Here is a 115,343-nt window from a genome sequence, read left to right as displayed (position 1 = left end):
CGCTGATCGGCGGCGAATGGCGCGGCGCGATCGGCGTGCTGCTCGTGTTCGCGTCCCTTGCGTACAAGGTGCGCGTCGAAGAAAGCTGGCTGACCGGATATTTCGGGCCGGCCTACGTGCAGTATCGCCGCGAAGTGGCGGCGCTGATCCCCGGCTTTTACTGATCTCCGCGAGGCGCGCGATGGCGAAGATGATCGTGACCGCGATCGGTTCGGCGGGCGACGTGCATCCGATGCTCGGCATCGCGCGCACGCTCGCGGCGCGCGGTCACGAGGTCGTGTTCTGTACGCATGCGCCGTTCGAGGCGGCCGTGCGCCGCTGCGGGTTCGCGTTCGTGCCGGTCGGCACCGCGGCCGACTACGACGCGGCGATGGCGAACCCGGCGCTGTGGGATCCGCGCACGTCGTTCCGTACGCTGTGGCAGGTGATCGCGCCGACGCTGCGCCCGCATTACGACGCCCTGCGCGCGCTGACCGATGCCGACACGGTGCTGGTCGGCACGCTGTGGGCATTTTCCGCGCGCTTCATGCAGGAACTGCACGGCACGCCGTACGTGTCGGTGCAGGTGTCGCCGTCGACGCTGCTGTCCGCGCATGCGCCGCCGACCCACCCGCGCCTGACGATTCCCGCACGCTGGCCGTTGCCGGTGAAGTCGGCGCTGATGACGCTGATCGAGCGGCAGGTGCTCGACCGCGTGTGCGGCCCGGCGCTCGACGCGGTGCGCGGCGAGCTCGGGCTTGCGCCCGCGCGGCGCGTGCTCGGCCGCTGGCTGCATTCGACCGACGGCGTGCTGTGCCTGTTTCCCCGCTGGTTCGCGCCGCCGCAGCCGGACTGGCCGTCGAACCATCTGCAAAGCGGTTTTCCGTTGTTCAACGACATCGCCGCCGCCGACGACGATGCGGCGCTCGATGCGTTTCTCGCGGCCGGCGAGCCGCCGGTCGTGTTCACGGCCGGTTCGACGCTCGTCGATCACGCGGCGTATGCGCGCGCGGCGGCGGACGCGCTGAGCGCGACCGGCGCGCGCGGGATCCTGCTGACGCCGCACGACGATGCGGCGCAGACCGGCGACCGGCTGCTCGTGCGCCGTTTCGTGCCGATGCGCGCGCTGCTGCCGCGTTGCCGCGCGCTCGTGCATCACGGCGGGATCGGCACGGCGGCGCTCGCGTGCGAAGCCGGCATCGTGCAGGTCGTCACGCCGTTCGCGCACGACCAGTTCGACAACGCGCAACGCGTCGTCGCGAACGGCTGCGGCGTGCGGGTCGACGGCCCGCTCGACGGCGCGCGGCTCGGCGCGGCGCTCGCGCGCGTGCTCGAAGAACCCGCGTTCGCGGTACACGCCGAGCGTACGCGCGCGCTGCTCGCAGCCGCGCCGGACGGCTGCGGCGCGGCCGCCGATTTCGTCGAACGGTTCGTGCCCGGGCGCGGGCGGCTGGCCGCGCGGGCCGATGTCGCGGTGGCCGGCGCATGAGCGCCGCGTCGCCGCTTCGCGACGGGCCCGTCGCGCCGTCCGCGTTCGACGGGCCGGCGCCCGTGCCGGCCGCGCAGCCGGTGCGCGGCATCCGGCTCGCGCTGCTGACGTTCGCGCTGTCGCTCGCGACCTTCATCGAGGTGCTCGACTCGACCGTGACGAACGTCGCGGTGCCGGCGATTTCCGGCAGTCTCGGCGTATCGAACAGTCAGGGCACGTGGGTGATCAGCTCGTATTCGGTCGCGGCCGCGATCGCGGTGCCGCTGACCGGCTGGCTCGCACGGCGCGTCGGCGAACTGCGGCTGTTCGTCGGCGCGGTGTTGCTGTTTACGCTGACGTCGCTGCTGTGCGGGCTCGCGCGAGACCTGCACGTGCTCGTGATCTGCCGCGCGCTGCAGGGATTGTGTTCCGGGCCGATGGTGCCGCTGTCGCAGACGATCCTGCTGCGCACGTTCCCGCCGGACAAGCGCACGATCGCGCTCGCGCTGTGGGCGATGACCGTGCTGCTCGCGCCGATCTTCGGGCCGGTGGTCGGCGGCTGGATCGTCGACAACTTCTCGTGGCCGTGGATCTTCCTGATCAATTTGCCGATCGGGCTGTTCTCCTTCGCGGTGTGCACCGCGATGCTGCACCCCGACGCGCAGCGCGGCGCGGCCGGCCCGATCGACGTGCCGGGCATCGTGCTGCTCGTGATCGGCGTCGGCTCGCTGCAGGCGATGCTCGATCTCGGTCACGACCGCGGCTGGTTCGATTCGCCGCTGATCGTCACGCTCGCGGCGGTCGCGGCGCTCGCGATCGTGTTGCTGCTGATCTGGGAGGCGGGCGAAGCGCATCCCGTGGTCGATCTGAGCCTGTTTCGCGACCGCACGTTCTCGTTCTGCGTGCTGATCATCTCGCTCGGGATGATGAGCTTCTCCGTGGTCGGCGTCGTGTTTCCGCTGTGGATGCAGGCCGTGATGGGCTACAACGCGTTCCACGCGGGGCTCGCGACCGCGTCGCTCGGCGTGCTCGCGCTGGTGTTCTCGATCCTCGTCGGGCTGCATGCGCACCGCTTCGACGCGCGCGTGCTCGCGACGTTCGGTTTCCTCGTCTTCGCGGCCGTGCTCGCATGGGACGCGCACTTCACGCTGAAGATGACGTTCGCGCAGATCGCCGCGCCGGGGCTGATCCAGGGGATCGGGCTGCCGTGCTTCTTCATTCCGCTGACTGCCGCCACGCTGTCGCGCATTCCGGACGACCGGCTCGCCGCCGCATCGAGCCTGTCGAATTTCCTGCGCACGCTGTCGGCTGCATTCGGCACCGCGATGAGCGTGACGCTGTGGGACAACCGCGCGACCTATCACTACGACGTCGTGTCGCAATCGGTCACGCACGCGTCGACGAACACGCAACGCTTCGTGCATGCGTTGAACGCGATGGGCGTGGACGGCGTGCGCGAGCTGACGACGCTGCATCAGGTCGTGATGCAGCAGGCGTACATGATGGCGACCAACGACATGTTCTGGATGGCGAGCATGACGTGCGTCGTGCTTGCCGCGATGATGTGGCTGACGCGACCCAGGCGCGGCGCGGCAGCATCGTTCGGGCATTGAGGAGCGGACCATGACGACACTCGGCGCACTCGTGATCCTCTATCACCCGAGCGATGCGCAGCTCGACGCGCTGCGCGGCTGGCGGCACGCGTGCGACGCGCTGCTCGTCGTCGACAACACGCCGCAGCCCGATGCGCGTGCGCGCGAGCTGTGCGTGCGCGACGGCATCGCGTGGCTGCATCACGGTAATCGCGGCGGGATCGCGGGCGCTTACAACGCGGGGCTCGCGGCGCTGTTCGGCGACGGCGTCGATGCAGTCGCGCTGTTCGATCAGGACTCGTCGGTGCCGGCCGGATACTTCGCGACGATGCGCGGCGTCTGCACAACGCTCGCGGCGCGCGCGTTCCTCGCCGGCCCGCGCATCTTCGACGAGAACGCGCAAAGCTTCCTGCCGGAACTCGCGACGAACGGGATCGGGTTGCGCCGGCTGAGTCTCGCCCCCGACGCACCGATGCAGCGCTGCGCGTTCCTGATCTCGTCGGGCTGCGTCGTGTCGCGCGATGCGTTCGACGTGCTCGGCCGCTTCGACGAGACGCTGTTCATCGATCATGTCGACACCGAGTACAGCTTCCGCGCGCTTGCGCGCAACGTGCCGCTCTATGTCGTGCCGTCGCTGGTGCTGCCGCACCGGATCGGCGCGAAACGGCGGCATGCGATCGGCCCTTTCGAAATGACGTCGATGAATCACTCGTGGCAACGGCGCTACTACAGCGCACGCAATGCGGTGCAGCTCGGCATGCAGTACGGGCTGCGCTTTCCGGTGGCGCTCGTGCCGAATCTGCTGACCGTGTGGCAGGTCGTGCAGATCGCGCTCGTCGAGCGCGACAAGCGCGCGAAGCTGGCCGGCATCCTGTTCGGCGTCGCGGACGGCCTGTTCGGCCGCCTCGGCCCGCTCGAGCGCACGCGGCCGCGTCTGGCCGCGCGGGCGCAGCACGTTCGGCAGGGGTGACGATGCGGAGGATGAGGCAAGCGGCGGGTTCGCCGCGTGGCGCGAAGGGCGGCTGGTCGATCGCGGCGGCCGCGGCATTGCTCGCATTGGGCGGATGCGTGCCGTCGGGCTTCCTGCCGGCGCTGTCGCTGCGCGCGCCGGCCGACGATGCACTCGTGCATACCGCCGGCCCGGGCGCGAACGGCGCGTGGCCGGCGCCCGACTGGGTGAAGCAGCTGCAGGATCCGCAACTCGACGATCTGGTCGCCGAGGCGTCGCGGAACAATCCCGATCTGCAGGTCGCACAGGCGCGGCTGCGGATCGCGCAGGCGCAGCTTCAGCAGTTCGATTCGCTGACGGGCCTCACGGGCACGGCCGGCGCGACGATCAGCCGCGCGCGGATGCCGAAGCCCGGCGACATCGCCGACGTGACGGCCGGCGGCTATCGCGTGCCGGTGCAGATCTTCGGCGATCCGAACGTGTCGCCGTCGTCGATCTTCGTCGGACTGAACTATCAGCTCGACCTGTGGGGCAAGAACCGCGCGGCGACGAAGAGCCTGATGTCGTTGCGCGACGCGGCAGGCGTCGAGGCCGAACAGGTGCGGCTCACGCTCGCCGTCGCGATCGTCACCGTGTATTGCCAGCTCGACCAGGCGTACGCGATGCGCGACCTGTTGCAGCAGAAACTGAAGATCAGCCAGCGCGTGACGGCCGTGCTGCGCGAGCGCACCGCGCGCGGCCTCGACAACGCGTACGACGCGAGCGATGCGTCGATCAAGCGCAGCCGCCTGCTCGAGCAGATCGCGCTGAACGACGAGCAGATCAAGCTCGCGCAACTGCAACTCGGCGTGCTGTCCGGCCGTGGCCCGGAGCGCGGGCTCGCGCTGCAGCGGCCGCGCGTCGGCGCGTTCGCGGGCGGCGCGCTGCCGGCCCGGCTGCCGGCCGATCTGCTGGGCCGCCGGCCCGACATCGTCGCCGCGCGGCTGCGGGTCGAAGCCGCGTTCGCGAATGCCGACTCGACGCGCGCGCAGTTCTATCCGGACGTGAACCTCGTCGCGCTCGGCGGCGTGTTCGCGTTGACGCCCGCATCGCTGTTCTCGCGCGATTCGCTCGCGGGCTCCGTCGGCCCCGCGATCTCGCTGCCGATCTTCGATCGCGGCCGGCTGAAGGCGAAGCTCGGCGCGGACGTCGCGCAGGCCGACGTCGCGATCGGGTTGTACAACAAGACCGTCGACGATGCGCTCGGGCAGGTCGCGCAACTCGTCACGTCGCTGCAGACGTCGCAGACGCTCGTCGCGCAGCAGCAGGACGCGGTCGCGGCCGCGCAGAAAATCGTGGAGATCGCGGCGGATCGGCATCGGCGCGGCGTGCTGATGCAGAAGGACGTCGATGTCGCGGATCTCACGCTGATCGACGAGCGCGCGCAGATGATCGCGTTGCTCGGCAAGCAGCGGACGCTGCGGGTCGGGTTGATCGGCGCGCTGGGCGGCGGATTCGACGCGAGGAGCGGGGCGTCGGCGCCCGCTTCGGCATCGACGCCGGCTGTTCGCCAAGCGCGCGGCGGCGTGGCGAAGCGAGGACCGGCGACGGCGGCGAGCGTGAGTCGGGCGACTGCGACGGCGGCGCCGCCCGATACGCGTTCGGCGGCCGGGGCCTCGCGGCAGGCCGCCGGATCCGGCGGCACGTCGGCCACCGGTGTCGCATCGCGCGATACGGCGACCCGTACGTCGAATGCGGCCGCGGCGAACAACGACCCGACGCCACGCGGTGCACCCGCGTCGACCCGTACCGCGTCCGCGAACCTGGCGGCCGACCCGCGCGCGACGCCGGCCATTCCGCTGTTTCAGCATGACCGCCTGATCGTTACGCAAAGCGACTGATGCATCACGACAACCTTCATACCGCCGCGCCGCCGGCCTCACTCGGTGACGACCCTGCGCTCGACGCGCGCCGCGCGACGCGCCGCAAGCGCTTCATGGTGTTCTTCGCGATCGTGCTCGCGGCCGCGCTCGCATGGCTCGCGTTCTGGTTTTTGAGCCAGCGTTACTACGAAGACACCGACGACGCGTATGTCGCGGGCAGCATCGTGCAGGTTGCCGCGCAGATTCCGGGCGCCGTGACCGACGTGCTGGTCGCCGATACGCAGGTCGTGCGCGCGGGGCAGACACTCGTGCGGCTCGACGATACCGAGGCGTCCGTTGCGTTCGCGCAGGCGAAGGCGCAACTCGTGCAGGCCGTACGGCAGGTCGCGAACGCGAAGATCTCGAACACGATGTACGTCGAAGCGGTGAACGCGCGACGGGCCGACCTGCAGCTCGCGCAGCGCGCGCTGGCGGCGCGTTCGGGCGCGTCGGTCGAGATCGTCGCGCCCGAGGAGCTGGCGCGCGCCCGCGCGGCGGTAGCCGGCGCGCAGGCCAACCTGGCGGCCGCGCAGGCGCAGCTCGATGCGGCGCGCGCGCTCGGCACCCGGCTGCCCGTCGACGAAAGCCCGGCCGTCGTGCAGGCGGCCGCGCAGTTCAAGCTCGCCTACCGGAACCTGAAGCGCACGACGATCGTTGCGCCCGTCGACGGCACGGTCGGACAGCGCTCGGTGCAGGTCGGCCAGCAGGTCGGCCCCGGCGTGCCGCTGATGTCGATCGTGCAGCTCAACCGCTTGTGGATCGACGCGAATTTCAAGGAAGGGCAGATTCGCCACATGCGCGTCGGGCAGCCGGTCGAGGTCGTATCGGACCTCTACGGCGCACGCATCGTCTATCGCGGCCGCGTGCAGGGATTTTCGGCGGGTACGGGCAGCGCGTTCTCGATGCTGCCGTCGCAGAATGCCGCCGGCAACTGGATCAAGGTCGTGCAGCGCGTGCCGGTCGTGATCGCGCTCGATCCGCGCGATCTCGCCGCGCATCCGCTGCGCGTCGGGCTGTCGATGCGCGTGACGGTCGACACGCACGATCGCAACGGCCATGCGCTCGACAGCGAACCGCCGACGCCGGCGGTCAGTACGCGCGTGCACGACGGCGTGGCGAGCGAGGCCGAGGTAGCCGCTGCGGCGATCATTCGGGAGAATCGGGGAGGGTAGCGGCAGGGTAGCGGCGCGGCCCGGCGCGCATCGCCGCGGATGCGGGGGAACGAACGCATCGTCGTTCCCCCGCGCGCAGGCGGTCATACTCCCCGCCTGCGCCGGGTCATGGTCAGAAGAACACGAACTGGCCGCCGACGAGCGGCACCCGCGCCGCGTCGCCGGACGTCGTATTGCCCGTCATCGACGTCATCGCGAAACCTGCGAGTCCGCCATACCGCTGACCGTAGCCCTGCGTGTAGGCGATCCGGCTGGTGGTCGACGATGCTTGCGTCGTTCCGAAGTCCATTCCCACGATGCCGCCGAGCGTGGCATTCAGGCCGCCGCTCACGGTGCCTGACGACGACGATCGGTCGATCGTGCCGCCGTTGATGCCGACCAGGCCGCCGACCTTCGCGCGTGCGCCGCCGTTGACGCTGCCGCTTGCGTCGGACAGCACGATCGAGCCGCGCGCGTGGTTGCCGACGAGCCCGCCCGCATTACTGTCGGCGCCGGCGGAAACGGCGCCTTGCGCATGTGACGAGGCGACCGTTCCGACGTTGCGGCCGATCAGGCCGCCCGCGTCGCTATCGGCGAGAACCGATACCTTGCCGGACGCGTTGCCGTGGTCGACGCGGCCGACGTTGATGCCGACGAGCCCGCCCGCAGCCGCGTCGTTGCCGGCGACGGCGACCGTACCCGTGGCATTCGACTTGTCGATCGTTCCGTCGGCGGCGTTAATGCCGACGAGGCCGCCCACCGTGCTGCGCGTGCCGCCTACGACGTCGCCGCTCGCGCGCGATGCGGCGATGGCACCCGAGTTGAGGCCGACCAGCGCACCGGCCACGCTGGCCGTACCGGCGGTGACACGGCCGGACGTCTCGGATCCGAGAACCCGGCCTTGATTGCGTCCGACGAGACCGCCGACGGCGGCGTCGGCGCTCGCGACCGATACAACGCTGCTGCTCGACGAGTCGCGGATGTCGCCGCCGTTGAAACCGACGAGCCCGCCCGCATTGCTGCCGGCGCCGGCGGAAACAGTGCCTTGTGCATGCGACGATTCGACGGTTCCGGTGTTGCGGCCGGTCAGGCCGCCGGCGTCGCTGTTGCCGAGGACCGATACTGCGCCGGATGCGCTGGACCCCGACACGCGACCGTCGTTGCGGCCGACGAGCCCGCCCGCCGTCGCATCGTTGCCGGCGACGGCGACCGTACCCGTGGCGTTCGATTTGTCGATCGTGCCGACGGCGGTGTTGATGCCGACGAGGCCGCCCACCGTGCTGCGCGCACCGCCTGCGACGCCTCCGCTCGCGTGCGATGCGGCGATGGCGCCCGCGTTGACGCCGACCAGCGCACCGGCGGCGCTGGCCGCGCCGGCGATGACGCGGCCGTCCGCATCGGACCCGCCGACCGTGCCGGTGTTGCGCCCGACGAGACCGCCGACGGTTGCGCCCACGGTCGCGACCGACACGGCGCCGTGGCTCGACGAATCGCGGATGTCGCCGCTGTTGAAGCCGACGAGCCCGCCGAATCCGTTTTGTCCGTTGTCGGGCGACGTGCCGGCGGCCTGGATCGAGACGCTCGCGTCGGCACGGCTGCGGGCGATCGTCGCGGTGCCGAGCCGGCTGTCCGGCGACGTGATGTTTTCGCCGACGAGCCCGCCGAGCGCGGTCGTGTAGCGGTTGCCTTCGACGCGGCCCGACACCGATGCGCGGTCGATCGTGCCGCTCAGGTTCGTGCCGACGAGACCGCCGGCGATGTTGGCGGCCGAGCCGCCGCTCGTCACGACGACATTGCGTGCATGCACGTTCGACAGCGTGCCCTGGATGTTCGCGCCGACCAGCGAGCCGACCATCACGGGCCCGATACCGTAGTTCGCCGTGCCGCGCGCCGACACCGAATCGAGCGTCAGGTTGGCGATCGTGCCGAAGTTTCCGGCGAACAGGCCCACGAACGGTCCGTCGTTGTAGACGGACAGCCCGGAGATCGTATTGCCGAGGCCGTCGAACGTGCCGGTGAACGCCGCATCGCCGCCGATGCTGCGGAACGCGCCGCTGCCCTTGATCGCATTGCCGAGCACGTAGCGGCCGTTCAGGTTCGTATCGACCGCGCGCAATTGATCGACGTCATGGATCACGCGATAGGCCTGCCCGTTCGCGCTGAACGACGCATTCGCGCCCGACAGCGTGACGGTTGCGTTGTCGTTCAGCACATGTCCGTTACCCGAGTTCAGCGCGAGGGCGGCGTTCGCGCCGGTCAGCGCGAGCGGACCGGCGATGTCGATACGCTTCGCGGCGTTGACCTCCAGCCCGGCGCGGCTGCCGTGCGCGCTCAACGCGCGTTGCAGCTTCACGCCGCCGCGCTGCGACGCGAGCGACAGCGTGTGGTCGCCGCTCCAGTTCACGGGGCCTTCGACCGACAGGTCGCCTGCCGCGCCGGTCAATGCAACGTGGGTCGTGTCGAGATTGCGCGACAGCGTGGCTGCGCCGATCGTCGCGTTCGCATCGTCGGCGACGCGTGCGTTTGCCGTGTCGATCTTCCACGTGCCCGAGCGGCCGTTCGCGCCGCGCGTGTCGACCTTCGCGTCGTCGGCGATGCGCACGTTCGCGCCGCGCGTCGCAACTTCGCCGCCGTTGCCGGCCGCGGCACTCGCGTCCAGCGTGCCGCCGGCCAGCACGGTGCCGCCGTCGAGCGTGATGCGCCCGCCGTGGCTGCTCAGTCCACGCGCCTCGATGGTGCCGGTGTTGTTGACTGCCGCGTTCAGCAGGTCGCCCGCGGCGCGCGCAGTCATCAGCACTTCGCCGCCGTCGGCTTTCAGCAGCCCGCCGTTGCTCGCCTGCGCGTCGACCGCGCCGCCTTCGACCTGCACGCTGAGCAGATCGCTGCCGTCGAAGTTGACCTTGAACGCGTTGCCGGCGCCGAGCGCGATGCGGCCCATCTTCGCCTGGATCACGCCGGTGTTCGACACGCGCGCGCCGAGCAGCGCGACGCTGCCGCCGTCGGCGGCGGTGATGTGGCCGGCGTTGGCGACGGACGCGGCCGATGTGCCGGCGAAGCGATAGTTGCCGGCGAGGAAGTCGGCATCGGACAGGTTCTGCGTGGACGCGACGAGGCTGCCGACGTTGACCTGCGAGCCGGCGCCGAACATCACGCCGTTCGGGTTGACGAGGAAGACCTTGCCGTTGGCGTCGATGCGTCCGTCGATCTGGCTGCCGCGGGTGCCGATCACGCGGTTCAGCGCGATCGACGAACTGCCGGGCTGGTGGAACGACACGCGCTCGCCGCCGGCGACGCCGAAGTCCTGCCAGTGGGTGATGAGCTTGTCGGAGTGCTGGTTGATGGACATCGTCTTGCCGTCGGCGGACGTGGCGATGTCGGCGTGGCCGGCGACGACGGCTTGGCCGGTGGGCAGCGCGTGGGCGGGCACGGCGGCGAGGCCGAGCAGCGACACGGCGGCGGCCGCGACGAGCTTGCCGCCGCCGGATTTGCCGCGGCGGCGCGCGGTTTCCCCGACTGCGTTCCAGCACCCTTGTGCGTGATTCCACACCAATGCGTAGGTCTTGTTCATCGTTTTCGTTTCCTGGGTGATGAGTATATTGAGTTCATCAGTCCACCTGACAACATGACTGATGAACGATGGCGCGGAATGAATTTCCGCTTCAAGCGGCGGACGATCTGCCCGCCGCCATGTGCCGGCGCCGGCGGTCGGACTGCCCGCCTGCGCCGGGTCACAGTCAGTGGATGCCGAACTGGTTGCCGACGAACGGCACGTTCATGGCTTCGCCCGATACCGTATTGCCCTGCATCGACGTCTTCGAGAAGCCCGCGATGCCGCCGTATTGCTGACCACGGCCAAACTCGTAGGCGACCCGGCTGCTGGTCGACGACGCTTGCGCGGTGCCGCGGTTCGTCCCGATGAGGCCGCCGAGGTTCGCGTACAAGCTGGCGCTCACGGTGCCGGACGACGCCGACTGGCTGATCCTGCCGTCGTTGAGACCCACCAGGCCGCCGACGTTGGCGTTGCGGCCGCCCGTCGCGTTGCCGGTCGCGTCGGACAGCTCGATCGTGCCGCTCGCGTGGTGGCCGACGAGCCCGCCGACGTTGCTCTTGTTGCCGGCGACGACGGCTGCCGACGCATGCGAGCTTCGTACCGTGCCGCTGTTGAAGCCGACCAGTCCGCCCGCCTGGCTCGCAGCGTCGGCCATGACGGTGCCGCTCGCCCGTGACGAATCGACGGTTCCGGTATTCCGGCCGATCAGGCCGCCGATCTCCGCGTTTTCGTCGGCCTGGACCGTGCCCGATGCGCTGACGCTCACGACGCGGCCGCCGTTGGTACCGACGAAGCCGCCGACGCGGCTGTTCGTTTCGCCTCGCACCGAGCCGTGCGCGGACGACGCGCCGATCGTCGAATTCGCGTCGGTGATGCCCGCAAAGCCGCCGATCGATTCGGTATCCATACCGTCCACGCTGCCGCGTGCGCTCGATCCGTCGATGATGCCGCCGGCCGCGTTGCGGCCGACGAAGCCGCCCGCCGGTGCGCCGGCGAAAGTCATCACGTCGCCGCTTGCGTTCGACGCGTCGATTCTTCCTCGATTGATGCCGACGAACCCGCCCACGGCGCCGACGGCGTTGCGCGCCGCCACGTCGCCATGTGCGTCCGACGCCTGGATGCGGCCGCCGTTGACGCCGACGAGCCCGCCGGCGACGCCGTTATCCAGCGCCGCCACGTCGCCGGTCGCACTGGAACGGTCGACGAGGCCGTCGTTGACGCCGACGAGGCCGCCCGCGATGCCGTTCGTCGCGGCTGCGACGCTGCCGGATGCGTAGGCGCCCGTCACTGCGCCGCTGTTGCGGCCGACGAGGCCGCCGGCCGTGCCGCGCACGCCGGCCGTGACACTGCCGCCTGCGCGCGAGGCGGCGATGGCGCCCGCATTGACGCCGACCAGTGCACCGGCGACGCCGGCCGTGCCGGCGGTGACACGACCGGACGCATCGGATCCGGCGACCGTGCCGGTGTTGTTCCCGACGAGACCGCCGACGGCTGCGCCGGAGCGTGCTACGTACACCTGCCCCTTGCTCGACGAATCGCGGATATCGCCGTTGCTGAAGCCGACGAGGCCGCCTATCCCGCTTTTCTCGCTGTTGACGAGCGTGTCGGCGATATCGATGGAGACGTTCGCGTCGGTGCGGCTGCGGGCGATCGTCGCGGTGCCGGAGCGGGCGTCGGGCGACGTGACGTTCTCGCCGACGAGCCCGCCGAGCGCGGTCGTGTAGCGGTCGCCTGCGACGCGGCCCGACACCGACGCGCGGTCGATCGTGCCGCCCTGGTTCCGGCCGACGAGGCCGCCGGCGACGTTGGCGGGCGAGCCGCCGGTCGTGACGGAAACATTGCGCGCGTGCACGTTCGACAGCGTGCCTCGCACGTTCGCGCCGGCCAGCGAGCCGACCATCACGGGCCCGATACCGTAGTTCGCCGTGCCGCGCGCCGACACCGAATCGAGCGTCAGGTTGGCGATCGTGCCGCTGTTGATCGCGAACAGGCCGACGAACGGCGCGCTGTTGTAGACGGACAACCCGGAGATCGTGTTGCCGAGGCCGTCGAACGTGCCGGCGAACGCCGCGTTGCCGCCGATGCTGCGGAACGCGCCGCTGCCCTTGATCGCATTGCCGAGCACGTAGCGGCCGTTCAGATTCGTATCGACCGCGCGCAAGTCATCGACGTCGCGGATCACGCGATAGGCCTGCCCGTTCGCGTTGAACGACGCATTCGCGCCCGACAGCGTGACAGCTGCATTGCCGTTCAATGCGTGACCGTCGCCCGAGTTCAATGCGAGGCTGGCGTTGCGGCCCGTGAGCGCGACCTTGTCGTTGACGGCGATGCGTCGTGCGGCGTTGACTGCGATGCGCGCATTGACGCCACTCGCCGTCAGCGACTTGCCGAGATGTACGTCGCCGCGCACGGACGTCAGCGTGAGGCCGTGATCGCCGTTCCAGCCAATCGCGCCGTCGGTCGTCAGCGCACCGTCGGTGCTCGTCAGTTCGACCGGCGTGGTGCCGAGATTGCGCGACAGCGTGGCCGCGCCGATCGTCGCGTTCGCGTCGTCGGCGACGCGTGCGTTCGCCGTGTCGATCTTCCACGTGCCCGAGCGGCCGTTCGCGCCGCGCGTGTCGACCTTCGCGTCGTCGGCGATGCGCACGTTCGCGCCGCGCGTCGCAACTTCGCCGCCGTTGCCGGCCGCGGCGCTCGCGTCCAGCGTGCCGCCGGCCAGGACGGTGCCGCCGTCGAGCGTGATGCGCCCGCCGTGGCTGCTCAGCCCGCGCGCCTCGATGGTGCCGGTGTTGTTGACTGCCGCGTTCAGCAGGTCGCCCGCGGCGCGCGCAGTCATCAGCACTTCGCCGCCGTCGGCTTTCAGCAGCCCGCCGTTGCTCGCCTGCGCGTCGACCGCGCCGCCTTCGACCTGCACGCTGAGCAGATCGCTGCCGTCGAAGTTGACCTTGAACGCGTTGCCGGCGCCGAGCGCGATGCGGCCCATCTTCGCCTGGATCACGCCGGTGTTCGACACGCGCGCGCCGAGCAGCGCGACGCTGCCGCCGTCGGCGGCGGTGATGTGGCCGGCGTTGGCGACGGACGCGGCCGATGTGCCGGCGAAGCGATAGTTGCCGGCGAGGAAGTCGGCATCGGACAGGTTCTGCGTGGACGCGACGAGGCTGCCGACGTTGACCTGCGAGCCGGCGCCGAACATCACGCCGTTCGGGTTGACGAGGAAGACCTTGCCGTTGGCGTCGATGCGTCCGTCGATCTGGCTGCCGCGGGTGCCGATCACGCGGTTCAGCGCGATCGACGAACTGCCGGGCTGGTGGAACGACACGCGCTCGCCGCCGGCGACGCCGAAGTCCTGCCAGTGGGTGATGAGCTTGTCGGAGTGCTGGTTGATGGACATCGTCTTGCCGTCGGCGGACGTGGCGATGTCGGCGTGGCCGGCGACGACGGCTTGGCCGGTGGGCAGCGCGTGGGCGGGCACGGCGGCGAGGCCGAGCAGCGACACGGCGGCGGCCGCGACGAGCTTGCCGCCGCCGGATTTGCCGCGGCGGCGCGCGGTTTCCCCGACTGCGCTCCAGCACCCTTGTGCGTGGTTCCACACCAATGCGTAGGTCTTGTTCATCGTTTTCATTTCCTCGGTGATGAGTAGCTTGAGTTCATCAGCAAACCTAACTGACGAATTGAGAGGCGAAACGGCTTTCCGCTTCATGCGGCGGGCAGTCACGCCGCCCGCCGCCCGAATGCCGGCCCGCGGCGCTGCCGGGCTGGCCGTCGGCGCCGGGCGACTCAGAAGTACTGGGTCGCCTGGAGCCAGACACCTGGCGATCGCGTGATCGCGGCCACCTCGTCGGACCTGCCGAGCGGTCGCGAGACCGCGACGTTGACCTGCCGGCTTGCGCCGTACCAGCCGAAGCCGATGCCGGCCGACGACAATTGCAACGTGTTGCGTTCCCGGTTCCACGGCTGCTTGTTGAGCTGTACGCGTCCCGTATCGACGAAGGTGCTGACTTGCCAGCCCGGCGCGGCGAGGTAGCGCAGCTCCGCGCTGGCCTGCCAGCCCTGGTCGCCGCTGCCCGCGCCGAGCCCGTATGCGCGCACCCCGTACGGGCCGCCGAGGCTGAATTTTTCCGACGAGTCGAGATTGCGCGATGCCAGTTGCGCGCTGAACTGCACGTAGAGCTGAAACCGTGCGGTGAGCGCCTGCAGCCGCAATGCGTTGACGTTCAGCTTGGCGAAGCGGCCGTGGGTTTTCGCGAGCGAATCGAAATCGAGCGGATCGTTGCCGCTCATCCGGCCGATGCCGAACGTCACGGACGCACTGCTGCGGCCGCCGCCGAACCAGTCGTCCTGGTTGCTGCCGCCGATGCTGAACGACCCCATGCGAATGCGTTTCGCGCCGTGCACGTCCAATGCGTCGTAGTCGTCGTGCAGCCGCTTGTTCTCGTAGAGCAGCTGCGCATTGACGTTCGCGCGGCGGCTGCGCAGCAGCGGTTGCGAGACGGATACGCTTTGCACCGATGCGCGGCCGTGATAGTCGAGATCGTCGAAGCTTCCGCCGACCCGGTAACCCATGTCGGAATACGCGACGCCGAGCCGGGTTGACGCGGGGCCGACGGGCAACTGATAGGCCGCGCGGTAATAACGCTGGCGCGAATCGCTGGTGAGCCCGCGCAGCGCGAACCGATCGCCGAGCCGCAGCGGGGCGTCGACGTCGACGCTGCCGGTGGCGCGATAGCGGCCGGTGAGCGGGTCGCCGTAGTTGTCGACATCGAGCGAGCCCGATGCGAACCGGCCGCGTTCGACGTCGACGGCGAGATCGGTCGTGCCGGCTTCCGCACCCGGGCGCAGCGTGCCCTTCGCGATGACGCCCGGCAGGTCGTCGAGCAGCAGCAGGCTGCGCTCGAGCGTGTCGCCCTGCACGGCGTCTCCGGGGCGCAGGCCGGCGAGCGGCCGGCGCAGGACGCCGTCCAGCACGCGCGAGCGGTTGTTCAGTTCGATGGCGCCGTAACGGCCTTCGAGCACGTCGATGCGCACGACGCCGTCGTCGATGTCCTGCCGCGGCAGGTAGGCGCGCGCGAGCACGTAGCCGTGTTCGCGGTAATACGCGGAGATCCGGTCGGCGGCTTGCCGGAGTTCGTCGAAGCTCAGTTCGCGGCCGACGAGATCCGCGAGAAGCGGCTGCAGCCGTTCGGCGTCGAACGCACGATTGCCGCCGATCGCGAATGCCTGCACCCGTACGCGCGGCCCGGCGTCGTCGCCGGGCGGCGGCGGCTTCGCGTCGGGCGGCGGCGCGATGGCGAGATCGGGCGGCGAGTCGGCAGGCAGGGTGGGGCGTGTGGCCTCGATGTCACGCATCGATTGCCCGGCGCTGGGCGGCAGCGCGTGTGCAATGCCCGGCAGCAACAGCACGGCGCCGATGCGCCAGACCGGGAGGCCCGCCCAGTGCGCGATGCAACCGGTGCGGGCGGTGCGATGCCGTGGACGAGACGTGTCGTGTAGCGGGAGCGGCTGCCCGGAGATCGCCGACCCGACGGCGGTATCGGAATCGGCGTGGTGCGGGATGCGGTGGATGGGACGAATTTTCACCCTCGACGGATTGGCGCGCCGATGGGCGCGTGGAGCGTCGGGGATACTACGGAGCGTGGCCGCGTATTGATATTGGATGAGTACTAGGCCAACTGCGTTATCGATTTGTCTTGTCAGATTTTGTCGAAAACGGGGTGCGACGTGCGGGATCCGCATGCAGGCGTATCCCGGGGCGCCGATGTCGGCCCGGATCAAACGCGTGTCGCGTTTGAGACATCGGCCCCCCTGCCTCCCGGACTACTCTCGAACAGCACGTTGCGCGTGCGCCGCAAGGGCCGGCGCGCCGCGGCGCCATCCAACGAGACATGGAGACAATACGATGAGCAGCAATCGAGGTGTCGTCTATCTTGGGCCGGGTCAGGTCGAAGTCCAGAAAATCGATTATCCGAAGATGGTCGACCCGAGCGGCCGCGCGATCGGCCACGGCGTGATCCTGAAAGTCGTCAGCACGAACATCTGCGGCTCCGACCAGCACATGGTGCGCGGCCGTACGACCGCGCCGGTCGGCCTCGTGCTCGGTCACGAGATCACCGGCGAAGTGATCGAAGTGGGCCCGGACGTCGAGACGCTGAAGATCGGCGATCTCGTGTCGGTGCCGTTCAACGTCGCGTGCGGGCGCTGCGCGATGTGCAAGGACACGCATACGGGCGTGTGCCTGAACGTGAACCCGTCGCGTGCCGGCGGCGCGTACGGCTACGTCGACATGGGCGGCTGGATCGGCGGCCAGGCCGAGTACGTGCTCGTGCCGTATGCCGATTTCAACCTGCTGAAATTCCCGGATCGCGATCAGGCGATGGCGAAGATCCGCGATCTGACCTGCCTGTCCGACATTCTGCCGACCGGTTATCACGGCGCGGTGAGCGCGGGCGTGAAGCCCGGTTCGACGGTGTACATCGCGGGCGCGGGCCCGGTCGGGATGGCGGCCGCCGCGTCGGCGCGCCTGCTCGGCGCGGCCGTGACGATCGTCGGCGACATGAACGCGGAGCGCCTCGCGCACGCACGGGCGATGGGGTTCGAGACGGTCGACCTGTCGAAGGACGCGTCGCTCGGCGAGCAGATCGCGCAGATCCTCGGCGTGCCGGAGATCGACTGCGCGGTCGATTGCGTCGGCTTCGAGGCGCACGGCCACGGCTCGTCGGGCCATGCGGAGGAAGCGCCCGCGACGGTGCTGAACTCGCTGATGGAAATCACGCGCCCGGCCGGCGCGATCGGCATCCCGGGCCTGTACGTGACGGACGATCCGGGCGCGAAGGACAAGGCCGCGCAGCACGGCAGCCTGAGCATCCGCTTCGGCCTCGGCTGGGCGAAGTCGCATTCGTTCTTCACGGGCCAGACGCCGGTGCTGAAGTACAACCGCAACCTGATGCAGGCGATCCTGTTCGACCGGCTGCCGATCGCGAAGATCGTCAACGTCGAAGTGATTTCGCTCGACCAGGCGCCGGAAGGCTACAAGAAGTTCGACGGCGGCGCGCCGCGCAAATTCGTCATCGACCCGCACGGGTTGCTGGCGGCGTGATGCGCTAGCGTTCGACACGCGCGACACGAAGCGGGCGGTGCCGGAAACGGGCCGCCCGTTTTCGTTGCGGGCGCGAAGGCGGGGGAGGCAATGCGGCGAGCGGACGCGCCCAGATGGCGGCCAGGGTCACGAGCTGCAGTGCATTCATCGACGGACTCCGTTCGGTGGATCGGGCGGCCGGCGTGCGATACGCGCCGGCGCGGGCGAATGATCCATTGAACGTCATGTGTCCGTCGCGACACAAACGAGGTTTTGCGACGGGCGGTTTAGAAAATCGAATCGACGGGCGCGCGGGTCTGGATCGCGCGCTCAGTGGCCGCGATAGAGCTTCGCGATTTCGGCGTTGCTGGCCGCGGCGCGGCGGGCGCGCCCGGTGTGCAGGCCGACGCGGCGGATCGCGCGCGTGCGATGGGCGACGTCGCGGCCGCCTTTCCAGTCGGCCACGCGGACTGCGCCGGTGCGCATGCGCTCGGGCGCGCGCAACGACGGCGCGGCTTGCGCAACCGCCATCCTGCGCGCGGGTTTGCCGGCGAACGGGGCGGCCGGTTGCGGATTGGCCTGTGGCGGATTGGCTGCCACCCGTGTTTCATCGGTCGAATGAAACGGGTAGACGGGGGCCGGCACGACCGGTATCAATGGCTCGTTCGACGCCTGAAGTACGGCTCCGGTCGCGACAGCGGCCGGCGCAGCGGATCCGCGACAAGCGGGATCGGCCTTGCAGGTCTGGTCGACCGTCACGTAGCCGCCGACCAGCAGCACGAGCGTGAGGATGCTCAGGATCGGCGCGCTCGATGCGCGCGGCCGCTGGACAGCCGCGTTGCGCAGCGCGCGGGCGACGCGCGACGACCATGTATGGAACGACCGCGGCGCATGCGCGGCACGCGCGTCGGCCGGCGTGCGGCGAATCGGTTCGAACGGCCAGTTCCACTGACCGCAGACGGGGCAATGCTCGAGCGCGCGGAATGCCACGAAACCGCATTCGCGGCAGCGGCAACACGTCGCGTGCCGCGATTCGGCGCGCGCGTTCAGCACGGCACGCCACGCATCGCGCGCGCGGACACTTCGGTTGGGCAGGACGCGCATGTCAGCGACCGACGGGTGCCATCGTCGGGTGACACATCGGCGGTCGTCTGGATACGGTGTGCATTTGATTCTCCATAACATCGGACGCGTGGAACCCGTTCGTCCGCGGCTGCCTGCCGCTTCATTCTTGGTCGTTCGCGCGTGAAACGCAAGGCGCATGTCGCGCGTCGCGTGCCGCACGTTTCGTGCCGCCCGTCTCATGCTAGCCGCCGTGCCGTTGCCGGGATGCGAGCGTGCCGAGCGTCTCAAGCGCGCGCTCGACGGCCGGTGTCCACGGGCGCCCGTAGTTGAGTCGCATATAGCGGCGGAAGCCGCCGGTGGCGGAAAAGATCGGCCCGGGCGCGATGCTGACGCCGCTTTCCATCGCGTCGTCGAACAGGTGCATCGCGTCCATGTGCGGCGGCAATTCGATCCACAGAAAATACCCGCCGCGCGGTGCGAACACTTCGGTGTCGGCCGGAAAATACGCGCGCACGGCCGAGAGCATCTGCGCCTGGTGCGCGGCGAGATTGCGTCGCAGCTTGCGCAGGAAACGATCGTATGCGCCGTCGCGCAGGTAGCTCGAAATCGCCATCTGCGCCGGTACGTCGGCGGCCGGCGCGCTCGCGCCCTTGGCCTGGCGGATCTGCCGCACGAAGCGGCCGGCCGCGACCCAGCCGATCCGGAACCCGGGCGCGAGACATTTCGAGAACGACCCGCAATGCAGGACGAGCCCGCTGTCGTCGTACAGTTTCGCCGGGCGCGTGGGCGCCGTGCCGAACTGCAGTTCGCCGTACACGTCGTCCTCGATCAGCGGCACGCCGCGCGACGCGAGCAGGTCGATCAGCGCGCGCTTGCGCTCGTCGGTCAGCGTTGCACCGGTCGGGTTGTGGAACGACGTCATGAACCAGCACGCCCGCACCGGATGCGTGTCGAGCGCCTCGGCGAGCGCGTCGAGGTCGAGGCCGGTGCGCGGGTCGACCGGAATTTCGACGGCCTTCAGGTGCAGGCACTGGACGGCCTGCAGCACCGCATGGAATGCCGGCCGTTCGATCGCGACGATGTCGCCCGGGCGCGTCAGCGCCTGCAGGCTGAGCGTCAGCGCTTCGGTCGCCCCCGTCGTGATCACGATTTCCTCCAGCGGCAACGACCCGCCCGCGCTCAGATAGCGCAACGCGATCTGGCGGCGCAGCGCTTCGTTACCGGGCGGCAGGCCCGCGAGCAGTTTCGTGCGGTCCATGTTGCGGGCGGCCGACGCCACGTAACGCCACAGGCTGCTCATCGGGAACAGCGAATAGCTCGCGAATGCCGAGCCGAGCGGCACGATGTCGTCGCACTTGAGCGAGTCGAGCAGGCGGAACAGCGCATCGTCGTCGCCGGTTTGCGCGGCGCCCGGCTTGCGCGGAGGATCGCGGCCGAACCGAACGTGCTTGTCCGAGACGTTCGCAACGAAATAACCCGAGCGCGCCCGCGCGACGATCAGGCCCTCGCTTTCGAGCGCGTAGTACGCGCGAAACACCGTGGACGGGCTGACGCGATACGCGCGGCATGCCGCGCGCACGGTAGGAATGCGCGCACCGGGCGCCAGGTCGCCGCGCCGGATCGCGTCGGCAATCGTCTGCGCCAGCACCGCATAACGCTTCATGCGTGTCCTCCCGGCGTTGGACCCAGATGACAAAGAGTAGTACGGCAGCCGTCACGTGCAAGCGCGCCCTAAATCGCTGATCCGTATGTTTTAAGCGCGCTCTGATCCTTTTCTTTCGTCTGACCAGAAGGCACACTGCCGCAAGTTTTATTCCCGATGTCCGACCGATACGGAATTCACGCTGCCCGACGGCGGATCCGTGACGCCCGCGCGTGCCGCGCGGGTCCTCGTCAGCGGCGTCCCCACCTTACCCGGAAGCATCCAGCGTGAAATCGAAGACCCTCGTCGCCGGCCTCGTGGCCGGCATCGCCCTCAACCTGTTCAGCGGCGTGGCCGCCGCAGCCTGCGTCAACAATCCCGCCGCCCAGCCGAACGCGACGTTTCCCGCCGCGCTGACCGGCAAGCTGGTCTATCACAGCTACGTCAAGTACGGCGACGGCACGAGCCAGCTGTTCCTGTACGATTTCTCGGCCCGCACGCTGACGCAACTCAGCAAGAGCGCGTGGGGCATCACCGATCCGATGAACGGCGTTTTCAGCCCCGACGGCAAGTGGCTCGCGTTCATGGGCATCCGCAACGGCGCATGGAACGTGTTCATGCTGCAGCTCGGCGCCGGCACGCCGCCCGTCGACATGACGAACAGCACGGGCGCCACCCGCAACGAAGACCCGAAGTTCAGCGCGGACGGCAAGACGCTCGTGTTCAAGCAGAACGGCGACGTCAAGCAGGCGACGCTGTCGTACACGAGCGCGGGGCCGGTGTTCACGTCCGTCGTGAGCCTGACGAACGCGCCGGCCGGCGCCGAATACTCGATGCCGTTCCTCGCACCGGACGCGAGCGCCGTGTACTACGCGACGGGCACCGGCTCGAACATGGGGCTGATGAAGCGCACGATCGCGACCGGTGCGACCGCCGTGTTCGATCGTCCGGCCGGGTTGCAGACGTACTACCCGATCGTGCGGGCGGACGGCATGGTGTACTACGCGCGCTGGAAGGACAGCGGCGGAGCCGACCAGATCTATGCGAAGACGGCCGACCCGGCGTCGACGCCGAGTGCGCTGGCGCTCAACGACTGCATGAGCAACAACTCGGATCCGGCGCCTGTCAGTGGTACGAACTATCTGTTTTTCTCGTCGACGACGGCGGGCGGCTATCAGCTCTACGTCGGCGACGTGACGACCGGCCAGCGCTGGAGCCTGTCGCAGTTCGGCGTGAATGCGGACGCGACGAAGGCCAAGCTCGGCGCGAACTACTACGGCGGTCCGTCCGCCAGGCAGTTGACGCTGCTGTCGCAAGGCCGTCCGGCCGCCGCATCGGCGAGCTACGGCGCGTCGCTGACGGCCGACAAGGCGTTCGACGGCAACACGACGAGCACGCGCTGGGATTCGCCGGAAGGCGCGGGCGTCGATCCGCAATGGATCTCCGTCGATCTCGGTGCGACGAAGACGATCAGCAGCATCGATCTGTACTGGGATGCGGGCGCGCTCGTCTATCAGATCCAGACGTCGAACGACAACGCGAACTGGACGACGATCTACTCGACCAACAACGGCGTGTCGTACGGGCACGTGACGTTGCCGAACCTGAACGGGCAGGGGCGTTACGTGCGGATGCTCGGCACGAAGCGGGCGACGCAGTGGGGGTACTCGCTCGATGAAATGCAGGTGTGGGGATCGTAAGCGCAAACGGAAAAGCGGCCTTCGAGGCCGCTTTTTTTTGCTTCAGATAGTCCGTGCTTCACGCATGCAGCAGATGCGTCGGAAACGCCGGCCCGGCCGCCGCCGCACCCTGCGCGAGCGGCGCAACCTGCTTGCGGCGCTCGCGGGTCGGCGCGACGCCGAACGCGTCGCGATAGCTCTTGCTGAAGTGGCATGCCGACTGGAAGCCGCACGCCATCGTGATGTGCATGATCGACATGTCGGTCTGCAGCAGCAGTTCGCGCGCGCGGCGCAGCCGCAGCGTCAGGTAGTAGTGCGTCGGCGTCATCCCGAGATGCTCGCGGAACAGGCGTTGCAACTGCCGCTGCGACATGTTCGCGAGCCGCGCGAGTTCCTCGCGTGACAGCGGCTCCTCGATGTTGTTCTCCATCAGCGAGATCACTTCGAACAGCGACTTGTTCGCCGAGCCGAGGCGGGCGACGAGCGGCATGCGTTGTTGCGCGCTCGTGTCGCGCACGTGTTCGACGATGAACTGCTCGGCGATCTGCGTGACGCGCGCGGTGCCGACGCGCGCGGCGATCAGGTTCAGCATCATGTCGAGCGGCGCGACGCCGCCCGTGCACGTGATGCGATCGCGGTCGATCACGAACAGTTCCTTCAGGAAGCGCGTGTCCGGAAACTCCTCCTTCAGCGCCGACATGTTCTCCCAGTGGATCGCGCACGCGTAGCCCGCGAGCAGCCCCGACTTCGCGAGTGCATAGGTGCCCGTGCACAGGCTGCCGAGCGGCAGCCCCGAGCGCGCGAAGCGGCGCAGCGTCGACAGGTGAGCAGGCGTGGTCGCGCGCTGCACGTCGACGCCGCCGCACACGAACACGATGTCGGGCTGCCCCACGCATTCGGCCGGCCCCGTGTCGACCGTGAGGCCGTTGCTCGCCGTGACCGGGCCGCCGTCCGGGCTGATCACCGACCAGCGGTAGAGCGGCTGGCCGCTCAGATAATTCGCCATCCGAAGCACCTCGATCGCATTGGTGAACGCGATCATCGTGAAGTTCGGTAAAGGCATGAACGCGAAGTGGGACAGCGACGCTGTGCGGTCGGGCGACATGGGGAGCGTTCCTTGAATCTCTAATAGCTTTTGGCCCGGGGCACGAATCGGGCTGCGGTATTGTGTGAGCGAGTGCAACAAGCGTGCCATACGGCTAAACCCTAGCTCCATACGTTGTCTGGGCATCGGGCCGTTGCTGCACTGCACCGTATCCGGGAGAAGCCGCACGCGAACGTGCGGCAAACGCACTGCCGGTGTGCGTGTCCATAGGTGAATCACCGACACCGTTTCTGGCGATCGTCCCGAAAAGCACGACCGGTCACTTGTATAAAACGGACGCGCATGGCGGAAAAGGCAAAGAACGCGTCTAAATTCATCAATCCGCCGAAAATCCGAACGACAAGAATAGAGCCGTCGGCAGCCTTGCACTGGACGCGCGGGAACCCCAGGCACGGCGGCCCTTGAGCTTCGGTTGCAGCCCTTCATTCTTCGTCACGGACGCACTATGTCGAATACCCAGCCTTTCTTCTCGCAGCCCCTTGCCGAGCGCGACGCGCCGGTGCGCAGCGCCATCCTGAAGGAACTCGAGCGTCAGCAGTCGCAGGTCGAGTTGATCGCGTCGGAAAACATCGTGTCGCGCGCCGTGCTCGAGGCGCAGGGCTCGGTGCTGACCAACAAGTATGCGGAAGGCTATCCCGGCAAGCGCTACTACGGCGGCTGCGAATTCGCGGACGAAGTCGAGGCGCTCGCGATCGACCGCGTGAAGCAGATCTTCAACGCCGGCTATGCGAACGTGCAGCCGCACTCGGGCGCGCAGGCGAACGGTTCGGTGATGCTCGCGCTGGCCAAGCCGGGCGACACGGTGCTCGGCATGTCGCTCGACGCGGGCGGCCACCTGACGCACGGCGCGAAGCCGGCGCTGTCGGGCAAGTGGTTCAACGCCGTCCAGTACGGCGTGAATCGCGACACGCTGCGCATCGATTACGACCAGGTCGAGGCGCTCGCCCACGAGCACAAGCCGAGCCTCATCATCGCCGGCTTCTCGGCGTACCCGCGCGCGCTCGACTTCGCGCGCTTTCGCGCGATCGCCGACAGCGTCGGCGCGAAGCTGATGGTCGACATGGCGCACATCGCGGGCGTGATCGCCGCGGGCCGCCATGCGAACCCGGTCGAGCACGCGCACGTCGTCACGTCGACCACGCACAAGACGCTGCGCGGCCCGCGCGGCGGCTTCGTGCTGACCAACGACGAGGAGATCGCGAAGAAGATCAACTCGGCCGTGTTCCCCGGCCTGCAGGGCGGCCCGCTGATGCACGTGATCGCCGGCAAGGCGGTGGCGTTCGGCGAAGTGCTGCATGCGGACTTCAAGACCTACATCGACAACGTGCTCGCGAACGCACAGGCGCTCGGCGAAGTGCTGAAGGCCGGCGGCGTCGATCTCGTCACGGGCGGCACCGACAATCACCTGCTGCTGGTCGACCTGCGCCCGAAGGGCCTGAAGGGCGCGCCGGTCGAGCAGGCGCTGGAACGCGCGGGCATCACCTGCAACAAGAACGGCATCCCGTTCGACACCGAGAAGCCGACCGTCACGTCGGGCATCCGTCTCGGCACGCCGGCGGGCACGACGCGCGGCTTCGGCGTCGCGGAGTTCCGCGAGATCGGCCGCCTGATCCTCGAAGTGTTCGACGCGCTGCGCGCGAACCCGGAAGGCGATCCGGCGACCGAACAGCGCGTGCGCCGCGAGATCTTCGCGCTCTGCGAGCGCTTCCCGATCTATTGATCGACCCCACCAGAACAGTCACACGAGCGAGAGCAGATATGAGCACGCTGCATCAGGACAGCATCATCATCGACGGACTGAACATCTCGAAGTTCGAGAAGCCGGTGTTCGAGGACATGCGAAAGGGCGGCATCACGGCCGCGAACTGCACGGTGTCGGTGTGGGAAAACTTCGCCAAGACCGTCGACAACATCGGCGTGATGAAGAAGAAGATCCGCGACAACGGCGAGCTGCTGACGCTCGTGCGCACGACGGACGACATCTTCCGCGCGAAGAAGGAAGGCAAGACCGGCATCATCCTCGGCTTCCAGAACGCGCATGCGTTCGAGGACAACCTCGGCTACATCGAGGCGTTCGCCGACATGGGCGTGCGCGTCGTGCAGCTTTGCTACAACACGCAGAACCTGGTCGGCACCGGCTGCTACGAGCGCGACGGCGGGCTGTCGGACTTCGGCCGCGAAGTGATCACCGAGATGAACCGCGTCGGCATCATGGTCGACCTGTCGCATGTGGGCGGCAACACGTCGTCGGAAGCGATCGCATTCTCGAAGAAGCCGGTGTGCTATTCGCACTGCCTGCCGTCGGGCCTGAAGGAGCATCCGCGCAACAAGAGCGACGCGCAGCTGAAGGAGATCGCCGATGCGGGCGGCTTCGTCGGCGTGACGATGTTCGCGCCGTTCCTGAAGCGCGGGATCGAAGCGAACATCGACGACTACATCGAGGCGATCGACTACGTCGTGAACCTGATTGGCGAAGACGCGGTGGGCATCGGCACGGACTTCACGCAGGACTATGCGAAGGAGTTCTTCGACATGCTCACGCACGACAAGGGCCGCTATCGCCAACTGACGAACTTCGGCAAGGTGATCAACCCGGAAGGTATCCGCACGATCGGCGAATTCCCGAACCTGACCGCCGCGATGGAGCGCCACGGCTGGAAGGAATCGCGGATCCGCAAGATCATGGGCGAGAACTGGGTGCGCGTGTTCAAGGACGTGTGGGGCGCGTAAGCGCCACGCTCGCCGAACCGCTCCCCGCGTTTCAACATAAAAAAATCGGGACGTGCCCGCGCCTGCCGCGCGGGCACGCGGACGATGTCGCGCCTGCGCACTGAGCCGCGCGGCCAATTTCCTCACGGAGTCACCACGATGCAACCGCAACTGCCGATCAACGTCGATCCCGATACCGGCGTCTGGACCACCGACGCGCTGCCGATGCTGTACGTGCCGCGCCACTTCTTCACGAACAACCACGTCGCCGTCGAGGAAGCGCTCGGCGTCGAAGCGTATGCCGAGATCCTCTACAAGGCCGGCTACAAGTCCGCTTACCACTGGTGCGACAAGGAAGCGAAGCTGCACGGCCTGACCGGCATGGCCGTGTTCGAGCACTACCTGAAGCGCCTGTCGCAACGCGGCTGGGGCCTGTTCTCGATCATCGAGGCCGATCCGGCCAGCGCCCGCGCGAAGATCGAACTGCGCCACTCGTCGTTCGTGCTCCAGCAACCGGGCAAGGAAGGCAAGCTCTGCTACATGTTCGCCGGCTGGTTCGCGGGCGCGATGGACTGGGTCAACGACACGACGCCGGAAGGCAAGAACGCGCCGCGCGCGCAATCGAAGGAAGTGCAGTGCGCGGCCGAGCATCACGACCACTGCGTCTTCGAAGTGTCGCCGCTCGCGCACTGACGCACCGATGCACTGAAACATATAAACACCCGCAACACGAGACATTCGAACGCCAGAGGTCGCCTGCGATGCGTTATCCCCACCTGTTCAAACCCATGCAGCTGAACCAGCTGACGCTGCGCAACCGGATCGTCAGCACGGCGCACGCGGAAGTGTATGCCGAGCCGGGCGGCCTGCCGGGCGACCGCTACATCCGCTACTACGAAGAAAAGGCGAAGGGTGGCGTCGGCCTGGCCATCTGCGGCGGTTCGAGCCCGGTCTCGATCGACAGCCCGCAAGGCTGGTGGAAATCGGTGAACCTGTCGAACGACAAGATCATCGACCCGCTCACGCGCCTGGCCGACACGATGCACAAGCACGGCGCGAAGATCATGATCCAGGCGACGCACATGGGCCGCCGCTCGTCGTTCCACGGCGAGCACTGGCCGCACCTGATGTCGCCGTCGGGCGTGCGCGAGCCCGTGCACCGCGGCAACGCGAAGATCATCGAGATCGAGGAAATCCGCCGCATCATCGGCGATTTCGCGGCGGCCGCGAAGCGCGTGAAGGCGGCCGGCATGGACGGCATCGAAATCTCCGCCGCGCACCAGCACCTGATCGACCAGTTCTGGAGCAAGCGTTCGAACCATCGCACCGACGAATGGGGCGGCAGCCTCGAAAACCGCCTGCGCTTCGGCATCGAAGTGCTGACGGCCGTGCGCGAGGCGGTCGGCAAGGACTTCTGCGTCGGCCTGCGCATGTGCGGCGACGAATTCCACGAGGACGGCCTCGATCACGAAGCGCTGAAGGAAATCGCGCAGGCGATGTCGGAGACGGGCCTGATCGACTACCTGAGCGTGGTCGGCTCGGGCGGCGACACGCACAACACGATCGCGAACTGCATGCCGCCGATGGCGCTGCCGCCGGAGCCGTTCGTGCACCTCGCGGCCGGCATCAAGTCGGTCGTGAAGATCCCGGTGATGCACGCGCAGAGCATCCGCGACGCGGGCCAGGCCGAGCGCCTGCTCGCGAACGGCATGATCGACCTGGTCGGCATGACGCGCGCGCAGATCGCCGATCCGCACATGGTGATCAAGATCCGCGACGGCCGCGAGGACGAAATCAAGCAGTGCGTCGGCGCGAACTACTGCATCGACCGCCAGTACAACGGTCTCGACGTGCTGTGCATCCAGAACGCCGCGACGTCGCGCGAAGCGACGATGCCGCACATCATCGAGAAGTCGCGCGGCCCGAAGCGCAAGGTCGTGGTGGTCGGCGCCGGCCCCGCGGGCCTCGAGGCGGCGCGCGTCGCGAAGCTGCGCGGCCACGACGTCGTGCTGTTCGAGAAGAACGCGGAAGTGGGCGGCCAGGTGATGATCGCCGCGAAGGCGCCGCAGCGCGAGCAGATGTCGGGGATCATCCGCTGGTTCGACATGGAAACGAAGCGTCTGGGCGTCGACCGGCGTCTCGGCGTCGCCGCCGACGAGAAGACGATCATGGCCGAGAAGCCGGACATCGTCGTGCTCGCGACGGGCGGCTCGAGCTTCACGTGGCAGGTGCCGGCGTGGGGCGTGGCCGAAGGGCTCGCCGTCAGCTCGTGGGACATCCTGACCGGCAAGGTCGAGCCGAAGCAGAACGTGCTGCTGTTCGACGGCGTGAGCACGCATGCGGGCGCGGGCGTGGCCGATTTCATGGCGAGCCGCGGTTCGAAGGTCGAGGTCGTCACGCCGGACGTGAAGGTGGCCGACGACTGCGGCGGCACGACGTTCCCGATCTTCTATCGCCGGCTGTACGCATTCGGCGTGATTCCGACGCCGAACACGATGCTCGATCGCGTCTATGAAGAGAACGGCAAGATGATCGCCGTGCTGCGCAACGAGTACACGGAAGAGCTGGAAGAGCGCGCGGTCGACCAGGTGGTGATCGAGAACGGTTCGTCGCCGAACGACGAACTGTACTGGAAGCTCAAGCCGGAGTCGGTGAACCGCGGCCAGATCGATCCGCACACGCTGTTCGCGGCCGAGCCGCAGCCGTGCCTGTCGGAAGAACTCGGCAACGGCCGTTTCCTGCTGTTCCGTGTCGGCGACTGCATTTCGATGCACAACGTCCACGGGGCCATCTACGACTCGCTGCGTCTCGTGAAGGATTTCTGAAAGATGAACCCGTCCTTCCTCATTACCGCCCTGTTGTGGCTGTCGGTGGCGGGGCTCGCGTTCGCGGTCGCGAAGCGCTCGTCTTACTGGCGTCTGGGCCGCGCCACGGCGCCGGGCGCGTTCGGCGTCGCGAACCTGTTCGCGATTCCGAAGCGTTATTTCGTCGACCTGCACCACGTGGTCGCCCGCGATCCGTACATCGCGAAGACCCACGTCGCGACCGCCGGCGGCGCGATCGGCGCGCTCGCGCTGGTGTTCGTCAACTACGGCCTCGCGATCTACTCGCCGTGGCTCGACAAGCTGATCTTCCTCGCGGCGCTCGCGATGCTGGTCGGTGCGGTGTTCGTGTGGCGTCGACGCGCGGCGAAGGACGTGCCGGCGCGCCTGTCGCGCGGCCCGTGGAATACGCTGCCCTGGCTGCTCGGTTCGTTCGCGCTCGGGCTCGTGCTGTTCATGCTGGTGCCGACCGGCGCGATGTCGGGTGCGTTCGCGGTGCTCTGCGCGCTGCTGATCGGCATCGGTGCGTTCACGATGACGATCGGCGCCGCGAAGGGCGGCCCGATGAAGCATGCGATCGCCGGCCTGCTGCACCTCGCGTTCCACCCGCGCCAGGAGCGTTTCGCCGCGACGCGCGAATCGTTCACCGGCAACGGCACGGCCACGCCGCCGACCGCGCTGAAGCTGCCGGACATCGAGCATCAGGAGTACGGCGTCGCGAAGCCGGTCGAATTCCGCTGGAACCAGTTGCTGAGCTTCGACGCCTGCGTGCAGTGCGGCAAGTGCGAAGCCGCGTGCCCCGCGTTCGCGTCGGGCCAGCCGCTCAATCCGAAGAAACTGATCCAGGATCTCGTGGTCGGGATGGCCGGCGGCACCGATGCGGCGTACGCGGGCAGCCCGTCGCCGGGCATCCCGGTCGGCCAGCATCGCGGCGAGCCGAACGGCCCGATCGTGTCGGGCCTGATCGAGGAGCAGACGCTGTGGTCGTGCACGACCTGCCGCGCGTGCGTGCAGGAGTGCCCGATGCTGATCGAGCACGTCGACGCGATCGTCGACATGCGCCGCAACCGCACGCTCGTGCACGGCACGGTGCCGGGCAAGGGCCAGGAAGTGCTCGCGAACCTGCGCGAGACGGGCACGATGGGCGGCTACGACACCGCCGCACGTTACGACTGGTCGGTGGACCTGAGCGCGCCCGTCGCGCAACCCGGCAAGCCGGTCGACGTGCTGTTCGTCGCGGGCGAAGGCGCGTTCGACATGCGCTATCAGCGTACGCTGCGCGCGTTCGTGAAGGTGCTGAACAAGGCGGGCGTCGACTACGCCGTGCTCGGCCCGACCGAGACCGACACGGGCGACGTCGCCCGCCGGCTCGGCGACGAAGCGACGTTCCAGCAGATGGCGAAGCGCCTGATCGGCACGCTCGGCACGCTGTCGTACAAGCAGATCGTGACGGCCGACCCGCACGTGATGCACAGCCTGCGCAACGAATACCGTGCGCTCGGGCTGCGCGTGACGGTCAAGCATCACACGACCTATCTCGCCGAACTGGCCGACAGCGGCAAGATCGCGCCGAAGGCCGTCGAGGCGCTGCAGGAGAAACGCACGACCTATCACGACCCGTGCTACCTCGGCCGCTACAACGGCGAGACCGAAGCGCCGCGCAAGCTGCTGAAGACGATCGGCATCCAGGTCGTCGAGATGGAGCGCAACGGCATGCGCGGCCGCTGCTGCGGCGGTGGCGGCGGAGCGCCGCTGACCGACATCCCGGGCAAGCAGCGCATCCCGGACATCCGCATCGCCGACGCGCGCACGATCGGCGCGGACGTGGTCGCGGTTGCGTGCCCGAACTGCACGGCCATGCTCGAAGGCGTCGTGGGCCCGCGCCCCGACGTGCTCGACGTCGCCGAACTCGTCGCCGCCTCGCTGGAGTGAATCGATGAATACGATCAAACGAATCGATCCGCGCCGGCCGTTCGTCATCACGGCCGCCGGCCTGAAGCGCATCACGCTCGGCGAGGAAGGCAGCGCCGATGCGAACGCCGCGCAGTGGTCCGCGCACGGTCATGGCGCCGCGGCCGCGAAGCCGCGCCGCGCGCTGCAGGACCCGAAGCACGTGATGCTGGTGGTCGCGCATAGCGAACGCGGCGCGCTCGACGACCATTCGCGGCAGGCGATCGCCGCCGCGGCCGTGCTCGCCGATGCGCAAACCGAAGTCGCGCTGCTCGCGTTCGGCGAACTGAAGGACGACGTGGCCGAACTCGGCGTCGACAAGCTGCTCGAGCTGGCCGGCTTCGAACGCCGCGCGTTCGATCCCGAAAGCGAATTGCAAGCATTGCAGGCCTGCGTGGCCGCGCTCGCGCCGAAACACGTGTTCGTGCCCGACAACGCGACGGGCGACGGCGATCTCGGCCGGCGTTACGCGGCGGCCGCCGGCGCGAGCGTCGCGACTCACGTCGTCGAAATCGACGCGAAGCATGTCGGTGCGTATGCCCAGGCGGGACGTGCGTTCGCCACCCGCGCGCTGCCCGACGTGATCCTGCTCGCGCAGAACGCGGTCGAAGCGAAGCTGCCGTTCGTCGGCGCGGGCGAACGCGTCGCCGCCGATTTCATCCGCCCGGCGCGCGATGCCGCGCAGCCGTACCGCGATCTCGGTCTCGACGAAATCGACGCGGCCCAGGTCGCGCTCGAGGAAGCCGATTTCATCGTGTCGGCCGGCAACGGCGTGTCCGACATCGGCGCGTTCGAGCGGCTGGCCGGCGTGTTCGGCGCGGCGATCGGCGCGAGCCGCGTCGCGGTCGACAACGGCCACTTCACGCGCGACAAGCAGGTCGGCGCGACCGGCAAGACGGTCGAGGCGAGCGTGTACATCGCGTTCGGCATCTCCGGCGCGGTGCAGCACCTGCAGGGGATCAAGGACTGCCGCCACGTGATCGCGGTGAACCTCGACGGCAGCGCGCCGATCGCGAAGCGCGCGAACCTGACGGTGGTCGGCGACGCGCAGGCGACGATCGCCGCGCTGATCGAACAGGTCCAGGCCGCGCGGGCCGCGCGCGGCGAATCGCCGGCCGCCGTCGGTACCCGTGAACCCGAAGGAGTCGCCGCATGAACGCCCCTCGCCCCTTGCAACGCATCGCGGTGCTCGTGTCCGTCGGCCGGCACCCGGTCAGCGGCGTCGCGCGCTACAGCCGCAACGATGCGGCCGCGCTCGAAACCGGCCGCCGGCTCGCGGACAAGCATCGCGCGACGCTCGACGTGATCCATGCAGGCGACCCCGCGAATGCGGCGCTTGCCGACTATCTGGCGCTCGGTGCGCGGGAGGTCGAAGTGCTGGCCTGCCGCGACGGCGACGACGCCGTGCACGCACTCGCCGCGCGTGTCGACGGCTACGACCTCGTGCTGACCGGCACGCGCGCCGAGGGCGCGTACGACACCGGGATGCTGCCGTACCGTGTCGCCGCGGCGCTCGGCTATCCGCTCGTCGGCTCGGCCGTCGACGTGACGGTCGAAGGCGGTCGCGCAGCGGTTCGGCAATTTTTGCCGAAAGGGCTGCGGCGGCGTGTCGACGCGGCGCTGCCGGCCGTCGTCGCCGTGCATCCGCTCGCCGGCGTCGAGCCGCGCTATGCGTATGCGCGGCTGCGCGCCGGCGCGATTCGGCCCGCGCTCGCGGCGCCCGGTGCGGACGCCGACGCGGCCGCGTGGACGGTCGGCCCGGTCGAGCGTAAGCCCGTCAAGCTGGTCGCCGCCGAGAAGCGCTCCGGGCATGCCCGGATGCTGTCCGCGACGACGACCGAAAGCCGCGGCGGCAACGTCGTAAATGAAGGGAGTTCGGTCGAAAAAGCACAAGTGATCCTCGCGTATTTGCGCGAGCATCAGCTCATCGACTACTGATTTTGATGCCTGTCGGCAAGAACCCAGGGATGCAAGGAATCCGGAGCAAACGATGAAAGTATCGGCAGACATTCGTGCATTGATCGAGCGGCGCAAGGAAGGGCACAGCCTCGACGCACCGTTCTACACGAGCGAGGACATCTTCGCGCTCGACATGGAGGCGATTTTCCGCCAGCACTGGATCCAGGTGGCGATCGAACCGGACATTCCCGAGCCGGGCGATTACGTGACCGTGCAGTTGGGCAGCGATTCGATCCTGATCGTGCGCGACGACGACATGGCGATCCGCGCGTTCCACAACGTGTGCCGTCACCGCGGCGCGCGCCTGTGCAACGAGGACAAGGGCTCGGTCGGCAACATCGTGTGCCCGTACCACAGCTGGACCTACAACCTGACGGGCCAACTGATGTTCGCCGAGCACATGGGCGAGAAGTTCGACCGGTGCAAGCACAGCCTGAAGTCGGTGCACGTCGAGAACCTCGCGGGCCTGATCTTCATCTGCCTCGCCGACGAGCCGCCGGTCGATTTCGCGCAGATGCGGGCCGAGATGGAGCCGTACCTGCTGCCGCACGATCTGCCGAACACGAAGATCGCCGCGCAGATCGACATCATCGAGGAAGGCAACTGGAAGCTCACGATGGAGAACAACCGCGAGTGCTATCACTGCGTCGCGAACCATCCGGAGCTGACGATCTCGCTGTACGAATACGGCTTCGGCTACCAGCGCTCCGACGCGAACGCCGAAGGCATGGACGCATTCGCCGAAACCTGCGTGCGGCGCGGCAAGGAGTGGGCCGAGATGGGCCTGCCGTCCGCCGAAATCGAAAAGCTGCTCGACGTGACGGGTTTCCGCACGCAACGCCTGCCGCTGGACCGCGACGGCGAATCGCAGACGCTCGACGCGAAGGTCGCGTCGAAGAAGTTGCTCGGCGGTTTCGACAGGGCCGATCTCGGCGGGCTGTCGTTCTGGACCCAGCCGAATTCGTGGCACCACTTCATGAGCGATCACATCGTGACGTTCTCGGTGATTCCGCTGTCGGCCGGCAAGACGCTCGTGCGCACGAAGTGGCTCGTGCACAAGGACGCGAAGGAAGGCATCGACTACGACGTGAAGAACCTCACGGCCGTGTGGAACGCGACCAACGACCAGGATCGCGCGCTCGTCGAATTCTCGCAGCGCGGCGCGAACAGCAGCGCGTACGAGCCGGGCCCGTATTCGCCGTACACGGAAGGTCTCGTCGAAAAATTCTCGGCCTGGTACATCGGCCGGCTCGCCGAAAAAACCGGCGCGTAGTCAGCAGACAGCAAGCGGAGTTACACATGATGCGAGATGCGGCCAATTTCGAGCCGGCGGACAGCCGGGTGACGCACCCGGCCTTCTGGAACGCGCTGCCCGAGCGCTGGACGAGCGACGTCGAGGAAACGCTGGTGTGCTGCCACGTGCGGCAGGAAACCCACGACGTGAAGAGCTTCTTCTTCCGTTCGCCGCAGGGCCGCACGTTCTCGTTCGAGCCCGGGCAGTTCATCACGCTCGAGCTCGACATCGACGGCGAGACGATCAACCGCTGCTACACGATTTCGTCGTCGCCGGCGCGGCCGCACACGATCTCGATCACGGTGAAGCGCGTGCCGGGCGGCAAGGTGTCGAACTGGCTGCACGACAACCTGCAGCCGGGCGCGTCGGTGCGCGTGCTCGGCCCGGCCGGCGAATTCACGTGCGCGCGGCATCCGGCGCGCAAGTACCTGTTCCTGTCGGCCGGCTCGGGCATCACGCCGCTGATGTCGATGAGCCGCGCGCACCACGATCTCGCGGAAGATCGCGACATCCTGTTCGTGCACAGCGCACGCACGCCGGACGACATCATCTTCGCGCGCGAGCTCGATCTGATCGCGTCGAACCACACGAATTTCCGCACGTCGTTCGTCGTCGAGCGCGTCGGCGCGCGCACCAACTGGCCGGGCGTCACGGGCTTCCTGACGCTGCCGCTGCTGAAGCTGATCGCGCCGGATTTCATGGAACGCGAGATCTTCACGTGCGGCCCCGCGCCCTACATGAAGGCCGTGCGCGACCTGCTCGACGAAGCCGGCTTCGATCGCAAGCAATATCACGAGGAAAGCTTCTCGTTCGAGACGCTCGCGCAGACGGCGAGCGACGAGCTGCTCGCCGATCTCGCGCCGCCGGTCGAAGGCGGCGACGCCGGCACGAAGCAGTACACGGTCAGCTTCGCGAAGAGCAACCGCGAGATCTCGTGCGGCTCGGAGCAGCACGTGCTCGACGCGGCGCGCCAGTCGGGCGTGCGGCTGCCGGCATCGTGCACGCAGGGCATGTGCGGCACCTGCAAGGTGAAGCTGGTGTCGGGGCAGGTCGACATGAAGCACAACGGCGGCATCCGCCAGCGCGAGATCGATCAGGGGATGGTGCTGCTGTGCTGCAGCAAGCCGCTGTCGGATCTCGTGATCGACAAGTAGTCGAAACTCGCCGTCGGCTGTCCGGGTGCGTCGCATCCGGACAAGCATCCGTCGGAAAACAACGATACCGCGGATTTGTGGTTGAAGAACCTAGAGAGACAACGCGCACGGTGCGCAGACCAAGGAGATCGACCATGAAGCTGTTCGGAAAACTGTTGTGGACCGGCGCCCTGTCGGCGATGGTGGCATTGAGCGCATCGGCGCTCGCCGATACGAAGCCGACGCTGAAAATCGGCTACGTCGAAGGCTGGGACGACAGCGTCGCGACGTCGAACGTCGCGGCCCGCGTCATCGAGAAGAAGCTCGGCTACGAGGTGAAGCTCGTGCCGGTGGCGGCCGGGATCATGTGGCAGGGCGTCGCGCGCGGCGATCTCGATGCGACGCTGTCCGCGTGGCTGCCGGTCACGCACGGCTCGTACTGGGACGAGTACAAGGCCAAGGTCGTCGACCTCGGCGCGAATTTTCCCGATGCGAAGATCGGCCTGATCGTGCCCGCGTACGTGAAGGCGAAGAGCATCGACGACCTCAATGCGGAGAAGGGCAGCTTCGGCGGCCGGATCGTCGGCATCGATGCGGGCGCCGGCGTGATGCGCAAGACCGACGACGCGATCAAGAGCTACGGGCTGAACTACACGCTGATGCCGAGCTCGGGCAGCGCGATGACGGCCGAGCTGTCGCGTTCGGTCAATGCGAACAAGCCGGTCATCGTGACGGGCTGGGCGCCGCACTGGATGTTCGCGAAGTGGAAGCTGCGCTTCCTCGAGGATCCGAAGAAGGTGTTCGGCGGCGCCGAGCACGTCGACAGCGTCGTGAATCCGGGACTCGAAACCAAGGCGAAGCCGGTCGTCGCGTTCCTGAAGAAATTCCAGTGGAAGCCGGGTGAAATCGACAGCGTGATGCTCGCGATCCAGAACGGCTCGAAGCCGGAAGCGGCCGCGGATGCGTGGATTGCGGCGCATGCCGACCGCGTGAATTCGTGGACGGAAGGCGCACAGTAAGCATTCCGATATATGTCGCACCAATCGTCATAAAAAACACGCCGGGAATGGCACGCAGGAATCCGAAATAATCAGGATGTCATGCGGCCATATCCCGGAATTCTTTTGCGGATTCTGCAAAAAGGCGCGTAAGTTGTTACACTAGCGCCCTTGCGTGGAGTCATCACAGCTTTGCATGGGACCAGAGTAAGCGCCAAAGCGCTGACACTGATCGACAGGAGGAATTGGATGAGTCAAGCAGGACTGCGTGCGAATCGCACCAGTGATGTCGAGGCAACCATCTCACATGATTCGACGGGCCACACGCTGCATCGTGGCCTGACCTGGAAAGACGCTTTTTGGGTAACGAGCGGCGTGCCGGCAGGCGTGCTGTTCACGATCGGCGGCGTATGCGCGACGATCGGCCAGCCCGCGTGGGCGATCTGGATCGCCGCGATCACGATGGGCCTGATTCAAAGCGCGACTTATGCGGAAATCTCGGGGCTATTTCCTCATAAATCGGGCGGCGCGTCCGTGTACGGCGCGATCGGCTGGGTTCGCTACAGCAAACTGATTGCCCCGGTTTCCGTTTGGTGCAACTGGCTCGCGTGGTCGCCGATGCTCGCGCTCGGCTGCGGGCTCGCGGCGAGCTATGCGCTCACGAGTCTCTTTCCCGCCGATGCGGCGGTCCTGCACTGGCAGCTCAAGGTTGCGGATCTCGGTTTCATCAAGCCCGGTCTGTCATTGCGGATCAACGCGACGTTCATCATCGCGACGATTCTGCTTCTCATCACGTTCAAGCTTCAGCACAGCGGTGCGTCGAAGGCTGCACGCACGCAGCGCATTCTCGGCATTGCATCGCTCACCCCGCTCCTGATCGTCGGCATCGTGCCGTTCGTCACCGGCGACGTGCCGATGTCGAACCTGCTGCCGCTGTTGCCGCTCGGTCACGATGCACAAGGCAACCTCACGGCCGCGTCCTTCGGCTCGTGGAACGGGCAGGGCGTGACGATGGCGCTTGGCGCGATGTTCATGGCCGGGTGGGCGTCGTACGGTTTCGAGACGGCCGTCTGCTATACGCGCGAATTCCGCGATCCGCGGCGCGATACCGCCAAGGCGATCTTCTGGTCGGGCGCGTTGTGCCTGGTCGTGATGACGCTCGTGCCGATGGCGTTCCAGGGCGCGCTCGGCACGCAGGCGATGCTCGATCCGGCGATCGGCGACGGCACCGGCGTCGCGGCGGCGATGGCGAAGATCGTCGGCGGCGGCGCGTGGGTCGCGAATGCGGTCGTCGTGATGCTGATGCTGTCGATCCTGCTGATCGTGATGACGTCGATGATGGGCTCGTCGCGCACGCTGTACCAGGCATCGGTCGACGGCTGGCTGCCGAAGTATCTGTCGCACGTGAACGAGCACGGCTCGCCCACCCGCGCGATGTGGACCGACCTCGGCTTCAACCTCGTGCTGCTGATGATGTCGGACTACATGACGGTGCTGTCGATCTCGAACGTCTGCTACATGTTGTTCGTATTCCTGAACCTTCAGTCGGGCTGGATCCACCGGATGGATCGCGGCAACTGGGATCGGCCGTTCCGCTGCCCGACGTGGCTGCTCGTCGGCGGCGTGATCTGCGGCTATGCGAACCTCGTCTACGTCGGCGCGGGTGCGAACCTGCAAGGCGAAGGCACGCTGCGCAACGGGTTGATCGCGATGCTGCTGATCGTGCCGGTGTTCCTCTATCGCCACTACTGGCAGGATCGCGGCCGCTTTCCCGCGCAGATGCAGCGCGACATGGAACTCGAAGTGCCGAAGCGCGCGCCGTGGCTGAGCTTGATGCCGTATGTGGCGCTGATCGGTGCTGCGCTGACGATCTGGTTGTCGTATTACTTCGCGTGGGTGAAGTGACGCGTTAATGCGTGCGTGTCGCAGCACGTGATGGCTTCGTAGAGCATACGCGGGGCCGTCGCGTGAAGCGCCGTCGCAACACGACGACAAAAGAGGCCCGACCGGTTTACCGGTCGGGCCTCGTTCGTTTCCGTCGCGTTCGAGTGCGGCTGCGACCCGCTTACGAAAACACCACCGTCCGATCGCCGTTCAAAAACACCCGCCGCTCGATGAACGCCTTCACCGCACGCGCGAGCGTGAGGCTTTCGACGTCGCGTCCCACCGCGAGCAATTGCTCGGGTCGCAGCGCATGATCGACACGCTCCACGACCTGCTCGATGATCGGGCCTTCGTCGAGATCGTCGGTCACGAAGTGCGCGGTCGCGCCGATCAGCTTCACGCCGCGCGCATGTGCCTGGTGATACGGCTTCGCGCCCTTGAAGCCGGGCAGGAACGAATGATGGATGTTGATCGCGCGGTTCGCGAGCTTCGCGCTCGTCTCCTGCGACAGCACCTGCATGTAGCGTGCGAGGATCACGAGCTCGGCGCCGCTCGATTCGAAGAAGTCGAGCCATTGCGCTTCCTGCTGCGCCTTGGTCTCGGCCGTGATCGGGAAGTGTCGGAACGGCAGCCCGTGCTGCGCGGCGAGCGGCTCGAAGTCGGGATGGTTCGACACGATGCCGACGATGTCCATCTTCAGCTCGCCCATCCGCCAGCGGAACAGCAGATCCGCGAGGCAGTGCTCGAGCTTCGACACCATGATCAGCACCTTCGGCCGCGCGTTGACGTCGTGGATCGCCCACTGGATGGCGCCGTCGTGGCCGCCGAGTCCGGCCGCGATCGGCGCGAATTCCTGACGCAGCGCGTCGATCTGCAGCGTCTCATCCGTCGGATGAAAGACGCAGCGCACGAAGAAGCGGTTGCTGAGATCGTCGTCGAACACGTTCAGCGCATCGACGTAGCAGCGATGGCGGTCGAGAAAGCCGACGACGGCGGCGACCTGGCCGGCCGCGCTCGGGCACGACAGTGTCAGGACGAATTGATCGGGGCGGTGCTCGGCGGTCATGAGACTCCTCGGATGGCAGGGGCGCACGGCCGCGCGGCGGCGCACGAAGCGCCGCGCCGCGCGGGTAGCGGGAGGCTCAAGTAAATCAGGACGATATCGGCGCGGATAGAACCAACCCGCCGTGTGGCTGGTATCGGTGCGCCAGCGGCTCGGGGGCTGGGGCCGGGGCGGGCGCGCGGCCTCAGGCCGCCGCGCATGCGTCGAGCAGCCAGCGCCGGAACACGTGGGTCGCATCCGGCTCGGGCCGCTGCGGCGGGCGCACCAGGAAGTAGCCGCGCGGCGTGACGACGGGCGCGTCGACCAGCTTCACGAGCTGGCCGGTCCCGACGAGCTCGTCGACGAGCGGCGACCAGCCGAGCGCGACGCCTTCGCCGAGCAGCGCCGCATGGATCACGAGCGCATAGCTGTTGAAGGTCACGCCGCGGGCGGCGGGCGGCGGTTCGAGCCCGTGCGCGTCGAACCAGCCCGACCACGACAGCCAGCGCTCGGGGCGCGTCGGCTGCACGTGCAGCAGCGGCAGCGCGAGCAGGTGCTCGGGCCGCGCGACGCCCGGGTGCGCGTCGCGGAACGCGGGCGAGCAGACGGGCGTGACGGATTCCGGAAACAGCCGCGCGGCCGTGCACGAGGGCCAGTGGCCGTCGCCGAACAGGATCGCGATGTCGCCGTGGTCGCGCTGCGCGTCGTAGTCCTGCGACGTGACGACGCGTACGTCGACGTCCGGCATCACGCGCTTGAGCCCGGCCAGGCGCGGCATCAGCCAGTAGGTCGCGAAGCCGAAATCGGTGACGATCGTGAGCGCGCCGTGCTCGCGGCGCGCGCGCAGCGTCGCGGTCGCGCCGCGCAGCGTGTCGAGGCTGAGCCGCACGGCTTCGTACAGGCACTGGCCGTCGGCCGTCAGCGTGACGCCGCGCGGGCTGCGTTCGAACAGCGGTACGCCGAGTTCGGCTTCGAGCTGATACACCTGCTGGCTCACGGCCGGCTGCGTCGAGCCGAGCTCGCGCGCGGCGGCCGTGAAGCTCGCGAGCCGGGCGGCCGATTCGAACGCGCGCAGCGCCTGCATCGACGGTAACGGTTCGGATTTCGACATAAGTCCCTCTAATGGCCCCATAAGGGCCGGACGCCTACCCGCGCGAATTCGGGCGGGCGATAGTGCAGCGGACGGTACGGCACAGGCACTTCGCGCGCCGCCGCGCAACGCACTCCCCGATTCTAGCCAGCGCGGCCCTTGCGCGCGGCAGTTTCTGCGGACCGTCTCCGTCATGCCGGACGTCTCGCTGCCCGGGCGGCGAGCCGTTCCATTCGAACACCGCTTTCCCCACGACCGCCGATGACGAACCCGACACCCAACATCCTGATCCTGATGGCCGACCAGCTCACGCCGTTCGCGCTGCCGGCGTACGGCAACCGCGTCGCCCGCACGCCGACGCTCGACCGGCTCGCCGCCGAAGGCGTGGTGTTCGACGCCGCGTACTGCGCGAGCCCGCTGTGCGCGCCGTCGCGCTTCTCGCTGCTGACCGGCAAGCTGCCGTCGGGAATCGGCGCCTACGATAACGCCGCCGAATTGCCCGCGCAAACGCTGACGTTCGCGCACTACCTGCGCGCGGGCGGCTACCGGACGATGCTGTCCGGCAAGATGCACTTCTGCGGGCCCGACCAGTTGCACGGCTTCGAGGAGCGGCTGACGACCGACATCTATCCGGCGGATTTCGGCTGGGTGCCGGACTGGGATCAACCAACCGAGCGGCCGAGCTGGTATCACAACATGAGCTCGGTGCTAGACGCCGGCCCGTGCGTGCGCACGAACCAGCTCGATTTCGACGACGAAGTGACGTTCGCGGCGAAGCAGAAGCTGTACGACGTCGCGCGCGAGCGCGCGGCCGGCCGCGATGCGCGGCCGTTCTGCATGGTCGTGTCGCTGACCCATCCGCACGATCCGTATGCGATCACGCGCGAATACTGGGATCGCTACGACGACGACGAAATCGACATGCCGGCCGTGCGGCTCGATGCGGCCGCAAGCGATCCGCATTCGCAGCGGCTGCGTTTCGTCTGCGAGAACGACCGCACGCCGCCGACCGACGCGCAGATCCGCGCCGCACGCCGCGCGTATTATGGAGCGACGTCCTACGTGGACACGCAGTTCGGCAGCGTGCTGGCCGCGCTCGAGCAATGCGGGTTCGCCGACGACACGATCGTGATCGTCACGTCCGACCACGGCGACATGCTCGGCGAGCGCGGGCTCTGGTACAAGATGACGTTCTTCGAAGGCGGCTGCCGCGTGCCGCTGATCGTCCATGCGCCGGGCCGCTTCGACGCCGCGCGCGTGCGCGGGCCCGTGTCGCACGTCGACCTGCTGCCGACGCTCGTCGAGCTGGCCGGCGCCGCGCCCGCCGGCGGCTGGCCGGACCCGGTCGACGGCGCGAGCCTCGTGGCGCACCTGAACGGCACGCCCGCGCACGATGTCGCGCTCGGCGAATACCTCGCGGAAGGCGCGCTCGCGCCGATCGTGATGATCCGCCGCGGCGACTGGAAATACGTGCATTGCCCGGCCGATCCCGACCAGCTTTACAACCTGTCGGACGACCCGCGCGAACTGACGAACCTCGCCGGGCGGCCGGAAGCCGCCGACGTGCTCGCCGCGTTCCGCGCGGAAGCCGCGCAGCGCTGGAACCTGCCCGAACTGGACCGGCAGGTGCGCGCGAGCCAGCGGCGCCGGCGCTTCCATTACGCGGCGACGACGCAGGGCCGGATTCAGGCGTGGGACTGGCAGCCGTTCACCGACGCGAGCCAGCGCTACATGCGCAATCACATCGAACTCGACACGCTCGAAGCGATGGCGCGTTTTCCGCGCGTCGGGCGCTGAGCGCACCGCATCGCGATCATTGAAGAACGACGGAGGAAGCGAACCATGAAACGGCAAGGCAATGCAGCAATCCGAAGGATCGGCGCGGCGCTCGCCGCGGCCGCCGCGTGCGGGGTGGCGACGCAGCCCGCGTATGCCGCCGATCCGCAGACGTGCGGCGACGTCAGGATGGCGGCGCCCGGCTGGACCGACATCGACGCGACCAACGCGATGGCGGGTGTCGTGCTGAAGGCGCTCGGCTACCGGCAGGACGTGGCGAACCTGTCGGTGCCGATCACGTACCAGGGGTTGAAGAAAGGGCAGGTCGACGTGTTCCTCGGCAACTGGATGCCCGCGCAGGCGCCGCTCGTGAAGCCGTTCGTCGACGAGAAGTCGATCGACGTGCTGCACGCGAACCTGAGCGGCGCGAAGTTCACGCTCGCGGTGCCCGACTATGTGGCCGCCGCCGGCGTGCATACGTTCGCCGATCTCGCGCGCTACGCGGACCGCTTCGGCGGCAAGATCTACGGGATCGAGCCCGGCGCGCCCGCGAACCAGAACATCAAGCGGATGCTGTCCGACCACGCGCTCGGGTCCGCGAACTGGTCGCTCGTCGAATCGAGCGAGACGGGCATGCTCACGCAGGTCGAGCGGGCGGTGCGCGACAAGCGCTGGATCGTGTTTCTCGCGTGGGAGCCGCATCTGATGAACACGAAGTTCCGTCTGACGTATCTGTCGGGCGGCGATGCGTACTTCGGCCCGAACTACGGCGGCGCGACGGTCAACACGGTCGCGCGTGCCGGGTTCGCCGGCCAGTGCACGAACCTCGCGCGGCTGTTCCGGCAGATGACGTTCTCCGTCGACGTCGAGAACCGGATGATCGCCGACATGCTCGACCACAAGACGTCGCCCGCGCTCGCGGCGCAGCGTGCGCTGAAGGCCGAGCCGGCGCTGGTCGCCGGCTGGCTCGACGGCGTGACGACGGCGACCGGCGCGCCGGGCCTGCCGGCCGTGCGTGCGGCCCTCGACGGTCGTTGATTTCCCTCCCCGGGGCGGCCGGTTTTTACCGTGCCGCCCGTCTACGTGTTTTCCCGACCCGTCGCATCGTGACCATTTAGTGTCGCCTTCAGACGGGTGACGCGAAATATGGGTTTGTATTTTTCGCCAATGGCTGCGTTATTGCGGAAAACGAAATGCCGGAGCCAGCAGACGTACCGAATTCGAATCAGCCGGCGTATCGCCGCACGCGCCAGGCCACGGTTCTTTCCATCGAACGGTTCAGGGAGGGTGGTCGACAATGAAGCAAAAGAAAGTCGCCGTAGCCGCCGCGCTTGCATGCGCGGCCTGTATTCCCGCCATCGGGCACGCGCAGAGCAGCGTGACGCTGTACGGGATTCTCGACGCCGGCATCACGTACGTGAACAACACGGGCGGGTCGCACGTGGTCAAGTTCGACGACGGCGTCGCCTACGGAAACCGCTTCGGCCTCAAGGGCACCGAGGACCTGGGCGGCGGCCTGAAGGCCGTGTTCGCGCTCGAGAGCGGCTTCCATCTCGGCAACGGACAACTCGGCTTCGGCGGCGCGGAATTCGGCCGGCAGGCGTACGTGGGCCTGCAAAACGACTGGGGCACGCTGTCGTTCGGCAACCAGCTCGACATCACGAACGAACTCGTGTCGATCTACAACATTTCGGCGTGGGGCAGCGGCTATGCGATCCACCAGGGCGACTTCGACCGTTTCAACGGCGACCGCCTGCCGAATTCGGTGAAGTTCCTGTCGAGCGACATGAGCGGCTTCAAGTTCGGCGCGATGTACTCGTTCGGCAACGTCGCGGGCAACTTCCATCGCAACAGCGCATGGAGCGCGGGCGCGAGCTTCACGAAGGGCGACTTCTCCATCGGCGCCGCGTACACGCGCCTGAACAATCCGAACGGCATCTACGCGTTCGACCCGTACGCGATGATCGGCACGCATACGTTCCTCGGCCAGCAGACCGTCACGGTCGATCCGGCGACCGGCGCGCGCACCGATCTGTTCGCGAACACGCCGATGGACGTCGACAGCCAGGGCACGTTCGGCATCGGCACGAGCTACACGATCGGCAAGCTGACGCTCGACGCCAACTACTCGTACACGACGATCAAGGGCTTCGGCCAGTCGTCGCACATGCAGGTGTACGAAGGCGGCGGCCTGTACCAGTTCACGCCGGCGCTGAGCTTCATCGCGGGCTACCAGCACACGCGCTTCGAGGGCCATCACTGGAACCAGGGCACGGCGGGCCTGCATTATCTGCTGTCGAAGCGCACGGACGTGTACATCTCCGGCGACTACCTGCGCGCGTCGCAGGGCGTCGATGCGGTGATCGGCTACAGCTTCACGCCGTCGACGACGCAGACGCAGGCCGACGTACGGATCGGGATGCGGCATTCGTTCTGAGCGGAGTGGCGGGTTGGTGTGACGTCTTCAGCGAGGTCTCTCTTTGGCGCGAACCGAGGTTCGCGCTTTTTTTTGTGCGAGGCGCCGGCTCGACGGCACGCGCGGCCGGCGCCCGGCCGGTTCTCGGCGGTTGGCATATCATCGCGGTTTGGCCGCGTCCGCCCCGTTGCCGCGCGCACCCGCGTGCGCCGTCGTTTCCCGAACGGTTGCGGGGCGCACAGCCAGCTGCCGAGACCCCGATGACCACCCCCGTGCCCGATTCCAGTCCGTTATCCCCGTTACCCGCCAACCTGTTTCGCCACGCACCGTTCCGGCGTTTCTGGGGCACGCGCGTGATGTCGTCGCTGGCCTTCCAGATCCTGTCGGTCGCGATCGGCTGGTACGTGTATGCGCTCACGCACAGCGCGTTCGCGCTCGGTCTGGTCGGCCTCGCGCAGTTCGTGCCGATGTTCGCGCTGACGCTGGTCGTCGGGCAGGTGGCCGACCGCTACGACCGCCGGCGCATCGCGACGATCTGCCAGGGCGTCGAGGCACTGGCCGCCGGCGTGTTCCTGCTCGGCGCGGTGCAAGGGTGGCTGGCCGCGCCGGCCGTGTATGCGCTCGCGGCGATCGTCGGCACGGCTCGCGCGTTCGAGTCGCCGTCGGTGTCGTCGCTGTTGCCGGCCGTCGTGCCGCGCACCGATTTGCCGCGCGCGACCGCGCTGTCGACGTCCGCCAACCAGGCCGCGCAGATTCTCGGTCCCGCGTTCGGCGGGTTGCTCTATGGGGTCGGCGCACCCGTCGCGTTCGGCACGAGCGTGGCGGCCTTCGCGATCGCGGCGATGCTGAGCGGCACGATCCCGCTGCGCGGCGCGCCACCGGCCCGCGAGCCGGTCACGCTGCGCTCGGTGTTTTCGGGCATCGCGTTCATCCGGCGCGAACCGGCGATTCTCGGTGCGCTGTCGCTCGATCTGTTCGCCGTGCTGTTCGGCGGCGCGACCGCGCTGCTGCCGATCTACGCGCGCGACATCCTGCAGGTCGGCCCATGGGGGCTCGGCGCATTGCGCGCCGCGCCGGCGGTCGGCGCGCTCGCGGGCACGCTGTGGCTCACGCGCTTCCCGTTGAAGGGCCGGCCGGGCCGCGCGATGTTCGGCGGCGTGATCGCGTTCGGCATCGCGACGATCGTGTTCGGGGTGTCGCGGCACTTTGCGTTGTCGCTGGTCGCGCTGGCGGCGCTTGGCGCATCGGATGTCGTGAGCGTCGTCGTGCGCCTGTCGCTCGTGCAACTGCGCACGCCCGACGACATGCTCGGCCGTGTGAGCGCGGTCAATTCGCTGTTCATCGGCACGTCGAACCAGCTCGGCGAATTCGAGTCGGGCGTGACGGCCGCGTGGTGGGGCGCGCCGGCCGCGATCGTCGTTGGCGGCGCGGCGACGATCGCCGTCGCGCTCGCGTGGATGCGGCTGTTTCCGCAGCTCACGCGCATGAAGTCGCTCGAACGCGACGCGTGACGCGCATCACACGTCACGCATCCTGCGTGACGCGCACGGCCGTGCCGTAGCAGATGACCTCGGTCACGCCCGAGCCGATCTCGGTCGAGTCGTAGCGCATCGCGACGATCGCGTTCGCGCCGAGCTTGCGCGCATCGGCAAGCATCTTGTCGAACGCGTGCTCGCGCGCCTTTTCGCACAGCGACGTGTAGAGCGTGATGTTGCCGCCGAAGATCGTCTGCAGCGACGCGCCGAACGAGCCGACGATCGAGCGCGAGCGCACGACGATGCCCTGTGCGACGCCGAGCGAGCGGACGGTCGTATGGCCGGGTAGATCGAACGCGGTCGTGACGCGGGCGGGCGACAGGTCGTCGATGGAGCGGGTGGGTTCGGTCATGGTGGGAAAGCGTGTGGCGAGTGGTCGAACGACGATTCTAGCCGGACGGAGAAAAGGCATTCGAACGGGCGCAACCGTGCGGGTGAGCGCCCGTTTCGCTGCGAACGTGCGAGCCGCTCGACGGGGAACGCTCAGCGCTTGACCGTCGCACCGGCAATGCCGCCGAGATCGACCGCATAGGCAAGCGCCAGCTTGCCGAACTTCAGCGCATGGTTCGCTTGCCGATCCGAGTTTTCCAGCGTGTCGTTCGCCGTGTGGATGTACGGGCTGTCGTTCTGGTCGGCCTCGAACGGGAACGATGCCGGATACCCCTGTGCATTCCACGACGCGTGATCCGAGCATGCGTACCCGCACTGCGACGTGCCGATCGCAAGCTCCGGCAGGTAGGTCTTCGCCAGGTTCGTCAGGTAGGCGTTTTGCGCCGCGTTCGTGTAGTCGGTGATCAGGTAGATATCCTTCGGATCGCCCTTGTAGTTCGTCATGTCGAGCTGCAGCACGCCGACCACGTTCGCATTCTGCGTGCGGAACTGCTTTGCGATCGCCTTCGAGCCGAGCAACCCGGCTTCCTCGGCCGCATACCCGACGAACTTGATCGTCCGTTTCGGCCGGTAGCCGTTCGCGAGCAGCACGCGCAGCGCCTCGGTCAGGCTGGCGATGCCCGACGCATCGTCGTCGGCGCCGGGCGAGCGTGTGTTTTCCGTCGTGCGGCCGACCGTCGAATCGAGGTGGCCTCCGAGCACGACGGTGCCCGCGGCCGGATCGCTGCCGCGGATCGTCAGGATCACGGATTTCTGCGGAAAGCCCGTGTGCGCGAATTGTTCGACGGCGATGTCGGCGCGCGAAGCCGCCAGTTGCTTCCACTGCAACGCGAGCCAGTCGGACGCGGCGACGCCGTGCGACGTCGTGTAGTAGCGGTTCGTGAAACCCGACAGCGACGTGATCGTGCCGACGATGTTGCTGGCCTGCAGTTGCTGGACCCACGTGCCGATCTGCGGCACGTTCGACACCGTGTACGCGGGGGCGGCAGCCTGTTTCGCGAGCGTCGCAGGCCACGGCTGGAGCGCCTGCCGCGCGTCGTCGAACGAATCGTGCACGACGTAGCCGGGCCCGTGGCCGCGCGTGCGGTGGACGGCGCGGGCCAGCTCGCCGAGGCGGGAATCGTCGATCTCGACGACGTGAACGGTTTCGCGACGCGCGGCGCCGTCGTCCGCCTTGCCGGCTTCGACGGTCGTGCTGTATTGCGCGGTTGCGGTTGCGTCGGTACGTTGAAGCTGGCGGAACGCGGTGTCGCCGAGCGTGATCCAGACGGGCGCCGCGTGCGCGGCGGCGGTCAGCAGCATGCCGCCCAGCGCGGCGCTCAGGCGGGTCGATGTCAGAGTAGGCATGTTCGATCTCGTGAGGATGGCGATGTCGATGAAGGGAGCGCGCCGCAGATCGTGCGATGCGCTCCCGCCTGCTGCGGGCGTTACGACTTCTGCGGGACGGTCACGCCGTACGTGCAGCTCTTGTTGTACGCGTTGCCGATCGCGGCGAGCTGCGCGTTGCTGTAGCCGAGTGCGGATGCGGCCGTCAGCACCGCTTGCGCGGCGGCCTTCTGGTTGGTCGAGCCGTTGGTCATCGACAGCCCCTTCAGGAACGCCTTGTCCATCGCCTGCGCGCCGATCGCATCGCGTGCGACGAGGTTGCACGACGCCCAGTACTGGCCGGCCGTGTGGATCTCCGCGCCGCGCGCCTGCGCATAGGTGCGCCCGACGTTCCAGTTGGTCACGCGGCCGCCCCAGAACTCGTTGTGGCCGTCCCAGTTGTAGACCCAGTGATACTGCGCATCCGACGGGCTCCACTGGTTGAAGTCGCGGCTGTACGCGGCGGCGAGATAGTCGCCGGTGCCTTCCGACAAGCCTTCCTGTTGCGACAGGCCGCCGTTGGTGATCCAGTCGTGAATGCCGTGGCCGAGCTCGTGGATCACGACGTCCGCGTCTTCCGCGTCGTCGACGCCGCCTTGCCCGAAGGTCAGCCGGCCGCTGCTCGACGAGTACGACGAGTTGTCGTCGCCCGATTCGCCGTGCGGGTCGTACTGCACGCCGCCCGTGTACTGGTACGGCAGCGCCTTGATGCCGAGCGTCTGGTTCACGTAACGCAGGAACGTGTCGATGTGGTAGTACGCGTTCACGGCCTCGAAATACAGGTTGCCGCGCGTGAATTCGAACGCGGGCGTGGATTGCGACGGGCAGGCCTTGTCGAGCGGCGCATCGAAATCGACGCATGCCGCGTACGGGCCCGTCAGCGTGTAGCGCGTGCCCGACTGCGCGAGATCCTTCAGCGTCACGCGTACGCGCGCGGCCGTGAGCTGCGTCGAATCGGCGTCGTTGCCGTCCTTGTAGCCCGTGCTGCCGTAGCTGCTCTTCGTCGGCGACAGCGGATCGGGGCGGAACACGAAGCCGGTGCCGTCGGTCGCGTAGAACGCCTTGTCCTCGGCGCGCAGCACTTCGCCGCTGCCCGAATCGATCAGCAGCTCCCAGTCGCCTTTCGGGCCGTCCTGCGGGCGGCCGCGCACCTTCCACGCGGTGTGCGTGCCGGCCTTGTCGACGAACGCGACGAGTTGCGCATCGAGATGCGTGAAGCCGCTCGCGCCGAGATACGCGCGGGCGCGGTCGAACGCCTGTTGCTGGTCGACGGCCTGCGACTTGCGCGCCGTCGCGACCACGCCGCTGATCGTGTTGCTCGCGACGTACAGGATGCGGCCGTCCTTCGCGACGGTCACTGCGATGTCGCTGCCGTACACGGGCAAGCCGGCCGCCTGCTGCTGCAGGCGCACGACGGTGAAGTCGGCGTCGTCGCGTTCCGACGTGACGACGAGGCTCGCGAGCGCGGCGGCGTCGAGCCCGAGCTGCGCCGCTTGCGACGCGACGAAGTCGCGCGCGGTGGCCGCGGGCGTCGCGGCGGCTTTCTTGACGCGATAGGCCGGGTTGTACAGCGTGACGGCGACGCCGTCCGCGCGGAACTGCCCGGCGGCCGTGTCGGCCTTCGCGGCCGGCGGCGCGACGCCGCGCGTCAGGCTTTCGCGCAGGCTCGCGGCCTGCGGATTCGGCGCTTTCGTATCGGCCAGGGTGCCGCCGACGATGCCGAAACCGAGCGCGAGACTCAGGGCGAGCGGCAATGCTTTGCGTGATGTCTGCATACGTGATCCTCATCTCAACGGTTGGACACGCCCGCGCGCTCGTGGCGAGCAGGCACGACACGGCCCGCGCGCCGGTTCGATGGAACCGGTGCGGCGAAGCGGTGTTGGGGTGTCGACTGACTAAGGAAACCTAAATGTCAGGTCGAAAAGAAGCGGGCAGGCGAAGCGGAGGAGAAGCGAACGGCAGGCAGGTGCGGCGACGGCGAATCGAGCATCGTCATGTCATACCCCTCGGATCGATATTGGATATCGGTTGGCAGCCTGCGTGACCCGACGTCCGTCGAGCCCGTCGATCGAGTCGTTAGGCTGCCTATCTAACTTTGTTTGGTATGTTACAGAATATTTTCAACGACATTCCAGATTATTTTCGATGACCGCTTCGGTTCGTCGACCAGTCGCCGGCATTGTTCAGCGAACGGCGGGAAACGCCGCCGGAACGCGCAATACCGCGCCGGATTGTGATCAAAAGCCGAGACGATCAGCGCGTCGGCCGCCGGTCGCTGCGCGGGCTCATCCCGAATCGCGCGCGATAGGTGCGCGAAAAATGCGACGGCGATTCGAAGCCGCACGCGACGCACACCGACGTGATGCTCATGTCGGTCTGCTGCAGCAGTTCGCGTGCGCGATCGAGGCGCAGGTTCAGGTAGAAGCGCGTCGGCGTGTCGTTCAGCGTCGCGCTGAACAGCCGCTCGAGCTGGCGCCGCGTGATCGAGACTTCCCGCGCGAGCGCGTCGGAGCCGAGCGGGGTGTCCATGTGCCGTTGCATCGTTCCGATCACCTGGATCAGCTTGCGGTTGTGCACGCCGTAGCGCGCGGCGATCTCGAGCCGCTGGCTGTCCGAGCGCTGCCGGATGCGGCTGACGACGAACTGCTCGGAGATCGCCGCCGCGAGGTCGGCGCCGTGCCGGCGGCCGATCAGGTCGAGCATCATGTCGATCGACGCGGTGCCGCCCGCGCACGTGATGCGCCGGTCGTCGATCTCGAACAGCTCCTGCGTCGCGTTCAGGCCGGGATAGCGCTCGCGGAACGCGGCCAGCGCTTCCCAATGCAGCGTCAGCGGCTGCGATGCGTCGAACAACCCGGCTTCCGCGAGCACGAAGCTGCCCGTATCGATGCCGCCCAGCGTGGCGCCATGCCGGTGCTGGCGGCGCAGCCAGTCGCCGAGCGTGCGCGTGTAGCACACGAGCGGATCGAAGCCCGCGACGACGAACACCGTATCGACCTGCGGGACGTCCGCGCACGCGGCTTCGGCGGCGACCGGAATGCCGTTGCTCGCGGCCACGGGTGCGCCATCCAGGCTGATCACGTGCCAGCGATACAGCTCGGTGCGAAAGCGGTTCGCGACGCGCAGCGGCTCGACCGCGGACATGAAGCCGAGCGCGGAGAAGCCGGGCAGCAACAGGAAGTGGAAATCCTCGGGCATCGGGGTGTGGGGTGCAAGCAGGTGGGCGGTGCGTGCCGCGCGTCGCGACGGGCGGGCCGACGCGGGCCGCGCCCGGCTCGCGGGCGCCGGACGTTCGAGCCGGGATTATCGCGGGTTTTGCCGGCGCTCAGCGCGTTTTTGCACGATGCACCGTCCGGCGCGCAGTCGTCGACGGCAATTCGCCGAATTGGGCCTTGTAAGCATTCGCGAAATGCCCGAGATGGATGAAGCCCCAGCGTGCGGCCGCCTCGCTGATCGGCAGGTCGGATTGCCGCGTGTCGAGCAGCAGGCGTCGCACCTGCGCGAGGCGCAGCGAGCGCGTGTAGTTGAGCGGCGTCGTCTGCACGACCGATTGAAAACTGTTCTGCATCGTGCGCCGGCTGACGCGCAGTTGCGTGCACAGGCTCAGGATGTCGACGGGTGCTTCCGGGTGGTCGATCACGTAGTCGTGCACGCGGCGCACGATGTCGGCGTGGCACGCGTGCGTGAGCCGGTGCGGCGGCTCGGGTATCCGGTAGGTCATGAGATCGACCAGCACGTTGCCGATGTCGGCGCGCATCGCGCGCTGCACGCGTGCCGCGTCGAACGTATCGGGCGCCGACAGCACGCGTTCGAGCAGCGTGGCGAGTTGCACGCTCGCGCGCTCGCGCGCGGCGACCGGCACCTCGACCACGCCGCGTCGCAGCGCGCGTGCGTCCAGCCGGACGCCGGCGGCATCTTCGATCTGCTGCATCAACTCGGGTTCGACGACCACGCCGATCATCGACATGTCGTCGGGCGAATGGAGTTCGAACGGTACGCCGCCGCGCGCCATCACGATCGTACCGGGCTCGACGCGCGCATTGCCGAAGGCGAAGGCGCCCGAGCCGGCGAGCGGCATCCCGAATACCGTATGGCCGGGCGGCAAGCATCCGCGCTGGATGATGCGCACGTTCGCCGTTTCCTGGAACAGTTGCACGCCGTCGAGCACCGCGTGTTTGACCACGCTGCGATACGGGCCGGCCCCGATCTGGTCGTAACGCTGATCCCAGCCGCGCAGCGCCGCGGCATGCCGGTCTGCGTCGTCGAACCTCTGATGTAACACACGCATGGCGCCTCCGGCGATCGTTCGGACCGCGCAAGACTAAACCGACCGGGCGGTCGGCGCAATACGGGGGAGCGCTATTCCGCGCGCGCGCTTCGGAGGGTCGGAAGGCGTGCGCCCGCGTGGCTTTCACGCGCATTTCCAATATCCCGAATCGGCACGCACGCGTTGCCGGTCCGGGTGCCGGCCGGCTTTATTGTCGAACTACAGTCGCTCCACATCACGTGAACCCCCACTGGAGGCGGCATGAGGACAAGGCGGCGAACCGCGGCGCTCGCGGCGACGCTGGCGTTGGCGGCGGCATGGGCCGGCGGCGCGAACGCGGCGGAAAAACCCGAAGAACTGGTCGTGCAGAAGATGCCGCCGTGGCATCCGCACGCGCTCTACATCGTCGACATTTCGATGCCGTCGATGACCGACGGGCGCATCTACGTATACGACGCCGATGCGAAGAAACTGCTCGGCCAGATCGACGGCGGCTTCGCCCCCGGCTTCGCGATCTCGCCCGACCGCAAGACCAGCTTCGTCGCGACGACCTACTTCTCGCGAGGCTCGCACGGCACGCGTACCGACGTCGTCGAGATGATCGACAACGCGACCCTCGATCACGCGGGCGAGATCGTGATTCCGGCGAAGCATGCGCAGCACGTGCCGTCGCCGTACAACACCGCGTTCAGCGCCGACGGCAAGCGGCTGTACGTCGCGAACATCACGCCGGCCGCATCGGTGACGGTGATCGACGCCGTCTCGAAGCGGGTGCTGTCGGAGATCGACATGGCCGCGTGCGTGCTCGCGTATCCGTCGGGCAACGACCGTTTCACCGCGCTGTGCGAAAGCGGCAAGGCGCTGACCGTCACGCTCGACGCGAACGGCAGGGAAACGAAGCGCACGATGTCGGATGCGTTCATCGACGTCGACAAGGATCCGGCGTTCGTGAACGCGTCGCGGTACCAGGGCGACTATCTGTTCACCACCTACGGCGGCAACGTGCGCAGTGCCGATTTCAGCGGCGACAAGCCGGCGTTCGGCAAGCCGTGGCCGCTGTTGACGGACGCCGAGCGCGCGGAAGGCTGGCGCCCGGGCGGCATGCAGCAGACGGCCGTGCACGCGAAGCAGAACCGTTATTACGTGCTGATGCACAAGGGCGCCGACGGCTCGCACAAGGATCCCGGCACGCAGGTGTGGGTGTATGACCTGAAGTCGAAGCAGCGCGTCGCGCGCTGGGATCTCGCACAGCAGAAGGTCGATCCGCTCGTGTCGATCCAGGTCAGCGAGGACGACAAGCCGCTGTTCTACGGGCTGACGGCGACCTCCGATCTCGTCGTGATGGATGCGCGCACCGGCGCGCTGCGGCACGTCGAGAAGCAGATCGGCAATACGTCGTCGCTGCTCGTCAACCCGTGAGGCCGCGATGACCCTCGATCCCGTACTCGCCACCAGCGCGCAGGCCGGCGCGGCCGCCGTCGTGCTGCTCGGCGCCTTCGCGAAGATGCGCCGGCCCGCCGCGTTCCGCCAGGCGCTCGCCGGCTACCGGCTGCTGCCCGATGCGCTGAACGCGCCGGTCGCGTTCGCGATTCCGTTGGCAGAAGCGATCGGCGCGGCGGCGCTGCTGTTTCCCGATACGCGCACGGCCGGCGCGATCGCGCTGATCGCGTTGCTCCTGGCGTTCGCCGCCGGCCTCGCGATCAACCTGCTGCGCGGCCACACCGACATCGACTGCGGCTGTTCCGGCTTCACCGCCGCCCGTGCGGACGCACCGCGCGGCATCGGCTGGCTGCATGTCGGCCGCGTGCTGCTGCTCGTCGCGCTGGCCGCGACCGCGTTCGTCGAGCCGGGCACGCGCGCCGTCGTGTGGCTCGACTACCTGACGCTGTTCTTTTCCGTGCTGCTGATCGTCTGCGCGCTGCTCACCGTCGACGTGCTGCTCGCCAACGTCCCGCGCCTTGCCCACCTGAGGAATTCATGATGCAAACCGCTCTCACCGTTTCCACCGCCCTGCTGTGGGTGGCCGTTCTCGCGCTCGGCGCGATCTGCCTCGCCCTGGTGCGCCAGATCGGCATCCTGTACGAACGCATCATGCCGGCCGGCGCGCTGATGATCGACAAGGGGCCGGCGGTCGGCGCGATCGCGCCGACGTTCGAACTGACCGACATTCGCGGCTCGCACGTGAAGGTCGGCGGCATCGACGCATCGGGCAAGGCGACGCTGCTGTTCTTCCTGTCGCCGACGTGCCCGGTCTGCAAGAAGCTGCTGCCGCTGCTGCCGTCGCTGCAGGCCAGCGAAGCGACGCCGGTGAACATCGTGCTCGCGAGCGACGGCGATGCCGACGAACACGTGCGCTTCACGCGAAAGCACGACCTCGGGCGCTTCCCGTACGTGCTGTCGCAGGAGCTCGGCCTCGCGTATCAGATCGGCAAGCTGCCGTATGCGGTGCTGCTCGACGAAACGGGCACCGTGCGCGCGAAGGGGCTCGTCAACACGCGCGAGCATCTCGAGAGCCTGTTCGAGGCGAAGGAGCGCGGCGTCGCGTCGCTGCAGCAGTACGTGCACGGCGCGCCGCGCCACGATGCCCACGACGGGCACGCGCAGCACGCGTGACCGGCCGAACCTTTTTCAACGTCATTGGAGAACGACGACATGGGCGTGTTTGATTCATGGTTCGAGCGGTCGGCGCGCGGCGTCGCGCAGCACAGTTCGCGGCGCAGCGCGATGGCGAAGCTCGGCAAGGTGCTGGTGGGTTCGGCGCTGCTGCCGCTGCTGCCCGTCGACCGCACCGCGTACGCGGCCGACGCGGCATCCGCGGCGTCGGGCGCATCCGGCGCTGCCGCATCGGGCGCAAGCGACGACCCGACGAGCTGCGACTACTGGAAATACTGCGCGATCGACGGCTGGCTGTGCAGTTGCTGCGGCGGCACGTCGAGCAGTTGCCCGCCGGGCACGACGCCTTCGCCGATCACGTGGATCGGCACCTGCCGCAATCCCCACGACGGTTCGGACTACATCGTTTCGTACAACGATTGCTGCGGCAAGACCTCGTGCGGCAAGTGCTTCTGCAACCGCAACGAGCGCGAGAAGCCGCTGTACAAGCTGTCGCTGAACAACGACATCAACTGGTGCATGGCGAACGGTAATTCGAATTACCACTGTTCGGTTTCGGTTCTGCTGGGAGCGGCAAGACAATGAGCGTGAAGCAGGCGGGAAAAATCGTCGTGGCATACATGACGGCCATTGCGGCCATCGCGTTACCCGACGCGGCCGGCGCACAGGACACCGTGCGTTACCCGGCCGGGAAAGGCGTGTTCGACACGCAGTGCGCGGTGTGTCACCAGGCGGGCGGGAAAGGGCAGGACGGCCTTGCGCCGCCGCTGACCGAGTATCCGGGCAAGTACGCGGCGGCGGAAGCCGGGCGTGCGCAGTTGATCGCGACGCTGCTGCACGGGATGTTCGGCGAGATCGAAGTGCACGACAAGCGCTACAACTTCAAGATGCCGTCGTTCGCGAGCGCGAGCGACGACGACATCGCGCACGTGCTCAATTACGTCGTATTCGACCTCAACGCGCAGCATGGCGATGCGAAGCCGTTCACGGCGGCCGAGATCCGCGCGGCGCGCGCGAAGCCGATGGACGGCACGGCCGTGCACGCGCAGCGCGCGGCGGTGATCAAGGGGCTCGGCCTGTGAACGGCGCTTGCGCGCCGTCGTCGCGGTTCGGCGGCCTGTCGCGTCGCCTGTCGTCCAGGCTGCTGCTGGCGGGTGCCGCGGCTTGCGCGTTTGCCGGGCCTGCCCATGCGGACGGCGCAGCCGATGCGGCGCTGGCACGACAGCATTGGGTGCTCAACTGCATGGGCTGCCACACGGCGACGGGCGGCGGCATTCCCGGCAAGGTGCCGCCGCTCGCGAATTCGCTCGGCTATTTCACGCATCTGCCGGCCGGGCGCGAGTACCTGATGCGCGTGCCCGGCGCGTCGAATTCGGCGCTGTCGGATCGGGAACTGGCCGACGTGCTGAACTGGCTGCTCACGACGACGAACCGCGATGCGCTGCCACGCGACTTCAAACCGTATACGGCCGCCGAAGTTGCCGCGCACCGCCGTCCCGCGCTGTCGGACGTCGCGACCGTGCGCGCCGGCCTCGTCCGCGCGTTGCAGGCGCGCGGGATCGACGGTGTCGCGGATCGCTATTGACCGACTGACTCAACGAATCAGGGAAACGTGAACATGGAGACGAACGGAACCTTTCCGCTGCTCGACGCAACCCGCGCGTTTCTCGCGAAGCCGGATGCTGATCGGCGCCGAGTGGAGCGACGCCGCGTCGGGCCGCCAGATCGAGGTCGTGAACCCGGCCGACGGCACCGTGCTCGCTCGCGTGCCCGAAGCGGACGAACGCGACGTGCAGCAGGCCGTCGCCGCCGCGCGCCAAGCATTCGATGCGGGCCCGTGGCGCCGCGCGAAGACCACCGATCGCGAGCGCCTGATGCTGGGGCTCGCCGACCTGATCGAAGCCAACGCGCGCGAGCTCGCCGAAATCGAATCGCTCGACAACGGCAAGCCGGTGACGGTCGCGCAAGGGCTCGACGTCGCGATGGCCGCGCAGTGCTTTCGCTACATGGCCGGCTGGGCGACGAAGATCGAAGGCAGCGTGATCGACGCCGGCGTGCCGTATCTGCCGGACAGCGAAATCTTCGCCTATACGCGCAAGGAACCCGTCGGCGTGGTCGGCGCGATCATTCCGTGGAATTTCCCGCTGCTGATGGCCGCATGGAAAATCGCGCCGGCGCTCGCGACCGGCTGCACCGTCGTGCTGAAGCCTGCCGAAGACACGCCGCTGAGCGCGTTGCGGCTCGGCGAGCTGATCCAGGCGGCCGGGTTCCCGGACGGCGTCGTCAATATCGTCACCGGTTACGGGCACACGGCCGGCGCGGCGCTGTCGCGCGATCCGCGCATCGACAAGATCGCATTCACCGGGTCGACGCTAACGGGCAAGACGATCGGCCACGCGGCGCTCGACAACATGACGCGGATGTCGCTGGAACTCGGCGGCAAGTCGCCGGTGATCGTGCTGCCCGACGTCGATCTCGACAAGGCCGCGCTGGGCGTCGCGAACGCGATCTTCTTCAACCAGGGGCAGGTGTGCACGGCCGGTTCGCGCGCGTACATCCATTCGACGGTCTTCGACGACGTGATCGAACGCGTCGCGAAGATCGCGACGAGCCTGAAGATCGGCCCGGGGATGGACCCGTCGACGCAGATCGGGCCGCTCGTGTCGGCGAAGCAGCGCGAGCGTGTGTGCGGGTACATCGACTCGGGGTTCGGCGAAGGCGCGCGCGCCGCCGCCGGCGGCCGTGCGATCGACGGCCCCGGCTTCTTCGTCGAACCGACGGTGCTGGTCGATACGACGCAGGCGATGCGCGTGGTGCGCGAGGAAATCTTCGGGCCGGTGCTCGTCGCGATGCCGTTCGACGATCCCGATACGGCCGTGCGGCTCGCGAACGATACGCCGTATGGTCTCGGCGCGAGCATCTGGTCGAACGATCTTGCGGCGATCCACAAGCTGGTGCCGCGGATTGCGGCGGGCACCGTGTGGGTCAATTGCCACTCGCTGCTCGACAATGCATTGCCGTTCGGCGGGATGAAGCAGTCGGGCTTCGGCCGCGAACTCGGCCGCGCGGTGATCGACCAGTACATGGAAAGCAAGTCGGTGATGATGAACTACGCGTGAGCGTCGCGGCGGGTTGCGCGCGGTGACGGCGCGCCGACCGCGCCGCGTCGCTACCGGGCCGGCGTGTTCGGCCGGACCGACGTCGCGACTCACACGCCGTATCCCGCGTCGCGCATCAAGCGGCGCGCCACGTCGCCGCGCGCGCCTTCCGCATCGAATCGCGCGCGAAGGTTCGCATCCGCGTCGCCCGTCACGCCGCGGTGCATGATCGCGACGATGGCGAAAAGGGCGACGACGAAGCAAGCGACGAGCATCGTATGGCTCCTGGCTGGAGAGACTGGAGGCGGACACCGCGACGGCCGGCCGTGTCCGTCGGCATCCGCGCCATTGACGCGCAACATCCGCGCCCGGCGCGGCACGCTAACCGGCGGGCGGCGCGCGATCGCCCGGCGACGCCCAGCATAGGGCCGGCCCGCGGTATTCGGCGACGTGTCGGAAACCTGTCAGCAAGGCCGTGGCGGAATCGAAAGGCGCACGCCGCATCCGGGCAATCCCGTCGCCCGCCAGAAAAACCCCAAATCCCCATCCGGCAAGCCTCCTGCGGAATCTAGTGGTTTCCACTCATAGTCGCAAACAGGCAAGAACAGGTCGCCGCCGGTCTTCTCGGCTCGAATATGGCTCGTTACTTTTACTCCCACGATGCAGGCCGGCGCACACTCCGCGCACCGGCTGCCGCGAGATCAACCGGGAGGAATCGAACCATGAAGTCGACGAAGATCGCCGCGCTCACCGCGGCCGTGCTGGCGACCGGTGCGTTCACGCACGCCGCGCATGCCGAGACGGAGGCCGCGACCTGCCGCACCGTGCGTTTCGCGGATATCGGCTGGACCGACATCACGTCGACCACGGCGCTCGCGTCGACCGTGTTCGAGGCGCTCGGCTACAAGCCGACCACGACGATCGCGTCGGTGCCGATCTCGTTCGCCGGTCTCAAGAGCAAGCAGCTCGACGTGTCGCTCGGCTACTGGTGGCCCGTGCAGCAAAAGCAGTTGCAGCCGTTCCTCGACAGCAAGTCGATCAACGTCGTCGAGCCGCCGAACCTGTCCGGCGCGAAGGCGACGCTCGCGGTGCCGAGCTACGAATACCAGGCCGGCCTGAAAACCTTCGACGACATCGCGAAACACCGCGCGGAACTCGACGGCAAGATCTACGGGATCGAGCCGGGCAGCAGCGCGAACGCGACGATCCAGAAGATGATCGACACGAACCAGTACGGGCTCGGCGGCTTCAAGCTCGTCGAATCGAGCGAGGCCGGGATGCTGGTGACGGTCGAGCGCGCGGTCCGCGAGAAGAAGTGGGTGGTGTTTCTCGGCTGGGAGCCGCATCCGATGAACATCCAGCTCAGCATGAACTACCTGTCCGGCGGCGACGCGGCGTTCGGGCCGAACTACGGCGAAGCGCGCGTGTACACGCTGACCGCGCCCGACTTCATCGCGCGCTGCCCGAACGCGGGCAAACTCGTGACGAACCTGCGCTTCTCGACCCAGCTCGAGAACCAACTGATGCAGTCGGTGATGAACAAGACCAAGCCGGCCGAGGCCGCGAAGGCGTACCTGAAGAAGAACCCGCAGGTGCTCGATCCCTGGCTCGCGGGCGTCAAGACGTTCGACGGCAAGGACGGCCTGCCTGCCGTGAAGGCGTATCTCGGCCTGTAACGGCCTGCGCCCGCGCGCTACCCGCAATGCGACACAACCCGAATCAAGCGAGGCATCCAGCATGAACCACGAAGTCATCATCACCTGCGCCGTCACGGGCGCGGGCGATACGGTCGGCAAGCATCCGGCGATTCCGGTCACGCCGAAGGAGATCGCGGCCGCCGCGATCGAAGCCGCGAAGGCCGGCGCGACGGTCGCCCACTGCCACGTGCGCGATCCGCAGACGGGGCGCGGCAGCCGCGACCCGAACCTGTATCGCGAAGTGGTCGACCGCATCCGCTCGGCCGACGTCGACGTGATCATCAACCTGACGGCCGGCATGGGCGGCGATCTCGAGATCGGCCCCGGCGAGGATCCGATGCGCTTCGGCAAGGGCACCGACCTGGTCGGCGGCCTCACACGCCTCGTACACGTCGAGGAACTGCTGCCGGAAATCTGCACGCTCGACTGCGGCACGCTGAATTTCGGCGACGGCGATTACATCTACGTGTCGACACCCGCACAGTTGCGCGCCGGCGCGAAGCGCATCCAGGAACTCGGCGTGAAGCCGGAGCTGGAGATCTTCGATACGGGCCATCTGTGGTTCGCGAAGCAGTTGCTGAAGGAAGGGCTGCTCGACGATCCGCCGCTGTTCCAGCTGTGCCTGGGCATTCCGTGGGGCGCACCGGCCGATACGGGCACGATGAAGGCGATGGTCGACAACCTGCCGCCGGGCGCGCACTGGGCCGGCTTCGGGATCGGCCGCATGCAGATGCCGATGGTCGCGCAGGCGATGCTGCTCGGCGGTCACGTCCGCGTCGGCCTCGAAGACAACATCTGGCTCGATCGCGGCGTGCATGCGACCAACGGCACGCTCGTCGAGCGCGCTCGCGAGATCGTCGAACGCCTCGGCGGCCGCGTGCTGACGCCGGCCGAAGGCCGCCGCAAGCTCGGCCTGCCGGCGCGCGGCGAACGTGCGCTGGAGCGTCGCGCGATCGCCGAATTCGCGTGAGCTTTTTCACTGACCGACATTGCATGGCGGTATGCGTCGATGCGCGGCCGCCCACCGATTTCCCCTGAATTGAAGGATGTATCGACATGGCAGTGAAGACCGACATCAAGACGTTTGCCGCGATCGGCACCGGCGTGATCGGCAGCGGATGGATTTCCCGCGCGCTCGCGCACGGTCTCGACGTGGTCGTGTGGGATCCGGCGCCGGGCGCCGAAGCGCGGCTGCGCGCGAACGTCGCGAATGCGTGGCCCGCGCTCGAACGCGTCGGCCTCGCGCCGGGCGCCGATCCCGCGCGGCTGCGGTTCGTGTCGACGATCGAGGAATGCGTCGCCGACGCCGATTTCATCCAGGAAAGCGCGCCCGAGCGCGAGGCGCTGAAGCTCGAGCTGCACGAGCAGATCAGCCGCGCGGCGAAGCCCGATGCGATCATCGCGTCGTCGACGTCGGGGCTGTTGCCGACCGACTTCTACGCGCGGGCGACGCATCCGGAGCGCTGCGTGGTCGGCCATCCGTTCAACCCCGTCTACCTGCTGCCGCTCGTCGAGGTGCTCGGCGGTGCACGCACGTCGCCGGAAGCGGTCGAAGGCGCGATGGAGGTCTATCGCAAGCTCGGCATGCGGCCGCTGCACGTGCGCAAGGAAGTGCCGGGCTTCATCGCGGATCGTCTGCTCGAGGCGTTGTGGCGTGAGGCGCTGCATCTCGTCAACGAAGGCGTCGCGACGACCGGCGAGATCGACGACGCGATCCGCTTCGGTGCGGGTATCCGCTGGTCGTTCATGGGCACGTTCCTGACCTACACATTGGCCGGCGGCGATGCGGGCATGCGACACTTCATGCAGCAATTCGGCCCCGCGCTCGAACTGCCGTGGACGAAACTGGTCGCGCCGACGTTGACCGATGCGCTGATCGACCGCGTCGTCGAAGGCACGACCGAACAGCAGGGCACGCGCAGCATCAAGGAGCTCGAGCGCTATCGCGACGAGTGCATCACCGAGGTGCTGAAATCGATCGCCGCGGTGAAGGCGCGGCACGGGATGCGATTCGAGGAATAAAGGACAGGCGATGACGGGCGATACCCCGCTGACGATTTACCGCGACGTGGTGCGGCCCGAATGGGTCGACTACAACGGCCACCTGCGCGATGCGTTCTACCTGCTGATCTTCAGCTTCGCGACCGATGCGTTGCTGGATCGCATCGGCCTCGACGACGCCGCGCGTCGCGAGCGGGGGCGCTCGGTCTACACGCTCGAAGCGCACGTGAATTATCTGCACGAGATCAAGGAAGGCACGGCCGTGCGCGTCGATGCGCGCGTGCTCGCGCACGACGCGAAGCGGCTGCACCTGTATCTCGAACTGTTCGCCGACGGGCATGGCGACGCGGTATCGGCGAGCGAGCAGATGCTGCTGCACGTCGATACGCGCGACGGTGCGAAATCGGCGCCGTTCGACGACGACGTGGCCGCGCGCGTGGCCGCGCTGCACGCATTGCAGCGCGATTGCGCGGCGCCTGCGTATGCGGGCCGCGTGATCGGGCTGCCGCCGCGCCGCTAGCGGCGCGCTTCGCCTTCCGATCCCCCTTCGACCGCGGAGCGCACACGATGCTCGAACCGGAAATCGCGGCGTTCGTCGCGGCCGTCGACGCGTGGTATCCGGCCGATGCGGCGGCGCGCTCGCCCGGCGAGCAGCGCCGCCTCTACGACCGCTTCGCGGCCGAATGGACGCCGGCTGCGCTGCCGGCCGGCATCGTGCAGCACGACGTCGTGTGGCGCGCGCCGGACGGCCGCACGATCGCGCTGCGGCGCTATACGTCCGCGCACGGTGCGCCGCGCGGCACGGTGCTGTTTTTTCATGGCGGCGGTTTCGTTGTCGGCTCGCTCGACAGTCATGCGCTGATCACCGCGCAACTGGCGGCCGATACGGGCCTCGACGTGATCGCCGTCGACTACCGGCTGGCGCCCGAACACCGCGCGCCGGCCGCACTCGACGATTGCGTGGCGGTGACGCGCGCCGCGCGCGATGCGCGCTGGCCGTTCGGGCCGTGCGCGCACCCGTTGACGCTCGCGGGCGACAGCGCCGGCGGGATGCTCGCGGCGGCGGTGGCGACCGCGCTGCGCGATGCGGGCGAAGCGAGCGTGGACGGCGTCGCGCTTGTTTATCCGATGCTCGGTTTCGAACCGCAATCGCCCGCGCGCGAGACGGAAGCGCACGCGCCGATGCTGACGCTCGACGACGTGCATCGCTATCGCGCGCTGTACTGGGGCGATGACTCGCCCGACGCGCTGCGGAGCGGCAACCCGCTGCTGCGCGCGTCGGTGCCGCTCGAGGCAGCGCGTTTCGACGGCCTGCCGCCGGTGCTCGCGATCGGCGCGGAGCACGATCCGCTGCGCGACGATGCGCGCGTGTACGTCGAACGGATTCGCGCGGCCGGCGGGGGCGCGCGCCACTGGATGGGAGAGGGGCTGGTGCACGGCTGCTGGCGCGCGCTCGGGACGAGCCCGCAGGCCGCACGGATGCACCGGATGGTCGGCGGGTTCTTGCTCGCACCGCACGCGTAGCGAGCGTTTTCCGGGAGGCAACGATGCAGGCAGCGGCGCAACACCGTATCGAGGACTGGCGGACGTTTTCGGCCGACGCGGCCATCGCGACGGCGACGATCGGCGATGACGCGGTGAATATCGAGTGGAGCGACGCGCGACGATCGCCGTTCCATTTCGACTGGCTGCGCGACAACTGCGCGTGTGCCGCGTGCGTGCATGCGATCACGCGCGAACAGGTGTTCGAGATCGCCGATGCGCGAGAGGATCTGTCGGCGCTCACCGTGCATGTCGAAACCGACGGTGCGCTGCATGTGGAATGGAACGACGGGCACCGCAGCGCGTGGTCGCCGGGCTGGTTGCGTGCGCATGCATACGACGATGCGTCGCGCGCGGAGCGCCTGGCCGCGCACGAGCGCCACGTATGGACCGGCGACGATGCGGCGGCGATCGGCGTGTTCGCGTGGCGCGACGTGATGGAGGACGACCGCGCGTTGTTCGCATGGCTCGGCGCCTTGCAGCGCACGGGGCTGACGCTCGTCGAGGGCGTGCCGGCCGAGCGCGGCCGCGTCGACGGGATCGCGCGCCGCATCGGCCTGATCCGCGAAAGCAATTTCGGCGTGCTGTTCGACGTCGAATCGAAGCCGCGCCCGGACAGCAATGCGTATACGTCGCTGAATCTTCCGCCGCACACCGACCTGCCGACACGCGAACTGCAGCCCGGCGTGCAGTTCCTGCACTGCCTCGCGAACGACGCGACGGGCGGCGACAGCATCTTCCTCGACGGCTTCGCGCTCGCGGATGCGCTGCGGCGCGAACATCCGGACGATTTCGAACGACTCGCGTCGACGCCGTTCGAGTTCTGGAACAAGAGCGCGAACAGCGACTACCGCTGTTCGGCGCCGGTGATCGGGCTCGATGCGCGCGGCAACGTCACGGAAGTGCGCGTCGCGAACTTCCTGCGCGGGCCGCTCGATGCGCCGGCCGGTTCGGTTGCAGCGGTCTATCGTGCGTACCGACGATTCCTCGCGCTTGCGCGCGAGCCGCGTTTTCGCGTGCAGCGCCGGCTGCGGGCGGGCGACATGTGGGCGTTCGACAACCGGCGCGTGCTGCATGCGCGCACCGAGTTCGACCCGTCGACGGGCCGGCGGCACTTGCAGGGCTGTTACGTCGATCGCGACGAACTGCTGTCGCGGCGGCGCGTGCTGTCGCGGTCGGCGCCGGCCGGGGCCGTGGCGCACTGACCGGCGCACACGACGCATTCACGCACACCTCGCCGGGAAAAAGCGCCCGGACGCCACGCGTCCGGGCGAAGCCACCCGCTGCCGGGCGGCGGAGGTATGCGTTTCACAAAAAAGACGAGCCCCGCGAAGGGGGCTCGTCCGGACTGCGTGACTTCATCGCGCGATGCGCGGCGCCCGCTGGGGGCGCGTCGGCTTACTGGCCGAAGAAGATCGAATCGCGTGCGTTCGACGACGCAGCCGGCGCACCCGAGTGGACGAGCGGAGCCGGTTGCGCGCCGTAGCCGCTGGTGTCGGCACCATGAACACGCGCTTCGGCGCTCTGGATGTCGTTCGGGTAGTACGGGCTCGACACACCCGGCTTGTAGCCGGCTTGTTCGAGCTGGACCAGTTCGTTGCGCACTTGAGCGCGCGTCACGGTGCTTTGCGCGAATGCGCCGAACGAAGCGGACAGGGCGGCAGCGGCAACGACTGCGGAAACGAGCGATTTCATGGTGACCTCCGGTGTTTTATTGAGTTCGCTCTCGACACCATGTCTTGAGCGATTGATCAAATCTTAGTCACCGGCATGTTCAGGGTAAACGCTGATTTTGACGATAAATTGTTTCCTGACCGGTAACAGTGCGACGCCGAATCAGTCTTTCAACGGGCTTTCTTTTCGGTTGATGCAATAAGTATGAAGAATATCGTGCGCGCCGGCACGCGATTCAGCGCGCTTCGGCCGTCGTGTCGAACGGTCGGCCCGGCGCGCGTCCCGCGGGCGCGCCGGCGCTGAGGAAGCGCACGCCCGTCGCGGCTTCCGAGGCTTCCCACAGCAATGCCGCCGACGCCGCGCTGCGCGCCGCGCGCGGCACGCTTGCCGGTGCCGGCAGCCCGCGCGATTCGAACCAGCCGGACGGACCGATGTACGCGCCGCCGGCCAGATCGGGCGACGTCGCCGCATGAATCGCGGGCAGCGCGCCCTGAGCGGCCGGCTGTGCGAGATACCGGTTCGCGGCGCGCATCAGCGCGGCGCGGGCCGGCGAGCGGTCCATCGCCGGGCCCGCGAACTGCAGGTTGGTCGCCGCGTAGCCGGGGTGCGCGGCGACGCTGATGCCGGCGAACGCCGCGCGCTCGAAACGGCGCTGCAACTCGATCGCGAACACGAGGTTCGCGAGCTTGCTGTCGCAATAGGCGAGATAACGGTTGTAGCGATGTGCGGCGCGCAGGTCGTCGACACGAATCCGGCCGGCGCGGTTGAAACCGCTCGACATCGTGACGACGCGCGCCCGGCGCGCCGCGCGCAGCGCCGGCAGCAGATGGCCCGTCAGCGCGAAATGGCCGAGATGGTTGGTGCCGAACTGCATCTCGAAGCCGTCGCGCGTGTGCCGCAGCGGCAGGAACATCACGCCGGCGTTGTTGCAGAGGATGTCGACGCGGCCGTGGCGTTCGCCGACGTCGGCCGCGAAGCGTGCGATCGACGCGAGATCGGCGAGGTCGAGCGGATCGACTTCAACGCGTGCATGAGGATGAAACCGGCGGATCGCGTCGGCGGCCTGCGCGCCGCGGGCGGCGTCGCGGCAGCCCATCACGACCGTCGCGCCTTTCGCGGCCAGCGTTTCCGCGAGCTGCCAGCCGAGACCGCTGTTGGCGCCGGTCACGACCGCGACCTTCCCGCCTTGCGCCGGGACGTGGCGCGCGCTCCATGCATGCATGTCTGCCTCCATCGGCGCGGCCGATCGGCTGCGGCGCCTAATCGTTACATTGAATGATGTAACGATAGTGCGGGCGGACGTTGCAGACAAGCGGAGGAATTAGACCGGCGCTTCTAGGGCGGGCGGATGGCGTGGCGCCGCCGGCCGGCGCACGGCGGGCGGGTTTTACCTGCTGCCGGCCAGCGCGAGCACTTCGGCGGCGGAGATCATGGCGGCGGCGTTCGCGGGAGCCGGGCGTTCGGCCGGACGGAATACTTCGTCGCCGCGGTGGATGACTTGGCGCGACAGCGCGCAGGTCCCGGTGCGCTGCGCGAAGCGGCGTCGCCAGCGCTGTTCACCGTAGTGGCAGCGGCCGGGTTCGACCCAGCGGACGACGAGCAGCGTATCGGAACGTTCGAGGATTTCGACGTGGACGTCGGCGGGATCGAGCGCAGGCAGGGATTTGGAGGCCTTCATTTTGCCGTTTCCTAAAGCTCGTGCGGGTTCGGCCGTGGCAGTGGATGTCACTACCCGATGGCGAATCCGTAGCGGTTTCCATGAGTGGTGCGCTAAATGTAAGCGTCTGTGACCGGAAAAAACATCCTGTCTGGCTCAAATTACCTTTTGCCGATTTAGAAACAATCCACGCTTATTTTCTTGAAAAACCAACGACAAAAGGCCCCGGACGCGAAGTCCGGGGCGAAAATCGGCCCGCGCGCCGTGTCTGCTCGCCCAGTCACGGGATACATCGCCAGGGACGGAGGTGCCCGCAGAGATCCGGCGCGGGCGGGGGAGGCGATGTACCGGAAGCGCGGTCCGGCAACGCCATGATGGCGCGCGCCACCCGTTGACACCCTGACGCGAACATGACTTTTTTGTCAGTTTTCCTGTCCGCCGCGCGAACGTCGCGGGAAGAAGCGGCTGGAACGCCCGCCGGTATTGGGTTCGAGCGGATCGCGGGGCGACGCCTCGACGCTACTTTCGCGGCCAATTTCGTGCGTCGGACGGATTCTTCGGCCCCGGGTAAATACTGAATCCCAATTTCGTGACAAACGCGCGATCCGTTCCTATGATTGGTTGGACCTTCAGTCCTTTGTGCCAATCGGCCGACGGCTGGCCGGCTTTTTCGGAGAGATGCTCATGAGATTGCAGGGCAAACGCGCGCTGGTGACGGCGGCCGGGCAGGGCATCGGCCGCGCGACCGCGCTGCGCTTCGCGAGCGAGGGCGCCGACGTGCTGGCGACCGACATCAACGAGGCCGCGCTGGTGCGGCTCGAAGCCGACGCCGAGCGCGCGGGCGGCAGGCTGGTCACGCGGCGGCTCGACGTCACCGACGCGAACGACATCGCCGCGCTCGCCGCGAGCGAACGCGCGTTCGACGTGCTGTTCAACTGCGCGGGCTACGTGCACCACGGCTCGATCCTCGAGTGCGACGAAGACGCGTGGGCGTTCTCGCTGAACCTGAACGTCACGTCGATGTACCGGCTGATCCGCGCGCTGTTGCCGGCGATGCTCGAAGCGGGCGGCGCGTCGATCGTCAACATGGCGTCGGCGGCGTCGAGCGTGAAGGGCGTGCCGAACCGCTTCGTGTACGGCACCACCAAGGCGGCCGTGATCGGGCTGACCAAGGCGGTGGCGGCCGATTTCGTCGAGCTGGGCATCCGCTGCAACGCGATCTGCCCGGGCACGATCGAATCGCCGTCGCTGGCGCAGCGGATCGAGGACCAGGCGCGCACGCGCCACGTGTCCGCCGACGAGGTGCGCCAGGCGTTCGTCGCGCGTCAGCCGATCGGCCGCATCGGCACCGCGGACGAAGTCGCCGCGCTCGCGCTGTATCTGGCGTCCGACGAAGCGTCGTTCACCACCGGCACGATTCATCTGATCGACGGCGGCTGGTCGAACTGACGGTGTCTAACCGACCGTGTCCAACTGACCGTGTCCAACCGACCGTGTCCAACCGACCGTGTCTGACCGACCGCGCCTCCCCATTCACTTTCCGCATACACGACGCTATGAAACTGCTGAGATTTGGCGACAAACACCATGAAAAACCGGGCCTGCTGGATGCGCAGGGCCACATTCGCGACCTGTCCGGCGTGATCGACGATATCGCCGGCGACGTGCTGACCCCCGCGTCGCTCGCGCGGCTGCGCGACATTCCGCCGTCGTCGCTGCCGCTCGTCGAAGGCACGCCGCGGCTCGGCGCGTGCGTCGGCCGCGTCGGCAAGTTCATCTGCATCGGGCTCAACTACTCGGATCACGCGGCCGAATCCGGGATGGAAGTCCCGAAGGAGCCCGTCGTGTTCGGCAAGTGGACGAGCGCGATCTCGGGCCCGAACGACGACGTCGAGATCCCGCGCGGCTCGGAGAAGACCGACTGGGAAGTCGAGCTCGGCGTGGTGATCGGCCAGGGCGGCCGCTATATCGACGAAGCCGATGCGCTGTCTCACGTCGCGGGTTACTGCGTCGTAAACGACGTGTCGGAGCGCGAATACCAGCTCGAGCGCGGCGGCACGTGGGACAAGGGCAAGGGCAACGACACGTTCGGCCCGCTGGGCCCGTGGCTCGTGACGGCCGACGAAGTGCCCGATCCGCACGCGCTGCGGCTGTGGCTGGAAGTGGACGGCCACCGTTACCAGAACGGCACGACCGCGACGATGGTGTTCCGCGTGCCGCACCTGATCAGCTACCTGAGCCGCTTCATGAGCCTGCAGCCGGGCGACGTGATCTCGACCGGCACGCCGCCGGGCGTCGGCCTCGGACAGAAGCCGCCCGTCTATCTGCGCGCCGGACAGGTGATCACGCTCGGCATCGACGGGCTCGGCGAGCAACGCCAGCGCACCGTGCAGGCCTGATTTCCTTCAACGGACGGTTCGTCATGCCTATCATTCGATCGATGCGCGTCCTCGACGTGCGCTTTCCGACCTCGCGCCAGCTCGACGGCTCCGACGCGATGAATCCGGACCCCGATTATTCGGCGGCCTACGTCGTGCTCGAAACCGACCGCGACGGCCTCGAAGGTCACGGGCTCACGTTCACCATCGGACGCGGCAACGAAATCTGCTGCGCGGCGATCGACGCGATGCGCCACCTCGTCGTCGGCCTCGACCTCGACTGGATCCGCGAGGACATGGGCCGGTTCTGGCGGCACGTCACGTCGGACAGCCAGTTGCGCTGGATCGGCCCCGACAAGGGCGCGATCCATCTGGCGACGGGCGCCGTCGTCAATGCGGTGTGGGATTTGTGGGCGAAGGCCGTCGGCAAGCCGCTGTGGCGGCTCGTCGCCGACATGAGCCCGGAGGAGCTGGTGCGAGCGATCGACTTCCGCTACCTGACCGACTGCCTGAGCCCGGACGAAGCGCTCGACCTGCTGCGCCGGCAGGCGCCCGGCAAGGCCGCGCGGATCGCCGCGCTGGAGCGCGACGGCTACCCGTGCTACACGACGTCGGCCGGCTGGCTCGGCTACAGCGACGACAAGCTGCGCCGGCTGTGCCGCGAGGCGGTGGAAGAAGGGTTCGACTACGTGAAGCTGAAAGTCGGCGCGAACCTCGAGGACGACATCCGCCGCGTGACGATCGCGCGCGAGGTGATCGGCCCCGACCGCAAGCTGATGATCGACGCGAACCAGGTGTGGGAAGTCGACGAGGCGATCGACTGGGTGCGCGAGCTCGCATTCGCGCGGCCGTGGTTCATCGAGGAGCCGACGAGCCCCGACGACGTCGAAGGACATCGCAAGATCCGCAAGGCGATCGCGCCGGTGCAGGTCGCGACCGGCGAGATGTGCCAGAACCGCGTGCTGTTCAAGCAGTTCATCGCGCGCGGCGCGATCGACGTCGTGCAGATCGACGCGTGCCGGCTCGGCGGCGTGAACGAGATTCTCGCGGTGATGCTGATGGCCGCGAAATACGGGCTGCCGGTGTGCCCGCACGCGGGCGGCGTCGGGCTGTGCGAATACGTGCAGCACCTGTCGATGATCGACTACGTGTGCATTTCCGGCACGAAGGAAGGGCGCGTGACCGAGTACGTCGATCATCTGCACGAGCATTTCGTCGAACCGTGCGTGGTGCGCGGCGCGGCGTACATGCCGCCGACGGCGCCCGGTTTCTCGATCGAGATGAAGCCCGAATCGCTGGAGCAGTACCGGTTCCGCGGCTGACGCATGGCCGCGCACGACGGCGCGCCACGCGTGTCGTGCGCGGCGACAACATGAACGACGGAGACGCGAAGTGGATTTGAATCTGCAAGACAAGGTCGTGATCGTGACCGGCGGCGCGTCGGGCATCGGTGCTGCGATCACGATGCGGCTGGCCGACGAAGGCGCGATCCCGGTGGTGTTCGCGCGCCACGCGCCCGACGACGCGTTCTGGCAAGCACTCGCCCGGAAACAGCCGCGCGCCGCGTGCGTGACCGTCGAGCTGCAGGACGACGCGCAGTGCCGCGACGCCGTTGCGCAGACCGTCGCGCGTTTCGGCCGCATCGACGGCCTCGTCAACAACGCGGGCGTCAACGACAGCATCGGGCTCGACGCCGGGCGCGACGCGTTCGTCGCGTCGCTCGAGCGAAACCTGATCCACTACTACGTGATGGCGCATTACTGCGTGCCGCATCTGAAACAGACGCGCGGCGCGATCGTCAACATCTCGTCGAAGACGGCCGTGACCGGGCAGGGCAACACGAGCGGTTATTGCGCGTCGAAGGGCGGGCAGCTCGCACTGACGCGCGAATGGGCCGTCGCGTTGCGCGACGACGGCGTGCGTGTGAACGCGGTGATCCCCGCCGAAGTGATGACGCCGCTGTACCGGAACTGGCTGGCGGGTTTCGACGATCCGGACGCGAAGCTCGCCGGCATCGCGGGCAAGGTGCCGCTCGGCCGGCGCTTCACGACGGCCGACGAGATCGCCGATACGGTCGTGTTCCTGCTGTCGGATCGCGCGTCGCACACGACGGGCCAGTGGCTGTTCGTCGACGGCGGCTATACGCATCTCGATCGTGCGATCAGCTGAGGGCCGCGATTCATGCAACCCGACCCGAACCCGAACACCGCGCCGCCGCTGATCGCGCTGGCCGGCATCGGCAAGCGCTTTCCGGGCGTGCAGGCGCTCGACGATTGCCGTTTCGACCTGCGCGCGGGCGAAGTGCATGCGCTGATGGGCGAGAACGGCGCCGGCAAGTCGACGCTGATGAAGATTCTCGCGGGCGTCTATCAGCGCGACGCCGGCGAAATCCGGATGGACGGCCGCCCGGTGGAGATCGCCGATCCACGTGCCGCGCAGGCGCTCGGCATCGGCATCATCCATCAGGAACTGAACCTGATGAACCACCTGAGCGTCGCGCAGAACATCTTCATCGGCCGCGAGCTGCGCGGGCGCTTCGGCGTGTTCGTCGACGAAGACCGGCTGAACCGCGACGCGGCCGCGATTTTCCGGCGGATGCGGCTCGATCTCGATCCGCGCACGCCCGTGGGCAGGCTGACGGTCGCGAAGCAGCAGATGGTCGAGATCGCGAAGGCGCTGTCGTTCGACTCGCGCGCGCTGATCATGGACGAGCCGACCGCCGCGCTGAACAACGCGGAGATCGCCGAACTGTTTCGCATCATCCGCGACCTGCGCGCGAACGGGGTCGGCATCGTCTACATCTCGCACAAGATGGACGAGCTGCGCCAGATCGCCGATCGCGTGACCGTGATGCGCGACGGCAAGTACGTCGCGACCGTGCCGATGGCGGATACGTCGATGGAGGCGATCATTTCGATGATGGTCGGCCGCCAGCTCGATACGGACACCCGCACGCCGCCCGATACGTCCGCGAACGATATCGCGCTCGAAGTGCGCGGGCTGTCGCGCGGCCGCGCGATCCGCGACGTCGGCTTCACGCTGCGGCGCGGCGAGATCCTCGGCTTCGCCGGGCTGATGGGCGCGGGTCGTACCGAGGTCGCGCGCGCGGTGTTCGGCGCGGACCCGGTCGATGCGGGCGAGATCCGCGTGCACGGCAGGACCGTGACGATCCGCACGCCCGCCGACGCGGTGAAGGCCGGCATCGGCTATCTGTCCGAGGATCGCAAGCACTTCGGGCTCGCGGTCGGGATGGACGTGCAGAACAACATCGCGCTGTCGAGCATGCGCCGCTTCGTGCGCCGCGGCATGTTCCTCGATGCGCGCGGGATGCGCGAGACCGCGCAGTCGTACGTGCGGCAGCTCGCGATCCGCACGCCGTCGGTCGCGCAGCCCGCGCGGCTGCTGTCGGGCGGCAACCAGCAGAAGATCGTGATCGCGAAGTGGTTGCTGCGCGACTGCGACATCCTGTTCTTCGACGAGCCGACGCGCGGCATCGACGTCGGCGCGAAAAGCGAGATCTACAAGCTGCTCGATGCGCTCGCCGCCGACGGCAAGGCGATCGTGATGATCTCGTCGGAGCTGCCCGAGGTGCTGCGCATGAGCCACCGGATTCTCGTGATGTGCGAAGGCCGCGTGACCGGCGAATTGCGCGCGGCCGACGCCACGCAGGAAAGGATCATGCAGCTCGCGACGCAGCGCGAGTCGACCGTGTTGCCCTGATTGCCTCGATTGTCCCGATTCAGACGCCTACCCGATCATGTCCAACGATACGCATCCCGTTCCGCCCCTTGCCACCGGCGACACGCCGGCCGCCGCATCGCGCCTGAAATCGCGCTTCTTCAACCCGGCCGCGCGGCAGAAGCTGCTCGCGTTCGCGAGCCTCGTGCTGCTGATCGTGTTCTTCAGCTTCGCGTCGTCGAACTTCCTCGAAGTCGACAACCTCGTGTCGATCCTGCAGGCGACCGCCGTGAACGGCGTGCTGGCCGTCGCCTGTACGTACGTGATCATCACGTCCGGCATCGATCTGTCGGTCGGCACGCTGATGACGTTCTGCGCGGTGATGGCCGGCGTCGTGCTCACGAAATGGGGGATGCCGCTGCCGCTCGGGATCTTGGCCGCGTTGTGCTTCGGCGCGCTGTCGGGCTGCGTGTCGGGCTTCGTGATCGCGAAGATGAAGGTGCCGCCGTTCATCGCGACGCTCGGCATGATGATGCTGCTCAAGGGGCTGTCGCTCGTGATCTCGGGCACGCGGCCGATCTACTTCAACGACACGCCGGGCTTCACGTCGATCGCGCAGGATTCGCTGATCGGCAACCTGATTCCCGCGCTGCCGATCCCGAACGCGGTGCTGATCCTGTTCCTCGTCGCGATCGGCGCGTCGATCGTGCTGAACCGCACCATCTTCGGCCGCTACACGTTCGCGCTCGGCAGCAACGAGGAGGCGCTGCGGCTCTCCGGCGTGAACGTCGACGCATGGAAGATCGCCGTCTACACGTTCAGCGGCGCGGTGTGCGGGATCGCCGGCCTGCTGATCGCGTCGCGGCTGAACTCCGCGCAGCCGGCGCTCGGGCAGGGCTACGAGCTCGATGCGATCGCGGCGGTCGTGATCGGCGGCACGTCGCTGTCCGGCGGCGCGGGCAGCATCGTCGGCACCATCATCGGCGCGTTCATCATGAGCGTGCTGACCAACGGCCTGCGCATCATGTCGGTCGCGCAGGAATGGCAGACGGTCGTGACGGGCGTGATCATCATCCTCGCCGTCTACGTGGACATCCTGCGCCGGCGCCGCCGCTGACGCAGACACGGACGCGAACACGCATGGGCTTCACCGCCGGCCGGGCCGGCATTTCAGTCGATACCAACCAAGGAGACGCGAAGTGATCAGGAGCAAGGTGTTGAACGCGATCGTCGGACTGACGTTCGCCGTCGGCGTCACGACCGGCGCGCAGGCACAGGAAACCTATATCCCGCTGATCTCGAAGGGCTTTCAGCATCAGTTCTGGCAGGCCGTGAAATCGGGCGCGACGCAGGCCGCGAAGGACTACAAGGTGAAGGTGACGTTCGAAGGGCCCGAAACCGAAGCGATGGTCGACAAGCAGATCGACATGCTGTCGGCCGCGATCGCGAAGAAGCCGGCCGCGCTCGGCTTCGCGGCGCTCGACAGCAAGGCCGCGCTGCCGCTGCTGAAGAAGGCGCAGGCCGAGAAGATTCCGGTGATCGCATTCGACTCGGGGGTGGATAGCGACATTCCCGTGACGACGGCCGCGACCAACAACAAGGCGGCTGCCGCGCTCGCCGCCGACAAGCTCGCCGCGCTGATCGGCGACGAAGGGCAGGTGGCCGTGGTCGCGCACGACCAGACGAGCCGCACCGGCATCGACCGCCGCGACGGCTTCCTCGACCGGATGAAGTCGGCGCATCCGAAGGTGCAGGTCGTGACCGTGCAGTACGGCGAAGGCGATCAGCTGAAATCGACCGAAGTGACGAAGTCGATCTTGCAGGCGTATCCCAAGCTCAAGGGGCTGTTCGGCACCAACGAAGGCTCGGCGATCGGCGTGGTCAACGGCGTGCGCGAGATGAAGCGCAAGGTCGTGATCGTCGGCTACGATTCCGGCAAGCAGCAGAAGGACGCGATCCGCAGTGGGCTGATGGCCGGCGCGATCACGCAGAACCCGATCGGCATCGGCTACAAGACGGTCGAGGCGGCCGTGAAGGCGATCAAGGGCGAGAAGCTGCCGAAGGTCATCGATACCGGCTTCTACTGGTACGACAAGACCAATATCGACGATCCGAAGATCGCGGCGGTGCTGTACGACTGAACGTGGCGAATGGGCGGGCGACGATGGGGGCCGCCGCCGCCGCGACGATCGAAGACGAGGGCATCATGGGCGCAATGCGTATCGATTCGCATCAGCACTTCTGGCGTTACCGCGCGGCCGACTATCCGTGGATCGGCCCCGGCATGGGCGTGCTCGCACGCGACTACCTGCCCGACGCGCTGTGGCCGCAGATGCATGCGCAGGCGCTCGGCGCGTCGATCGCGGTGCAGGCGCGCGCCGGGCGCGACGAGACGGCGTTCCTGCTCGATCTGGCGCGCGACGATGCGCGCATCGCGGCGGTGGTCGGCTGGGAGGATCTCGGTGCGCCGGCGCTGGCCGACCGTGTCGCCGAGTGGCGCAGTCCGAAGCTGCGCGGTTTTCGTCATCAGGTGCAGGACGAAGCCGACGTCGGCGCGTTCGTCGCCGATCCCGGCTTCAATCGCGGCGTCGCGTGGCTGCAGGCGAACGGCTACGTGTACGACGTGCTCGTGTTCGAGCGCCAGTTGCCTGACGTGCGTGCGTTTTGCGCGCGGCACGACGCGCACTGGCTCGTGCTCGACCACGTCGGCAAGCCGGCGCTCGCCGAGTTCGAACGCGACGACACGGCGTTCGCGCGCTGGCGCGCGTCGCTGCGCGAACTCGGCGCGCTGCCGCATGTCGCGTGCAAGCTGTCGGGGCTCGTGACCGAAGCCGACTGGCGGCGCGGCCTGCGCGCGCAGGACATCCGGCACATCGAGCAGTGCCTCGACGCGGCGCTCGACGCGTTTGGCCCGCAGCGGCTGATGTTCGGATCGGACTGGCCCGTATGCCTGCTCGCGGCGTCGTACGACGAAGTGGCGTCGCTGGTCGAGCGCTGGGCCGAGTCGCGGCTGTCGGCGGCCGAACGCGGCGCGCTGTGGGGCGGCACGGCCGCGCGTTGCTACGCGGTGCCGGGCGATGTGAAGCGCGGCATATAAAATAGGCGCGAACGGTCTGCCGATTCGTCGGGCCGTCCGGAACGAAACCGATTACCAGCGTCAACGTATGTCCATCCAGCCGATTCAGAACCGCCGCCTCTACCAGCAGATCGCCGACAAGCTCAGTGCGATGATCGAGTCCGGCGATTTCCCGCCGGGCAGCTATCTGCCGCCCGAGCGCGAACTCGCCGAACGGTTCGGCGTGTCGCGCACGTCGGTGCGCGAGGCGCTGATCGCGCTCGAAGTGAACGGGCTCGTCAGTGTGCGCGTCGGCGACGGCGTGAAGGTGCGCCAGCCCGAAGCGTCCGCCGCGCCCGAACCCGCGTCGGCGCCCGATGCGACGGTAACGGTCGCGCCGTTCTCGATCGTCGAGATCGATCCGGAGCTCGGCATCGCGCTCGATCTCGACACGGAAATCCCGCCGTTCGCGCTGCTGCAGGCGCGCCGGCTGATCGAGCCGGAAGCGGCGTCGCTGGCCGCGCAGCACGGCTCGGACGCGCAGATCGAAGGCATTCACGAAGCGTTCCTGCGCAATCAGGACGACAACCGCAGCGGCTCGCTCACGCACCCGGGCGACCGGCTGTTCCATATCCGCATCGCGGAAGCGAGCGACAATCCGGCATATGCGCTGATGATCAAGCAGTTGCTCGCGCACAAGTACGATCCGATGTTCCAGCGGCTGCAGTCGCTGTACATGCCGAACGACATGCCGCACCGGTCGGAGCGCGAGCATCGCGCGATCCTCGACGCGATCCGCGCGCGCGACCCCGATGCCGCGCGCCGTGCGATGGCCGAGCATCTCGACGAAGTGATCCGCATCTTCGGCCGCGCGCTCGACTGAGTGCGCGCGTCGATTCCCTGCAGGTTCGGAAGCGGCGGACGCGATGCACCCCCCTCCCGGCTGCCGACGCGGCCACCGTTCCGCACGAGGACGCCGGCCGCCGGGACCGAACGAACGCTGCGATGCGAGCGCCGCGCGCCGGCCCACCGGCACGCCGCTCGCGCGCCGAATGGAGTGTGACGAATGCGCGTGAACGATTGCCACAATTTTCACGACTTCCGCGAGTTGGCCCGGCGGCGGTTGCCGGGGCCGATCTTCAATTACATCGACGGCGCGGCCGACGATGAAGCCACGTATCGACGCAACACCAGTGCGTTCGAGCACTGCGATCTGGTGCCGAACGTGTTGCGCGGCGTGCGCGATGTCGATCTGTCGGTGACGGTCATGGGGCAGAAACTCGGCATGCCGGTTTATTGTTCGCCGACGGCGCTGCAACGCCTGTTTCATCACGACGGCGAGCGCGCGGTCGCCGCCGCGGCCGCGAAGTTCGACACGATGTTCGGGGTGTCGTCGCTCGGCACGGTGAGCCTGGAAGAAGCCCGTGCGATCAGCCAGGGTCCGCAGGTGTACCAGTTCTACTTTCACAAGGATCGCGGCCTCAACCGCGAGATGATGAACCGCTCGCGGCAGGCCGGCGTGAACGTGATGATGCTGACCGTGGACAGCATCACCGGGGGAAATCGCGAGCGCGACAAGCGCACGGGCTTCTCGATTCCGTTCCGGCTGACGCTCGCGGGGCTGACCGAGTTCGCGTTGAAGCCGGCCTGGGCATTCAACTATCTGACCCACGAGCGGTTCCGTTTGCCGCAACTCGACCGGCACGTCGACATGGGCGGCGGCGCGATGTCGATCAGCCGCTACTTCACGGACATGCTCGATCCGTCGATGTCATGGGACGACGTCGCCGCGATGGTGCGAGAGTGGAACGGACAGTTTTGCCTGAAAGGCGTGATGTCGGTCGACGACGCGCGCAGGGCCGTGGACATCGGCTGTACCGGCATCGTGTTGTCGAACCACGGCGGGCGGCAACTGGACGGTTCGCGCGCTGCGTTCGATCAGCTTGCCGAGATCGTCGACGCGGTGGGCGACCGGATCGACGTGATGATGGACGGCGGCGTGCAGCGAGGTTCGCACGTACTGAAAGCGCTGGCGCTGGGTGCGAAGGCGGTCGGCCTCGGGCGTTACTACCTGTTCCCGCTCGCCGCCGCAGGCCAGCCCGGCGTCGAGCGCGCGTTGCAGCTGATGCGGGCGGAGATCGAACGGGACATGCGGCTGATGGGCTGCGCGTCCGTTGCGCAGCTCGGGCGGCATCAGCTGCGCTTTCGCTGACGGCGGGTGCGGCGCCGTTCGGGCCCGCACGCCGGCCGGTATCGTGCTCAGAAGCGATCCGCGCGATACGGCGCCGGATCGGTGAACGGCGCCTCGCCGGTCATCATCTCGGCCAGCAGCCGCCCGGTGACGGGGCCGAGCGTCAGCCCGTGATGGTTGTGCCCGAACGCGAACCACAGCCCGCGATGCGCGGGCGCGGGGCCGATCACCGGGCGCATGTCGGGCGTGCACGGCCGGAAGCCGAGCCACGGCTGCGGGTCGAGCCGCTCGCCGAACCCGAACACCGGCCGCGCGACGCGTTCCGCGCGCTCGAGCTGCACGCCCGTCGGCGGAAGCCCGCGCCGCGCGATCTCGACGCCCGTCGTCAGCCGTAGCCCGCGCCGCATCGGCGCGATCACGTAACCGTATTCGCGATCGACGATCGGCGCCGACGGCACGCCGCGCGCGGACGGCGCGTAGTGCATGTGATAGCCGCGCTTCTCGCGCAGCGGGATCTTGTAGCCGAACTTGCCGAACACGGTATCGGACCACGGGCCGAGCGCGACGACGACGGCCGGCGCGGCCGCCGGGCCGTCGTCGGTCCGGACCTGCCAGCCGGGCGACAACGCGTCGAGGCTCGCGGCGTCGCCCGTCAGCAGCGTGCCGCCGCCTTGCACGAACAGTTGCGCATACGCTTTGACGAGCGCGGCCGGATCGACGACGCTTTTCGGGTCGAGCCAGTGCAGTGCGCCGCAAAAGCCCGGTGCGAGGCTCGGTTCGTGCGCGAGCAGCGCGGCCGCGTCGAGCGGCGTGATGCCGAGCCCGTGGCGGCGCGCGGTGAGGCCGGCCTCGGCCACGCCGCGTTCGAACGCCGCCGGCGTGCGGAACGCCTCCAGCCAGCCGCTCGCGCGGATCAGTTCGCCGGCGCCTGCCCGCGCGATCAGCGCGTCGTGTTCGACGATGCAGCGTTCGATCAGCGGCAGCATGTCGCGCGAGGCCGCCGCGTGGCGCAGCGGCGCCGATTCCCACCAGAACCGTGCGAGCCACGGCGCGAACGCGGGCAGCGACGCACTGTGCCAGTAGAGATCGGTCGAGCGGTTCAGCGCATAGCGCATCAGCGTGAACGGGCTGCGCGGGAACGGATACGGTTCGACCGACGAGCGCTCGATCAGCCCCGCATTGCCGAAGCTCGTGCCTTCGCCGGGCGCGCCGCGATCGACGAGGGCAACCTTGCGGCCGCGATCCTGCAGGTGCAGCGCGGCGGAGACGCCGACGATGCCGGCGCCGAGAACGATGACGTCGAAATCCATCGATGGTGAGTGACGGTTGGCGGGGCGCCTGCCCGCGGTACGGTGCGCGCGCCCGGGTTGGAGAGTGTTCGAGCTGCAAGCATACTCGCGGCGGCGCGCGGCACCAAGGGGCGCGTCGCTAGCGGGGCAGGTCGCGCCACGCGGCCGAAAGCCGACGCGCGGCGTCGAAGCACACCGCGTCGTCGCCGGGCGCACCGATCAACTGCACGCCGACCGGCAGTTCGCCCGATGCGAAGCACGGCGCGCTGACGACCGGCAGTCCCGCGAATGAGATCGGCTCGGTCTGTCGTGACGCCGGTGATCGCGAATGCGGGTGTTCAAGTTGGCGGGGAGGCGGTTAGGGGAGACGTCGGCTGATTTGTCGGCGATGGGTGGCTCAGAGGTATCGCGGTTGTTCGCGCAACCGAACGCGAGAAGGTACTCGCGTCCGGTGCGTGGGCAGATCGTGTGACAACGGCTATCTGCAGTCGAGCGTCAGCATTGCGATGCCGTGATTCGTCAATCGACTGTGCAGTTTGTCGAGCCGACCGTGGAGGTAGTTGCAGACGGCGGCCCCATGCACTGGAAAACGTTCTGACTCACCAAGTAAGACCATATGAATTTTGAGGCAGCCGCGCATCCAATCCGCTGATCGATCCTGAGGCGTTGGCACTGAACCAACGATGGATGCCACACTGCCCAAATCACCGAAACAGCCCCAATTCCCCATACTTCCCACGATTTCTCCCGGGTGTATCCCACTGGTTGTCCACGCGACTTTCTACCTAAGATGAAGGAATCGTGCGCGTTAATTCGGTACCTGCACGCGCATGGAGGGAGGCAGTAGGCAGCGTCGGGACCGACGCCAGCGGATGTTCCCGTCATGGATGCGAAAGTGAGCGCGTCCGCTGCCAGTTTTGCGACTGCAGCGGCGCCAACGGGCGCGGCGGCAATGGCCGCGCGGACGGCGTCCGGCCGCCTTGGCCGAATCGCTTCGCTGCGCCACGCGTTTCTCGCAATCGTTTGCGTTCTGAGTGCTGCTCCCGCCGTGCTAGCCGGGGTTCCCGCCGATGCCGACGATACGCCCGACACCGTGCGCATCGCCGCCGCCGCGAGCCCCGCCGATTCCCGCGATCCCGCCATTTCGTCACACGACACGGCCGTGCGTCAGGTCGTGCTCGGCATCATCAGCTTCACGCGCTGGCCGACGACCCCCGTTCGCCTGCATTTGTGCGTGACGGGCCGGCCCGACTACGCACGCGGTCTGATCGACACGCTGCAGGCAGGCTCGACGCTGCTCGACGTGCAGCGCGTGCGCTTCGACGATCCCGCGCTCGGCATGGTCTGCGACGTCGTCTATCTCGGCACCCTGAGCGAAGACGAGAAAACACGGGTGAGGGCAGCAGTGGCCGGCCATCCTGTCCTGACGATCTCGGAGCACGATCCGTCGTGCACCGCAGGCGGCATGTTCTGTCTCAACGTCGACGGCGAACGCGTGTCGTTCGACATCAATCTCGACGCCGTCGCGCGCAGCGGCGTGCGCGTGCATCCGAACGTCCTCAATCTCGCACGACGGCCGGTGACGCCATGACACGGTCCGCACCCTCCGTTTCCGCTTCGCGCCCGCCGCGCCCGACGCTGCAAAGCGTGTTGCGCCGCGCGCACCTGCGTCTCGCGTTCGTCGCCGTGACGATGGCCGCGGTGTCGTTGATCGTCGTCGCCGTGATCGCGTTGCGAGCCTATGCCGGCAACAACCTGAACCTGCTGGCGCGCTCGCTCGGCTATACGGTCGAGGCGGCGCTCGTGTTCGGCGATCGCATCGCGGCGAACGAAGCGATCGGGATGATCGCCGGCGACGAGGACGTCGCGCAGGTGGTCGTCACCGACAGCAAGGGACAACTGTTCGCGACGTGGCAGTTGCCGGCCGGAAACGGGATCGTGCGGCTCGAGCGCGCCGTCGCCGACGTGGCGCTGCCCGGGCCGGTCACCGTGCCGGTGATGCATGACGGCATCATCGTCGGCCACGTCGTCGTGCGCGGCCGCGGGCACCAGTTCTTCGGCTTCCTGCTCGGCGGCGTCGGCGGCATTCTCGGCTGCCTGGCCCTCAGCGTATTCGGTGCGTATGTCAGCTCGAAGCGTCTGCTGCGCGATATCGTTTCGCCGCTGCGCGCGCTGGCGGGTGTCGCGCACGCGGTGCGACGCGAGCGTGCGTTCGGGCGGCGCGTCGAGCCCGCGGCGATCGCCGAACTCAACCAGCTCGGCGACGACTTCAACGCGCTGCTCGACGAATTCGAAGACTGGCAGAACACGCTGCGTGACGAGAACGCGTCGCTCGAGCACAAGGCGACGCACGATGCACTCACCGGGTTGCCCAATCGCGTGCAGTTCGAATCGCGCCTCGCGCTTGCGCTTTGCGATGCCACGTTGACGGGGCAGCGAGTCGCCGTTCTTTATCTCGACTGCGACCGCTTCAAGGAGATCAACGATTGTCTCGGCCACGACGCCGGCGACGCGGTGCTGATCGGCATCGCGTCGCGGCTGCGCACGCGGGTGCGCGAGGCCGATCTCGTCGCGCGCCTGGGCGGCGACGAATTTGCGGTGATGCTGGCGTCGGTGCCCGAGGCGGGTAGCGTGGGCCGGATCGCCGACGAGATTTTGTCCGGCATGGCGCCGTCGATCGAGCTGTCCGACGGCCGCGTGGTGGCCACCATGATGAGTGCCGGCATTGCGCTGTATCCCGATCACGCGTCGGACGCGAGCGGCTTGCTGCGGGCGGCGGATATCGCGATGTACCGCGCCAAGCGCGCGCGGCCGGGATCGTGGCGGTTGGCGGAGAGCGTTGCAGGGCCGGTGTGACGTTGATCGACTCGCGCTGCGGGCGAGGCCGCAGCGGCGGTTAAAAGAAGCGCTTGCAGAGCGGGCGCGATAGAAGGGGATGCGAAATGAACCACTCGTTTCCTTTGAGCATGGGGCGGATGTGCGTCGGGAGTGCGCTGCTGCTGGGCATGCTGCTGGGGGGCTGCAAGACGCCGCCGCTTCATCGCGGGCTGACGCAGACGCAGGTCACGGCGCTGAAGTCGGCCGGGTTCCAGGAGACCGGGCAGGGGTTCGAGTTCGGTTCGACCGGGCCGATCCTGTTCGATTTCGATCGGTACAACCTCAAGCCGGATGTGCGGCGGATCGTCGAACGGATCGGTCGGACGTTGCAGTCGGCGGGGATCAACGGGGTGCGGGTTTATGGATACTCGGACGATGAAGGGGAGGCGGCTTACGATTTGGAGTTGTCGAGACGGCGGGCCGAAGTCGTTGCTGTCGAACTGGTCGACGTCGGACTCGATGCGAAGCGGATCGCGATCGTCGGGAAAGGGAAGCGCGATCCGGTAGGGGACAACAAGACGCCGGCAGGGCGGGCGCAGAATCGGCGGGCGGCGATCGTGGTTTCGCCGCGGTGAGGGAGGTGCGCCGCAATATCGATTGCACACCTGCCGACCAGTAGGCTGTCTAGTATGGTTGCTCAAACACTGCCGCCGGAATGTCCTGGAGCGGTCAGTTCGTTTCAACTGTTTCCTGCCATTGTCACGCAGACGCCTGAGGATGCAGTGTCACGGTTTTCATTGCAGGCCGTCGCGCTGCGTCGGCGCGGCGTGCCGCCTCCGGGGCCCAGCCGGTGGTCTCTTTTTCGGATTTTCAGGGCTCGAACGAAAACGTTTGCGGACGTCTTTCAAGCAGTCGGGTTTTACCCTACATTATCGGGGCTGCGGGCCGGCGAGCCGGCTCATGGAACCTGAGATCACACGCAAGGAACAAGAATGAGTTTCGCTCCGAACGGGGGTATTCCCAGTGGATTGGGCGGCAGTGCGCTCGGCTCGTTGAGCGCGCTCGGGGGCCTCGCCGGCCCGGTGGCGTCGAGCGTGGCCGGCAGCCTCGGGCCGCTCGCCGGCCTGGCCGGGCACGTCGACACCGTGCAGCGCGCGATGCAACTCGCGCAGACCGGCTTCTCGCTGATGGACAAGACGCCCGGCGCGATTGCCGAGGCGATCAACGGCGCTGCCAACCCGGCACGCCTGACCCAGCTCAACCGCTACGTGACGCTCGACACGCCGCTCGGCCCGGATGTGCTGTTGGTCAGCGCGGCCGTCGTCGACGAGCACGTGAACCGGTTGCCGGAAATCCACCTCGACCTGCTGTCGCATCGCCACGACCTGCGCCCGGAGGATCTGATCGGCCAGCAGATCAAGATCCGCTTCGACCAGCAGGCGCGACTGTCGACGCTCGAACGCGTCGTGGCGTCGGGCACCGGCGACAACGACCGCTATTTCGACGGCTACGTCGCGTCGTTCGACCGCGCCGGCAACCCCGGGAACGTCACGCAATACCACCTGACGGCCGTGCCGTGGTTCTGGTTTCTGACGCGCTCGACCGACTGCCGGATCTTCCAGAACAAGACCGCGCAGGACATCCTCACAGAGATCTTCCAGGAACACGGTTTTTCCGATTTCACGTTCGACATCCGGACGAGCCAGAAGCCGCTCGAGTACGTCGTGATGTACCAGGAGAGCTACTACAATTTCTGCGCGCGGCTGATGGAGCAGGAGGGGCTCGTGTGGACGCACCGCTACGAGAAGGACAAGCACTTTCTCGTGATCGGCGACACGAACCTGCTGTTCCGCCCGATCGAGGGGCTCGCCACCGTGCCGTTCGCCGCGACCGAGGCCAGCGAGAGCAGCGGCATCGACCAGTTGCACGAAGGCCGGCGTTTCGGCGTCGGCAAGGTCACGTTCCGCGACTTCAATTACCAGAATCCGTCGTCGCCGCTGATGCTGGTGGAGGCCGGGCCGCAAAACCTCAAGCATGCGCGGCTCGATGCGACCGAGCGGTTCGAGCACCAGTCGCTGTACGACCACGGCGACGACGGCAACCGCTACGCGCGTTACGCGATGGAGGCCGAGGAGGCGCAAGCCCATCGTTATACCGGCGGCGGTTATGCGTGGCGCATGACGACGGCTGGCGCCGTGACCGTCGCGAACCACCCCGTCCTCGAAAACAACCAGGAGTACGTGATCCTGCACGTGCGTCACGAGGCCGTGAACGACTATACGCAGCACAGCGCGAAGCTGCCGTACCGCAACAGCTTCTCGCTGCTGCCGAAGAAGATCCCGTACCGCGCGCCGCGCGCGACGCCGAAGCCGGTGATTCACGGCACGCAGTCGGCGATCGTCGTCGGGCCGAAGGGCGAGGAAATCTATACGAACGGCAGCGCGGTGAAGGTGCATTTCCCGTGGGACCGGCGCGGCAAGAAGGACGGCTCCGATTCGATGTGGGTGCGCGTGTCGCAACCGTGGGCGGGCGACGGCTGGGGCGCGGCCGCGATTCCGCGGATCAAGCAGGAAGTGCTGGTGGCGTTCAACCAAGGCGATCCGGATAACCCGGTGATCGTCGGCCGCGTGTTCAACGGCGAGCAGGGCAACCCGTATCACGGCGCGGCCGGCCAGACGATGGGGATCAAGAGCCAGACGCACAAGGGGCAGGGGTCGAACGAGTTGCTGATGAGCGACGTCAATGGTGCACAGATGTTCTACATGCATGCGCAGAAAGACATGCATACCGTTGTCGAGGACGCGCAATGGACTCAAGTTCTCAAAGGCGACCGGACCGTCGAGGTCGGCAAGGGCAACCATACGACGGCTGTCGCGGTTGGCAACCTGTCGGACGTTGTCGTGCAAGGTAATACGCTGCATCAGACTCCGCAGGGTGTGCACACACTGGAAGCCAAGGAACTCTGGATCAAGATCGGCGGCGACGGCGGCACGCGTATCCACATGACTGCTGACTCGATCGATATCTACAAGGGCGAGTCGGTGATCCACCTGGACGACAGCAACATCAATATCCAGGCTGCTCGAACCGACATCAATCCGAAGAACGGCTAACACCAATAAGGATAACAAAGCATGTACCAGATGCAGGAAGGCACGTTGGCGCTGCCCGTGGAGTGGCAGGACAAAACGATGAACGTATTTGTGTCGGCAGCGACTGGCACGGAAGGCGTGAGTTTCGTGATCACGCGCGAGCGACTGCCGTGGGGCATGAAGTTCGCCGAATATGTGTCAAGCGAAATCCGGAAGGTGGCGAAGCAGGTTCCAGACTATGCCGAGGTGGCAAATGAAGACGCCACCGTATCCGGGCGCGCCGCGCATGTGCACGAGTTTACGTGGACGAACAACCAGGCGCCCATTCACCAGCGGCTGACGATGGTGGAATACGGGCAGGTTGTCCTGATGCTCACCTTTACTGCGCCCGGCACGCTGAGTGACACACAGCGCGAACAAATCCGGGCGGTGATTCAGAGCCTTCAGTTGCGCGATCCGATCTGAGGCTGCAATGTCGGACACGCCGAATTACGACGAGCCGAGCGGCAGCCCACAGGAACGTCTCGATCAGATCGCCAGGCTGGAGGACGGTGAAGCCGCGAAAGCGGCCGAGCAGCCGTTTTACGAGCACCTCAACTACGGGATGCTTGGCGCCGATGCGGGCCTGACCGCCGTTGAGGGGACGGCCGCCGGGCTGAGTGCGGCCGGTACAGCGCTGGCTGGTGGCGCGACCGGCGGGGCGGCACTGGGTGCGGGCGCGGTCGCGGCGGGCACTGTCATGCTCCCGCTCGCGATTGCAGTCGGTGGCGCCTGGGCACTCGACAAGGTTGGTTTCACTGGATGGCTCTCCGGGCAATTCACGCGGGTCGGCGATGCACTGGGCCTGACGATCGGCCACGGCGATCCGCATCCCGCCTGCGTAGGCGATCGCATCGCGCATTCGTCGGGGTTTATGGGAATCCTCACCGGCATTGCCGTCGGGGTGGCGATCGGTGTTGCGGTGGCGGCTACTGTGGCGACTGGCGGACTCGTCGGCGGGTTGATCGTCGGGGCGTGCCTGGCGGGCGGCCTGACGCTTGGTGGTGCGCTTGCGTCGGCCAGTCAGAGCATGGGCAGCAACTGTGGGGAGATCAAGACTGGATCGGACAATGTGTACTTCGAGGGCAAAAAGGTCGCGCGTGTCACGGATCTGGTGAAGTGTGATCACCATTCGAGCGCACCGCAGGCGCTCGTCGACGGCAGCAAAACCGTGTTCGTCAACGGGCTGCCGCTGGTGCGGATCGGCCACGAGACCCACTGTAGCGGTAAAGTCAATTCGGGGCGCAACAGCATCTGGATCGACAAGACGACCGGAAATTATGGCCCGAAGAACCCGGAGCTGTCCGCGACGCAGGAATTCCTGGCGGGTTTGATCGGCGGGATTGTAGGCGGCGGAGTTGGAAAAGTTGGCGGCAAGGGGCTGCGGGCGGTGCGCGAAAAATTCCGGCCCGAGCCCACCCGGTCGGCAGAGCAGAGGGGTATCAAGGACGAGAATCGACCGAAGTGCAAGGACCCGGTTGATCCGGTATCCGGAGAAATGCTGGAGATCCGCACGGATCTGACCATTCCTGGAATCCTGCCTCTTGAGTTCAAACGACGCTATCGGACTCGATCGGACGATCATGGATTGCTCGGTCACCGCTGGTCGGACAACTGGTCGCAGCGATTGGCGTTCGATGGTGGCCGCTTCGTGCGATTCCACGATGGCGCAGGTCTGGTGATCGGTTTTGACGCGCCGGATATGGCGCTCAACGGCATTAACCTGCGTGAGCCGCGTTATCGGCTGGTCGGAAGCCGACTCGAACCGCGCATCTTCGATCGTGACACTCGGCAACTGCGTATTTTCGCGCCGCTCGTCGACGGGCGCTCGTCTCGCCTCGAACGGATCGAGGACCTCGACGGCAACGCGATCGTTCTTTCCTACGATACTGCTGGCCGTTTGAGCGGCATGGTCCATAGCGATGGCTATCGGCTCGAGATTGCCTATCTTGGCCGCGACCGTCAGCTGCAACGGATCGTTCTCCATGAGGCGGACGGTGGTTCCAGAACGCTTGTGGGCTACGACTACCAGAACGGCATGCTTACCCATGTGGCGAGCTTCCAGTTTGGGCAGTTCTATTACGCGTACGACGAACACGGCTGGATGACCCAATGGCGGGATACAGATCAGACCGATGTTCGATATCGGTACGACACCGCTGGTCGTGTAGTCGAGACAGGTACACGGCAGGGCTATCACACGGGCCGATTCATCTACGAAGCCGGCTGCACACGCGTGATTGACGTCGACGGCGAATGGACCTACGCCTATAACGACGAAGGTCTTGTAACGGCCGAAACTGATCCGCTCGGCCATTGCACTTGCTCCGAATGGGAACTTGGTCGTTTGATGGCTCGGATCGATCCGCTTGGTCGACGGACGGACTATCGATACGACGAGCGAGGCCAACTGACTTCGGTCGTCGAAAGCTCGGGAAGGACAGTTGACTTCGATTATGACGATGAGCAGCGCCTAACCGGGGTGCGCTTGCCGAACGGCGGCACGATCAAGCTCGAGTACGACCATCTGTATCGGTTGATTGCACGGACCGAGCCTGACGGCAACAAAACGACCTATCGCTATGGGCCCCGTGGCGAACTGCTGCGAGTGGTTCAAGGTGATCGCGAGACGCGCCTGGACTACGATGACCGGCTGCGGCTGACCGACATCGAATTGCCGACGGGGGCGCGCTTTAGGCGCAAGATTGACGTGCTGGGCCGGCTGTTGGAGGAAACGTCGCCCGATGGGCATGTGACGCGTTACGACTATGCTGACGGCCCGGCAAATCCACGCGGTCTGCTGAGTGCGGTTACGCGCCCTGATGGATCCGTGTCGCGGACGCGATACAACAGCGAGGGCCTCCCAGTCGAATGGATCGATCCGCTCGGTCGCATGATCCAGCGAACCTATGGCCCATTCGATTTGCTGACGGCGTCTATCGATGCCGCTGGTCATGCCACACGCTTCGAGTATGACCATGCGACCAGGTTGACGAAGGTCATCAACGCGCTGGGCGAGTCCTACACGTACCGGTACGACGCGGCTGGACGTCTCACGGCCGAGGTCGACTGGGGAGGGCGCGAGACTCGATACGAGCGCGATCCTACCGGTCGCCTGATAAGCAAGACGTTGCCGGACGGTGGGCAGTGGCGCTATTCGTACGATACATACGACCGGCTCATCGAGGTCGACGCGGGTGACGTGCGACTGGCCTATCGTTACGATGCAGTCGGAAGACTGGCATCGGCGGAGGTGCAGGGTGAGCGCTCTCACGTGACGCGCTTTGCTTACGACAGGAACGGACGCGTGATCGGTGAGGATCAGCATGGCGAACTGTTGCGGCACGTCTACGACGCTAATGGTCAGCGACGCCTGCGGATGACGCCTCGGCGGGAAACGGTCTATGCATATGATGCGTTGGGTGCACTGATCCAGGTGAGCGGGCTAACGATCCGGCGCGACGGCGTGGGACGCGAGATCGGTCGGCAAGCGGGGGAGTTCGTTGCGCAGCAAACCTACGACATGCTTGGCCGCATTCACCGACAAATCGCGGGTCCTGCGGCAGCGTTCGATGCCTTACAAACCGACCCAGCCCGCGCGTTCGAGCAATTGACGAGGCACGTCTATCACTACGACGCTGCCGGACAACTTGAGCGAGTCGACACTGACGCCGATACGCTCAAGTACCGGCGTGACGCACGCGGCCAGATCGTCTCCGTGGATAGTCTGCTTCAGACTGCCGAACACTTCCGCTATGACGCGGTGATGAACATTGCTGCGCATGGGCGTCAAGCTCCTGTGGATGCTCATCATTATGGTCGGGGCGGCCTGCCGGAACGAATCGGCTATGCACGCTACCGGTACGACGCGCGTGGCCGCACAATCGAGAAAACGGTCGAACAGCCGGGGTTTCGGCCGAAGACATGGCAATACACGTGGGACGGCCTTAACCGGATCGTAAAGGTCAAGACACCTGAACGAGGTGTCTGGCTGTACCAATACGATGCTTTCAACCGCCGGATCGAGAAGCAGCAAGTTGGCGGTCGCGAAGCAGTGAAGTACGTTTGGGACGGTTCGACGCTGGCTGAGCGCTGGATCGAGCAGCGGGACGGTACGACGGGACAGGTGGTGACGTGGCATATCGAGCCAGAGACCTTGTCGCCACTGGCGCAGGAGACTGACGATGGTCTGTACCCTATCGTGACCGATCAGATTGGCCAGCCGAAGGCGGTGTTCGACGTACGCGGCAAGACAATCTTCAAGGCCTCCCATACACTCTGGGGGAAAGTGTTGCCGATACGAGGCGCAGCTAACGATGGCGATGTTGCGCCCATCGATGCGACGCTGCGGTTCCCGGGACAATGGTTCGACGAAGAATTGGGGCTGCACTACAACCTGCATCGCTATTACGACCCGGACTCAGCCCAGTATCTGAGCGTTGATCCGCTCGGGCTTGCGGGCGGATTCCGGACCCAGGGCTACGTTCATGAACCCAGCGAGTGGGTTGATCCGTTCGGGTTACAGCAATGCCCAGAACGGGAAGTCAATGGAACGAAGATATACGGCAAGGGGCAGAAGGACGGAACACCGGGGCACGATCAGTTCTCAGAGATGATTGCCAACAAACTTGCGATGAGTGGCAAATTCAAGGAAATTTATCTGAATCGATCCTACAATTTTGCTACTGATAATGCCGTTTCAGCGCGACGCCCCGACATTATGGCGGTAGATGTTAATGGTAGGGTGCATGCGATCGAAATGGCTTCCCGGACCGACATGGGGACAAAGTTGCGAACGCTAACTACGCGTAACTATGATGCAATGCAAAATCTTCCACCAAATGCGCGCGGGGATATACTCGTGTTTGAGCATCCTTATGATGCGCAGATGATAAAGACGGATTTGGATAATTTGATATCAGGGATTTGAGAGGATATGAGTACGGGAATCGTAATTTATGGGACTAGTCCGACTCAGGTCATCTCCACTCTAGAGGTGGCTGAAGATCTATTTCGTCAACTAGGCTCGGAGGCAACCAGGGCGATGTTTTTTAAATTCGTCGTTCGAGGCGGGGAGAGAACTGTTGACGATCAAGAAACATCTCTCCCTGATCTGAGGTCAAAAATATCGAATGGGGAAGTTTCCGCATTTCAGGTATTTAATGACGGAAAAAAAGTTGACGTTCCGGCTATTTCGTTTGGTTGCAATGTCCCGGAATTTGGGGGGCTATCATTTGTCGATGTTCAGATCGAGAGGTCGGTGTGTGAGATAAATAAAGAGATAGAAAAATTTCTTGAGGACGTTGTGGTGCACTTGAGTTGCAAATATGCCATTGTGTACGATGCGGAAAAGTCGTCGATTGCGTATAAATACTCGACCGGGGTGAATTTGGTTAGGATTTTCCCTTTTGAGAATACGGCACTTTTCACGCGAGAACTTCCCGGTAGGGTGCCGGGCTCGGCGAGTTATGAACGAGAAAAGCTCAGGATGATTTATCCTTTGAACGTACTCAACGAGAATCACATGGAGATTCGAATCGATGATATTTCATTGAGGGAGTGGATTATGTCTGATTCATCTCGGGGCTCCTTGAAAAGTATTCCAAACAATATGTGGCTCTGGGCCGTTGAGGATGCAGATTTGACCGCAGTAAACAACGCTTGTGGAGAAGCAGGGATATTGCTCGCTTGGCAAAAGGCACCTGCGAATAAGCCGGCGCGGAAATTGCCCTGAGGTCATTTTCGGAAGGCGTGAATCGTAACTAAATTACACGTTTGCGGATCTGGGGAAATTATCGTCTCGCTAATGGCGTCGACGACCTGTCCGTGGGTCTTCCGCCGCCGACGGAGTAGGGAGGAATGGAAAAAGCTAACAAAGTATCTGTCTGGGTTGGAAAGTTCGCTGACGACGATGATCTTACGGACTACATCGAGAACGCTTGCGACGAGAAAGGTGACGCTTCCAATCAGTTTCGAGACGATACCGGAATTGACTGGATTGACGATGACTTCCGTGAAGCGGGCATGCTGCAACCGGATCTAAGCCTCCGAAAGAATCTTGTAGGATTTTCTTGGATCGATAGTTTTGCTGACGTGCTGATTCCCGAGCTCGAAGCTATGCGCGGTGTTGATGACAATGGTCTGATCTACTTTATAACTTCGAATACGAGGGCGCATACGAGCCGCCACTTCCGGCTGACCGGGAACCGTTCGCGCGCAGGTATTCATTCCGGTTCTGCTCGCGCTGCTCATACCCAGGCACTGCGCGACCGAAACTATCGCTCCCACCCGCACCGAGCGCGACGCGGTTCGGAGCCGAGACAAAATCGGGTTCGTGTTTAAAAGAAGGCGGGGATGCCACGAGCGCATCGCTCGTCACCTGCAACGGCCGCGTATCCGGCGTATCGAACGCGCTACGTTCGTCAGGCGCAGCGAACTGCACGCGTCGGCGGCTCATCCGCGCCGCATATCCATCATCCATATCGAGCCGGGCAGTTTCTCGTCTCTCGCGCAGGAGACCGAGGATGGTCTATATCCGATCCTGACCGACCAGATCGGCCTGCCGAGAGCAGTGCTCGACGAACAAGGCCAGCCGATGTGGAGGGCCGCGTATTCGTTGTGGGGAAAACTGCTGCCGGTTAGGCGAGCAGCGAACAACATACAGAACACGCCGATCGACACGACGCTACGCTTCCCTGGTCAATGGGCAGACGATGAGACCGGGCTCAGCTACATTCGGTTGGATGGGAACCAGAAACGTCGTTCTATCCGGCAGCAGGATCCGGTGGACAGAATCAGTTCATGGGAACAACGAAATCGTGGTCTGACGACTGGATTATTCCGGTCGACAAATCAATGTGACCGTCATGGATCAAGATATTCAAGATATGTTTCGGCGCTACCGCGATCGAGGTGTTGATTTGCAACAGCTACGCGCATGGTTAGATAACCAAGGAGCACGCGTCGAAGCACAAATTCCACGAGGTCAGTTGCTGAAACTTCGGCGGGGAAGCGAAGCCCAGAGCAACGGAGCGATCGCTCAGTTGCTGCCCGCGTGCACGCACTGCCGTGGTATCGGGTTGCCCAAGCAGTTCGTGTCGCGCATGGAGTATCAGCAATATTCACAACGCCGTGATGCTACTGTTGCAAACGGAATTCTTACGGAAATCGTTCCGCCGCTTTTTGATTCCGAGGGCCCAGGCTCGGCAGGTTCTGCAATGTACTATCGTTGCGCTCAGTGTCATTCGATTTGGGTATTCGTGGAACCTGAGAGGGCGGAAAATGGATCATGGAATAGAGTTATTTAAATTAAATTCCATATGGCCCGTCGGCAAAAAGGGCGTGGTGACCAAGGGCAGTCATGTGCCTGTGGTGCTGGATATGCAAGACTGTAATTGGGCGTCGTTGCCCCGCAAGGCGAGGATCGAGATTGAGCCAGGTAGGCTGATCATCACGCAGCTGTAAGCGCAACGCCGCGAGATGCGGCCGCGCTGCGCGACATCACGCAGCGCGCCGGACAGGGTAGAGCAGCCGCAAGCGGCAGCCACCCTAAACCCCGCATCACCAAGCGATATCGCAAGACGATCGTGACGTCCCCGCACCGCCGGTAGCCGTGCATTTCGTCCCCGATCCGTTGTCATAGAACGTTCGCGTCTCCGGTTGCGGCACCGACGGATCGAACGGATTCGGCACGCCGTGCGGACCGCGCGGCGCATCGTACGGCCGCTGGGGCGCATACGCACCCCTACCTCCAACTGACCGAGAGCCGTTCGCGCGCAGGTATTCATTCCAGTTCTGTTCGCGCTGCACATACCCGGGCCCTACGCGACCCAAACTATCGCTCCCGCCCGCGCCAAGCGCGACGCGGTTCGGAGCCGAGACAAAATCGGGTTCTTGTTTAGAGGAGGGCGGCGATGCCACGAGCGCATCGCTCGTCACCCGCAACGGCCGCGTATCCGGCGTATCGAACGGGCTACGTTCGGCAGGCGCAGCGAACTGCACGCGTCGGCGGTTCATCCGTGCCGCATGCCCATCCTCCCGAGCAGCAGCACGCCGCTCCGATCGAAATACATTGGCACCGGCCGACCGATCGGTCAGCGCATCGCGTCCCGAAGCATGGGCAGTCGAAACAGAAAGCGCGCACGCGATCGCGGCGGCGGAAGAGAGGCGGACGGAGTAATTCATGGGCGATCCGAAGCAGGCGATGTGCATTGAACAAAACGGCAGATCAATCACTGGCTGGCTGCTGGGCGACGAGCGGGTTCGGCGCGGCCCTGAGGCGATTGCGAGGCGCGGCGGGCGCGACTTGCACGAAGGCTGGCTGGATTGCGGAAACGAGGTCGCATTATTTCACGGATATATCAAAAAGCTTTCAGATCGTTTAGTTTTCCCGCTAAACGGAAATTTTTACCGCCTCGCGCAGCGCCCCGTCCTGGTGCGCACGCCCACAATCATCAGTCGATTGATTTCCAGCGCCCGGGCCGCCGGCAGCTCGAAAAATGCGCCGGCGCGAATCCCCCATCGCTGAAAACCCCGCCCAGCAAGGAATCCGCCCCGATCCCCGTGCCGAATAGCAACCCGATTGCACTCGAAGCAAACGTTCTCGCCCCGCCGAGGTTGCGCCGCAGTCGCCACCCATCCATCTCAAAAACGTACGTGTTTTCCCTCAATCGACAGGCATTTTTGACAGACGATTGAAAAACGCCCATATAATTTCGGCTGCCTTGCCAACAGCTGTCGGACCATCCCTCCGAACCAGCGATTTGGCAAGCGGGGCAGGCGAAACGCTTGCGCAATGCAAGACGCATCACGATGTCTTTCCGAACCAGACGTCCCTTTCGGGGACTGCAAGAGCCGGGCCCCGCTACGCAACATTCCGCCGGAGTTCCGTCTTCTATGTGTCTCGGGCGTGTCCCATGTCCTCGCCCCGGGTGCTGTTCGATTGCGCAAGTCATGCCGCCTTTGCCCGTATGACTAAACAACATCGAGGAGCTCCCAGATGACGCTGTCCCGTCTTACGTCCATTTCCGTCGCCGCCGTGCTGTTCGCCGCGGGCGCCGCCGCCGCGCAAGCGGAAACCGTGAAGATCGCCATCGCTGGTCCGATGAGCGGCTCGGTCGCCCAATACGGCGACATGGTGAAGGCCGGCGCGCTGACCGCGATCGAACAGATCAACGCGGCAGGCGGTGCGGGCGGCAACAAGTTCGAAGTCGTGCTGATGGACGACGCGTGCGAACCGAAGCAGGCCGTCGCCGTCGCCAACAAGATCGTCAGCCAGAAGATCAAGTACGTGATCGGCCACGTGTGCTCGGGTTCGACGATTCCCGCGTCGGACATCTACGAGAACGAAGGCATCGTGATGGTCACGCCGTCGGCCACCGCGCCGCAGCTGACCGAAGGCAAGAAGCGTCACTTCATCTTCCGCACGATCGGCCGCGACGACCAGCAAGGCCCGGCCGCCGCGCACTACATCATCAACAACGTGAAGCCGAAGAAGGTCGCGGTCCTGCACGACAAGCAGTCGTACGGCCAGGGCATCGCGTCGTCGGTGAAGAAGGACCTCGAAGCCGCGAAGATCCCGGTCGTGCTGTTCGAAGGCATCAACGCCGGCGATTCGGACTACTCGGCGATCATCACGAAGCTGAAGTCGCAAGGCGTCGATTTCGTCTACTTCGGCGGCTACCACCCGGAAATGGGCCTGCTGATGCGCCAGGCGCGCGAGCAGGGCGTGAAGGCGACGTTCATGGGGCCTGAAGGCGTCGGCAACAAGGACGTGACGGCGATCGCCGGCCCGGCGTCGGAAGGCATGCTGGTCACGCTGCCGGCCGACTTCTCGGCCGATCCGGCCAATGCGGCGCTCGTGAAGGCGTTCGCGGACAAGAAGCGCGATCCGAACGGCCCGTTCCAGATGCCGTCGTACGCCGCGGTGAAGATCATCGCCGACGCGATCGCGGGCGCGAAGACGACGGATCCGACCAAGGTCGCCGCGTACATGCACAAGACGACGTTCGATACGCCGATCGGCAAGGTCGCGTATGACGCACAGGGCGACCTGAAGGCGTTCAAGTTCGTCGTCTACACGTGGCACAAGGACGCGACGAAGACCGCCGCCAAGTAATACGGAGTACCCGCCCCGCACACGCGCTCTGCCCGTCACCCGGGCGGAGCGCGTGCGCATTTGGCCGTTCCGCGGCCGACGGGCGGCCCGAGACGACACCGTGCGTTGCGCGCGGCCGATCGCCGTGATCCGGCGCAGGCATGCGACCCAATGCCAACGGGAGCTTCCCGCACATGACTGACTTCTTTCCTCAATTCGCCCAGCAGCTGGTCAACGGCCTGACGCTGGGTGCGATCTATGCGTTGATCGCCATCGGCTATTCGATGGTCTACGGCATCATCGGCATGATCAACTTCGCCCACGGCGAGATCTACATGATCGGCGCCTACGTGGGCCTCGTGACCCTGACCGCAATCGGCATCTCGGCCGGCTATCCGCTGCCGCTCGTGCTCGGCGCCGCGCTGATCGTGTCGGTGATCGTCACCGGCCTGTACGGCTTCGCGGTCGAGCGCGTCGCGTATCGGCCGCTGCGCGGCGGCCCGCGGCTCGTGCCGCTGATCTCGGCGATCGGCATGTCGATCTTTCTGCAGAACTACGTGCAGATCGGCCAGGGTGCGCGCGACGTGTCCGTGCCGGTGCTGATCTCCGGCGCATTCGACATCCATCTCGGCGGCGACTACGACGTGACGATTCCGTATGCGCGGCTGTTGATCGTCTGCGTGACGCTCGTGCTGATGATCGCGCTCACGCTGTTCATCTCGCATTCGCGGATGGGCCGTGCGTGCCGCGCGTGCGCCGAGGACATGAAGATGGCGAACCTGCTCGGCATCGACACGAACCGCGTGATCTCGTTCACGTTCGTGCTCGGCGCGATGCTGGCGGCCGTCGGCGGCGTGCTGATCGGGCTGACGATCGGCAAGCTGAATCCGTATATCGGCTTCGTCGCGGGCATCAAGGCGTTCACCGCCGCGGTGCTCGGCGGGATCGGCAGCATCCCGGGCGCGATGCTCGGCGGCGTGCTGCTGGGGCTGGCCGAAACCTTCGCCGCGGGCTACATGCCGGCCGAGTACAAGGACGTCGTCGCGTTCGGCCTGCTCGTGCTGATCCTGCTCTTCCGCCCGACCGGCCTGCTCGGCAAGTCGGACATCGAAAAGGTTTGAGGGAGACGCAGATGAGTCAAGTCATTTCCGTTCGCCGCCCGGCCGCCGATGCTTCGATCGGCCAGGCGCTGAAGAATGCGGTGGCTGCCGCGATCCTGACGGCGATCCTCACGATTCCGGTGCTCGGGCTGCAACTGAAGCTCGACGGCTACCAGGTCGTGCTGACGCCGCACTGGCGCCCGGTGTGGATCGCCGTGGCGGCGGTATTCCTGTTCCAGTTGTTCAAGCCGTGGCTGATGCGCGCGAAAGCGGCCGTGAAGCTGCCGGCGGCGCCTGCGATGGGCGCGCGGCAGCAGCGCGCGATCATCTGGGTGCTGCTCGCGGTGGGGCTCGTGTGGCCGTTCTTCGGCTCGCGCGGCGCGGTGGACGTCGCGACGCTCGCGCTGATCTACGTGATCCTCGGCCTCGGGCTGAACATCGTGGTCGGTTTCGCAGGGCTGCTCGATCTCGGCTATGTCGGGTTCTATGCGGTCGGCGGCTATACGTACGCGATGCTGAACCAGTATTTCGGGCTGTCGTTCTGGGAGTGTCTGCCGATCGCGGCGATCGCCGCGGCGACGTTCGGCTTCCTGCTCGGCTTCCCGGTGCTGCGCCTGCGCGGCGACTATCTCGCGATCGTCACGCTCGGCTTCGGCGAAATCATTCGCCTGCTCGCGAACAACCTGACGAGCCTCACCGGCGGCCCGGACGGCATCTCGAGCATTCCGAAGCCGACGGTGTTCGGCTTCGAGATGGCGCGCTCGGCGAGCGTCGAAGGGGCGAAGACCTTCCATGAACTGATCGGGCTGGAATACAGCGGCGAGCACATGGTGATCTTCCTGTACCTGATCGCGCTGCTGCTGGTGGGCTTCACGCTGTTCGTCACGAGCCGCCTGATCCGCATGCCGATGGGCCGCGCGTGGGAAGCGCTGCGCGACGACGAGATCGCGTGCCGTTCGCTCGGCCTGAACCCGACGCGCATCAAGCTGTCGGCGTTCACGCTCGGCGCGGCGTTCGCGGGTATCGGCGGCGCGTTCTTCGCGGCGCGTCAGGGCCTCGTGAATCCCGAATCGTTCACCTTCATCGAATCGGCGCTGATCCTCGCGATCGTCGTGCTCGGCGGGATGGGCTCGCAGCTCGGCGTGATTCTTGCGGCGATCCTGCTGACCGTGCTGCCGGAAGTCGCGCGCGGGTTCGCCGAGTACCGGATGCTGATCTTCGGTCTGGTGATGGTGTTGATGATGATGTGGCGTCCGCAGGGCCTGCTGCCTGCGAGCCGTCCCCACGTGGAGTTGCCGCAATGAGCGCGAATGCAGAACTGTTGAAGGTTGCCGGGCTGCAGATGCGCTTCGGCGGGTTGCTCGCGGTGGACGGCATCGATTTCGACGTGCGCCGCGACGAGGTGTTCGCGATCATCGGGCCGAACGGCGCGGGCAAGACCACGGTGTTCAACTGCGTCGGCGGCTTCTACAAGCCGACCGGCGGCGACGTCGTGCTCGACGGCCACGCGATCGCGGGGCTGCCGAGCCACAAGATCGCGTTGAAGGGCCTCGTGCGGACGTTCCAGAACATCCGCCTGTTCAAGTCGCTGACCGTCGTCGAGAACCTGCTCGTCGCGCAGCACCGCAAGGTGAAGGCGGGGCTGCTGCACGGGCTGTTCGCGACGCCCGCGTATCGTCACGCCGAGAAGGAAGCGCTCGAACGCGCGGCCGTGTGGCTCGACCGGATGGGGCTGACGTCGGTCGCCAACCGGCCGGCGGGCACGCTGTCGTACGGGCACCAGCGGCGTCTGGAGATCGCCCGCTGCATGATCACCGAGCCGCGCCTGCTGATGCTGGACGAGCCGGCGGCCGGCCTCAACCCGCAGGAAAAGATCGAGCTGCAGCATCTGATCGACAAGCTGCGCCGCGAGTTCGGCGTATCGGTGCTGCTGATCGAACACGACATGAGCCTCGTGATGGGCGTGTCCGACCGCATCCTCGTGATGGAGCACGGCCGGCCGATCGTGATCGGCACGCCGGAAGCGGTCCGCAACGACCCGCGCGTGATCAAGGCGTATCTGGGGGAAGAGTGATGCTGAAGCTGGAACAGGTCCATACGCACTACGGCGCGGTCGAGGCGCTCGCGGGCGTGTCGATCGAGGTGAACAAGGGCGAGATCGTCACGCTGATCGGCAGCAACGGCGCCGGCAAGACGACGCTGATGATGACGGTATGCGGCACGCCGCGCGCGTCGTCGGGCCGCGTGCTGTTCGAAGGCAACGACATCACCGCGATGTCGACGCACCAGATCATGCGGCAGGGGATGGCGATCTCGCCCGAAGGGCGGCGCGTGTTCCCGAGCCTGACGGTGCTCGAGAACCTGAAGATGGGCGGCTTCTTCGCGAGCCGTCACGAGATCGACGACGGTATCGAGCACGTGTTCAAGCTGTTTCCGCGCCTGAAGGAACGCGCGACGCAGCGAGCCGGCACGATGTCGGGCGGCGAGCAGCAGATGCTGGCGATCGGCCGCGCGCTGATGAGCAAGCCGCGTTTGCTGCTGCTCGACGAACCGACGCTCGGCCTCGCGCCGCTCGTGATCGCGCAGATCTTCGACATCATCCGGACGATCCGCGACGAAGGCGTCACGGTGTTCCTGGTCGAGCAGAACGCGAACAAGGCGCTCGGCGTGGCCGATCGCGGCTACGTGCTCGAAACGGGGCGCGTGGTGCTGGCCGACACGGGCGCGAACCTGCTCGCGAACGACCGGATCAAGCAGGCGTATCTCGGCGGTTGACGCAGGAAAGCCGCCGGCCTGCAACGGGCCGGCGGCGGTTTGCCTGGCTGTTCGCGTCCGCTTGCAATCGCTTGCAAGACCGGTTCCCGGCCTTTTTCCCTATCCGATCCTGAACGTGCTTTTCAGCACGTCGCGCAGATGCCGCGCGGCGCGATTGCTGTCGTCGGTCAGCACCGTGACCAGGTGCGGCGGCAGATCGGGCAGCACGATGCCGGCGACGCGGCTCGTCAGGTTGCCCGACACGCGCTCATGCTCGATCAGGCCGACCGCGAGGCCGTTCGCGATGCACGCTTCGACCGCCGGCGAACTGGCGCTTTCGAGCAGCAGCCGGTGTGCGATCTTCGCCTTCTTCAGTGCACTCAATGCGACGTCGCGGTACGGGCAGCCCTGTAGTTGCACCGCGATCGGCAGCGGCGCGTCGGGATCGAACTTGAACGTGCGCGCGGCGACCCACACCGGATGGGTCTTGCCGAGCAGCTCGGCGTGCGGCGGCGCTTTCGGTACCACGGCGATCGTGATGTCGAGCTGGCCGCGCGCGAACAGCTGCTGCAACTCGTCGCTGGAGCGCGCTTCGACCGTCAGTTCGAGCAGCGGCCGGTCGGCGGCGAAGCGCGGCAGAAATTCCGCCATGAAGTGCGCCGCATAGGAATCGGGGATGCCGAGCCGCAGCTTGCCGGTCAGCATCTGCGGCGACAGCGATTCGACGAGCCGGTCGTGGCTCAGCAGAAACTCGGTGGTGTCGCTCAGCAGCTTGTGACCAAACTGGGTGAGCTCGACCGCCTGATTGTTTCGCGTAAACAGCCGCTGCGCGACCATTTCTTCCAGCTTCTGAATCTGCGCGGTGACCGACGACGGGCTGCGGTTCACATGAACGGCCGCATCCTTGAAGCGGCCGAGCTTCGCGACGGCGTGGAAGGTGCGCAGCAGGTCGACGTCCAGGGTACGCGGCATGATTTGGTTTTTCCGAATCGGTGATTCATGTAATGTCGATTGACGGAATTATCGAGCAACCCATATTCTCGGGTCAACGGCTCGAACCGATTCGTCCGGCGCAGTTGCGCGGCCCGCGCCTGTCCCCGGCCACTTTCCGAGAATCGTCGCTCCATGCAGCTATTCCTGCTTCAACTCGTTTTCGTCCTGTCGTGGAGTTCCGGGTTCATCGGCGCCAAGCTCGGCGCGGAGACTGCCGGCGCGTTCAACCTGCTGTTCTGGCGGTTTCTGCTCGTCACGCTGTGCGTCGCGATCGTCGTCAATCGGCGGATCGGGCGCCTGACGCTCGAAAAAATCCGCTATCACGCGGTGATCGGCTTCCTGTCGCAGTTTCTTTATCTGGCCTGCGTGTACACCGCGATCCAGCATGGGCTGCCGCCGGGCATCGCGGCGATCGTCGCGGCGTTGCAGCCGCTGATCACGGCGGCGATGGCGTCGTTCGGCGGCAGCGAGCGCAGCGGAGCGCGCCAGTGGGCCGGGCTCGTCGTCGGGTTCGTCGGCGTGGGCATCGTGATCGGCGGGCAATACGCGCTGCCGGCCGGGTCGGTCGGGATCGTGATGTACCTGCTGCCGCTGGTGTCCGCGTTCGGGCTGTCGATCGCGACGATCTATCAGCGCCGCCGCGCGTTGACCGACGTGCGCAGTAACGAGGACGGGTTGGTCCTGCCGTTGTTCGTGCAGGGCTGCGTGAGCCTCGTGCTGTTCGCGGCGTGCGGGATCGCCACGGGCGACCTGCACGTGCCGACGCAGCCGAACGTGTGGGTGTCGGTCGTGTGGCTGATGGTGTTCTCGACTTTCATCGCTTATCTGTCGTTGTGGGCGCTGCTCGGGCGGATGCCGGCGACGCGCGTGGCGACGCTCGTCTATCTCGAACCGCCGGTAACGCTGATATGGGCCGCATGGATGTTCGGCGACCGGATAGAGGCGACGACCTACGTCGGCATCGTCGTCGTCGCGATCGGTGTCTGGCTGGCCGGCAAGCACGGTGCACGGCCTGCGCGGCCGCGCTGCGCGGACATGGAGACGGCCGGCCGCCGACACGCTGGTCGCGCGAATGATTCCGGTGTAGCTTCGCGAGACTGCCCGAATCGTCAAGGAATCCGATGAAAGTCAAACGAATCGTCGCCAACGTCGACACGCGGTCCGTCGACGACGCCAAGCGCTTCTATCAGCACATCTTCGGCCTCGACCTGCTGATGGACCACGGCTGGATCGCGACCTACGGCAATGCCGAGCGGATGGACGTGCAGATCAGCTTCGCGTCGCAGGGCGGGGCGGGCACGCCGACGCCCGATCTGTCGATCGAGGTCGACGATGTCGATGAAGCGCTCGCGCGCGTTCGTGCGGCCGGCGTGCCCGTCGAATACGGCCCGACCGACGAGCCGTGGGGCGTGCGGCGGTTTTACGTGCGCGATCCGTTCGGCAAACTCGTCAACGTGCTCGCGCATCGCTGAGCGGCGACGGCGGCCGGCAGGCGGCGGGCGGTGCACGTCGGCGTTCACGCATGCAACGCCAGCCCCTTCACCGCCTTGTCGACGGCCTTCTTCGGCCCGTGCAACGCCAGGCCGACCAGATCGGGATGCTCCGCGTCCTCGGCGCGAAACGCCGCGCGGTTGGCCGCATCGTGCCCGGTCGAAAACATCGCCCGCACGTACGGCACGATCGTCAACTCGCGCGACAGCGCCTGACGGTGCGCGGCCTGCAATCCGTTCAAATCGGCGGCGAACACCAGCATCGGCTGGCCGAGCATCCGGCCGTAGCGGCGCCCGGCCGCATCCTCGTAAGGCTCGCCCAGTGCGTCCGGCGCGCCGGCCGCGACGCCCGTCGCGAGAAACGCGACCACGTTGAGTTTCTGCCACGCGGCGAGATCGTCGCGCACGATCAGCGCTACTTTGGTATCGAACATGCTTGCTCCCGGTTGGAGCATCCATGATCGGACGTCGTGCGCGATCAGTCTGGAACATTTGTGCAGAGTTGCCGGTACGCGGCCGGCGTGATCCGGTATGCGCGGCGGAACCAGCGGCCGAGGTGGCTCTGGTCGGCGAAGCCGACGTCGGCGGCCGCCTGCGCGGGCGTACGGCCGGCGGCCAGCAGCTTGCGCGCGGCACGCAGCCGCAAGCGCACGAGGTACGCGTGCGGCGACGTGCCGAACGCGCGCTGGAACATCCGCGTGAGCCGGAACCGGTCGATGCCGGCGACGCTCGCGAGTTCGTCGAGGCCGATGTTGCCGTCCATGTGCGCGTGCAGCAGGTCGCGCACGCGCGCGATTGCGGGCGGCACGGCGCTGCTCTCCAGCGCGAGCGGGCTGCCCAGCTGGCTGCCGAGGCGCATCAGCAGGCGGTCGAGCGTCTGGTCGCGCGCAAGCCGGCCTTCGTTGTCGTGGATCGCGAAGAAGGCGTTCCGGATCGCGTCGACGAGGCCGCGATCGTCGACGAGCGTATGACCGAACGTGGCTTCGACGCTGCCGAGGCCCGGCAGGTCCAGCCGGCGCGCGGCGCGCTCGACCCACGCCTGCGGCAGGTACAGCATCCCGTACGTGAAGCCGTCGGCTTCGGGCGCGTGGCCGTCGTGCATCGCGCCCGGCTCGATCAGGATCGCGCGGCCCGGCACGCTGGTATGCAGCGACCGGTGACACTGGAAGCGTTGCACGCCCTGTTCGGTGAAGCCGACCAGCATGTCGTCGTGATCGTGCGCATCGTACGCATGGCCGTTGAAATGGGCGTGCAGGCTTTCGATGCCGGTTTCCGCATCGCGGCGCGCGACGAGCCAGTGGTCGGTCGTGCCGCCGGTCTTTGCGTCGGTCGTCATCGCGCGCCTCGCACGTCGTCGTGGCGTGACGGAACGCGGTTGCAGGCGGCGGAACAGGGAAGGCGGGTGCGGTTCATGATTCGTTCGTCGCCGCCTGTTCGTCGCGTGCATATTGCGCGGGCGGCCGACCGACGTGCCGCGCGAACGCGACGCTGAAGGTGCTCGCGGAACTGTAGCCGACGCGCGCCGCAATCTCCGCGATGCGGCCTTCGTTGCGGCGGAGCAGATCCTTCGCGAGCGCCATGCGCCATGTGAGCAGGTATTCCATCGGCGCGACGCCGACCGCGCGGCTGAAGCGTTCGAAGAACGTCGAGCGCGACAGCGCGGCTTCCTTCGCGAGTTCGACGATCGTCCACGGATGCGCCGGGCGTTCGTGCATCCGGCGCAGCGCGGCCGCGAGGCGGCTGTCGGCGAGCCCGCGCACGAGCCCGGGCGACGCGTGCGTGCCGGTCGTGAACCGCATCGCCTCGATCAGCAGCACTTCCAGCAGGCGCGCCAGCACGATCTCGCGGGCGGGCCGCTGCGCGCGCGATTCGTCGCGCACCAGTTGCACGAGCGTGGTCAGCCGCGGCTCGCCGCGTACGTGCACGAAGCGGGGCAGCAGCGACACCAGCAGCGACGCATCGGGCGAACCGAAGCTGCAGTTGCCGGCCATCATTCGCATGTCGACCGGGTTCGCGGGATCGCCGATCCGGTATTCGCCGTGATCGAGCATGACCGGCGGCGCGGTGTCGATGCCCGGCGGCGGCGGTTCGAGGCTCGACATCGCGACGCCGTAGGCCGCCGGAATCAGCATGAAATCGCCGGGCAGCAGTTCGATCGGCGCGTGCCCGTCGATCGCGATCCGGCACCCGCCGTCGAGGACCGCGCAATAGAACGGCTCGCCGGCGACCGTGCGATTGATCGCCCACGGGCTCGCGCCGCGCACGTACTTCGAATGCCGCGCGCCGGGTTGCAGCAGCGTCACGACTTCGGTCAGCGGGTCGATCATCGCCGGACTCTCGCAAAAGAAAAGCGGATTGTCGATTGTAGCGAATACGGCGGCGGCCATCTATCGTACGGACAGGTGCTCAACACATCCCAGGAGTTCGCATGAAGACCGTACTGATTACCGGCTGTTCTTCCGGCTTCGGCCTCGAAATCGCCCGCCATTTTCTGGCGCGCGACTGGCAGGTCGTCGCGACGATGCGTACGCCCGACGGCGACGTGCTGCCGCCGTCGGAGCGCTTGCGCGTGCTGCCGCTCGACGTGACGAACGCGGACAGCATTCGCGCCGCGATCGATGCCGCCGGCCCGATCGACGTGCTCGTCAACAACGCGGGCTTCGGCGCGGCCGCACCGGCCGAACTCACGCCGCTCGACACGGTGCGCGCGCTGTTCGACACCAACACGATCGGTACGATCGCGGTGACGCAGGCCGTGCTGCCGCAATTTCGCGCGCGGGGCGCCGGCGTGATCGTGAACGTCACGTCGAGCGTCACGCTGAAGGTATTGCCGCTGGTCAGCGCGTATCGCGCAAGCAAGGCGGCGGTGAATGCGTTCACCGAATCGATGGCGCTCGAACTCGCGCCGTTCGGCGTGCGCGCGCACCTCGTGCTGCCGGGCCGCGCGCCCGACACGCGCTTCGCCGACAACGCACGGGCCAACATGCACGGCTTCGAGCACGAAGCGTATGCGGACTTCGCCGGCAAGGCCGTGGCGCGGATGCTCGATGCGTCCGGGCCGATCACCCATGCGCAGGACGTCGCCGAAGCCGTGTGGCGCGCGGCGACCGATCCGTCGAGCCCGATGCGTATCCCGGCCGGCGCCGATGCCGAAGCATGGGCCGCCGAAGCCCGCTGATCGTTCCGGTGTACGAAGCATGAGCGCGTCGCGCCGGGCGGTCGAGCCGGTGCGACGGATCGCTCTGCAAAAAAACGAGGCTGTCGTGTGCCGTTACAGCGCGCGCGCGATCGCCTGCTCCAGCAGCGACAGGCCGAGATCGATCTCGTCGTCGCTGACGGTCAGCGGCGGCGCGATCCGGAACACGCCGCCCATGCCGGGCAACTGCACGATGTTCATGCTGAGCCCGAGGTTCATGCACTCGCGCGTGATCTTCGCGCCGAGCCCGTCCGCCGGCTCCCTGGTGCGGCGATCCTTGACGATTTCGACGCCGAGCAGTAGCCCGCGCCCCCGCACGTCGCCGATGCAGTCGAAGCGCTCCATCAGGTCGAGCAGGCCGCGCCGCAGCCGCTCGCCCATCGTGTTCGCGCGCGCGACGAGGCCGTCGCGCTGCACGACGTCGAGCACGCGCAGGCCGACGGCCGCCGGCAGCGGGTCGGACACGTGCGTCGTATAGAACAGATAGCCGAGTTCGTGCGCGCGTTCCTCGATGGCCGCGGACGTCACGAGGGCCGCGAGCGGCAGCCCCGCGCCGAGCGTCTTCGACAGCGTCAGGATGTCGGGCGTCACGCCGTCGCGCTGGCACGCGAACATCGTGCCGGTGCGACCGACGCCCGTTTGCGCTTCGTCGAGGATCAGCAGCATGCCGCGTTCCTCGCACTTGCGCTTGAGCGCGGCCATATAGCCTTCCGGCAATTCGATGATCCCGCCCGAACTGAGGATCGGCTCCGCGATGAATGCGGCGAGGTTGCCGCTCGACTGGCGATCGATCAGGTCGAACGCGTAGTCGAGTTCGGCGAGCGGGTCGTAGGCGCCGTTGCGCTCGAAGCGGGGCCGGTACGCGAACGGCGCGGGAATCGCGAACGAGCCGACCGACGCCGGGCCGACGCCCTTGCGGCCGGCGCTGTACGTGGCCGACGCGGCGGCGCCCGTCATCCCGTGCCACGACTGCGCGAACCCGACGATCTCGTACTTACCCGTGACGAGCTTCGCCATCCGGATCGCCGCCTCGTTCGATTCCGCGCCGGTGCTGAGCAGCAGCGCGCGGTCGAGCCCGGCGGGCGTGATGTCGGCCAGGCGCGTCGCGAGATCGACGACCGGCCGCGACAGCATGCCGCTGAACAGGTGGTCGAGCTTGCCCGCGTATTCGCCGATCACGGACACGATCTCCGGATGGCTGTGGCCGAGCACCGCGCTCATCTGGCCCGACGTGAAGTCGAGGATCGCGCGGCCGTCGGCGTCGTAGACGAAGCTGCCTTTCGCGCGCTCGACGATCATCGGCTCGAACGTGCCGCCGTAGCGGACCAGATGCTGCCTGGCGTTGCGCCAGAAGGTTGCGTCGTCGTTCAGGGACATCGGGCGGCTCCGGGCAAAAGGGCAGGGATCGCTTGCAGTCTAGGCGCGCGTCTGGTTTGATGGAAACGAATAGTTCTAATGCAAGCTAGAAAAGGGGCTAATACCTTGGCGCTTTCGCTCGAAATCGACCTGCTGCGTTCGTTCGTCGCGATCGCCGAGGTGCGTGCGTTGAGCCGCGCGGCCGCGCGCGTGGGCCGCACGCAATCCGCGCTCAGCCAGCAGATGAAGCGGCTCGAAGCGGCCGTCGATCAGCCGCTGTTTCAGCGCACCGGCCGTGGCGTGGTGCTCACGCATCCGGGCGAGCGGCTGCTCGTGCACGCGCAGCGCATCCTGCGACTGCACGACGAGGCGATGGCCGACCTGTGCGGCACGGGGTTGTCGGGGACCATCCGGTTCGGCTGCCCGGACGATTACGCCGAGGTGTGGCTGCCGTCGCTGCTGCGGCAGTTCTCGAGCCAGCATCCGCAGGCGATCGTCGAGGTCGTCTGCGCGCCCACGCCGCGGCTCGTCGAACACCTGGAGAAGCGCGCGGTCGATCTGGCGATGATTTCCGTGCCGGACGACGGCACGACCGACGACATCGTTCGCCGCGAGCAACTGGTCTGGATCGGCTATCCGGGGCTCGAACCCGCGCATTTCGATCCGCTGCCGCTCGCGCTGTCCGACCGCGACACGCTCGATCATCTCGCGGCCCGCGACGCGCTGGACCGCGCCGGCCGCGACTATCGCGTCGCGTATGCGAGCAGCAGCCTCGCCGGGCTGATCGCGCTGGTGCGCTCGGGGCAGGCGTTCGCGGTGATGACGCAGACGGCGGTGCCGACCGACCTCGCGATCGTCAACGGCGATCCGCATTTGCCGCCGTTGCCGGCCGTGGGCATCACGCTGAGGTTCGACCGGAAGCGGCCGTCGCATCTGACGGCGGCATTCGCCGACCATATCCGGCAGACGCTGCCGTTGCTGTGACGGGCGGCGCGGATCGCTCGACCGTCGACGAGGCCGGCGCTTGCGTGCGGCCACGCCTGTTCGCCGCCGCATCGCGCACGCGGATCGCCGCCTGCATGCCCGACAGCTTCAGTTCGGTTTCCTGATATTCACTGGCCGGTTCGGAACCGGCGACGATGCCGCGATTGTCGTCGGGCGTCGCATCACGCGCGGCTCAAGCGCCGCGCCGCCAGCACCGCGATGACGAGCAGCACCGCGACATAAGCGGCGACGCTCGCCCACGCGCCGCGTTGCCAGAACGCGCCGCCGACCGAGCCGAGCACGCTCGACCCGACATAGTAGGCGAGCAGATACAGCGAGGCCGCATGCCCTTTCGCGGCGCCCGCAAGCGCGCCGACCCAGCCGCTCGCGACCGAATGGGCGACGAAGAAGCCGATCGTCACGAGCACGATGCCGACGACGATCGCGGCGAGCGAGTGCGACAGCGTCAGAGCGAGACCCACCGCGAAGACGACGATGCCGCTGACCAGGACCGGCCCCCGCCCGAGACGATCGGCGAGCGCGCCGGCGCTCGATGACGACACCATCCCGAACAGGTACGCGCCGAAGATCAGCCCGCATGCGGTCGGGCTCAGGTTGAACGGCGCCGCCATGAGCCGGAACCCGGCGTAGTTGTAGATCGTCACGAACGCGCCCATCATCAGGAAGCCGATCGCGAACACGAACGGCAGGCGTGCATGACGCAGTTGTGCGTGCCACAGCCGCAGGTGGTGACGCAGCGTCAGGTCGGTGCGCTTCACGAAGCGTCGCGAGGCCGGCAGCAGCATCACGAACGCGAGCGCCGCGAGCAGGTCGACGACGCCGATCGACAGCATCGCCGTGCGCCACGAGAAGTGCTCCTCGAGCGCGCTCATCCCGATCCGTCCGATCATGCCGCCGAACGCGGTCCCGCCGACATAGAGTCCCATCGAGAAGCCGAGCCCGTCGGCGGCGATTTCTTCCGCGAGATAGGCCATCGCCACCGCCGGCACGCCGCCCAGCGCGAAGCCTTCGAGCGCACGACAGACCAGCAGCAGGTGCCAGTTCGGCGACAGCGCGGCGAGCAGGTTGAACACCGCGGCCAACGTCATCGACGCGAACATCAGCCCGCGCCGCCCGACCCGTTCGGACAGCGCGCCGGCACACAGGATCGACACCGCGAGCATCCCGGTCGACAGCGACAGCGACAGCGAACTCGACGCCGCGCCGACGTCGAACTCGCGTGCGAACGCGGGAAGCAGCGGCTGCACGCAGTACAGCAGCGAGAAAGTGGAAAAGCCGGCGAGGAAAAGCGCGAACGCGATGCGCTTGTACGCGGCCGAGCGCGGGGACACGCCGGCCGGCAGCGCATCGGGTGCGGAGGGTTGCGTGCCGGGCATGGATCGGGAAATCGAAGCGGAGGACATGAGAGCACTCGATGTGCGACGGAATACACGAATTCTTGCGCACGGTCATGTATATGTCCAATATATGAAATGAACCGCAGCAATATGTTTTAACACTGGCTGGCAGACCAGCCCGACTCACCGCGAGGTCACGTCACGCATGGAACTCCGGCATCTGCGCTACTTTCTGGCCGTCGCGGCCGCGTCGAATTTCACGAAGGCCGCCGAAACGCTCGGCATCGGCCAGCCGCCGTTGAGCCAGCAGATCAAGGCGCTCGAGGGCGAACTCGGCGTGGAGCTGTTCAAACGCACCGCGCGCGGCGCCGAGCTGACGCTGGCGGGCGAGGTCTTCGCGGAAGAGGCGCGCCGCGTGCTCGACGATGCCGAGCGCGCGGCGCGGGCGGCCAGGCGCGCCGCACGCGGGGAAACCGGCCATTTGCGGGTGGGCTTCACCGGCACGGCCGCGTTCAATCCGAAAGTGTCGGATCTGATTCGCCGTTTTCGGGAGGCGTATCCGGATGCGGAGCTGACGTTGCAGGAAGCGACGTCGGGCGTCTTGCTGGAGGCGCTGGAGGCCGGGCGCCTCGACGTCGCGATCGTGCGGCCCGAGCGCCGCGTCGCCGCGACGCTGCGGGTAGCCGACTGGGACGAGGAGCCGATGTTCGTCGCGCTGCCCGTCGCGCACCGGCTGGCGCAGCGTCGGCGCATCGATCTGGCGGAACTTGCCGACGAGTCGTTCGTGCAGGTGCCGCGCGCGGCCGGCGCCGCGCTGTTCGACGACATCGTCGCCGCGTGCCAGGCCGCCGGGTTCGAGCCGCGCATGGGGCAACCGGCGCCGCAGATCGCGTCCGCGGTGACGCTGGTGGCGGCCGGGCTCGGCGTGTCGGTCGTGCCGAAAGCGATTACGCAGGTGCAGGTGCCCGGGGTCGTGTACCGGCCGTTCGCCGGTAACCGGTTTCGCGCCAGGCTCGCCATTGCGTCGCGCTGCGACGAGCCGTCGGCGGTGGTGCGCAATTTTCTGTTGCTGGCGTAGCCGACAACAAAAAAACCCGCGAAGCCATATGCTGTCGCGGGTTTCGGATCATGCGCGGAATGCGCTGGAAGCGCATCTGGTGCCGACGGCGAGACTCGAACTCGCACAGCTTTCGCCACTACCCCCTCAAGATAGCGTGTCTACCAATTTCACCACGTCGGCACTGCAAGGGGCGCAATTCTAACGTCACATCGCGCGTTTGTGAAGGGGGTGTGACGAGGTCGTGTGTGTGCACGCGATCGATCCCGGTAGAATTCGTCCGATCGACCCGACGATCACCGTAACCGCCACCCGTTTTCTCCCCGTGATACACACCCTCGAACAGCTGCAGGCCGGACAACTGTCGGGCGCGCGGCAACTCAAGCTCGCGTGCGGACTGACCGAATTTCCGCGCGAGATCTTCGATCTGGCCGACACGCTCGAAGTGCTCGACCTGACCGGCAATGCGTTGTCGGCGCTGCCGGACGATCTGCCGCGGCTGCATCGTCTGCGCATCCTGTTCGCGTCGGGCAACCGCTTCACCGCCTTCCCCGACGTGCTCGGCGCGTGCGATCGGCTCGACATGATCGGCTTCAAGGCGAACCGGATCCGCACCGTGCCGCGCGGCGCGCTGCCGCGTGCGCTGCGCTGGCTGATCCTGACCGACAACGCCATCGACGAACTGCCGGCCGACATCGGCGACTGTGCGCGGTTGCAAAAGCTCATGCTTGCCGGCAACCGGTTGCGGACGCTGCCCGCGGAAATGGCCGCCTGCCGCGCACTGGAACTGGTGCGCCTGTCGGCGAACCGGCTGGATGCGCTGCCCGACTGGCTGCTGCACCTGCCGCGTCTCGCATGGCTTGCGGTGGCCGGCAATCCGTTCGGCGCGGCGCCGGAGGCCGCGGCGTCTGCCGGGCCGGACGTCGCGGAGATCGACTGGGCGGCGCTTTCATGTGAACGGAAACTGGGCGAGGGCGCGTCGGGTGTCATTTATCGCGCGCAATGGCGGGCGAACGGCGATTCGCCGCGCACGGTCGCGGTCAAGCTGTTCAAGGGCGCGGTCACGAGCGACGGCCTGCCCGATTGCGAAATGGCCGCGTGCCTGCATGCCGGCCGCCATCCGCATCTGATCCCGGTGATCGGCAAGGTGCGCGGGCATCCGGACGGCACGCACGGCCTCGTGATGGAGCTGGTCGATCCCGCGCTGACGAATCTCGCCGGGCCGCCGAGCTTCGCGTCCTGCACGCGCGACGTCTACGCCGCCGATGCGAGATTCGATCCGGCGCAGGCGCTGCGGATCGCGCACGGCATCGCATCGGCGGCCGGCCATCTGCACGCGCGCGGCATCATGCACGGCGATCTGTACGCGCACAACATCCTGCACGACGGCGCAGGCGGCGCGTTGCTCGGGGATTTCGGGGCGGCGTCGCCGTACGACGTGAACGAGCGCACACGCGGCGCCCGGTTCGAGCGGCTCGAAGTGCGCGCGTTCGGCTATCTGCTCGGCGAATTGCTCGAGCGATGCGAACCGCGTGCCGGCGCGCTCGATGCGCTTGCGGCGGCGTGCGTGAACGAGGACGTCGATGCACGGCCGTCGTTCGACGAGATCGCGGCCGCACTGGCCGCGCGCATGCGCTGACGGGATCGGGCCGGCCTACGCCTGCCGCGCGGTCAGCAGCTTGATGCCGAGCCCGACGAACAGCAGCCCGCTCGCGCGCTTGAGCGCGCGCACCGCGCGGCTCATGCCGAAGCCGCGATGCAGGCGGCGCACGCCGGCCGAATAGACGCCGTGAACGATCACGACCGTGCAGGCGATCGTCGCGTACATCACGACGAACTGCAGCGCGAGCGGGCGATCGTGCACGATGAACTGCGGCATGAACGCGGACAGGAAGATCATCGTCTTCGGATTGCTGCCCGACACGAACAGCGCTTCGCGGAACAGCTTTCGGCGATCGGGCGCGACGATCGCCGCCGCGCCGCTCGATGCGGCGGTCTTGCTATCGCCGCGCAACTGCCGGACACCCAGGACCATCAGATACGCGGCGCCGATCACCTTCATCGCGACGAACAGCGGCGGCATCGCCGCCAGCACCGCGCCGACGCCGAGCGCGACCAGCAGCACGACCACGCCCTGCGCGACGAGGTTGCCGGCGATCGTCGCGACGGTGCCGTGCGTGCCGTAGCGCACCGTGTTGCGGATCACGAGCAGCACGTTGGGCCCCGGCGACAGCGTCGTGGCGAGATAGGCTGCGGCAAACAGCATCCAGGTCTGAATGGACATGCGGCGCTCCGAAAGGCGGTCGCGGCGGTCGGGATGAAGCGATGATGCCACGCCAATAATGGCGCGGGCCGCCGCCGCAACCGTGCCGTCTCGGCGCGTCAGCGCGCGTCGCGCATGCAGTACGCGGGAATCGACGGCGGCGTATCGATGGCGGCAGGCCGCGTCATCCACGCGATCCACGCGGCCCATAAGCCGCAGACGATCAGTACCGCGACATTCAGCGGCGTCCGGTAGCGGACGATCAGGTCGGCGAGCGGCAGGCGGTCTTTCATGTGCGTCTCCTTCGGTCGAGGGGCAGGCGGCGTTACTGGCCGGCGTAGGTCGGCGCCTTCGCGTCGCAGGTCACGGACACGATCGAGCCGTCCGCGAAATGCAGCCGGAGCGGCACCTTCGCGCCGGGCGCGACGGCCCGGCGCGGCGCTTCCAGCATCGCGTGATAGCCCTTCGGCTTGAAGGCGACCGTGCCGTGCGCCGGCACGACGACCGAGTCGATGTGGACCATCTTCGCGGTGCTGCCGTTCGTCTGCGTTTCATGCATCATCGCCATCCCGTAGGCGGGCGTGTCGATACCGACGAGCGTCGCGGGTGCGTCGCCGTCGTTCTTCAGCGTGAAGTAGCCGGAGGACGGCACAGTCGCCGGCATCGTGCGGATCCAGCACGCATCGGCCTGCAGGGCCGGCGCGGCGAACGTAGCGGACACGTGCAGCGCCAGCGCCATGAGCAGGCCGGTCGAAATCGTGCGTTTCATCGTGTGTTCTCCTGATCGAGTGCGATGCCGGGGGCATCGATGCAAATGCGATCGGCGCGCCGCGCCGATGCGCATCGCGTGCGTTACTTCACCGTGAAGGCGTAGCGGCCGTGCGTGCGATGGCCGTCGCTGGCCACCGCGATCCACGCGACCGTGTACGTGCCGGCCTTCAGATCGGCCAGTGCGACGCGCATCCGCTTCCGGTTGCCGGCGTCGACGGCCGACTTCCCGTCGACGACCGACTGCCGGTGGCTGTCGGTCACGGCGATCGAGCTGAACGCCGGCTCGAGCGCCTCGCCGAAGTCGATCGTGACTGCGTGCGGCGCGCTCGACAGCGTGGCGTCGGGGGCCGGGTCCTGCATTTTCGGGAGCGCATGCGCATGGGCGGCCTGGATGGCGACGAAGCCGAGTGCGGCGAGTGCGCCGCGAACGAAAGGGGTGGTTTTCATGGCTGGATGAGCGAGTGACGAATCGGATGGAAAAGACGGATTCGACGGACGGCTGCGCGAGCGGCATCGATGTCGGCGACGATTGGCGCGGCCGTGCGTGGCCGGACCTTCGCATGCGGGCGAATGCAGGCGCGGTCATTCGAACCGGCGGCGGCCAACCGCGCGCACGGCACGACGCCGCGCGCAGCATGGTGAGACATGATCGTCCTTCGAAACGTGACACGTCGCGCACGCGGGCGGCGTGCGCAGGCTGCGCGATGCACGACGGCATCGCGCGCGATGACGACGGATCAGGACGCGAGCGGCGGGGCGCGCGGTTGCGCGGCCGTAAGCGGCAGCGCGCGGCGCAGGCTTTCGAAGCGGGTCGCCGCGCGATGCTCGATCGCGTGCACGTGGGCCTCGAACGTCAGTTCGGGGGGGGGCAGCGCGGGAGTATGAGCAAGCAGGCTGCAGTAGCCGCATGCGTGGAGATGCGCCTGCAGGCTTTTCGTCGACGCATCGGCGGAGCGGTCGCCGGCGGCCGGCGCGGACGAACAGTAGCCGGCCAGCAGCGCGTCGACGCGGCCTTGCGTGGTCAGCGCCTGCGAGATCGTCGGCGCGAGCGCCGTCATCAGGATGGCGAGCATCCCGAGCAGACTGCCGATCTTCCGGAGACGACGATTCAGCATGCGATGCGCGGCGGCGGGTGGACGACGATGCCGCCGATTATGCCACGCACGTCGATGCGTCGGCCGGCCCGAACGTGCGGCGTAGCGGCGCGCTACGCGTGCAGCGCCAGATATTTCGCGATCAGCGTCATCTGCGCGGCCCAGCCCTGGTCGTTCATGGCGCGCGCCGTCGCGCGACGCGCTTCGATCAACTGGTCGAAACCCGTTTCGGTGACCGTGAGCAGCGTGCCGCCGGCCTGCGCCGCGAGCGTGAACGTGACGAGCGTCATCGGCTCGGACGCGTAATCGACGTGCGGGTCGATCGCGAACGGATGCCAGCGGAACGAGAGCAGTCGTTGCGGCTCGATGCGATCGACGACGATTTCGAATACGGTGCCCGCATAGGGTTCCTGCGCTTTCGCGATGTCCTCGTCGACGCGGGTCGGCGTGATGCGGCCGAACAGCGGCTGGCCGGCCTCGAACGGGCCGTCGAACGAGACGCCGAACCATTGCCCGAATTCGCCGGAATTGCCGACGGCTGCCCAGACGCGGTCGGGCGATGCACTGAGCAGCGCCTGTTTTTCGATGCGATCGGTTTGCTGGATCATCGTGTTCTCCATGCAGGATCGAGCGTTGCAGGGGCGACGCGCGCGCTTGCGCGCCGCGTCTAGTCGAGCATGGCCGCGTCGGGCACGTCGAGCACGAGGTCCGACGTGGCAACGGCCACGCACGGCAGCGTATAGCCGTCCGCCTTTTCCTCGCGGCTCAGCCCCGGCCATTCGATCGTGTAGCGTACGCTGCCGCTGACGATCCGGCAAAGGCAGCTTCGGCACGTGCCGTTGCGACAGGAGCGCGGCAGCGACACGCGGGCGAACGCGGCGGCTTCGAGCACCGTCAGCGAATCGGGTGCGTCGAAGGTTGCGCCGAGCGGCTCGATGCGCACGAGGGACGGATGTTCTGGATCGGTCATGACTGAAGCGGGCAGCGGTTCGGCGGCGACGCGCCAAGCATACCCGAACCCGCCGGCGGCCGGCGGCCGCCCGTCGTGGGCGTCAGTGCCGTCGTAGATACCGATACACGGTATTGCGGGCGAGACCGAGTTCGCGCGCGGCCGCCGATACGTTGCCGCCATGCCGCGCGAGCACCGCATCGATCATCGCGGCCTGGTGGCTTTGCAGCGTCGTGCCTTCGCGCTTGCCGGCCGGCGCGGCTGCTTCTGGCGCAGCCGCGGCGGCGTCGCAGTCGAGCCAGAAATCGTCGGGCAAATGCGCGAGCGTGATCTCGTCTTCGTCCTCGGCGAGCATGCCGGCCGTGCGCAGCACGTTGGTCATCTGCCGCAGATTGCCGGGCCAGCGGTGGCGCGCGAACGCGTCCAGCACGTCGGCCGCGAGGCGGCGCGGCATCGGCTCGCTGCGCGCGAGCCGCGCGAGGATCCGCTCGACGAGCGCCGGCAGGTCGGTGCGCGTGGCGAGCGCCGGCAGCGTGACCGCGAGCCCGTTGATTCGGTAGAACAGGTCTTCGCGGAACGTGCCGTCCGCGATCATCGCGCGCAGGTCGCGGTGCGTCGCGCAGACCACGCGCACGTCGACCGGCACCGCGCGTGCGCCGCCGAGCGGCATCACCGCGCGCTCCTGCAGCACGCGCATCAGCCGCACCTGCTGCGCGAGCGGCATGTCGCCGATTTCGTCGAGAAACAGCGTGCCGCCGTCGGCCTGCGCGATCTTGCCGGGGCTGCCGCGCTTGCGCGCGCCCGTGAACGCGCCGTCTTCATAGCCGAACAGCTCGGCCTCGATCAGCGAATCGGGCAGCGCCGCGCAGTTGACCGCGACGAACGGGCCGTCCGCGCGCGGCGACGCCTGGTGCAGCGCGCGGGCGAGCCATTCCTTGCCGGTGCCGGTCTGGCCGAGGATCAGCAGCGGCAGGTCGCGCCCGCGGATCTTCGCGACGCGTTCGAGCACGGCGGCCATGCGCGCGTCGCCGGTGTCGAGCGTCGCGAACGTGATCGCGTCGGGGTCCGGCGCCCGCACGCGCGCAGCCGGCGCGGGTGGCCTGACGGCGACGGTCGTTTTATGCGATTCGGGGAATTCGCAGCGCGCGAGCACGCGCACGCCGGTCGACAGCGTGAGGCGGAACGTGGCGCCCGGTGCGCGCGCGGCTTGCTGCGCGAGCTGGCCGAAGCGCATGCCGAACAACGCGTCGCTGGCCTGGTGCTGCAGTGCGTCGAACG

98 protein-coding genes, 1 tRNA gene and 4 pseudogenes (2 of these 103 only partly in view) are annotated in these 115,343 nt (G+C 67.1%); 68 read left to right on the top strand and 35 right to left on the bottom strand.

Annotated elements, in window-relative coordinates; all coding sequences use genetic code 11:
- The 6 genes in view from WS95_RS08930 to WS95_RS08905 are tightly spaced (at most 17 nt apart) and all read left to right on the top strand, a layout consistent with a single transcriptional unit that may run on beyond the window.
- Nucleotides 1–164: the final stretch of a methyltransferase family protein gene (locus tag WS95_RS08930; RefSeq protein WP_034204248.1), read on the top strand. 406 nt of this gene lie to the left of the window's left edge; 164 of the gene's 570 nt are visible here — the last part of the coding sequence; its start codon lies off the left edge, out of view; the stop codon is at nt 162–164.
- Nucleotides 165–181: 17 nt separating this feature from the next.
- Nucleotides 182–1,468: a glycosyltransferase gene (locus WS95_RS08925; RefSeq protein ID WP_034204249.1), complete on the top strand. Its 1,287-nt coding sequence runs from the start codon at nt 182–184 to the stop codon at nt 1,466–1,468.
- Entirely contained in the window at nt 1,465–3,060 is a 1,596-nt protein-coding gene (locus WS95_RS08920) for a DHA2 family efflux MFS transporter permease subunit (protein ID WP_059823346.1), read from the top strand. The genes WS95_RS08925 and WS95_RS08920 overlap by 4 nt, the downstream gene beginning before the upstream one ends.
- Before the next feature lie 10 nt (nt 3,061–3,070).
- The gene (locus tag WS95_RS08915; protein WP_059823344.1) at nt 3,071–4,009 is read left to right on the top strand and encodes a glycosyltransferase family 2 protein; all 939 of its coding nucleotides are present in this window, start codon (nt 3,071–3,073) and stop codon (nt 4,007–4,009) included.
- A gap of 2 nt (nt 4,010–4,011) precedes the next feature.
- Nucleotides 4,012–5,868, top strand: coding sequence for an efflux transporter outer membrane subunit (locus WS95_RS08910; protein ID WP_441294156.1), 1,857 nt, complete (start codon nt 4,012–4,014; stop codon nt 5,866–5,868).
- Entirely contained in the window at nt 5,868–7,061 is a 1,194-nt protein-coding gene (locus tag WS95_RS08905; RefSeq protein WP_034204253.1) for an HlyD family secretion protein, read from the top strand. Before WS95_RS08910 ends, WS95_RS08905 begins: the two co-directional genes overlap by 1 nt.
- Nucleotides 7,062–7,173: 112 nt before the next feature.
- On the opposite strand, the gene WS95_RS08900 is transcribed toward WS95_RS08905, so the two are convergent.
- The 3 genes from WS95_RS08900 to WS95_RS08890 form a co-directional block, all read right to left on the bottom strand.
- Nucleotides 7,174–10,608 (bottom strand): two-partner secretion domain-containing protein, encoded by a 3,435-nt coding sequence (locus tag WS95_RS08900; protein ID WP_059823342.1) that lies wholly within the window; start codon nt 10,606–10,608, stop codon nt 7,174–7,176.
- Between the two features lie 166 nt (nt 10,609–10,774).
- Nucleotides 10,775–14,203 (bottom strand): two-partner secretion domain-containing protein, encoded by a 3,429-nt coding sequence (locus WS95_RS08895; protein WP_059823561.1) that lies wholly within the window; start codon nt 14,201–14,203, stop codon nt 10,775–10,777.
- Between the two features lie 164 nt (nt 14,204–14,367).
- Nucleotides 14,368–15,990, bottom strand: coding sequence for a ShlB/FhaC/HecB family hemolysin secretion/activation protein (locus WS95_RS08890; protein WP_306454099.1), 1,623 nt, complete (start codon nt 15,988–15,990; stop codon nt 14,368–14,370).
- A 496-nt stretch (nt 15,991–16,486) separates the two neighbouring features.
- Here WS95_RS08890 and fdhA point away from each other — a divergent pair, with 496 nt between their 5' ends.
- Nucleotides 16,487–17,683 carry a formaldehyde dehydrogenase, glutathione-independent gene (fdhA, locus tag WS95_RS08885; RefSeq protein ID WP_034204255.1) on the top strand — a complete coding sequence of 399 codons (1,197 nt, stop codon included), beginning with the start codon at nt 16,487–16,489 and terminating at the stop codon, nt 17,681–17,683.
- A gap of 309 nt (nt 17,684–17,992) precedes the next feature.
- On the opposite strand, the gene WS95_RS08880 is transcribed toward fdhA, so the two are convergent.
- Nucleotides 17,993–18,766 carry a hypothetical protein gene (locus WS95_RS08880; RefSeq protein WP_059823341.1) on the bottom strand — a complete coding sequence of 258 codons (774 nt, stop codon included), beginning with the start codon at nt 18,764–18,766 and terminating at the stop codon, nt 17,993–17,995.
- 202 nt (nt 18,767–18,968) lie between these two features.
- Entirely contained in the window at nt 18,969–20,390 is a 1,422-nt protein-coding gene (locus WS95_RS08875; RefSeq protein WP_059823339.1) for an aminotransferase-like domain-containing protein, read from the bottom strand.
- 266 nt (nt 20,391–20,656) lie between these two features.
- On the opposite strand from WS95_RS08875, the gene WS95_RS08870 reads away from it, so the two are divergent.
- Nucleotides 20,657–22,069, top strand: a complete 1,413-nt coding sequence (locus WS95_RS08870) for a discoidin domain-containing protein (protein ID WP_059823337.1) — start codon at nt 20,657–20,659, stop codon at nt 22,067–22,069.
- Nucleotides 22,070–22,127: 58 nt separating this feature from the next.
- On the opposite strand, the gene WS95_RS08865 is transcribed toward WS95_RS08870, so the two are convergent.
- On the bottom strand, nt 22,128–23,243 hold the full coding sequence (locus WS95_RS08865) for a GlxA family transcriptional regulator (RefSeq protein WP_080747627.1): 1,116 nt from the start codon (nt 23,241–23,243) through the stop codon (nt 22,128–22,130).
- Nucleotides 23,244–23,598: 355 nt separating this feature from the next.
- On the opposite strand from WS95_RS08865, the gene WS95_RS08860 reads away from it, so the two are divergent.
- The 11 genes from WS95_RS08860 to WS95_RS08810 all read left to right on the top strand — a co-directional run bounded on the left by WS95_RS08860 (nt 23,599) and on the right by WS95_RS08810 (nt 37,923).
- Complete coding sequence (locus WS95_RS08860) at nt 23,599–24,873, top strand: serine hydroxymethyltransferase (RefSeq protein WP_059502295.1); 1,275 nt, start codon at nt 23,599–23,601, stop codon at nt 24,871–24,873.
- 38 nt (nt 24,874–24,911) lie between these two features.
- Entirely contained in the window at nt 24,912–25,883 is a 972-nt protein-coding gene (locus WS95_RS08855) for a dipeptidase (protein ID WP_034204261.1), read from the top strand.
- A gap of 138 nt (nt 25,884–26,021) precedes the next feature.
- The gene (locus WS95_RS08850) at nt 26,022–26,555 is read left to right on the top strand and encodes a DUF5943 domain-containing protein (protein WP_034204262.1); all 534 of its coding nucleotides are present in this window, start codon (nt 26,022–26,024) and stop codon (nt 26,553–26,555) included.
- Between the two features lie 68 nt (nt 26,556–26,623).
- Nucleotides 26,624–28,687 (top strand): NADH:flavin oxidoreductase, encoded by a 2,064-nt coding sequence (locus WS95_RS08845; RefSeq protein ID WP_059786195.1) that lies wholly within the window; start codon nt 26,624–26,626, stop codon nt 28,685–28,687.
- A gap of 3 nt (nt 28,688–28,690) precedes the next feature.
- A complete protein-coding gene (locus WS95_RS08840; protein WP_034204264.1) occupies nt 28,691–30,616 on the top strand; it encodes a (Fe-S)-binding protein in 1,926 nt (641 codons plus the stop codon).
- Between the two features lie 4 nt (nt 30,617–30,620).
- A complete protein-coding gene (locus WS95_RS08835) occupies nt 30,621–31,790 on the top strand; it encodes an electron transfer flavoprotein subunit alpha/FixB family protein (protein WP_034204265.1) in 1,170 nt (389 codons plus the stop codon).
- Nucleotides 31,787–32,572 (top strand): drug:proton antiporter, encoded by a 786-nt coding sequence (locus WS95_RS08830; protein ID WP_059823335.1) that lies wholly within the window; start codon nt 31,787–31,789, stop codon nt 32,570–32,572. The genes WS95_RS08835 and WS95_RS08830 overlap by 4 nt, the downstream gene beginning before the upstream one ends.
- Nucleotides 32,573–32,624: 52 nt before the next feature.
- Nucleotides 32,625–33,866 carry an aromatic ring-hydroxylating oxygenase subunit alpha gene (locus WS95_RS08825; RefSeq protein WP_034204267.1) on the top strand — a complete coding sequence of 414 codons (1,242 nt, stop codon included), beginning with the start codon at nt 32,625–32,627 and terminating at the stop codon, nt 33,864–33,866.
- Between the two features lie 26 nt (nt 33,867–33,892).
- A complete protein-coding gene (locus WS95_RS08820) occupies nt 33,893–35,041 on the top strand; it encodes a hybrid-cluster NAD(P)-dependent oxidoreductase (RefSeq protein ID WP_034204268.1) in 1,149 nt (382 codons plus the stop codon).
- 134 nt (nt 35,042–35,175) lie between these two features.
- The gene (locus tag WS95_RS08815) at nt 35,176–36,039 is read left to right on the top strand and encodes a glycine betaine ABC transporter substrate-binding protein (RefSeq protein WP_059823334.1); all 864 of its coding nucleotides are present in this window, start codon (nt 35,176–35,178) and stop codon (nt 36,037–36,039) included.
- A 228-nt stretch (nt 36,040–36,267) separates the two neighbouring features.
- Nucleotides 36,268–37,923, top strand: a complete 1,656-nt coding sequence (locus WS95_RS08810) for an APC family permease (RefSeq protein WP_059823332.1) — start codon at nt 36,268–36,270, stop codon at nt 37,921–37,923.
- 160 nt (nt 37,924–38,083) lie between these two features.
- Here the strand turns inward: WS95_RS08810 and purU are convergent, their stop codons facing one another.
- Both purU and WS95_RS08800 read right to left on the bottom strand, forming a co-directional pair.
- A complete protein-coding gene (purU, locus tag WS95_RS08805) occupies nt 38,084–38,968 on the bottom strand; it encodes a formyltetrahydrofolate deformylase (RefSeq protein WP_034204271.1) in 885 nt (294 codons plus the stop codon).
- Nucleotides 38,969–39,149: 181 nt separating this feature from the next.
- A complete protein-coding gene (locus WS95_RS08800; RefSeq protein ID WP_059823331.1) occupies nt 39,150–40,055 on the bottom strand; it encodes a choline sulfate utilization transcriptional regulator in 906 nt (301 codons plus the stop codon).
- 240 nt (nt 40,056–40,295) lie between these two features.
- Here WS95_RS08800 and betC point away from each other — a divergent pair, with 240 nt between their 5' ends.
- From betC to WS95_RS08780, 4 genes are all read left to right on the top strand, one after another.
- The gene (betC, locus tag WS95_RS08795; protein WP_034204273.1) at nt 40,296–41,831 is read left to right on the top strand and encodes a choline-sulfatase; all 1,536 of its coding nucleotides are present in this window, start codon (nt 40,296–40,298) and stop codon (nt 41,829–41,831) included.
- 45 nt (nt 41,832–41,876) lie between these two features.
- On the top strand, nt 41,877–42,848 hold the full coding sequence (gene choX, locus WS95_RS08790) for a choline ABC transporter substrate-binding protein (RefSeq protein ID WP_059823329.1): 972 nt from the start codon (nt 41,877–41,879) through the stop codon (nt 42,846–42,848).
- 259 nt (nt 42,849–43,107) lie between these two features.
- A complete protein-coding gene (locus tag WS95_RS08785; protein WP_034204275.1) occupies nt 43,108–44,247 on the top strand; it encodes a porin in 1,140 nt (379 codons plus the stop codon).
- A gap of 239 nt (nt 44,248–44,486) precedes the next feature.
- Nucleotides 44,487–45,737, top strand: a complete 1,251-nt coding sequence (locus WS95_RS08780; protein ID WP_059823327.1) for an MFS transporter — start codon at nt 44,487–44,489, stop codon at nt 45,735–45,737.
- 13 nt (nt 45,738–45,750) lie between these two features.
- Here the strand turns inward: WS95_RS08780 and WS95_RS08775 are convergent, their stop codons facing one another.
- From WS95_RS08775 to WS95_RS08755, 5 genes are all read right to left on the bottom strand, one after another.
- Nucleotides 45,751–46,113 (bottom strand): YbjQ family protein, encoded by a 363-nt coding sequence (locus tag WS95_RS08775; RefSeq protein WP_034204277.1) that lies wholly within the window; start codon nt 46,111–46,113, stop codon nt 45,751–45,753.
- Between the two features lie 131 nt (nt 46,114–46,244).
- Nucleotides 46,245–47,498, bottom strand: coding sequence for a M20/M25/M40 family metallo-hydrolase (locus WS95_RS08770; RefSeq protein ID WP_059823326.1), 1,254 nt, complete (start codon nt 47,496–47,498; stop codon nt 46,245–46,247).
- Nucleotides 47,499–47,578: 80 nt separating this feature from the next.
- Complete coding sequence (locus WS95_RS08765) at nt 47,579–49,291, bottom strand: M36 family metallopeptidase (RefSeq protein ID WP_059823324.1); 1,713 nt, start codon at nt 49,289–49,291, stop codon at nt 47,579–47,581.
- A 478-nt stretch (nt 49,292–49,769) separates the two neighbouring features.
- The gene (locus WS95_RS08760; RefSeq protein WP_059823322.1) at nt 49,770–50,714 is read right to left on the bottom strand and encodes a GlxA family transcriptional regulator; all 945 of its coding nucleotides are present in this window, start codon (nt 50,712–50,714) and stop codon (nt 49,770–49,772) included.
- Nucleotides 50,715–50,841: 127 nt separating this feature from the next.
- Complete coding sequence (locus WS95_RS08755; RefSeq protein WP_034204281.1) at nt 50,842–51,804, bottom strand: helix-turn-helix domain-containing protein; 963 nt, start codon at nt 51,802–51,804, stop codon at nt 50,842–50,844.
- A 240-nt stretch (nt 51,805–52,044) separates the two neighbouring features.
- Between WS95_RS08755 and WS95_RS08750 the strand changes: the two genes are divergently transcribed.
- From WS95_RS08750 to WS95_RS08720, 7 genes and pseudogenes are all read left to right on the top strand, one after another.
- Nucleotides 52,045–53,202 carry an amine dehydrogenase large subunit gene (locus WS95_RS08750; protein ID WP_059823321.1) on the top strand — a complete coding sequence of 386 codons (1,158 nt, stop codon included), beginning with the start codon at nt 52,045–52,047 and terminating at the stop codon, nt 53,200–53,202.
- 7 nt (nt 53,203–53,209) lie between these two features.
- Complete coding sequence (locus WS95_RS08745) at nt 53,210–53,764, top strand: MauE/DoxX family redox-associated membrane protein (protein ID WP_059786163.1); 555 nt, start codon at nt 53,210–53,212, stop codon at nt 53,762–53,764.
- A complete protein-coding gene (gene mauD / locus WS95_RS08740) occupies nt 53,761–54,396 on the top strand; it encodes a methylamine dehydrogenase accessory protein MauD (RefSeq protein WP_059823319.1) in 636 nt (211 codons plus the stop codon). The genes WS95_RS08745 and mauD overlap by 4 nt, the downstream gene beginning before the upstream one ends.
- 39 nt (nt 54,397–54,435) lie before the next feature.
- Nucleotides 54,436–54,981 carry a methylamine dehydrogenase light chain gene (locus WS95_RS08735; RefSeq protein ID WP_059786226.1) on the top strand — a complete coding sequence of 182 codons (546 nt, stop codon included), beginning with the start codon at nt 54,436–54,438 and terminating at the stop codon, nt 54,979–54,981.
- The gene (locus WS95_RS08730) at nt 54,978–55,478 is read left to right on the top strand and encodes a c-type cytochrome (RefSeq protein ID WP_059823317.1); all 501 of its coding nucleotides are present in this window, start codon (nt 54,978–54,980) and stop codon (nt 55,476–55,478) included. The genes WS95_RS08735 and WS95_RS08730 overlap by 4 nt, the downstream gene beginning before the upstream one ends.
- Complete coding sequence (locus WS95_RS08725) at nt 55,475–55,981, top strand: c-type cytochrome (RefSeq protein WP_034204287.1); 507 nt, start codon at nt 55,475–55,477, stop codon at nt 55,979–55,981. The genes WS95_RS08730 and WS95_RS08725 overlap by 4 nt, the downstream gene beginning before the upstream one ends.
- Before the next feature lie 33 nt (nt 55,982–56,014).
- Nucleotides 56,015–57,515, top strand: a pseudogene (locus WS95_RS08720) (aldehyde dehydrogenase family protein).
- Between the two features lie 89 nt (nt 57,516–57,604).
- On the opposite strand, the gene WS95_RS35325 reads toward WS95_RS08720, so the two are convergent.
- On the bottom strand, nt 57,605–57,769 hold the full coding sequence (locus tag WS95_RS35325; RefSeq protein ID WP_179950175.1) for a hypothetical protein: 165 nt from the start codon (nt 57,767–57,769) through the stop codon (nt 57,605–57,607).
- A gap of 447 nt (nt 57,770–58,216) precedes the next feature.
- Between WS95_RS35325 and WS95_RS08715 the strand changes: the two genes are divergently transcribed.
- From WS95_RS08715 to WS95_RS08690, 6 genes are all read left to right on the top strand, one after another.
- The gene (locus WS95_RS08715) at nt 58,217–59,170 is read left to right on the top strand and encodes a choline ABC transporter substrate-binding protein (protein WP_034204289.1); all 954 of its coding nucleotides are present in this window, start codon (nt 58,217–58,219) and stop codon (nt 59,168–59,170) included.
- 61 nt (nt 59,171–59,231) lie between these two features.
- Complete coding sequence (locus tag WS95_RS08710) at nt 59,232–60,161, top strand: 3-keto-5-aminohexanoate cleavage protein (protein ID WP_034204290.1); 930 nt, start codon at nt 59,232–59,234, stop codon at nt 60,159–60,161.
- Nucleotides 60,162–60,247: 86 nt separating this feature from the next.
- Nucleotides 60,248–61,213, top strand: coding sequence for an L-carnitine dehydrogenase (locus WS95_RS08705; RefSeq protein WP_059823315.1), 966 nt, complete (start codon nt 60,248–60,250; stop codon nt 61,211–61,213).
- A gap of 10 nt (nt 61,214–61,223) precedes the next feature.
- Nucleotides 61,224–61,712: a thioesterase family protein gene (locus WS95_RS08700; RefSeq protein ID WP_034204292.1), complete on the top strand. Its 489-nt coding sequence runs from the start codon at nt 61,224–61,226 to the stop codon at nt 61,710–61,712.
- A gap of 47 nt (nt 61,713–61,759) precedes the next feature.
- Nucleotides 61,760–62,716, top strand: a complete 957-nt coding sequence (locus WS95_RS08695; RefSeq protein WP_059823314.1) for an alpha/beta hydrolase — start codon at nt 61,760–61,762, stop codon at nt 62,714–62,716.
- Nucleotides 62,717–62,739: 23 nt separating this feature from the next.
- Complete coding sequence (locus WS95_RS08690; RefSeq protein WP_059823312.1) at nt 62,740–63,939, top strand: TauD/TfdA family dioxygenase; 1,200 nt, start codon at nt 62,740–62,742, stop codon at nt 63,937–63,939.
- Between the two features lie 193 nt (nt 63,940–64,132).
- Here WS95_RS08690 and WS95_RS08685 read toward each other — a convergent pair whose 3' ends face one another.
- The 3 genes from WS95_RS08685 to WS95_RS08675 form a co-directional block, all read right to left on the bottom strand.
- Nucleotides 64,133–64,429 (bottom strand): DUF4148 domain-containing protein, encoded by a 297-nt coding sequence (locus WS95_RS08685; RefSeq protein ID WP_034204295.1) that lies wholly within the window; start codon nt 64,427–64,429, stop codon nt 64,133–64,135.
- A 214-nt stretch (nt 64,430–64,643) separates the two neighbouring features.
- Complete coding sequence (locus WS95_RS08680) at nt 64,644–65,630, bottom strand: oxidoreductase (protein WP_059823558.1); 987 nt, start codon at nt 65,628–65,630, stop codon at nt 64,644–64,646.
- 165 nt (nt 65,631–65,795) lie between these two features.
- Nucleotides 65,796–66,086 (bottom strand): DUF3331 domain-containing protein, encoded by a 291-nt coding sequence (locus WS95_RS08675; RefSeq protein WP_006484717.1) that lies wholly within the window; start codon nt 66,084–66,086, stop codon nt 65,796–65,798.
- A gap of 663 nt (nt 66,087–66,749) precedes the next feature.
- Between WS95_RS08675 and WS95_RS08670 the strand changes: the two genes are divergently transcribed.
- From WS95_RS08670 to WS95_RS08625, 10 genes are all read left to right on the top strand, one after another.
- On the top strand, nt 66,750–67,514 hold the full coding sequence (locus WS95_RS08670; protein ID WP_059823556.1) for an SDR family oxidoreductase: 765 nt from the start codon (nt 66,750–66,752) through the stop codon (nt 67,512–67,514).
- A gap of 107 nt (nt 67,515–67,621) precedes the next feature.
- A complete protein-coding gene (locus WS95_RS08665; protein WP_059502362.1) occupies nt 67,622–68,464 on the top strand; it encodes an ureidoglycolate lyase in 843 nt (280 codons plus the stop codon).
- Nucleotides 68,465–68,487: 23 nt separating this feature from the next.
- Nucleotides 68,488–69,765, top strand: a complete 1,278-nt coding sequence (locus WS95_RS08660) for an L-fuconate dehydratase (RefSeq protein ID WP_059823311.1) — start codon at nt 68,488–68,490, stop codon at nt 69,763–69,765.
- 70 nt (nt 69,766–69,835) lie between these two features.
- Nucleotides 69,836–70,612, top strand: coding sequence for an SDR family oxidoreductase (locus WS95_RS08655; protein ID WP_059823310.1), 777 nt, complete (start codon nt 69,836–69,838; stop codon nt 70,610–70,612).
- 12 nt (nt 70,613–70,624) lie between these two features.
- On the top strand, nt 70,625–72,163 hold the full coding sequence (locus WS95_RS08650; RefSeq protein ID WP_059823308.1) for a sugar ABC transporter ATP-binding protein: 1,539 nt from the start codon (nt 70,625–70,627) through the stop codon (nt 72,161–72,163).
- Between the two features lie 37 nt (nt 72,164–72,200).
- The gene (locus WS95_RS08645) at nt 72,201–73,238 is read left to right on the top strand and encodes an ABC transporter permease (RefSeq protein ID WP_059790804.1); all 1,038 of its coding nucleotides are present in this window, start codon (nt 72,201–72,203) and stop codon (nt 73,236–73,238) included.
- Nucleotides 73,239–73,320: 82 nt separating this feature from the next.
- The gene (locus tag WS95_RS08640) at nt 73,321–74,262 is read left to right on the top strand and encodes an ABC transporter substrate-binding protein (RefSeq protein WP_059823307.1); all 942 of its coding nucleotides are present in this window, start codon (nt 73,321–73,323) and stop codon (nt 74,260–74,262) included.
- Between the two features lie 65 nt (nt 74,263–74,327).
- The gene (locus tag WS95_RS08635; protein WP_059823553.1) at nt 74,328–75,218 is read left to right on the top strand and encodes an amidohydrolase family protein; all 891 of its coding nucleotides are present in this window, start codon (nt 74,328–74,330) and stop codon (nt 75,216–75,218) included.
- Between the two features lie 67 nt (nt 75,219–75,285).
- On the top strand, nt 75,286–76,059 hold the full coding sequence (locus WS95_RS08630; RefSeq protein WP_034204303.1) for a FadR/GntR family transcriptional regulator: 774 nt from the start codon (nt 75,286–75,288) through the stop codon (nt 76,057–76,059).
- Between the two features lie 183 nt (nt 76,060–76,242).
- Nucleotides 76,243–77,388: an alpha-hydroxy acid oxidase gene (locus WS95_RS08625; RefSeq protein WP_059823305.1), complete on the top strand. Its 1,146-nt coding sequence runs from the start codon at nt 76,243–76,245 to the stop codon at nt 77,386–77,388.
- A gap of 47 nt (nt 77,389–77,435) precedes the next feature.
- Here WS95_RS08625 and WS95_RS08620 read toward each other — a convergent pair whose 3' ends face one another.
- Both WS95_RS08620 and WS95_RS35650 read right to left on the bottom strand, forming a co-directional pair.
- Complete coding sequence (locus WS95_RS08620; protein ID WP_034204305.1) at nt 77,436–78,677, bottom strand: NAD(P)/FAD-dependent oxidoreductase; 1,242 nt, start codon at nt 78,675–78,677, stop codon at nt 77,436–77,438.
- A 118-nt stretch (nt 78,678–78,795) separates the two neighbouring features.
- Nucleotides 78,796–78,960 (bottom strand): annotated as a pseudogene (locus WS95_RS35650) (amidase family protein); the annotation flags it as partial.
- Nucleotides 78,961–79,539: 579 nt separating this feature from the next.
- Here WS95_RS35650 and WS95_RS08615 point away from each other — a divergent pair.
- The 10 genes and pseudogenes from WS95_RS08615 (at nt 79,540) to WS95_RS32930 (ending at nt 91,911) form a co-directional block, all read left to right on the top strand.
- Nucleotides 79,540–80,247 carry a YfiR family protein gene (locus WS95_RS08615; RefSeq protein ID WP_059823304.1) on the top strand — a complete coding sequence of 236 codons (708 nt, stop codon included), beginning with the start codon at nt 79,540–79,542 and terminating at the stop codon, nt 80,245–80,247.
- Nucleotides 80,244–81,512, top strand: coding sequence for a diguanylate cyclase domain-containing protein (locus WS95_RS08610; protein ID WP_059823302.1), 1,269 nt, complete (start codon nt 80,244–80,246; stop codon nt 81,510–81,512). Before WS95_RS08615 ends, WS95_RS08610 begins: the two co-directional genes overlap by 4 nt.
- A gap of 86 nt (nt 81,513–81,598) precedes the next feature.
- Nucleotides 81,599–82,108 carry an OmpA family protein gene (locus tag WS95_RS08605; RefSeq protein WP_034204308.1) on the top strand — a complete coding sequence of 170 codons (510 nt, stop codon included), beginning with the start codon at nt 81,599–81,601 and terminating at the stop codon, nt 82,106–82,108.
- Between the two features lie 357 nt (nt 82,109–82,465).
- A complete protein-coding gene (locus WS95_RS08600) occupies nt 82,466–84,586 on the top strand; it encodes a type VI secretion system Vgr family protein (protein ID WP_059823301.1) in 2,121 nt (706 codons plus the stop codon).
- Between the two features lie 21 nt (nt 84,587–84,607).
- Entirely contained in the window at nt 84,608–85,030 is a 423-nt protein-coding gene (locus WS95_RS08595; RefSeq protein WP_006484761.1) for a DcrB-related protein, read from the top strand.
- Nucleotides 85,031–85,037: 7 nt separating this feature from the next.
- Nucleotides 85,038–89,534, top strand: coding sequence for a DUF6531 domain-containing protein (locus WS95_RS08590; RefSeq protein ID WP_059823299.1), 4,497 nt, complete (start codon nt 85,038–85,040; stop codon nt 89,532–89,534).
- A gap of 6 nt (nt 89,535–89,540) precedes the next feature.
- Entirely contained in the window at nt 89,541–90,338 is a 798-nt protein-coding gene (locus WS95_RS34710) for a hypothetical protein (RefSeq protein WP_156444459.1), read from the top strand.
- A 125-nt stretch (nt 90,339–90,463) separates the two neighbouring features.
- The gene (locus WS95_RS32940) at nt 90,464–90,946 is read left to right on the top strand and encodes an immunity 22 family protein (RefSeq protein ID WP_082725196.1); all 483 of its coding nucleotides are present in this window, start codon (nt 90,464–90,466) and stop codon (nt 90,944–90,946) included.
- A gap of 136 nt (nt 90,947–91,082) precedes the next feature.
- Nucleotides 91,083–91,337: pseudogene (locus WS95_RS36090) on the top strand (RHS repeat domain-containing protein); the annotation flags it as partial.
- A gap of 133 nt (nt 91,338–91,470) precedes the next feature.
- Nucleotides 91,471–91,911: a hypothetical protein gene (locus WS95_RS32930; RefSeq protein ID WP_236872714.1), complete on the top strand. Its 441-nt coding sequence runs from the start codon at nt 91,471–91,473 to the stop codon at nt 91,909–91,911.
- 253 nt (nt 91,912–92,164) lie between these two features.
- Here the strand turns inward: WS95_RS32930 and WS95_RS32925 are convergent, their stop codons facing one another.
- A complete protein-coding gene (locus tag WS95_RS32925) occupies nt 92,165–92,815 on the bottom strand; it encodes a hypothetical protein (protein ID WP_082746870.1) in 651 nt (216 codons plus the stop codon).
- Between WS95_RS32925 and WS95_RS34705 the strand changes: the two genes are divergently transcribed.
- The 6 genes from WS95_RS34705 (at nt 92,787) to WS95_RS08560 (ending at nt 98,575) form a co-directional block, all read left to right on the top strand.
- Nucleotides 92,787–93,131 (top strand): hypothetical protein, encoded by a 345-nt coding sequence (locus tag WS95_RS34705; protein WP_156444458.1) that lies wholly within the window; start codon nt 92,787–92,789, stop codon nt 93,129–93,131. The genes WS95_RS32925 and WS95_RS34705 overlap by 29 nt on opposite strands.
- Before the next feature lie 471 nt (nt 93,132–93,602).
- Nucleotides 93,603–94,721 carry a branched-chain amino acid ABC transporter substrate-binding protein gene (locus WS95_RS08580; protein WP_034204312.1) on the top strand — a complete coding sequence of 373 codons (1,119 nt, stop codon included), beginning with the start codon at nt 93,603–93,605 and terminating at the stop codon, nt 94,719–94,721.
- 173 nt (nt 94,722–94,894) lie between these two features.
- On the top strand, nt 94,895–95,821 hold the full coding sequence (gene livH, locus WS95_RS08575) for a high-affinity branched-chain amino acid ABC transporter permease LivH (protein WP_034204313.1): 927 nt from the start codon (nt 94,895–94,897) through the stop codon (nt 95,819–95,821).
- Between the two features lie 11 nt (nt 95,822–95,832).
- Entirely contained in the window at nt 95,833–97,104 is a 1,272-nt protein-coding gene (locus WS95_RS08570; RefSeq protein ID WP_034204314.1) for a high-affinity branched-chain amino acid ABC transporter permease LivM, read from the top strand.
- Nucleotides 97,101–97,874, top strand: coding sequence for a high-affinity branched-chain amino acid ABC transporter ATP-binding protein LivG (gene livG / locus WS95_RS08565; protein ID WP_034204315.1), 774 nt, complete (start codon nt 97,101–97,103; stop codon nt 97,872–97,874). The genes WS95_RS08570 and livG overlap by 4 nt, the downstream gene beginning before the upstream one ends.
- Entirely contained in the window at nt 97,874–98,575 is a 702-nt protein-coding gene (locus WS95_RS08560) for an ABC transporter ATP-binding protein (protein WP_011694813.1), read from the top strand. The genes livG and WS95_RS08560 overlap by 1 nt, the downstream gene beginning before the upstream one ends.
- A gap of 99 nt (nt 98,576–98,674) precedes the next feature.
- On the opposite strand, the gene WS95_RS08555 is transcribed toward WS95_RS08560, so the two are convergent.
- Nucleotides 98,675–99,526, bottom strand: coding sequence for a LysR family transcriptional regulator (locus tag WS95_RS08555; RefSeq protein ID WP_034204316.1), 852 nt, complete (start codon nt 99,524–99,526; stop codon nt 98,675–98,677).
- A gap of 153 nt (nt 99,527–99,679) precedes the next feature.
- Here WS95_RS08555 and WS95_RS08550 point away from each other — a divergent pair.
- Nucleotides 99,680–100,600: pseudogene (locus WS95_RS08550) on the top strand (DMT family transporter); the annotation flags it as partial.
- Between the two features lie 68 nt (nt 100,601–100,668).
- A complete protein-coding gene (locus WS95_RS08545) occupies nt 100,669–101,019 on the top strand; it encodes a VOC family protein (protein WP_059823298.1) in 351 nt (116 codons plus the stop codon).
- Between the two features lie 44 nt (nt 101,020–101,063).
- Here the strand turns inward: WS95_RS08545 and WS95_RS08540 are convergent, their stop codons facing one another.
- The 3 genes from WS95_RS08540 to WS95_RS08530 all read right to left on the bottom strand — a co-directional run bounded on the left by WS95_RS08540 (nt 101,064) and on the right by WS95_RS08530 (nt 103,424).
- Entirely contained in the window at nt 101,064–101,471 is a 408-nt protein-coding gene (locus WS95_RS08540) for a DUF2000 domain-containing protein (RefSeq protein ID WP_034204318.1), read from the bottom strand.
- A 44-nt stretch (nt 101,472–101,515) separates the two neighbouring features.
- Complete coding sequence (locus tag WS95_RS08535; RefSeq protein WP_034204319.1) at nt 101,516–102,373, bottom strand: AraC family transcriptional regulator; 858 nt, start codon at nt 102,371–102,373, stop codon at nt 101,516–101,518.
- A 73-nt stretch (nt 102,374–102,446) separates the two neighbouring features.
- Nucleotides 102,447–103,424 (bottom strand): AraC family transcriptional regulator, encoded by a 978-nt coding sequence (locus WS95_RS08530; protein WP_059823296.1) that lies wholly within the window; start codon nt 103,422–103,424, stop codon nt 102,447–102,449.
- 41 nt (nt 103,425–103,465) lie between these two features.
- Here WS95_RS08530 and WS95_RS08525 point away from each other — a divergent pair, with 41 nt between their 5' ends.
- Nucleotides 103,466–104,215 (top strand): SDR family oxidoreductase, encoded by a 750-nt coding sequence (locus tag WS95_RS08525; protein WP_059823294.1) that lies wholly within the window; start codon nt 103,466–103,468, stop codon nt 104,213–104,215.
- Nucleotides 104,216–104,308: 93 nt separating this feature from the next.
- Here the strand turns inward: WS95_RS08525 and WS95_RS08520 are convergent, their stop codons facing one another.
- Entirely contained in the window at nt 104,309–105,610 is a 1,302-nt protein-coding gene (locus WS95_RS08520) for an aspartate aminotransferase family protein (protein ID WP_059823293.1), read from the bottom strand.
- Between the two features lie 78 nt (nt 105,611–105,688).
- Here WS95_RS08520 and WS95_RS08515 point away from each other — a divergent pair, with 78 nt between their 5' ends.
- Entirely contained in the window at nt 105,689–106,573 is an 885-nt protein-coding gene (locus tag WS95_RS08515) for a LysR family transcriptional regulator (protein ID WP_059823291.1), read from the top strand.
- Nucleotides 106,574–106,755: 182 nt separating this feature from the next.
- Here WS95_RS08515 and WS95_RS08510 read toward each other — a convergent pair whose 3' ends face one another.
- Complete coding sequence (locus WS95_RS08510; protein ID WP_059823290.1) at nt 106,756–107,997, bottom strand: MFS transporter; 1,242 nt, start codon at nt 107,995–107,997, stop codon at nt 106,756–106,758.
- 139 nt (nt 107,998–108,136) lie between these two features.
- Here WS95_RS08510 and WS95_RS08505 point away from each other — a divergent pair, with 139 nt between their 5' ends.
- Entirely contained in the window at nt 108,137–109,009 is an 873-nt protein-coding gene (locus WS95_RS08505; RefSeq protein ID WP_059823288.1) for a LysR family transcriptional regulator, read from the top strand.
- A gap of 77 nt (nt 109,010–109,086) precedes the next feature.
- Here WS95_RS08505 and WS95_RS08500 read toward each other — a convergent pair.
- Nucleotides 109,087–109,171, bottom strand: a tRNA-Leu gene (locus WS95_RS08500).
- A 142-nt stretch (nt 109,172–109,313) separates the two neighbouring features.
- Between WS95_RS08500 and WS95_RS08495 the strand changes: the two genes are divergently transcribed.
- Nucleotides 109,314–110,627 (top strand): leucine-rich repeat-containing protein kinase family protein, encoded by a 1,314-nt coding sequence (locus WS95_RS08495; protein ID WP_059823551.1) that lies wholly within the window; start codon nt 109,314–109,316, stop codon nt 110,625–110,627.
- A 15-nt stretch (nt 110,628–110,642) separates the two neighbouring features.
- Here the strand turns inward: WS95_RS08495 and WS95_RS08490 are convergent, their stop codons facing one another.
- The 8 genes from WS95_RS08490 to WS95_RS08460 form a co-directional block, all read right to left on the bottom strand.
- Nucleotides 110,643–111,272, bottom strand: coding sequence for a LysE family translocator (locus tag WS95_RS08490; RefSeq protein ID WP_059823287.1), 630 nt, complete (start codon nt 111,270–111,272; stop codon nt 110,643–110,645).
- 98 nt (nt 111,273–111,370) lie between these two features.
- Nucleotides 111,371–111,544 carry a hypothetical protein gene (locus WS95_RS35320; RefSeq protein ID WP_006486739.1) on the bottom strand — a complete coding sequence of 58 codons (174 nt, stop codon included), beginning with the start codon at nt 111,542–111,544 and terminating at the stop codon, nt 111,371–111,373.
- 32 nt (nt 111,545–111,576) lie between these two features.
- Nucleotides 111,577–112,020, bottom strand: coding sequence for a copper chaperone PCu(A)C (locus WS95_RS08485; protein WP_059823284.1), 444 nt, complete (start codon nt 112,018–112,020; stop codon nt 111,577–111,579).
- Between the two features lie 83 nt (nt 112,021–112,103).
- Entirely contained in the window at nt 112,104–112,469 is a 366-nt protein-coding gene (locus tag WS95_RS08480; RefSeq protein ID WP_059823283.1) for a copper resistance CopC family protein, read from the bottom strand.
- Nucleotides 112,470–112,759: 290 nt separating this feature from the next.
- Nucleotides 112,760–113,137, bottom strand: coding sequence for a DUF2946 domain-containing protein (locus tag WS95_RS08475; protein ID WP_059823282.1), 378 nt, complete (start codon nt 113,135–113,137; stop codon nt 112,760–112,762).
- A gap of 92 nt (nt 113,138–113,229) precedes the next feature.
- Nucleotides 113,230–113,724 carry an SRPBCC family protein gene (locus WS95_RS08470; protein WP_059823549.1) on the bottom strand — a complete coding sequence of 165 codons (495 nt, stop codon included), beginning with the start codon at nt 113,722–113,724 and terminating at the stop codon, nt 113,230–113,232.
- A gap of 59 nt (nt 113,725–113,783) precedes the next feature.
- Nucleotides 113,784–114,086 (bottom strand): 2Fe-2S iron-sulfur cluster-binding protein, encoded by a 303-nt coding sequence (locus WS95_RS08465; RefSeq protein ID WP_059502422.1) that lies wholly within the window; start codon nt 114,084–114,086, stop codon nt 113,784–113,786.
- An 82-nt stretch (nt 114,087–114,168) separates the two neighbouring features.
- A protein-coding gene (locus WS95_RS08460; RefSeq protein WP_059786083.1) for a sigma-54-dependent Fis family transcriptional regulator crosses the window boundary here: on the bottom strand, nt 114,169–115,343 show its 3' portion. The gene runs 721 nt beyond the window's last position; only the last 1,175 of its 1,896 coding nucleotides appear in the window; its start codon lies off the right edge, out of view; the stop codon is at nt 114,169–114,171.

It is taken from the genome of Burkholderia sp. MSMB1826 (genome assembly GCF_001526325.1).
Classification (GTDB): domain Bacteria; phylum Pseudomonadota; class Gammaproteobacteria; order Burkholderiales; family Burkholderiaceae; genus Burkholderia.
The sequence above is the reverse complement of the archived record's forward strand: the minus strand, read 5'-3'. Positions and strand labels throughout refer to the sequence as shown.

Coding starts and splice junctions, on each gene's coding strand:
- WS95_RS08925 (WP_034204249.1), top strand. CDS start 182: ATGGCGAAGATGATCGTGACCGCGATCGGTTCGGCGGGCGACGTGCAT.
- WS95_RS08920 (WP_059823346.1), top strand. CDS start 1,465: ATGAGCGCCGCGTCGCCGCTTCGCGACGGGCCCGTCGCGCCGTCCGCG.
- WS95_RS08915 (WP_059823344.1), top strand. CDS start 3,071: ATGACGACACTCGGCGCACTCGTGATCCTCTATCACCCGAGCGATGCG.
- WS95_RS08910 (WP_441294156.1), top strand. CDS start 4,012: ATGCGGAGGATGAGGCAAGCGGCGGGTTCGCCGCGTGGCGCGAAGGGC.
- WS95_RS08905 (WP_034204253.1), top strand. CDS start 5,868: ATGCATCACGACAACCTTCATACCGCCGCGCCGCCGGCCTCACTCGGT.
- WS95_RS08900 (WP_059823342.1), bottom strand. CDS start 10,608: ATGAACAAGACCTACGCATTGGTGTGGAATCACGCACAAGGGTGCTGG.
- WS95_RS08895 (WP_059823561.1), bottom strand. CDS start 14,203: ATGAACAAGACCTACGCATTGGTGTGGAACCACGCACAAGGGTGCTGG.
- fdhA (WP_034204255.1), top strand. CDS start 16,487: ATGAGCAGCAATCGAGGTGTCGTCTATCTTGGGCCGGGTCAGGTCGAA.
- WS95_RS08880 (WP_059823341.1), bottom strand. CDS start 18,766: ATGCGCGTCCTGCCCAACCGAAGTGTCCGCGCGCGCGATGCGTGGCGT.
- WS95_RS08875 (WP_059823339.1), bottom strand. CDS start 20,390: ATGAAGCGTTATGCGGTGCTGGCGCAGACGATTGCCGACGCGATCCGG.
- WS95_RS08865 (WP_080747627.1), bottom strand. CDS start 23,243: ATGGCACGCTTGTTGCACTCGCTCACACAATACCGCAGCCCGATTCGT.
- WS95_RS08860 (WP_059502295.1), top strand. CDS start 23,599: ATGTCGAATACCCAGCCTTTCTTCTCGCAGCCCCTTGCCGAGCGCGAC.
- WS95_RS08855 (WP_034204261.1), top strand. CDS start 24,912: ATGAGCACGCTGCATCAGGACAGCATCATCATCGACGGACTGAACATC.
- WS95_RS08850 (WP_034204262.1), top strand. CDS start 26,022: ATGCAACCGCAACTGCCGATCAACGTCGATCCCGATACCGGCGTCTGG.
- WS95_RS08845 (WP_059786195.1), top strand. CDS start 26,624: ATGCGTTATCCCCACCTGTTCAAACCCATGCAGCTGAACCAGCTGACG.
- WS95_RS08840 (WP_034204264.1), top strand. CDS start 28,691: ATGAACCCGTCCTTCCTCATTACCGCCCTGTTGTGGCTGTCGGTGGCG.
- WS95_RS08835 (WP_034204265.1), top strand. CDS start 30,621: ATGAATACGATCAAACGAATCGATCCGCGCCGGCCGTTCGTCATCACG.
- WS95_RS08830 (WP_059823335.1), top strand. CDS start 31,787: ATGAACGCCCCTCGCCCCTTGCAACGCATCGCGGTGCTCGTGTCCGTC.
- WS95_RS08825 (WP_034204267.1), top strand. CDS start 32,625: ATGAAAGTATCGGCAGACATTCGTGCATTGATCGAGCGGCGCAAGGAA.
- WS95_RS08820 (WP_034204268.1), top strand. CDS start 33,893: ATGATGCGAGATGCGGCCAATTTCGAGCCGGCGGACAGCCGGGTGACG.
- WS95_RS08815 (WP_059823334.1), top strand. CDS start 35,176: ATGAAGCTGTTCGGAAAACTGTTGTGGACCGGCGCCCTGTCGGCGATG.
- WS95_RS08810 (WP_059823332.1), top strand. CDS start 36,268: ATGAGTCAAGCAGGACTGCGTGCGAATCGCACCAGTGATGTCGAGGCA.
- purU (WP_034204271.1), bottom strand. CDS start 38,968: ATGACCGCCGAGCACCGCCCCGATCAATTCGTCCTGACACTGTCGTGC.
- WS95_RS08800 (WP_059823331.1), bottom strand. CDS start 40,055: ATGTCGAAATCCGAACCGTTACCGTCGATGCAGGCGCTGCGCGCGTTC.
- betC (WP_034204273.1), top strand. CDS start 40,296: ATGACGAACCCGACACCCAACATCCTGATCCTGATGGCCGACCAGCTC.
- choX (WP_059823329.1), top strand. CDS start 41,877: ATGAAACGGCAAGGCAATGCAGCAATCCGAAGGATCGGCGCGGCGCTC.
- WS95_RS08785 (WP_034204275.1), top strand. CDS start 43,108: ATGAAGCAAAAGAAAGTCGCCGTAGCCGCCGCGCTTGCATGCGCGGCC.
- WS95_RS08780 (WP_059823327.1), top strand. CDS start 44,487: ATGACCACCCCCGTGCCCGATTCCAGTCCGTTATCCCCGTTACCCGCC.
- WS95_RS08775 (WP_034204277.1), bottom strand. CDS start 46,113: ATGACCGAACCCACCCGCTCCATCGACGACCTGTCGCCCGCCCGCGTC.
- WS95_RS08770 (WP_059823326.1), bottom strand. CDS start 47,498: ATGCCTACTCTGACATCGACCCGCCTGAGCGCCGCGCTGGGCGGCATG.
- WS95_RS08765 (WP_059823324.1), bottom strand. CDS start 49,291: ATGCAGACATCACGCAAAGCATTGCCGCTCGCCCTGAGTCTCGCGCTC.
- WS95_RS08760 (WP_059823322.1), bottom strand. CDS start 50,714: ATGCCCGAGGATTTCCACTTCCTGTTGCTGCCCGGCTTCTCCGCGCTC.
- WS95_RS08755 (WP_034204281.1), bottom strand. CDS start 51,804: ATGCGTGTGTTACATCAGAGGTTCGACGACGCAGACCGGCATGCCGCG.
- WS95_RS08750 (WP_059823321.1), top strand. CDS start 52,045: ATGAGGACAAGGCGGCGAACCGCGGCGCTCGCGGCGACGCTGGCGTTG.
- WS95_RS08745 (WP_059786163.1), top strand. CDS start 53,210: ATGACCCTCGATCCCGTACTCGCCACCAGCGCGCAGGCCGGCGCGGCC.
- mauD (WP_059823319.1), top strand. CDS start 53,761: ATGATGCAAACCGCTCTCACCGTTTCCACCGCCCTGCTGTGGGTGGCC.
- WS95_RS08735 (WP_059786226.1), top strand. CDS start 54,436: ATGGGCGTGTTTGATTCATGGTTCGAGCGGTCGGCGCGCGGCGTCGCG.
- WS95_RS08730 (WP_059823317.1), top strand. CDS start 54,978: ATGAGCGTGAAGCAGGCGGGAAAAATCGTCGTGGCATACATGACGGCC.
- WS95_RS35325 (WP_179950175.1), bottom strand. CDS start 57,769: ATGCTCGTCGCTTGCTTCGTCGTCGCCCTTTTCGCCATCGTCGCGATC.
- WS95_RS08715 (WP_034204289.1), top strand. CDS start 58,217: ATGAAGTCGACGAAGATCGCCGCGCTCACCGCGGCCGTGCTGGCGACC.
- WS95_RS08710 (WP_034204290.1), top strand. CDS start 59,232: ATGAACCACGAAGTCATCATCACCTGCGCCGTCACGGGCGCGGGCGAT.
- WS95_RS08705 (WP_059823315.1), top strand. CDS start 60,248: ATGGCAGTGAAGACCGACATCAAGACGTTTGCCGCGATCGGCACCGGC.
- WS95_RS08700 (WP_034204292.1), top strand. CDS start 61,224: ATGACGGGCGATACCCCGCTGACGATTTACCGCGACGTGGTGCGGCCC.
- WS95_RS08695 (WP_059823314.1), top strand. CDS start 61,760: ATGCTCGAACCGGAAATCGCGGCGTTCGTCGCGGCCGTCGACGCGTGG.
- WS95_RS08690 (WP_059823312.1), top strand. CDS start 62,740: ATGCAGGCAGCGGCGCAACACCGTATCGAGGACTGGCGGACGTTTTCG.
- WS95_RS08685 (WP_034204295.1), bottom strand. CDS start 64,429: ATGAAATCGCTCGTTTCCGCAGTCGTTGCCGCTGCCGCCCTGTCCGCT.
- WS95_RS08680 (WP_059823558.1), bottom strand. CDS start 65,630: ATGCATGCATGGAGCGCGCGCCACGTCCCGGCGCAAGGCGGGAAGGTC.
- WS95_RS08675 (WP_006484717.1), bottom strand. CDS start 66,086: ATGAAGGCCTCCAAATCCCTGCCTGCGCTCGATCCCGCCGACGTCCAC.
- WS95_RS08670 (WP_059823556.1), top strand. CDS start 66,750: ATGAGATTGCAGGGCAAACGCGCGCTGGTGACGGCGGCCGGGCAGGGC.
- WS95_RS08665 (WP_059502362.1), top strand. CDS start 67,622: ATGAAACTGCTGAGATTTGGCGACAAACACCATGAAAAACCGGGCCTG.
- WS95_RS08660 (WP_059823311.1), top strand. CDS start 68,488: ATGCCTATCATTCGATCGATGCGCGTCCTCGACGTGCGCTTTCCGACC.
- WS95_RS08650 (WP_059823308.1), top strand. CDS start 70,625: ATGCAACCCGACCCGAACCCGAACACCGCGCCGCCGCTGATCGCGCTG.
- WS95_RS08645 (WP_059790804.1), top strand. CDS start 72,201: ATGTCCAACGATACGCATCCCGTTCCGCCCCTTGCCACCGGCGACACG.
- WS95_RS08635 (WP_059823553.1), top strand. CDS start 74,328: ATGGGCGCAATGCGTATCGATTCGCATCAGCACTTCTGGCGTTACCGC.
- WS95_RS08630 (WP_034204303.1), top strand. CDS start 75,286: ATGTCCATCCAGCCGATTCAGAACCGCCGCCTCTACCAGCAGATCGCC.
- WS95_RS08625 (WP_059823305.1), top strand. CDS start 76,243: ATGCGCGTGAACGATTGCCACAATTTTCACGACTTCCGCGAGTTGGCC.
- WS95_RS08620 (WP_034204305.1), bottom strand. CDS start 78,677: ATGGATTTCGACGTCATCGTTCTCGGCGCCGGCATCGTCGGCGTCTCC.
- WS95_RS08615 (WP_059823304.1), top strand. CDS start 79,540: ATGGATGCGAAAGTGAGCGCGTCCGCTGCCAGTTTTGCGACTGCAGCG.
- WS95_RS08610 (WP_059823302.1), top strand. CDS start 80,244: ATGACACGGTCCGCACCCTCCGTTTCCGCTTCGCGCCCGCCGCGCCCG.
- WS95_RS08605 (WP_034204308.1), top strand. CDS start 81,599: ATGAACCACTCGTTTCCTTTGAGCATGGGGCGGATGTGCGTCGGGAGT.
- WS95_RS08600 (WP_059823301.1), top strand. CDS start 82,466: ATGAGTTTCGCTCCGAACGGGGGTATTCCCAGTGGATTGGGCGGCAGT.
- WS95_RS08595 (WP_006484761.1), top strand. CDS start 84,608: ATGTACCAGATGCAGGAAGGCACGTTGGCGCTGCCCGTGGAGTGGCAG.
- WS95_RS08590 (WP_059823299.1), top strand. CDS start 85,038: ATGTCGGACACGCCGAATTACGACGAGCCGAGCGGCAGCCCACAGGAA.
- WS95_RS34710 (WP_156444459.1), top strand. CDS start 89,541: ATGAGTACGGGAATCGTAATTTATGGGACTAGTCCGACTCAGGTCATC.
- WS95_RS32940 (WP_082725196.1), top strand. CDS start 90,464: ATGGAAAAAGCTAACAAAGTATCTGTCTGGGTTGGAAAGTTCGCTGAC.
- WS95_RS32930 (WP_236872714.1), top strand. CDS start 91,471: ATGGATCAAGATATTCAAGATATGTTTCGGCGCTACCGCGATCGAGGT.
- WS95_RS34705 (WP_156444458.1), top strand. CDS start 92,787: ATGGGCGATCCGAAGCAGGCGATGTGCATTGAACAAAACGGCAGATCA.
- WS95_RS32925 (WP_082746870.1), bottom strand. CDS start 92,815: ATGCACATCGCCTGCTTCGGATCGCCCATGAATTACTCCGTCCGCCTC.
- WS95_RS08580 (WP_034204312.1), top strand. CDS start 93,603: ATGACGCTGTCCCGTCTTACGTCCATTTCCGTCGCCGCCGTGCTGTTC.
- livH (WP_034204313.1), top strand. CDS start 94,895: ATGACTGACTTCTTTCCTCAATTCGCCCAGCAGCTGGTCAACGGCCTG.
- WS95_RS08570 (WP_034204314.1), top strand. CDS start 95,833: ATGAGTCAAGTCATTTCCGTTCGCCGCCCGGCCGCCGATGCTTCGATC.
- livG (WP_034204315.1), top strand. CDS start 97,101: ATGAGCGCGAATGCAGAACTGTTGAAGGTTGCCGGGCTGCAGATGCGC.
- WS95_RS08560 (WP_011694813.1), top strand. CDS start 97,874: ATGCTGAAGCTGGAACAGGTCCATACGCACTACGGCGCGGTCGAGGCG.
- WS95_RS08555 (WP_034204316.1), bottom strand. CDS start 99,526: ATGCCGCGTACCCTGGACGTCGACCTGCTGCGCACCTTCCACGCCGTC.
- WS95_RS08545 (WP_059823298.1), top strand. CDS start 100,669: ATGAAAGTCAAACGAATCGTCGCCAACGTCGACACGCGGTCCGTCGAC.
- WS95_RS08540 (WP_034204318.1), bottom strand. CDS start 101,471: ATGTTCGATACCAAAGTAGCGCTGATCGTGCGCGACGATCTCGCCGCG.
- WS95_RS08535 (WP_034204319.1), bottom strand. CDS start 102,373: ATGACGACCGACGCAAAGACCGGCGGCACGACCGACCACTGGCTCGTC.
- WS95_RS08530 (WP_059823296.1), bottom strand. CDS start 103,424: ATGGCCGCCGCCGTATTCGCTACAATCGACAATCCGCTTTTCTTTTGC.
- WS95_RS08525 (WP_059823294.1), top strand. CDS start 103,466: ATGAAGACCGTACTGATTACCGGCTGTTCTTCCGGCTTCGGCCTCGAA.
- WS95_RS08520 (WP_059823293.1), bottom strand. CDS start 105,610: ATGTCCCTGAACGACGACGCAACCTTCTGGCGCAACGCCAGGCAGCAT.
- WS95_RS08515 (WP_059823291.1), top strand. CDS start 105,689: ATGCAAGCTAGAAAAGGGGCTAATACCTTGGCGCTTTCGCTCGAAATC.
- WS95_RS08510 (WP_059823290.1), bottom strand. CDS start 107,997: ATGTCCTCCGCTTCGATTTCCCGATCCATGCCCGGCACGCAACCCTCC.
- WS95_RS08505 (WP_059823288.1), top strand. CDS start 108,137: ATGGAACTCCGGCATCTGCGCTACTTTCTGGCCGTCGCGGCCGCGTCG.
- WS95_RS08490 (WP_059823287.1), bottom strand. CDS start 111,272: ATGTCCATTCAGACCTGGATGCTGTTTGCCGCAGCCTATCTCGCCACG.
- WS95_RS35320 (WP_006486739.1), bottom strand. CDS start 111,544: ATGAAAGACCGCCTGCCGCTCGCCGACCTGATCGTCCGCTACCGGACG.
- WS95_RS08485 (WP_059823284.1), bottom strand. CDS start 112,020: ATGAAACGCACGATTTCGACCGGCCTGCTCATGGCGCTGGCGCTGCAC.
- WS95_RS08480 (WP_059823283.1), bottom strand. CDS start 112,469: ATGAAAACCACCCCTTTCGTTCGCGGCGCACTCGCCGCACTCGGCTTC.
- WS95_RS08475 (WP_059823282.1), bottom strand. CDS start 113,137: ATGCTGAATCGTCGTCTCCGGAAGATCGGCAGTCTGCTCGGGATGCTC.
- WS95_RS08470 (WP_059823549.1), bottom strand. CDS start 113,724: ATGATCCAGCAAACCGATCGCATCGAAAAACAGGCGCTGCTCAGTGCA.
- WS95_RS08465 (WP_059502422.1), bottom strand. CDS start 114,086: ATGACCGATCCAGAACATCCGTCCCTCGTGCGCATCGAGCCGCTCGGC.